Annotated in this window: 81 protein-coding genes, 2 pseudogenes and 1 riboswitch (2 of these 84 cut by a window edge); of the genes and pseudogenes, 41 read left to right on the top strand and 42 right to left on the bottom strand. The window is 65.9% G+C overall.

Going from position 1 to position 115,343, the window contains the following annotated elements; genetic code table 11:
• Positions 1 to 1,619: the 3' portion of a type II secretion system secretin GspD gene (gspD, locus tag J7396_RS10360; RefSeq protein ID WP_014091050.1), read on the top strand. It extends 691 nt beyond the left edge of the window; 1,619 of the gene's 2,310 nt are visible here — the last part of the coding sequence; the start codon falls outside the window, past its left edge; its stop codon occupies positions 1,617 to 1,619.
• Positions 1,616 to 2,455: a glycosyltransferase gene (locus tag J7396_RS10355; protein WP_008573736.1), complete on the top strand. Its 840-nt coding sequence runs from the start codon at positions 1,616 to 1,618 to the stop codon at positions 2,453 to 2,455. The genes gspD and J7396_RS10355 overlap by 4 nt, the downstream gene beginning before the upstream one ends.
• Positions 2,456 to 2,875: 420 nt before the next feature.
• On the opposite strand, the gene J7396_RS10350 is transcribed toward J7396_RS10355, so the two are convergent.
• The 4 genes from J7396_RS10350 to J7396_RS10335 form a co-directional block, all read right to left on the bottom strand.
• Positions 2,876 to 3,604 carry a UTRA domain-containing protein gene (locus J7396_RS10350; protein ID WP_008573738.1) on the bottom strand — a complete coding sequence of 243 codons (729 nt, stop codon included), beginning with the start codon at positions 3,602 to 3,604 and terminating at the stop codon, positions 2,876 to 2,878.
• A 105-nt stretch (positions 3,605 to 3,709) separates the two neighbouring features.
• On the bottom strand, positions 3,710 to 4,285 hold the full coding sequence (gene pnuC, locus J7396_RS10345; protein ID WP_065627750.1) for a nicotinamide riboside transporter PnuC: 576 nt from the start codon (positions 4,283 to 4,285) through the stop codon (positions 3,710 to 3,712).
• 223 nt (positions 4,286 to 4,508) lie between these two features.
• On the bottom strand, positions 4,509 to 6,671 hold the full coding sequence (locus J7396_RS10340) for a TonB-dependent receptor (protein ID WP_109290707.1): 2,163 nt from the start codon (positions 6,669 to 6,671) through the stop codon (positions 4,509 to 4,511).
• 31 nt (positions 6,672 to 6,702) lie between these two features.
• Positions 6,703 to 7,860, bottom strand: coding sequence for a phosphotransferase (locus J7396_RS10335; RefSeq protein ID WP_065627752.1), 1,158 nt, complete (start codon positions 7,858 to 7,860; stop codon positions 6,703 to 6,705).
• Between the two features lie 604 nt (positions 7,861 to 8,464).
• Between J7396_RS10335 and J7396_RS10330 the strand changes: the two genes are divergently transcribed.
• The 12 genes from J7396_RS10330 (at position 8,465) to J7396_RS10275 (ending at position 27,719) form a co-directional block, all read left to right on the top strand.
• Positions 8,465 to 9,304, top strand: coding sequence for a glycosyltransferase family 2 protein (locus tag J7396_RS10330; RefSeq protein ID WP_011348572.1), 840 nt, complete (start codon positions 8,465 to 8,467; stop codon positions 9,302 to 9,304).
• A 128-nt stretch (positions 9,305 to 9,432) separates the two neighbouring features.
• A complete protein-coding gene (locus J7396_RS10325) occupies positions 9,433 to 10,467 on the top strand; it encodes a hypothetical protein (RefSeq protein WP_209261399.1) in 1,035 nt (344 codons plus the stop codon).
• Positions 10,468 to 10,477: 10 nt separating this feature from the next.
• Positions 10,478 to 12,385 (top strand): glycosyltransferase family 2 protein, encoded by a 1,908-nt coding sequence (locus tag J7396_RS10320; RefSeq protein ID WP_008573752.1) that lies wholly within the window; start codon positions 10,478 to 10,480, stop codon positions 12,383 to 12,385.
• A 49-nt stretch (positions 12,386 to 12,434) separates the two neighbouring features.
• Positions 12,435 to 13,730, top strand: a complete 1,296-nt coding sequence (locus tag J7396_RS10315) for a hypothetical protein (RefSeq protein WP_008573754.1) — start codon at positions 12,435 to 12,437, stop codon at positions 13,728 to 13,730.
• A complete protein-coding gene (locus tag J7396_RS10310) occupies positions 13,712 to 14,680 on the top strand; it encodes a hypothetical protein (RefSeq protein WP_008573755.1) in 969 nt (322 codons plus the stop codon). Before J7396_RS10315 ends, J7396_RS10310 begins: the two co-directional genes overlap by 19 nt.
• Before the next feature lie 395 nt (positions 14,681 to 15,075).
• The gene (gene pncB, locus J7396_RS10305) at positions 15,076 to 16,254 is read left to right on the top strand and encodes a nicotinate phosphoribosyltransferase (RefSeq protein WP_008573756.1); all 1,179 of its coding nucleotides are present in this window, start codon (positions 15,076 to 15,078) and stop codon (positions 16,252 to 16,254) included.
• Between the two features lie 217 nt (positions 16,255 to 16,471).
• A complete protein-coding gene (locus J7396_RS10300) occupies positions 16,472 to 16,927 on the top strand; it encodes a hypothetical protein (protein ID WP_008573758.1) in 456 nt (151 codons plus the stop codon).
• 28 nt (positions 16,928 to 16,955) lie between these two features.
• A complete protein-coding gene (locus J7396_RS10295) occupies positions 16,956 to 17,432 on the top strand; it encodes a hypothetical protein (RefSeq protein ID WP_011348568.1) in 477 nt (158 codons plus the stop codon).
• Between the two features lie 84 nt (positions 17,433 to 17,516).
• Complete coding sequence (bcsA, locus tag J7396_RS10290; protein WP_055026843.1) at positions 17,517 to 19,661, top strand: UDP-forming cellulose synthase catalytic subunit; 2,145 nt, start codon at positions 17,517 to 17,519, stop codon at positions 19,659 to 19,661.
• Between the two features lie 44 nt (positions 19,662 to 19,705).
• Positions 19,706 to 22,030, top strand: coding sequence for a cellulose biosynthesis cyclic di-GMP-binding regulatory protein BcsB (gene bcsB / locus J7396_RS10285; protein ID WP_244669612.1), 2,325 nt, complete (start codon positions 19,706 to 19,708; stop codon positions 22,028 to 22,030).
• Positions 22,027 to 23,208 carry a cellulose synthase complex periplasmic endoglucanase BcsZ gene (bcsZ, locus tag J7396_RS10280; RefSeq protein ID WP_109290712.1) on the top strand — a complete coding sequence of 394 codons (1,182 nt, stop codon included), beginning with the start codon at positions 22,027 to 22,029 and terminating at the stop codon, positions 23,206 to 23,208. Before bcsB ends, bcsZ begins: the two co-directional genes overlap by 4 nt.
• Positions 23,190 to 27,719: a cellulose biosynthesis protein BcsC gene (locus J7396_RS10275; protein ID WP_209261398.1), complete on the top strand. Its 4,530-nt coding sequence runs from the start codon at positions 23,190 to 23,192 to the stop codon at positions 27,717 to 27,719. The genes bcsZ and J7396_RS10275 overlap by 19 nt, the downstream gene beginning before the upstream one ends.
• A gap of 232 nt (positions 27,720 to 27,951) precedes the next feature.
• On the opposite strand, the gene J7396_RS10270 is transcribed toward J7396_RS10275, so the two are convergent.
• Complete coding sequence (locus J7396_RS10270; protein ID WP_065627756.1) at positions 27,952 to 29,610, bottom strand: PA domain-containing protein; 1,659 nt, start codon at positions 29,608 to 29,610, stop codon at positions 27,952 to 27,954.
• The gene (locus J7396_RS10265) at positions 29,603 to 30,028 is read right to left on the bottom strand and encodes a hypothetical protein (RefSeq protein ID WP_014091040.1); all 426 of its coding nucleotides are present in this window, start codon (positions 30,026 to 30,028) and stop codon (positions 29,603 to 29,605) included. Before J7396_RS10265 ends, J7396_RS10270 begins: the two co-directional genes overlap by 8 nt.
• 364 nt (positions 30,029 to 30,392) lie before the next feature.
• Between J7396_RS10265 and arsC the strand changes: the two genes are divergently transcribed.
• Together arsC and def are read left to right on the top strand one after the other, a co-directional pair.
• The gene (gene arsC / locus J7396_RS10260) at positions 30,393 to 30,815 is read left to right on the top strand and encodes an arsenate reductase (glutaredoxin) (RefSeq protein WP_011348560.1); all 423 of its coding nucleotides are present in this window, start codon (positions 30,393 to 30,395) and stop codon (positions 30,813 to 30,815) included.
• A 335-nt stretch (positions 30,816 to 31,150) separates the two neighbouring features.
• Positions 31,151 to 31,666, top strand: a complete 516-nt coding sequence (gene def / locus J7396_RS10255; protein ID WP_008573775.1) for a peptide deformylase — start codon at positions 31,151 to 31,153, stop codon at positions 31,664 to 31,666.
• Between the two features lie 207 nt (positions 31,667 to 31,873).
• Here def and J7396_RS10250 read toward each other — a convergent pair whose 3' ends face one another.
• A complete protein-coding gene (locus tag J7396_RS10250; RefSeq protein WP_008573777.1) occupies positions 31,874 to 32,818 on the bottom strand; it encodes a DegV family protein in 945 nt (314 codons plus the stop codon).
• A 479-nt stretch (positions 32,819 to 33,297) separates the two neighbouring features.
• Between J7396_RS10250 and J7396_RS10245 the strand changes: the two genes are divergently transcribed.
• The gene (locus J7396_RS10245) at positions 33,298 to 34,113 is read left to right on the top strand and encodes a cellulase (RefSeq protein WP_005920703.1); all 816 of its coding nucleotides are present in this window, start codon (positions 33,298 to 33,300) and stop codon (positions 34,111 to 34,113) included.
• Between the two features lie 386 nt (positions 34,114 to 34,499).
• Here J7396_RS10245 and J7396_RS10240 read toward each other — a convergent pair whose 3' ends face one another.
• From J7396_RS10240 to J7396_RS10225, 4 genes are all read right to left on the bottom strand, one after another.
• Positions 34,500 to 36,101: a rhamnogalacturonan lyase B N-terminal domain-containing protein gene (locus J7396_RS10240; RefSeq protein WP_209261397.1), complete on the bottom strand. Its 1,602-nt coding sequence runs from the start codon at positions 36,099 to 36,101 to the stop codon at positions 34,500 to 34,502.
• Between the two features lie 358 nt (positions 36,102 to 36,459).
• On the bottom strand, positions 36,460 to 36,786 hold the full coding sequence (locus J7396_RS10235) for a hypothetical protein (RefSeq protein WP_014091038.1): 327 nt from the start codon (positions 36,784 to 36,786) through the stop codon (positions 36,460 to 36,462).
• 301 nt (positions 36,787 to 37,087) lie between these two features.
• Positions 37,088 to 38,368, bottom strand: a complete 1,281-nt coding sequence (locus J7396_RS10230) for an amidohydrolase family protein (RefSeq protein ID WP_209261396.1) — start codon at positions 38,366 to 38,368, stop codon at positions 37,088 to 37,090.
• Positions 38,365 to 39,774 (bottom strand): amidohydrolase, encoded by a 1,410-nt coding sequence (locus J7396_RS10225; protein ID WP_014091036.1) that lies wholly within the window; start codon positions 39,772 to 39,774, stop codon positions 38,365 to 38,367. Before J7396_RS10225 ends, J7396_RS10230 begins: the two co-directional genes overlap by 4 nt.
• Before the next feature lie 133 nt (positions 39,775 to 39,907).
• On the opposite strand from J7396_RS10225, the gene J7396_RS10220 reads away from it, so the two are divergent.
• Entirely contained in the window at positions 39,908 to 40,474 is a 567-nt protein-coding gene (locus J7396_RS10220; RefSeq protein ID WP_029820243.1) for a DUF924 family protein, read from the top strand.
• Between the two features lie 154 nt (positions 40,475 to 40,628).
• Here the strand turns inward: J7396_RS10220 and J7396_RS10215 are convergent.
• Together J7396_RS10215 and grxD are read right to left on the bottom strand one after the other, a co-directional pair.
• Positions 40,629 to 41,498: pseudogene (locus tag J7396_RS10215) on the bottom strand (hypothetical protein).
• 197 nt (positions 41,499 to 41,695) lie between these two features.
• Positions 41,696 to 42,622 carry a Grx4 family monothiol glutaredoxin gene (gene grxD, locus J7396_RS10210; RefSeq protein ID WP_005913558.1) on the bottom strand — a complete coding sequence of 309 codons (927 nt, stop codon included), beginning with the start codon at positions 42,620 to 42,622 and terminating at the stop codon, positions 41,696 to 41,698.
• A 45-nt stretch (positions 42,623 to 42,667) separates the two neighbouring features.
• Between grxD and J7396_RS10205 the strand changes: the two genes are divergently transcribed.
• Positions 42,668 to 43,459, top strand: a complete 792-nt coding sequence (locus J7396_RS10205) for a polysaccharide deacetylase family protein (RefSeq protein WP_014091033.1) — start codon at positions 42,668 to 42,670, stop codon at positions 43,457 to 43,459.
• Positions 43,460 to 43,605: 146 nt separating this feature from the next.
• Here J7396_RS10205 and J7396_RS10200 read toward each other — a convergent pair whose 3' ends face one another.
• The 3 genes from J7396_RS10200 to J7396_RS10190 form a co-directional block, all read right to left on the bottom strand.
• Positions 43,606 to 44,277, bottom strand: a complete 672-nt coding sequence (locus J7396_RS10200) for a methyltransferase (protein WP_008573627.1) — start codon at positions 44,275 to 44,277, stop codon at positions 43,606 to 43,608.
• A gap of 448 nt (positions 44,278 to 44,725) precedes the next feature.
• A complete protein-coding gene (locus J7396_RS10195) occupies positions 44,726 to 45,376 on the bottom strand; it encodes an SGNH/GDSL hydrolase family protein (protein ID WP_071118224.1) in 651 nt (216 codons plus the stop codon).
• The gene (locus J7396_RS10190; protein WP_209261395.1) at positions 45,376 to 46,647 is read right to left on the bottom strand and encodes a pyridoxal phosphate-dependent aminotransferase; all 1,272 of its coding nucleotides are present in this window, start codon (positions 46,645 to 46,647) and stop codon (positions 45,376 to 45,378) included. Before J7396_RS10190 ends, J7396_RS10195 begins: the two co-directional genes overlap by 1 nt.
• Positions 46,648 to 46,800: 153 nt before the next feature.
• Between J7396_RS10190 and rsgA the strand changes: the two genes are divergently transcribed.
• The 3 genes from rsgA to J7396_RS10175 all read left to right on the top strand — a co-directional run bounded on the left by rsgA (position 46,801) and on the right by J7396_RS10175 (position 50,126).
• Positions 46,801 to 47,892: a ribosome small subunit-dependent GTPase A gene (rsgA, locus tag J7396_RS10185; RefSeq protein ID WP_209261394.1), complete on the top strand. Its 1,092-nt coding sequence runs from the start codon at positions 46,801 to 46,803 to the stop codon at positions 47,890 to 47,892.
• Entirely contained in the window at positions 47,892 to 49,154 is a 1,263-nt protein-coding gene (locus tag J7396_RS10180; RefSeq protein WP_209261393.1) for a flavohemoglobin expression-modulating QEGLA motif protein, read from the top strand. The genes rsgA and J7396_RS10180 overlap by 1 nt, the downstream gene beginning before the upstream one ends.
• Before the next feature lie 291 nt (positions 49,155 to 49,445).
• Complete coding sequence (locus J7396_RS10175; protein WP_011348546.1) at positions 49,446 to 50,126, top strand: type 1 glutamine amidotransferase domain-containing protein; 681 nt, start codon at positions 49,446 to 49,448, stop codon at positions 50,124 to 50,126.
• A gap of 185 nt (positions 50,127 to 50,311) precedes the next feature.
• On the opposite strand, the gene J7396_RS10170 is transcribed toward J7396_RS10175, so the two are convergent.
• Positions 50,312 to 52,231 carry an alpha-amylase family protein gene (locus J7396_RS10170; protein ID WP_209261392.1) on the bottom strand — a complete coding sequence of 640 codons (1,920 nt, stop codon included), beginning with the start codon at positions 52,229 to 52,231 and terminating at the stop codon, positions 50,312 to 50,314.
• 34 nt (positions 52,232 to 52,265) lie between these two features.
• Entirely contained in the window at positions 52,266 to 54,722 is a 2,457-nt protein-coding gene (locus tag J7396_RS10165; RefSeq protein WP_008573638.1) for a TonB-dependent receptor, read from the bottom strand.
• 266 nt (positions 54,723 to 54,988) lie between these two features.
• On the opposite strand from J7396_RS10165, the gene J7396_RS10160 reads away from it, so the two are divergent.
• Complete coding sequence (locus J7396_RS10160) at positions 54,989 to 56,314, top strand: MFS transporter (protein WP_209261391.1); 1,326 nt, start codon at positions 54,989 to 54,991, stop codon at positions 56,312 to 56,314.
• A 191-nt stretch (positions 56,315 to 56,505) separates the two neighbouring features.
• Here the strand turns inward: J7396_RS10160 and J7396_RS10155 are convergent, their stop codons facing one another.
• The 4 genes from J7396_RS10155 to J7396_RS10140 form a co-directional block, all read right to left on the bottom strand.
• On the bottom strand, positions 56,506 to 57,537 hold the full coding sequence (locus tag J7396_RS10155; RefSeq protein WP_007963280.1) for a LacI family DNA-binding transcriptional regulator: 1,032 nt from the start codon (positions 57,535 to 57,537) through the stop codon (positions 56,506 to 56,508).
• A gap of 240 nt (positions 57,538 to 57,777) precedes the next feature.
• Complete coding sequence (phbB, locus tag J7396_RS10150; protein WP_005912059.1) at positions 57,778 to 58,518, bottom strand: acetoacetyl-CoA reductase; 741 nt, start codon at positions 58,516 to 58,518, stop codon at positions 57,778 to 57,780.
• Between the two features lie 171 nt (positions 58,519 to 58,689).
• Complete coding sequence (locus J7396_RS10145; RefSeq protein ID WP_005912056.1) at positions 58,690 to 60,018, bottom strand: CitMHS family transporter; 1,329 nt, start codon at positions 60,016 to 60,018, stop codon at positions 58,690 to 58,692.
• A gap of 226 nt (positions 60,019 to 60,244) precedes the next feature.
• Positions 60,245 to 61,438: an OprO/OprP family phosphate-selective porin gene (locus tag J7396_RS10140; RefSeq protein ID WP_005912055.1), complete on the bottom strand. Its 1,194-nt coding sequence runs from the start codon at positions 61,436 to 61,438 to the stop codon at positions 60,245 to 60,247.
• A 266-nt stretch (positions 61,439 to 61,704) separates the two neighbouring features.
• Between J7396_RS10140 and J7396_RS10135 the strand changes: the two genes are divergently transcribed.
• From J7396_RS10135 to J7396_RS10120, 4 genes are all read left to right on the top strand, one after another.
• Positions 61,705 to 62,406: a response regulator transcription factor gene (locus tag J7396_RS10135; protein ID WP_005912054.1), complete on the top strand. Its 702-nt coding sequence runs from the start codon at positions 61,705 to 61,707 to the stop codon at positions 62,404 to 62,406.
• Positions 62,399 to 63,790, top strand: coding sequence for a sensor histidine kinase (locus J7396_RS10130; protein ID WP_184420959.1), 1,392 nt, complete (start codon positions 62,399 to 62,401; stop codon positions 63,788 to 63,790). Before J7396_RS10135 ends, J7396_RS10130 begins: the two co-directional genes overlap by 8 nt.
• Complete coding sequence (locus J7396_RS10125) at positions 63,790 to 64,839, top strand: ABC transporter substrate-binding protein (RefSeq protein ID WP_014091017.1); 1,050 nt, start codon at positions 63,790 to 63,792, stop codon at positions 64,837 to 64,839. Before J7396_RS10130 ends, J7396_RS10125 begins: the two co-directional genes overlap by 1 nt.
• A gap of 211 nt (positions 64,840 to 65,050) precedes the next feature.
• Complete coding sequence (locus tag J7396_RS10120; RefSeq protein ID WP_003483405.1) at positions 65,051 to 65,689, top strand: response regulator transcription factor; 639 nt, start codon at positions 65,051 to 65,053, stop codon at positions 65,687 to 65,689.
• 224 nt (positions 65,690 to 65,913) lie between these two features.
• On the opposite strand, the gene J7396_RS10115 is transcribed toward J7396_RS10120, so the two are convergent.
• From J7396_RS10115 to J7396_RS10105, 3 genes are read right to left on the bottom strand one after another with little or no spacing between them, the layout of a single operon-like run.
• Complete coding sequence (locus tag J7396_RS10115) at positions 65,914 to 66,282, bottom strand: Atu4866 domain-containing protein (protein ID WP_031424276.1); 369 nt, start codon at positions 66,280 to 66,282, stop codon at positions 65,914 to 65,916.
• A gap of 11 nt (positions 66,283 to 66,293) precedes the next feature.
• Positions 66,294 to 66,839 carry a nuclear transport factor 2 family protein gene (locus J7396_RS10110; RefSeq protein ID WP_209261390.1) on the bottom strand — a complete coding sequence of 182 codons (546 nt, stop codon included), beginning with the start codon at positions 66,837 to 66,839 and terminating at the stop codon, positions 66,294 to 66,296.
• 16 nt (positions 66,840 to 66,855) lie between these two features.
• Positions 66,856 to 67,926 carry an aldo/keto reductase gene (locus J7396_RS10105; protein WP_011348537.1) on the bottom strand — a complete coding sequence of 357 codons (1,071 nt, stop codon included), beginning with the start codon at positions 67,924 to 67,926 and terminating at the stop codon, positions 66,856 to 66,858.
• A gap of 249 nt (positions 67,927 to 68,175) precedes the next feature.
• On the opposite strand from J7396_RS10105, the gene J7396_RS10100 reads away from it, so the two are divergent.
• A complete protein-coding gene (locus J7396_RS10100) occupies positions 68,176 to 69,078 on the top strand; it encodes a LysR family transcriptional regulator (RefSeq protein WP_005912048.1) in 903 nt (300 codons plus the stop codon).
• On the opposite strand, the gene J7396_RS10095 is transcribed toward J7396_RS10100, so the two are convergent.
• The 4 genes from J7396_RS10095 to J7396_RS10080 all read right to left on the bottom strand — a co-directional run bounded on the left by J7396_RS10095 (position 69,070) and on the right by J7396_RS10080 (position 75,685).
• Entirely contained in the window at positions 69,070 to 69,849 is a 780-nt protein-coding gene (locus tag J7396_RS10095) for a substrate-binding domain-containing protein (protein ID WP_209261389.1), read from the bottom strand. The two genes, J7396_RS10100 and J7396_RS10095, sit on opposite strands and share 9 nt — an antisense overlap.
• Complete coding sequence (locus J7396_RS10090; RefSeq protein ID WP_014091012.1) at positions 69,846 to 71,195, bottom strand: MFS transporter; 1,350 nt, start codon at positions 71,193 to 71,195, stop codon at positions 69,846 to 69,848. Before J7396_RS10090 ends, J7396_RS10095 begins: the two co-directional genes overlap by 4 nt.
• A 307-nt stretch (positions 71,196 to 71,502) precedes the next feature.
• Positions 71,503 to 74,148 (bottom strand): PAS-domain containing protein, encoded by a 2,646-nt coding sequence (locus J7396_RS10085; protein ID WP_209261388.1) that lies wholly within the window; start codon positions 74,146 to 74,148, stop codon positions 71,503 to 71,505.
• Between the two features lie 364 nt (positions 74,149 to 74,512).
• Complete coding sequence (locus J7396_RS10080) at positions 74,513 to 75,685, bottom strand: OprO/OprP family phosphate-selective porin (RefSeq protein WP_008573669.1); 1,173 nt, start codon at positions 75,683 to 75,685, stop codon at positions 74,513 to 74,515.
• 283 nt (positions 75,686 to 75,968) lie between these two features.
• Here J7396_RS10080 and J7396_RS10075 point away from each other — a divergent pair, with 283 nt between their 5' ends.
• Both J7396_RS10075 and J7396_RS10070 read left to right on the top strand, forming a co-directional pair.
• Positions 75,969 to 77,342 carry a dicarboxylate/amino acid:cation symporter gene (locus tag J7396_RS10075; protein ID WP_003483384.1) on the top strand — a complete coding sequence of 458 codons (1,374 nt, stop codon included), beginning with the start codon at positions 75,969 to 75,971 and terminating at the stop codon, positions 77,340 to 77,342.
• Between the two features lie 196 nt (positions 77,343 to 77,538).
• A complete protein-coding gene (locus J7396_RS10070; protein WP_008573671.1) occupies positions 77,539 to 79,848 on the top strand; it encodes an NADP-dependent malic enzyme in 2,310 nt (769 codons plus the stop codon).
• Positions 79,849 to 80,213: 365 nt separating this feature from the next.
• On the opposite strand, the gene J7396_RS10065 is transcribed toward J7396_RS10070, so the two are convergent.
• The gene (locus J7396_RS10065; protein WP_209261387.1) at positions 80,214 to 83,576 is read right to left on the bottom strand and encodes a GH92 family glycosyl hydrolase; all 3,363 of its coding nucleotides are present in this window, start codon (positions 83,574 to 83,576) and stop codon (positions 80,214 to 80,216) included.
• A 314-nt stretch (positions 83,577 to 83,890) separates the two neighbouring features.
• Here J7396_RS10065 and J7396_RS10060 point away from each other — a divergent pair, with 314 nt between their 5' ends.
• The 3 genes from J7396_RS10060 to J7396_RS10050 are packed head-to-tail and all read left to right on the top strand — an operon-like array spanning position 83,891 to position 86,523.
• Positions 83,891 to 84,088 carry a zinc-finger domain-containing protein gene (locus J7396_RS10060; RefSeq protein WP_008573675.1) on the top strand — a complete coding sequence of 66 codons (198 nt, stop codon included), beginning with the start codon at positions 83,891 to 83,893 and terminating at the stop codon, positions 84,086 to 84,088.
• Between the two features lie 10 nt (positions 84,089 to 84,098).
• Positions 84,099 to 85,211: a glycosyltransferase gene (locus J7396_RS10055; RefSeq protein WP_209261386.1), complete on the top strand. Its 1,113-nt coding sequence runs from the start codon at positions 84,099 to 84,101 to the stop codon at positions 85,209 to 85,211.
• The gene (locus J7396_RS10050; RefSeq protein ID WP_057681631.1) at positions 85,192 to 86,523 is read left to right on the top strand and encodes an O-antigen ligase; all 1,332 of its coding nucleotides are present in this window, start codon (positions 85,192 to 85,194) and stop codon (positions 86,521 to 86,523) included. The genes J7396_RS10055 and J7396_RS10050 overlap by 20 nt, the downstream gene beginning before the upstream one ends.
• Before the next feature lie 92 nt (positions 86,524 to 86,615).
• Here J7396_RS10050 and J7396_RS10045 read toward each other — a convergent pair whose 3' ends face one another.
• Entirely contained in the window at positions 86,616 to 87,536 is a 921-nt protein-coding gene (locus J7396_RS10045; protein ID WP_209261385.1) for an LpxL/LpxP family Kdo(2)-lipid IV(A) lauroyl/palmitoleoyl acyltransferase, read from the bottom strand.
• A gap of 272 nt (positions 87,537 to 87,808) precedes the next feature.
• Between J7396_RS10045 and waaA the strand changes: the two genes are divergently transcribed.
• Positions 87,809 to 89,125, top strand: a complete 1,317-nt coding sequence (gene waaA / locus J7396_RS10040) for a lipid IV(A) 3-deoxy-D-manno-octulosonic acid transferase (RefSeq protein WP_008573684.1) — start codon at positions 87,809 to 87,811, stop codon at positions 89,123 to 89,125.
• Between the two features lie 267 nt (positions 89,126 to 89,392).
• Here waaA and J7396_RS10035 read toward each other — a convergent pair whose 3' ends face one another.
• The 3 genes from J7396_RS10035 to J7396_RS10025 form a co-directional block, all read right to left on the bottom strand.
• Entirely contained in the window at positions 89,393 to 90,775 is a 1,383-nt protein-coding gene (locus J7396_RS10035) for a TolC family outer membrane protein (protein WP_008573685.1), read from the bottom strand.
• A 20-nt stretch (positions 90,776 to 90,795) separates the two neighbouring features.
• Complete coding sequence (locus J7396_RS10030; protein ID WP_011348526.1) at positions 90,796 to 91,452, bottom strand: protein-L-isoaspartate O-methyltransferase; 657 nt, start codon at positions 91,450 to 91,452, stop codon at positions 90,796 to 90,798.
• Positions 91,453 to 91,580: 128 nt separating this feature from the next.
• Positions 91,581 to 92,234: a TetR/AcrR family transcriptional regulator gene (locus tag J7396_RS10025; RefSeq protein ID WP_003483364.1), complete on the bottom strand. Its 654-nt coding sequence runs from the start codon at positions 92,232 to 92,234 to the stop codon at positions 91,581 to 91,583.
• A 217-nt stretch (positions 92,235 to 92,451) separates the two neighbouring features.
• Here J7396_RS10025 and J7396_RS10020 point away from each other — a divergent pair, with 217 nt between their 5' ends.
• Positions 92,452 to 95,454 carry a two-component regulator propeller domain-containing protein gene (locus J7396_RS10020; protein ID WP_209261384.1) on the top strand — a complete coding sequence of 1,001 codons (3,003 nt, stop codon included), beginning with the start codon at positions 92,452 to 92,454 and terminating at the stop codon, positions 95,452 to 95,454.
• A 242-nt stretch (positions 95,455 to 95,696) separates the two neighbouring features.
• On the opposite strand, the gene J7396_RS10015 is transcribed toward J7396_RS10020, so the two are convergent.
• Complete coding sequence (locus J7396_RS10015; RefSeq protein WP_209261383.1) at positions 95,697 to 96,581, bottom strand: LysR family transcriptional regulator; 885 nt, start codon at positions 96,579 to 96,581, stop codon at positions 95,697 to 95,699.
• Positions 96,582 to 96,701: 120 nt separating this feature from the next.
• Between J7396_RS10015 and leuC the strand changes: the two genes are divergently transcribed.
• The gene (gene leuC / locus J7396_RS10010; protein WP_209261382.1) at positions 96,702 to 98,141 is read left to right on the top strand and encodes a 3-isopropylmalate dehydratase large subunit; all 1,440 of its coding nucleotides are present in this window, start codon (positions 96,702 to 96,704) and stop codon (positions 98,139 to 98,141) included.
• On the opposite strand, the pseudogene J7396_RS22540 reads toward leuC, so the two are convergent.
• A pseudogene (locus J7396_RS22540) lies at positions 98,116 to 98,208 on the bottom strand (16S rRNA (cytosine(1402)-N(4))-methyltransferase); the annotation flags it as partial. The gene leuC and the pseudogene J7396_RS22540 overlap by 26 nt on opposite strands.
• A gap of 2 nt (positions 98,209 to 98,210) precedes the next feature.
• On the opposite strand from J7396_RS22540, the gene leuD reads away from it, so the two are divergent.
• Positions 98,211 to 98,858, top strand: a complete 648-nt coding sequence (gene leuD, locus J7396_RS10005; RefSeq protein ID WP_057681634.1) for a 3-isopropylmalate dehydratase small subunit — start codon at positions 98,211 to 98,213, stop codon at positions 98,856 to 98,858.
• A gap of 90 nt (positions 98,859 to 98,948) precedes the next feature.
• Entirely contained in the window at positions 98,949 to 100,022 is a 1,074-nt protein-coding gene (gene leuB, locus J7396_RS10000; RefSeq protein WP_209261381.1) for a 3-isopropylmalate dehydrogenase, read from the top strand.
• Between the two features lie 344 nt (positions 100,023 to 100,366).
• Here leuB and J7396_RS09995 read toward each other — a convergent pair whose 3' ends face one another.
• The 5 genes from J7396_RS09995 to ilvC all read right to left on the bottom strand — a co-directional run bounded on the left by J7396_RS09995 (position 100,367) and on the right by ilvC (position 106,126).
• Positions 100,367 to 101,929: a 2-isopropylmalate synthase gene (locus tag J7396_RS09995; RefSeq protein ID WP_011348521.1), complete on the bottom strand. Its 1,563-nt coding sequence runs from the start codon at positions 101,927 to 101,929 to the stop codon at positions 100,367 to 100,369.
• Complete coding sequence (locus J7396_RS09990) at positions 101,926 to 103,044, bottom strand: threonine dehydratase (protein WP_011348520.1); 1,119 nt, start codon at positions 103,042 to 103,044, stop codon at positions 101,926 to 101,928. Before J7396_RS09990 ends, J7396_RS09995 begins: the two co-directional genes overlap by 4 nt.
• Positions 103,045 to 103,119: 75 nt before the next feature.
• Entirely contained in the window at positions 103,120 to 103,377 is a 258-nt protein-coding gene (locus tag J7396_RS09985) for an ACT domain-containing protein (RefSeq protein WP_003483347.1), read from the bottom strand.
• The gene (ilvG, locus tag J7396_RS09980) at positions 103,361 to 105,082 is read right to left on the bottom strand and encodes an acetolactate synthase 2 catalytic subunit (RefSeq protein WP_008573703.1); all 1,722 of its coding nucleotides are present in this window, start codon (positions 105,080 to 105,082) and stop codon (positions 103,361 to 103,363) included. The genes J7396_RS09985 and ilvG overlap by 17 nt, the downstream gene beginning before the upstream one ends.
• A 42-nt stretch (positions 105,083 to 105,124) precedes the next feature.
• Entirely contained in the window at positions 105,125 to 106,126 is a 1,002-nt protein-coding gene (gene ilvC, locus J7396_RS09975; protein ID WP_008573705.1) for a ketol-acid reductoisomerase, read from the bottom strand.
• 651 nt (positions 106,127 to 106,777) lie between these two features.
• Here ilvC and ggt point away from each other — a divergent pair.
• Positions 106,778 to 108,487 carry a gamma-glutamyltransferase gene (ggt, locus tag J7396_RS09970; RefSeq protein ID WP_008573707.1) on the top strand — a complete coding sequence of 570 codons (1,710 nt, stop codon included), beginning with the start codon at positions 106,778 to 106,780 and terminating at the stop codon, positions 108,485 to 108,487.
• A gap of 60 nt (positions 108,488 to 108,547) precedes the next feature.
• The gene (locus J7396_RS09965) at positions 108,548 to 110,404 is read left to right on the top strand and encodes a methyl-accepting chemotaxis protein (RefSeq protein ID WP_209261380.1); all 1,857 of its coding nucleotides are present in this window, start codon (positions 108,548 to 108,550) and stop codon (positions 110,402 to 110,404) included.
• Positions 110,405 to 110,667: 263 nt separating this feature from the next.
• Here the strand turns inward: J7396_RS09965 and J7396_RS09960 are convergent, their stop codons facing one another.
• Positions 110,668 to 113,439, bottom strand: coding sequence for a TonB-dependent receptor (locus J7396_RS09960; RefSeq protein WP_008573711.1), 2,772 nt, complete (start codon positions 113,437 to 113,439; stop codon positions 110,668 to 110,670).
• 430 nt (positions 113,440 to 113,869) lie between these two features.
• A riboswitch (TPP riboswitch) is annotated at positions 113,870 to 113,967 on the top strand.
• A 91-nt stretch (positions 113,968 to 114,058) separates the two neighbouring features.
• On the opposite strand from J7396_RS09960, the gene thiC reads away from it, so the two are divergent.
• Positions 114,059 to 115,343 carry the 5' portion of a phosphomethylpyrimidine synthase ThiC gene (gene thiC, locus J7396_RS09955; protein ID WP_209261379.1) on the top strand. Its footprint extends 593 nt past the window's final position, so 1,285 of the gene's 1,878 nt are visible here — the first part of the coding sequence; it begins with the start codon at positions 114,059 to 114,061; its stop codon lies beyond the right edge, outside the window.

Here is a 115,343-nt window from a genome sequence, read left to right as displayed (position 1 = left end):
CCCTGGGCGGCACTCGCGCGGAGCTGGAAAACTATCTGCGCACCGTGCAGATCTTCGACGTGGACTGGTTGTCGGGCATGTCGGTGGGCGTGTTTCCGATCCAGTCCGGCAAGGCCGAAAAGGTCAGTGCGGATCTGGAAAAGGTGTTCGGCGAGCAGAGCAAGACCCCCAGCGCCGGCATGTTCCGTTTCATGCCGCTGGAAAACGCCAACGCGGTGCTGGTGATCACCCCGCAGCCGCGTTATCTGGATCAGATCCAGCAATGGCTGGACCGTATCGACAGCGCCGGTGGCGGCGTGCGGCTGTTCTCCTACGAGCTGAAGTACATCAAGGCCAAGGACCTGGCCGATCGGCTTTCGGAAGTGTTCGGTGGCCGCAGCAACGGTGGCGATTCCAATGCGTCGCTGGCGCCGGGGTCCGAAACCAGCGTGCTCGGTGGCACGCTCGGCAACCGCGACAGCAGCCTGGGCAGCAGCTCCGGCATGACCGGCGGCAGCATCGGCGACAGCAGCGATGGCAGTTCGTCGGGCAGCGGTTTCGGCACCAGCGGTAGCAGCAGTGGTGGTTTGGGTAACGGCAGCCTGCAGCTGTCGCCGCGCAGCAATGGCAACGGCGCAGTGACGCTGGAAGTGGCCGGCGACAAGGTGGGTGTCTCGGCGGTGGCCGAGACCAATACCTTGCTGGTGCGCTCCACGCCGCAGGCATGGAGCTCGATCCGCGACGTCATCGAGAAGCTCGACGTGATGCCGATGCAGGTGCATATCGAGGCGCAGGTAGCCGAGGTCAACCTGACGGGCCAGTTGAGCTATGGCGTCAATTGGTATTTCGAGAATGCGGTCAATGCGGCCACTGACTCGAATAGCAACGGCCCGGGCTTCGGTGGAGGTGCAGGACTTCCCAGTGCTGCAGGGCGCAATATCTGGGGCGATATTGCCGGCAAGGTCACTGGTGACGGGGTGGCGTGGAGCTTCCTCGGCAAAAATGCCGCCGCAATCATCACTGCGCTGGACAAGGTCACCGACGTGCGTCTGCTGCAGACCCCGTCGGTATTCGTGCGCAACAATGCCGAGGCCACGCTCAACGTCGGCTCGCGCATCGCCATCAACTCCACCTCGATCAATACCGGCATCGGTGTGGATAGCAGCTATTCGTCGGTGCAGTACATCGATACCGGTGTGATCCTCAAGGTGCGCCCGCGTGTCACCAAGGACGGCATGGTGTTCCTGGATATCGTGCAGGAGGTCAGCAGCCCGGGCGATCGACCGACCGCGTGCTTGTCTGCAACCGCCACCATCAACGCGGCCGCCTGTAATGTCGACATCAATACGCGCCGGGTCAAGACCGAGGCCGCCGTGCAGAGCGGCGACACCATCATGTTGGCCGGCTTGATCGACGACAGCACCACCAATGGAAGCAATGGCGTGCCGTTCCTGAGCAAGTTGCCGGTGGTCGGTGCGCTGTTCGGCACCAAGAGCCGCACCAGCAACCGCCGCGAAGTCATCGTGCTGATCACCCCGTCGATCGTGCGTAACCCGCAGGAAGCGCGCAATCTCACCGACGAATATGGCCAGAAATTCAAGGCCATGGAACCTCTGAAACCCAGCCAGAAGCCGCAATGAGTGCAGCGCTGCCGGTCGTGCTGGTGCCGGTGGGCACCGACGACGAGGCGCTGGATGCGTGTCTGGGCGCATTAGATGCGGCCACGCCTGCAGGAACACGCGTGTGGCTGGCCGATGATGCGCAGGCCGGCCCGCGCGGGCGCGCAGTGATCGAACCTTGGCTGGCACGCACGCCATTGCAGGCGCATTACACCCGTCGCCAGCGCATGCTGGGCGAGGTGGCGCATCTGGACGAAATGCTCAGCGCCTGCGGCGATGCCGATGTGGTGGTGCTGGGGTTGGATGCTTGCCCGTTGCCGGGGTGGTTGCGGCAGCTGACCGCGTGTTTTGCACGCGACGCCGCGATCGCCACCGCCACGCCATGGAGCAATGTGGGCGAGGCCTGCAGCTGGCCGCGGCTGGGCGAACTCAACCCGATGCCGGATTCACCCGAGCGGCTTGCGGCTGCCTGTGCCGCGATGCCGCCGCTGCACCCGGAACTGCCGTCGGCGATCGGGCATGCGGTGCTGTTGCGTGGAACGGCGCGGCGCAAGGCCGGTGGCCTGGACGCCAGCAGTTACGGCTCCTGGTACGCGGCGCTGGTGGATCTGAGCCTGCGCATGGGTGGGCTGGGCTGGCGTAACGTGCTGTGCGACACCGCCTTCGTTGCCTCCCCGCACGAGGGCCGCCCGGCCGAAGGCGACATGGACGCGCTGGCTACCCGCTGGCCGGCCTGGCATGCGCGCCTGGCCAATTTCCTCATGCACGACCCGTTGCGCGCGCAGCGCGACCAGCTGACGCAACTCCTGGCGCACCTCCCGCCACCGGACCTGCAACGCGCGTTGTTCGACGCCTAGCGTCGCCGCCGGAACGACCTGCCCACCGCCAGGCACGGTGATCGTCCGCAATCTACATGGATCACGCAGGCACGACGACGTTCGTCATCCGATCATGCGCACATCGCAACTGCAGGTTCCACTCCGCTGCCGCACTCGCTGCTCTCGCGATCGCACTTGTCGCATGACCGGATCGATGTCGTGATGCCTGCATCAGGCGAAAGGCGGAACCACCGCCCAATCAGCAGCCGTGCCCCGTCGATGCCGCCGGCACGTCACCGATGCGTTCTGGCCGAAACGTCATCCGGCCTATCAAGTAGCTTCGAATCTGCTGTTGATGACACCGAGGTGGCAGCAAAGCCGCACACACCACGAACGCAGCAATGCGGCACGCTCTTCAACGATTCCCAATTCCCAATTCCCAATTCCCAATTCCCGGCCCTAAAAAGCAGACCGCGTCGGCGCCTCGGTCCGCACCACCACATCCAATGCGTCGTGGCGCCAGGATTCGATATCCAGTTCCACCGCGCGGCCGTCTTCGGCAAAGCTGATCCGCTGCAGCCGAAAACACGGCGTGCCGGGCGTGGACTGCAGCAGCATCGCCTGTGTCGCGTCCAATCCGGCCGGATGCATCGACAGCTGCGCGCGGCTCAGGAACAGTCCCAGCCGCTGGTTGAACACGCTGGACAGCGACCCTGCCAGATCGTGTTCGAGCAGGCCCGGCGCCCAGTCCGCAAGCACCACATTGGTTTCCAGCAGCACTGCGCGGCGGTCGATCCAGCGCCGACGTTGCAGGACGAACACCTCGTCGTACGGGCTGTCCAGTCGCAACGCCGCGGCGTAAGCCGCGCCCGCGACCTGCCGGGTGGCGCTCAATAATTCAGTGCGCGGCTTGCGTCCTTGCGCCGCCACGTACTGCATGAAGCCGGCGATGCTGGTGGGGTCGTAGCGCACGCGCGGCGCGCTGACGAACCAGCCGCGGCGGTTTTCGCGATAGATGCGGCCTTCGGCTTCAAGCTGCTGCAGCGCTTCGCGCAGCGTGATGCGGGTGCAGGAAAATCGCTCGGCCAACGCGCGTTCCACCGGCAGGCGCTGATCCGGTCCCCATTCGCCGGCTGAGATTTGTGCGGAGATCGCTTCGGTGATGGTGTGTTGGCGCGACACGCTCATGCGGCGAACCGCAGGCGGAAGACGCAGGGCGTGAGCAAGGAAATGAGGTGGCAGGCGTGCATGTTGCGATGGTAAAGAAGAACGCGCGCGCAAACCGCGACCGGCTTAGCGTGCGATAGCCATATTCTGGTTCTGTTGGGTTTTCCAGCTATGCCAGCCGTACACCGCAAGCGCCACGAAGCCTGCGTAGAGCATGGCAGTAGGGTACAGCCCCTTGCTGATGAAGACGCCGACGTAGACGCAGTCGAGCACGATCCACAATACCCAGTTGGCGATGCGCTTGCGTGCTGCCCACACGCTGGCCACCAGGCTGAAACTGGCCAGCGCCGCGTCCAGCCACGGCAGCACCGCATCGGTGCGGTAATGCATATAGGCGCCGAGCGCCGCAGCGAACGCCGCGCCGATGCCCAGCGAAAGCCAGCGTTCGGCGGACGGCATCGGCAGCGGGCGTATCCGCGTGTCTGCAGCGTTGCCGGGTTGCCAGTGCCACCATCCGTAGAGCTGGGTCAGCACGTAGACCCCTTGCAGCAGCATGTCCGAGTACAGCTTCCACTGGTAGAACAGCCACGCATACAACGCCACCGCCACGATGCCCACCGGCCAGCACCAGCGAATGCGCCGCGCGGTGAGCCACACGCCCAGCAGGTTGATCACGACAGCGATGGATTCGAGCAGCGACATGCGGTACCTGGTACGTGATAGGTCAACGTGTTGCGGCGTAGGAGGCGTTGGGACGACGGTGCATACAGTTCAGCCTTGGAACACGGCACCTCGTCGTCCACGAGCACAATCCGCAGGCGAGCTGGCAGCGCCGGTGACCGGCTGTCGACGCTGCCCGACAGCGCATTCCCCCTCATTCCTGTGCATGCACGGCAGGGCGCGCAATGTGTGCCTACAGTGCAGGTTAGAAATCCACCTGCACCGTCAGCCGTGCGGTGCGCGGCGCACCGGGGAACAGATACGCATCGCCCTGATATTCGCCGGAATCGCGCCAATAGCGCTTGTCGAACACGTTGTCCACGTTCACGCGCCAGGTGGTCGCCAGCCCGCCCAGCGCCGTGGCGTAGCGGGCACCCAGGTTGGCCACGGTGTAGGCCGGCACGCTGGCGTTGCCGAGGCGGTCGGCAAACTTGCGCCCGCTGTATTGCACACCGCCCAGCAGGGCCAGACCATCGATACCGGGCACGCTGTAATCGGCCTGCACGCTGGCGCGCAGCTTAGGCACGTTGATCGCCTGATGGCCTTCGTACTCGGCAATGTCGGTGTCCTCTGCACGCGCGCGGATTGCCGCGACGCTGGCGAACAGACGCAGCTGCCGGGTCGCCGCACCGTCGGCAGATAGCTCCAGGCCGCGGTTGTGCAGGCGGCCCTGCTGCACATAGAGCAGACCGCCATCGGCCTGCGGTTGGGTGAACTGATAGGCCTGGCGGATGTCGAACAGTGCCGCGCCCAGACGCAGGCCCTGCAGGTCGATCTTTGCGCCGGTTTCCAGCTGGTATGCATTGGTGGGCGGCAGGATCTGGTCGGCGTTATCGGCAAACCACGGCGCCGTGCCGCCGGCCGCCAGGCTCTTGGCGTAGCTGGCATACAGCGACATGTTCTGCTGCGGTTTGAACAGCAGCGCCGCCTGCGGCAGTACCGTGTCTTTGCGCGTGCGTCGCTCCAGCAGGCCGTCGCGATCGAAGCTGCGTTCGTCCAGCTGCACGTAGCGCGCGCCAAGCGACAGTTCCCACTGCGCGCCCAGGCCGATCCGGTCGGCCATGACCAGCGCGCGTTGGCGGCTGTCCAGACGGCGCTGCTTGGGGTCCAGCGCAACATCGGTCTGCGCAAAGACCTCCGGGTCGCGATCGATGCTGCCGCTGCCGACGAATTCGTTGACCGAACCAAAACGGTCGATGGTGCGGCGCAGCCACTCGCCGCCGATGCTCAGGTGTTGCTCAAACGCGCCGGTCGCGACGTGTCCTTCGAGCGTGGCACGCAGCTGATCGTGCATGCGGGTGTCGTCGGGGCTGCGGTAATCGTAGATGTCGTATTCGCCCTGCGCGCTGAAGAAGTTCGGCGTGGCGATGTCGGCGCAACTTGCCGCGCCATAACAGCCCCAGGCGAATGCAGAGAAATCGTTGATCTTCGAGCGACTGCGCGATGCTTCGGCGGTGGCGCGCCAGTCGTCGTTGAACTGGTAGGCGTAACGCAGCTGCGCGTTGAGCGAATCCATTTCCACTGGCCGCGCCCACGGCTGGTAGCCGAGCAGGCGGTGCACATCGATATCGCGCGGTACCTGCGTGCCGCCCAGCAGTTGATAGCCGGGCACCGAGCGCTGTTGCCGGTGCTGATACTCCACGTCCAGCTGCAGCAGCGCCTGCGGGGTGATCTTCCAGTCGCCGGCCAGCGACAGGAAATTGCGGTAGCCGTCGGCGTGATCGACATAGCTGTCGATGTCTTCGCGTGCGGCGTTGACGCGTAAGCCCAGCGTGCGTTCGGCACCGAACCAGTCGCCCAGATCGGCGGCGACATAGCGCGAGCCCTGTTCGTCGGTGCCCAGGGTGACGCTGCGCACGTGCTCGGGTCGCTTGGTGCGGTAGTCGATCAGTCCGGCCGGTTCGTTGACGCCCGATTGCAGCCCGGCCAGGCCCTTGAGCAGTTGCACCTGCTGTTTGTTTTCCAGTGCGATCGATTGTTCGCCCACCGCGCTCATGCCGTTGATGCGGTAACTGTTGGCGGCATTGAGCGAATAGCCGCGCACCACGAAGTTTTCGTAATAGCCGATCGGCGCATACGCATCGCCGGCAGAGGCATCGGCGCGCAAGACCTCGCTGAGTACGCGTGCCTGGCGATCGAGCAATTGCGCACGATCGATGACCGCGATCGAGGCGGGGGCGTCCAGCAGCCGGGTGGCGCCAAATCCGCTCAATGCCGTGCTGGTCTGCGCGCGCTCGCCACGCACGTTGACCGCGTCCAGTTCGACCGCATCGGCGCCGGGTTGTTGCTGCGCCAGTGCGGGGGCGCAGCACAATGCCAGTGCAAGCGCGAGCGGGCAGCGGGACAGCAGGGGGAAGGCAACGGACATTGGGCAGGACTCGACAGAGAAAGGAAGCTGCTCACGGCAGCCGGCGCGCACGTGCGTGCAGATGCGCGAGCAGGTGCTGGCCATCGGCGCTGGCGAACCAGTCCGCGTGGCCGAGCAGATAGCGGTGATAGGCGATATCGACATTGGCGGGCGAACGCGTGATGCCGGCGAAATATTCCATTTCGCTCAAGGCGAAGTCGGCATGCACGATCGGCAGCAGCGCAGCCAGGCGGTGCAAGTGGTTTGCGTCCAGTGGGCGATGCTGCGCGTAGCCCTCCAGCAGCGCGTCGAGCTGGTCGAGCTCGGCCTGCGCGCGTGCGCCGGTGTCCAGCCGCAACCAGGGGATGAGGTTGCGTTCGATCGCGGTGGCCAGATCGAATAGCGCGCTGCTGCAATCGCTCAATCCGAAATCGAAGATGGCGCTGACGCGGGTGGCTCCGTCGGTGGTGTCCCACAGCAGGTTGGACGCATGCCAATCGCCGTGGGTCCACAGCGGCGGTAGCGCGCCTGGCGCAGACAGCAGCGGCCACGCCTGCGCATGCCAGGGCAGCAGGTGGGTGGCCAGATCGTCTGGCCAGGGGCGGTCCTGAAGGGCTGCTGCAAGGTGCGGCCGCGTTGGCAAGGCATCGTGCAACGCCTGCAGGGGGTCTGCCTGGGCAAACAATCGCAGATTGGCGACCAGCACGCTGGTGGAGCGTGCCGGCGCATCGAAACCCTGGGCCGCGCAATGCAGTTGCGCCAACGCGGCGCCGGCCGCCCGCGCATGCGCAACATCGGAGAACGGCGTCCACGACAATGCATCGCGGTAGAGGTCGTGCCCCGCACCCACCCGCTGCACTTCGTACACCCAATCGGCGTGCGCCAGCGCAGTGCGGCCCCGGGCGTCGTGCAGCACCTCCACCACCGGCGCGCCGGCCCAGCGCAGATGGGCCATGAAGCTGTGTTCCTCGCGCAGCGCGGCTACGCTGCGCACACTGCAGTGGTGGCGTTTGACGATGACCGGGCCGCTTGCAGTGTCCACGCAGGCCGCTGCCGAGAACGGGCGCGCGCTATGCCAGCGCACCGCAGTGAGGTGGCCCACCGCCGCAAACCGCTGCAGCACGCGATGGATTTCATCGGTGGTCAGGACTGGCCAGTCCGGCAATGCCAGTTCCAGGCTCATGCCATGCACCTGATGCGGCACGTTCATGGCCTGACTCCCGACGGGCGCGGCAACCGTGCTGCGCCGGTGAGTGGTATAGACCAGGTTATCGGGAGTAAGCCGGCGGACGCGGCGCGCGCGCCGGCAAGAACAAGAACGGCGCTGCCGGGCCGTTGTCGCATCGCATCCGCCATCAGGTCGCGGCGATGCAAGCAATGAAAAGGCAGCGCGAAACCGCAAGGTCGCTAACCGTCATCTCAACAATCAGGTGTGGGAGTGCACCAAAAGCAACCTGCAACCCGGCTGGCGATCAGGTGCAGGCGGACGACGCGCTCTGACGCAGATGTACCCCTGGTACATGCATCGCGTGCTGCCCGCGCTTGCCTGGCTGCGCAGTCGGTTTGCCGGTCGCACAAAAGTGTGGCAACGGAAACCGCGTGCGGCTCCGGGCGCGCAGTATGCGCCTTGCGGCGGTGGGTCGCCATGCTGCAAGGCGCGTTCGCGCCCGGGCACTGCGTGCAAGCGGAAGCGTGGCGCCGTTCCAATCGCGTCCGGACGTCGGCGCGATGCGGCCGCGGCAGCGCCTGTCGCGCAGCGAGCATCGGCCAACCCAAGATGGCGCTGCGCCGCTCCGGCACCGGATAATGGCCGGATGACTCCCGTCCAGATCGCCGCCGTCGTCGTCACTTATGAAAGCAGCAGCACCATCGATGCGTGCCTGTCGCGATTGCGCGCGGCCGAGGGCATCAGCGAGATCCGCGTGGTCGACAACGCTTCCAGCGACGACACCCTGGAAGTGGTGCAGCGTCATGCCCTGGCCGATGCGCGGCTGCATTTCATCGCCAATCCCGACAACCCTGGTTTTGCGACTGCCTGCAACCAGGGCGCGCGCGATTCGCAGGCACCCTGGCTGGTCTTCATCAACCCGGACCTGATGGTCGCGCGCGATACCTTGCTACAGCTGTACGACCGGGCAGCGGGACATCCGGCGGTGTTGCTGGGGGTGGAGCAGGTGGATGAGCAGGGGCGCCCGGATGCGGCCGTGCGCCGCCGCGACCCTGACTTCGCCGCGATGCTGCGCGCGCCGCGCGCCGCCGCCAATCTGGCGGTGCCGGCCGATCCGTCGCGCGCCTTGCAGCCGGTGGATGCCATTTCCGGGGCGTTGATGCTGATGCAGCGCAGCCTGTTCGACCGGCTGGGCGGCTGGGACGGCAATTACCGGCTGCATGCTGAAGACCTGGATCTGTGCCGGCGCGCCCGCCAGGCAGGTGCTCTGGTGGCGGTGGCCAACGATCTGCAGGTGCTCCACGTACGCGGGGTCTCCAGCCGCGCGCGGCCGTTCTTTGTGGAGTGGCACAAACATCGTGGATTGTGGCGCTATTTTCGTAAATTCGAGGCCGATCGACGCGGGCTGCCGACGCGGCTTGGCGTGTGGCTTGCGATCTGGATCCACGCAGTGGCCCAGGTGCCGCGTTTGTTGCAAAACAAATGAGTTGGATCGCGTTAAATTTGTGATAAGTCGGTGATGGGGCGCCGGCCGCAACTGTGATACGTTTCGCCCCGAAGTGTGATCAACCCTAGCTTCCTGTCCCTTCCGGGTCCCCCATCAGGAATCGTGCAATGTCTTTACAGAACGACCCGCAAAGGCGGGTACGTCGGTCGTGCGCTACCCCGCTGCAGTCCAGTTCGATTGCCTCGCCGTGTCATCCCCATCCAACCCAACCGCGTGCGCTGTCGGTCCTGGCATCGGCGCTTGCACTGAGCTGTGTGCTGGCCGCATTGCCAGGCACCGCATTGGCCGGTGCGTGGACCCAGCCGCAGGGCGACACCCTGGTGATCGTCAAGGCGCTGCATAGCGATGGCCGCGGGTGGTTCGACGACAGCCACCACCGCACGACCTTCGGCGACGGCCAGCAGTTCGATGGCAATGGCCGCAGCCGTCAGGACCAGCTCAACGTCTACGTCGAGCATGGTCTGACCGAAAAGCTCAGCTTCATCGGCAACTTCTATTTCAACGACGTGGGTTTCAGCAACCACGATGCCGTCAACGGCCGTCAGCAAACCACGACGACCGGTTTTGCCGATCAGGAAATCGGCTTGCGCTATGCGTTGCCGAGCGCGCAGAACGATGTCTGGCGCAGTGCCGTGCAGGCCCTGGTGAGCATCCCCGCGTATGGGCGCAGCAAGACCTACCACCCGAACAATCCTTCTGCCAATTCCGACCCTGCGCTTGGCCTGGGCGACTATGGCCTTGAGCTGCGCTACAGCCGCGGCCGTGGCTACACGCTGGGCGGCCGCAACGGCTATGTCGATCTGGGGGGTGCGGTCCGCCTGCGCGGAAGCGCGGCGTCCGACGAACTGCGGGTAGACGCGTCCACAGGTCTGAGTCTGACCCCGAGTTGGCTGCTGTTGGGCGAACTCAATGTGATCCAGGGGTTGGGCAACGGGCGTGGCAACTTCGATGTTGCCGGTAGCGGTGGCGGCGTGGGCTTCGTCGCCACCGGCACCAACTACGATCTCACCAAGTTGCAGTTGTCCACGCTGTACACGGCGCCGGGTGGCAGCCAATGGCAGGTGGGGTATCAGCAGCCGGTGATGGGGCGCAACACCGGTGCCGCGGGCGGGCCATTCGTGGCCGCCTGGTGGCGTTTCTGAGGGGCCGCACATGACGGTCACCTGCGAAACGGACGCGCTGGGACGAGCACCGGACATCGGCCGCGAACGCGGTCTGCTGGGTCGTGCGCTGGTGTCTGCAGGCGTCATCACCGATGAACAGCTGCGCTCGGCGCTGGCCTTGCAGCAACGCTGGAATTCGCGCCTTGGCGATGTGATCCTGGCCCAGCGCGGCGTGCCGGCGCAGCGGTTCTACGCCATCGTTGCCGCGCACTTCGGGCTGCAATTCATCGATCTGGTGCAGCAGCCGCCGGATCCTGCGCTGCTCACCCCCGGCGATCTGGATAGCTACGCGCAGCGCCTGGTGTTGCCGTGGCGGCGCGAGGACGGTGTGCTGGTGCTGGCGGTAGCCGATCCGGATCCGGCCTTGTTCGCCTGGGCACGTGCCCATTACGGCGAAGACGTGCGCTTTGTCGGTACCGCCAAGTTCGACATCATCTGGAGCCTGCAGCGCTATGCCGACGAGCAGCTCACCGACAACGCGCTGAACCTGCTTGCGGCGCATGCGCCGACGTATTCGGCACGCCAGGTCATCACGCGCGGGCAGAAGTTCGCGTTGTGGGCGTTGGCGGCGGTGATGCTGGCGACGTTGGTGCTGTTCCCGGTGCCGGCCCTGATTGCCGTCAACGTGCTGGTGGCGCTGGGCTTTCTGGCCACCTTCGGGTTGAAGTTGCTGCTGGTGTGGTTCGGCTCGCGCCATCGCATCGACATCAAGGTCACCGAAGACGAGGTGGCCGCGCTGCGCGACGACGACCTGCCGGTCTATACCGTGCTGGTGCCGATGTACAAGGAGCCGGAAGTCCTGCCGATCCTGGCCAACGCGCTGCGCAAGCTGGATTACCCGATCAGCAAGCTGGACGTCAAGCTGGTGCTGGAAGCGGACGACCTGGACACCATCGAAGCGGCCAAGAAACTCGGCCTGGAAGCGTTCTTCGAAATCATCCGGGTGCCGCCGTCGCAGCCCAAGACCAAGCCCAAGGCCTGCAACTACGCACTGCATTTTGCGCGTGGGCAGCTGCTTACCATCTACGACGCCGAAGACAAGCCCGAGCCGGACCAGCTCAAGCGCGTGGTTGCGGCATTCCGCAAGGCCGAAAAGGATGTGGTGTGCATCCAGGCGCGGCTGAACTACTACAACGCCGACGAAAACTGGCTGACGCGGATGTTCACGCTGGAGTACACGCTCTGGTTCGACTTTTACCTGCCGGCGCTGGAATACCTGCGCATTCCGATTCCGTTGGGTGGCACCTCCAATCACTTCCGTCTGGACGTATTGCGCCAGGTGCGCGCGTGGGATCCGTACAACGTCACCGAAGACGCCGATCTGGGCGTGCGGCTGATCCAGAACGGATACCGCGTCAATGTGGTCAATTCCACCACCTTCGAAGAAGCCAACGTCAGCATTCCCAACTGGATCCGGCAGCGGTCGCGCTGGCTTAAGGGCTATATGCAGACCTGGCTGGTGCACATGCGCGACCCGGTGCATCTGTATCGCAGCACCGGCTTCAAGGGATTTTGGGGGTTCCAGTTCTTCATCGGCGGCGGTTTTTTCACCGCATTGGGCGTGCCGGTGCTCTGGGCGTTGTACGCGGCGTGGGCGCTGACCGGCACCACGATGTTCGAACGCTTCTTCCCGCCGTGGCTGGCGGGGGTCTCGCTGGTCAATCTGCTGCTGGCCAATGCGTTCTTCATCTACATCACGCTGGTTGCAGCGTTCAAGCGCGACTACTTCAAGCTGGCGCCGTACGCACTGACGGTGCCGTTCTACTGGGCGTTGCAGTCGATCGCCGCCTACAAGGGTCTCTGGCAGCTGATCCACAATCCGTTCTATTGGGAGAAGACCACGCATGGCATCAGCAAGCATTCGGAAAACGAGCGCCGCGCCGCACTCGAAGAGTGAGCCGGTTGCGCAGCGTCGCGAGAGCGGGCTGCCGGCGTTTCTCATCGCCGTGGTGGCGCTGTCGCTGCTGAGCCAGCCGCTGCTGGTGCAGTCGGTGGCCACGACGCCCGCGCTTGCGCCGGACATCGGCGTGCCGGCGACCGGGTTGCTGGCGTGGGCGGTCGATCTCACCTTGCATCGCTGGAATCTGCCGTTCCAGGTCTGGCCATGTGTCGCGGTGGCTGCGAACGCGCTGTTCCTGTCGCTGCTGTGGCGCGATCTGGCTGGCGTGTTCGGGCGCGGCTGGGCCAGCGCGCTGACGCTGCTGGTGGGCTGCAACCCGCTGTTCCTGCTGCCGATCGCTGCCGGCGGCAGCCAGGCAGTGGGGTTGCTGGCCTTCTACGGTTTGTGCCGCACCTTGCGCCGCTTGCAGGCGCCGGTGGAAGCCTTCACCTATCTGCGCATTGCGGGCTGGTTGTGCATTTTGCTGTGCCTGGATCTGCAGACGCTGGCGCTGTCGACAATGGTCGCGCCGTGGCTGCTGCTGGTCATGCCGCCGCAGATGCTGCGCAAGGCACCAGGCTCGTTCTATCTGGTGTGCTATCTGCCGTTCGCATTCCTGGTCGGCATGTGGGCCTACGTGAATCTGGTCGTGTTCAATGCGCCGTGGCCGACGCTGTCCAGCATTGCCCAGGCGTCGCATCCGTTGCCGTTGCCACTGGCCGGCCATGCCGACGGCTGGTTGCCGGCGGTCCGCTGGGGTGTGGCGGCCGTGGCGTGCTTCCCGGTGCTTGCGCTGGTGGCGCGTGCGCGCAGCGGTGCGTTGGCGCGTGGCGTGGTGGCCAGTGCCGGCACCGTGATCTGCGCGGCTGCGTTGTCGTTCGCGTTCGGCTGGGCTGGCTTCGATGCCCTGCTGCTGTTGTGGGTGCCGGCGGCGTTGTTGCTGCGTGCGCTGCACGCCGACCAGCGCGGCCAGGCGGCCGGATTGCTGGTGTTGGGCCTGGTGGGTGCGATCTGGGCACAACCGCAGGGTTGGGGTAGCTGGATGCGTGCCGCAGCGCCCGACGAACAGGCCCTGATGCAGGGCGAGGCCGTTGTCATGACGACGCCGGTATCGTTGCCGGTGCGTGCGGCGGCCGCTCCCGCTACGCAGGAGGCTGGGGTGATGCAGCCGGCGATGGCCCAGAGCGCTGCGGTGGCCCCGGCTGCAACGGCATCGGCCGACACTGCCGAGCCGGCCAACCCGGCAGCGGTCACGGCGGTGCCGCAGGACAAGAACAGTGCATCCTTGCGTGCGACGGCGTGCTCCCGGCACGCGGCGCCGCCGAATGCCGAGGTGTCTGCTGCATGTTCAAGCGCGTTCTAAGCGTCGCAACGTTGATCGGCGTGTGTCTGCTGGCAAACGGCTGCAATGCCGCCGCGCCGACCTGGATGGGCGCCAACGTCAAGGTGTCCGCCAACGCCCCGTGGGAAAGTCAGGCTGCAGCGCAGTCGCTGGACGCACTGGCCAAGACGGGGGCCAGCAAGGCGTTGCTGGTCGCGTTCGTGTGGCAGGCCAACCCGCAGTCCAACGACCCGGTGCTGGGCAGCGACAGCAGTGTGGACGCCATGCGCGCTGCGTTGCGGCAAAGCCTGCAGGCTGGATTGCAGCCGACGCTCAAGGTGCATGTCTGGATTCCGGGACACTGGGCCGGCGATGCCGCGCCCACCGACCCGGCGGCGTGGTTTGCGGCCTATCAGCAGGCATTGCTGCCATTGGCCAGGTTGGCCCAGGACGAACACGCCGAAGCGTTGGTGATCGGCACCGAGTTGCGCAAGTTGCAGGACGCGCCGCAATGGCCGGCGTTGGTCGCGGCAGTGCGCAAGGTCTACCACGGAAAACTGTTGTACGTGGCCGACGGCATGGAGCATGCCGAGAGCTTCCGTTACTGGTCGTTGTTCGATGCGGTGGGCACCAGCCTGTATCCGCGCCTGTCCGAAGCTGCCGACGCACGCAGCGCTGAAATGACCGCCGCGGCGCAACGCCTGCAGCAGTTGGGTCAGCGCGTGGGCAAGCCGGTGTGGGTGGCCGAGCTGGGGTTGCGTTCGGCGCGCGGTAGTCTGGCGGCGCCGTGGGAAAGCCCGGAGCAGCGCACGGCCGCCGTCGATACGCGCCTACAGCTGCAGGTGTTGCAGCAGTGGCGCAAGGTACTGCAGGCGCATGGCGTGGAAGGCATTGCGCTGTGGTGCTGGTATACCGACCCCAAGGCCGGCGGCCCGGGCGACAGCGATTTCACCGTGCAGGGCAAGCCGGCGCAGCAGGTGCTGGCGCGCTGAGGGCGACTGGCGAACAGCTGCGTTCGCCGCAGCGTCGGGGCGCGGCCAGTGCCCGGGATCGCCAGAAACCCGCTCGCACGCTTGGGCTTCTGACGCCGGCCACGTCACGTGATGCGGGCTCGCTCTGGTTGCCGGTCGCGCTAGATCGCGCTGCACGTGCATGGCGTGCGCCTGTGCTGTGCGTCAGACGGGTGCAGCTGCACGTGCTGGCGTCACGTTGCATGCCTTCCGACGTGCTCCTTCCGCCAGCGGCTGCGCTGCGCAGAACGGGTTGGAACGCGCTGGCCCAGCTTGGCAATCGCGGCTGTCTACCTGACGACACAGGTGCGCTGCGTTCTCACGCGGCTTGCGCACTGCACGCGCTGTCATCGCCGCCAAGGGCATAATCCGGCGGCATGATCATCCATTCGCTGCTCGACACCGACCTGTACAAATTCACCATGATGCAGGCAGTGCTGCACCAGCACCCGGCAGCGCAGGTGGATTACCGCTTCAAGTGCCGCACCCCCGGCGTGGATCTGGCGCAGTTCGTCGATGAGATCTCGCGCGAGATCGATGCGCTGTGCCGGTTGCGGCTGCGCGAGGACGAAGTGGATTACCTGCGCAGCCTGCGCTTCATCAAGCCGGACTTCGCCGACTTCCTGGCGCTGTTCCATCTGGATCGCAAGTATCTGAGCCTGACCGCATCGGCCACCCATCCGGGCGAGATCGAGCTGACCATCCGTGGCCCCTGGCTGCACACCATCCTGTTCGAGGTGCCGCTGTTGGCGATCATCAACGAGGTGTGGTTTCGCAATACCTCCGAGCCGGATTTCGAAGAGGGCCGCAGCCGCCTGCGCGAGAAGGTGGCGAGCCTGCGCAGCATGCCGGCCGGCTGCAAGATCGCCGACTACGGCACCCGGCGGCGCTACTCGCGGCAATGGCATGGCGAGTTGCTGCCGCTGCTGCGCGATGGCCTGGGCGAACAGTTCGTCGGCACCAGCAACGTGTATTTCGCCAAGCAGTACGGGCTGACCCCGCTGGGCACGATGGCGCACGAGTATCTGCAGGCGTTCCAGGCGTTGGGGCCGCGGCTGCGCGATTCGCAGGTGGCGGCGCTGGAATCGTGGGCGCGCGAATACCGTGGCGATCTGGGTATCGCGTTGTCGGACGTGGTTGGGCTGGATGCGTTCCTGCGCGATTTCGATCTGTATTTCTGCAAGTTGTTCGATGGCATGCGCCACGATTCGGGTGACCCGTTCGAATGGGGCGAGCGCGTCATCGCGCATCTGGAAGCGCACCGCGTCGATCCCCGGACCAAGGTGCTGGTGTTCAGCGACGGGCTCAATATCGACAAGGTGATGCGGCTGTACCAGCACTTCCACACGCGCTGCCGGCTGGCGTTCGGGGTGGGCACCAGCCTGACCAACGATCTGGGGCCGACGCCGCTGCAGATCGTGATCAAAATGGTCCGCTGCAATGGCCAGCCGGTGGCCAAGCTCAGCGACTCGCCCGGCAAGAGCATGTGCGAGGACATCGGGTATCTGCGCTATCTGCGCGACGTGTTCGGACTGCCGCCGATGGCAGAGGGATGATTGTTCGGGGCGATGCCGGCGGGGACTGACTGGCGCGCGTCGCCACCCGCTACAGAAATTCCCTACACGCTGTCGGGGAATGCCCGAAAAAAGTGAGACGCAGATCTCGATTCGAGGATGGCGGCCGCTAACATGTCATCACACATGCATCACACATGCATCACATCGGGTGCATGCGTCGCATGTGACGGCCCTTTTTCCTTGCGAAGTCTGTTGAATGAGCGCACTCGACCCGCTGCCGCTATACCGTACGCGCAGTTGCTCCCGGCAATGGCTGGGGTTTGTGCGCGCGATGGCCGAGGAGTTCGGCGCCGAGTTGCCCGAGGACGATCTGGCCCTGTTGATGGCGCGAATCGGCCAGCGCTTCGCACGCGAACAGCGGCTTGCGCCGTGCGCCACGCTGGACGACGCGCAGCTCGCGGCCAATGCGGTCTGGGACCGCTGCGATTGGGGCCAGTGCGTGTTGGAGGAATACACCGACCATGTGCAGATCCGGCACGCGGGGGCGCCGTTGAGCGTCGCGCTGAATGGCGCCGCGTGGAGCGACGGGTTTTTGCAGGGTGTCTACGAGGGGTGGTTTCAGCAACTGGGGATGCTGGCGGGTCTGGCGGTGCAGAGCGTGCCGAGCGACACCGTCGATCTGCGCCGCCTGGTGTTGGCGCGCACGGCATGAGCATGTCTGATCGGGCAAGGAGAGTGTGATGACAGCAAGGAAGGGCAAGGACGCACCCCAACATGACGATGTGTCGGGCCTGTTCGCGCGTTTGGGGACGCCGGCGAGCCAGGGATACCACGATTTCGCCTACACCCAGCTGTCGCCGCGCACCTGCAGCCTGCCGCAGGCCGGTGCGCCTGTAGCGGTCGAACCGGTCACCGTTGCGCCCGACGCCGTGCAGCCGCCGGTGGCGGTTGCCGCGCCGACGCCGAACTTGGGCATGCCGGCCGCCGTACCGGCGCCAGAGCGCTCGCTGCAACCCGTCGTGACGGCAGCAGACCCGGTGCCGGATGCGCTCGCCCCGCTGCGCAAATTGCGTCAGCTCGACGAACCTGCGCCGCGCGGCGTGCAGCCGGCCGATCGGCCGGCGCAGACGCCGTTGGAGCGCTTGTTCCAGCGCCTGTTGCAGGCCGATGCGCGCAGCTGCGCGCAAAGCCCGCTCAAGCGCCTGCGCTCGCGTTGACCTGTTGCCCGTTGTTTCCCGCTGCAGGCGCCGGTGCGCTTGTCGCTTGTTGTGCCGCACGCCGCCATGCCTGAAGGACGATTGATGACCGCTGCCAACCGCCATTGCGCATCACCGCTGCCGACGCTGGCGACCTGGGCGCTGTGGTTGCTGGGTGCGTTGCTGCTGGTGTTCGTGGTGGCCGTGCCGATGGATGTGACGCAGCAGCTGGTGTTTTCCGGCGTGTTGTTCGCGGTGGCGCTGGCGGTGCGCAACCGCGGCGGGCGGGTGGTCATCCTGATGATGATGGGGATGTCGCTGGCGGTGTCGTGCCGCTACATCTGGTGGCGCATGACCCAGACCATGGGCGTGGGCAGCGCGGTGGATTTCATCCTCGGCCTGGGCCTGCTTGGCGCCGAGCTGTATGCCTTCGTGATCCTGGTGCTGGGCTATTTCCAGGTGCTGTGGCCGCTCAACCGCAAGCCGGTGCCGTTGCCGGCCGACCAGCGCCTGTGGCCCAGCGTGGACGTGTTCATCCCGACCTACAACGAGCCGCTGTCGGTGGTGCGCACCACCGTGCTGGCGGCCAGCGTGATCGATTGGCCGGCCGGCAAGATCACCATCCATTTGCTGGACGACGGCCGTCGCGACGAGTTTCGCGCGTTCTGCGCCGAGGTCGGCATCAACTACGTCACCCGCACCAACAACGCGCATGCCAAGGCCGGCAACATCAATGCCGCGTTGAAGAAGTGCAGTGGCGATTATGTGGCCATCTTCGATTGCGACCACATTCCCACCCGCAGTTTTCTGCAGGTGGCGATGGGCTGGTTCCTGCACGACACCAAGCTGGCACTGGTGCAGATGCCGCACTATTTCTTTTCGCCGGACCCGTTCGAACGCAACCTGGACACGCATGGCAAGGTGCCCAACGAAGGCGAGTTGTTCTACGGCCTGCTGCAGGATGGCAACGACCAGTGGAATGCCACGTTCTTCTGTGGCTCGTGTGCGGTGATCAAGCGCACCGCGCTGGAAGAAGTGGGCGGCGTGGCGGTGGAAACGGTCACCGAAGATGCGCACACCGCGCTCAAGCTGCAGCGCCGCGGTTACCGCACCGCCTACCTGGCCGTGCCGCAGGCGGCGGGTCTGGCCACCGAAAGCTTGTCCGGCCACGTGGCGCAGCGCATCCGCTGGGCGCGCGGCATGGCGCAGATCGCGCGCATCGACAACCCCTTGCTGGGGCGCGGGCTCAAACTGTCGCAGCGGCTGTGCTACCTCAACGCGATGCTGCACTTCTTCTATGGTTTGCCGCGCATCATCTATCTGACTGCGCCGCTGGCCTATCTGTTTTTCGGCGCGCACGTGATCCAGGCCTCGGCGTTGATGATCCTGGCCTACGCCTTGCCGCACATCCTGCAGGCCAACCTGACCAACCTGCGCGTGCAGAGCCGCTTCCGCCATCTGCTGTGGAACGAGGTCTATGAAACCACGCTGGCCTGGTACATCTTCCGTCCCACGCTGGTGGCCCTGCTCAATCCCAAACTCGGCAAGTTCAACGTCACGCCCAAGGGTGGGTTGGTGTCGCGCAGCTATTTCGACGCGCAGATCGCCAAGCCGTATCTGTTCCTGTTGTTGCTCAACGTGGTGGGCGTGGTGGCTGGCGTGCTGCGGTTGATCTATGTGGGTGGCAGCGGCGAGCAGCAGACCATCTGGTTCAACCTGGCCTGGACGCTCTACAACATGGTGCTGCTGGGCGCCACGATTGCCACCGCCAGCGAAACGCGCCAGGTGCGCAGCGCACACCGTGTGCCGCTGGATGTGCCGGTCACCCTGTATCTGCCCGACGGCGGTGTGCTGCCGAGTCGCTCGGTGAATTTTTCCACGGGCGGCATGGCGATCACGCTCGCGCAGCCACAGCCGATCGAGCCGGGTCTGCCGGTGCAGATCGGCCTGAGCCACCGTGGCGTGGAGCAGACCTTGCCGGCGGTGGTGCGCCAGGATCGCGATGGACAGGTCAGCATCCAGTTCACGCAGATGTCGATGGAACAGGAGCGCTGGCTGGTGGCGTCGACCTTCGCGCGCGCCGACATCTGGCTGTCGCAGTGGGGCCAGCACGACCGCGATGCGTTCTGGCGCTCGATGGGCCAGGTGTTGGAAGCCAGTGCACGCGGATTCGGGCGACTGGGCGGGCATATCGTGGACAGCGCGCGGCAGGGCTTTCGTCCGAGGCGCCCGGTGGATCTGGAGTCGTGAGTGTGATGCGTGGTGTTTCCCTTTCCTTTACCAAGATGCCGCTGATGCGGATATTCCCGGCTGTGTTGAGCTGTGCGTTGACCTTGCTGGCAGGCCTGGCCCAGGCGCAGCCCATGCCTGCAACGCCATCTGCGCAGGCAGGCAGCCAGATGCAGGCAGTCACCCCAGCGCAGGTGCCCGTCGCCTTCGCAGCGGCACCGTTGCCAGGCGGCAGCACGCGTGCGGCAACACTGCGCGAGCTGGGCATTGATTACGAAATCACCTTGCGCGGGGTGCAGGGCAGCGCCGGCGTGCCCTTCAGCGTGCGCAGCGATGAGATCGTCACCGCGGCCACGTTGAATCTCAAATACAGCTACTCGCCCTCGCTGTTGCCCGACCTGTCGCACCTCAAGGTCACCATCAACGGCGTCACCGTGGCCACGCTGCCCACCGACAAGGCCAACGCCGGCAAGTTGCTCTCGGCCGATCTGCCGATCGACCCGCGCCTGGTCACCGATTACAACCAGCTCAACCTGCAGTTGATCGGCCACTACACGCGCGATTGCGAAGATCCCGACCACAGCAGCCTGTGGGCGAATGTGGATGCGGCCACCAGCCTGTCGCTGACCACCACGCCGCTGGCCTTGGCCAACAATCTGGCGTTGCTGCCGGTGCCGTTCTTCGATGTACGCGACACGCGCCGGCTGGAATTGCCGTTTTATTTCCCGCAGCGCCCGGACACGGCCACGTTGCAGGCGGCCGGCACGGTGGCCTCGTGGTTCGGTAGCCTGGCCGGCTACCGTGGCGCGGTGTTCCCGGCCTCCACCGAGGCCTTGCCGGCGTCCGGGAACGCGGTCGTCTTCGCCACGCCCGGCACCTTGCCCGCGCAATTTGCGACCGCCGACAGCGGCGTGGCCGACATCCGCGGCCCCACCGTGGCCGTGCTGGCCAACCCGAACGATCGCAACGGCAAGCTGCTGCTGGTGCTCGGCCGCAACAGCGAAGACCTGCAGCGTGCCGCCACCGCGCTGGCCTTGCGCGCACCGTTGACCGGTGCGGTGGCCCGCATCGGCGACATCAGCGCGCCTGCGCCGCGGCGGCCCTACGACGCGCCCAACTGGGTGTCGAGCGAGAGTCCGGTACGCTTCGGCGATCTGGTCACCCAGCCCAGCCAGCTCAACGTCACCGGCTATCACCCCGACCTGATCCGGGTCGGCCTGCAACTGCCGCCGGACCTGTTCGTGTGGGAACGCGACGGCATCCCGGTTGCGTTGAACTACCGCTACACGCTGCCGGAGCAGGACAACAAATCCGCGCTCAATGTCAGCATCAACGAATCGTTCGTGACCACGCTGCCGCTGACCGGTCGCCCATTCGCTCAGTCCACGCCGATGCGCTGGTGGAACAGCCTGGGGACGCGCGGCAGCATGCCGGTGCATCAGGACCTGACACTGCCGGTGGGTGCGTTTTCGGCCAACAGTCAACTGCGCTTCCATTTCTTCTTCGATCGCCCGCGGGGCGAAGCGTGCAAGAACACCTTCCCGGATGTGTCCGGTGCCATCGATGCCGACTCCACCATCGACCTGAGCGGCTTCCACCACTACATGGCGATGCCGAACCTGGCGGCGTTCGCCAATGCCGGCTACCCGTTCACGCGCCTGGCGGACTTGTCCGAATCCACCATCGTGCTGCCCAACAATCCCGGCGATCAGGACCTGAGCAATGTGCTGACCCTGCTCGGGCATTTCGGAGCTTCCACCGGTTACCCGGCGCTGCATGCGCAGATCATCGGCGCCGGCGCAGTGCAGCAGCATGCAGGCCGCGATCTGTTGCTGCTCGGTAGCGCCGAATCGCAACCGTTGTTCAAGCAGTGGCGCGCGCATCTGCCGATCGGCCAGGACGGGCGGGCGACCCGCTTTGCGCTGACCGACTGGCTGTTCGAACGATTGCCGCGCTTTCTCTCCTTCGATGCGCGCCGCACCGACCTGCCCACCACCGCCGAGATCGCCCTGCAGCCGCAGCCGGACGACGTCCTGCTGATGGGCTTCGAGTCGCCACTGGCAGCCGGCCGCAGCGTGCTCGCCTTCCAGACCGAAGACCCGGCCAACATGAGCCGCCTGTTCGATGCTTGGTTCGACCCGACCCTGCTCAAGGATTTCCAGGGCAGCGTGGTGGTGCTGCAGCAGAAAAAAGTCACCAGTCTGGTCGGCAACCAGACCTATTACGTGGGGCATCTGCCGCTGCCGACCTGGCTGCGCTGGTATTTCTCGCACCACCCGGTGTGGCTGGCCCTTACCGTGGTGCTGCTGGCGTTGTTGCTGGCCCTGGCCGCACGCGTGCTGCTGCGCAGGCACACCGCCGAGCGCCTCAACGACGGTGGCGGTGCATGAGCGCGCACGCACATACCGGTGGCATGACGCGCCGTCGCCTGCTGCATGCAGGCGCATTGGCCGGCGTGGCCGCGCTGCTGCCGGCAGCCGCGCTGGCGGCGCCCAGCCAGTGCGGGCCGTGGCCGCTGTGGAGCGCCTTTGTCGACAAGCACATCCAGCCCGATGGGCGGGTGGTGGATTTTCTCAATCCCGATCAACGCTCCACCTCCGAAGGGCAGTCGTATGCGCTGTTCTTCGCATTGGTCAACAACGACCAGGTGCTGTTCGACAAGGTGCTGAGCTGGACCCGCCACAACCTGTGCGGCGGCCGCCCGGATCTCAACCTGCCGGCATGGCTGTGGGGCCGCGATGGCAGCGGCGCCTGGCGCGTGCTGGACGCCAACACCGCCAGCGATGGCGAGTTGTGGATTGCCTATGCGCTGCTGGAAGCCGGACGGTTGTGGAGCCGCCCGGGCTACCTCAAGGCCGGCCAGCAGATGCTGCAGCTGATCCGCACCCAGGAAGTGGGCACGCTGCCCGGGCTGGGCCCGATGCTGCTGCCGGGCCGCACCGGTTTCGTCGACAACGGGCGCTGGACGCTCAATCCCAGCTATCTGCCGATCCAGGTGCTGCGTCGTTGCGCCAATGCCGACCCCAAGGGCCCATGGGCTGCCATTGCCGCCAACAGCGCGCGCCTGCTGCGTGACAGCGCGCCGGTGGGGTTTGCCCCGGATTGGACGGTGTGGGACGGCAAGACCTTCAATGCCGATCCCAAGCGCGGCAATGTCGGCAGTTACGACGCCATCCGCGTGTACCTGTGGGCCGGCATGCTGGACGCTGGCGAGCCGCTGCGCGCGCGATTGCTGAAGGACCTGTCCGGACCGGCCGACCTGCTCGCCGCGCAGCAGACGCCGGCCGAAAAGATCGACACCGCGCGCGGTGTGGGCACCGGCGCCCTGCCGGTAGGATTTTCTGCGGCGTTGCTGCCGTACCTGAGCGCACTGGGCAAGCCCGCGCTGCTCAAGGCGCAGGCGCAGCGGGTGCCCGCCGCCACGCAACCGGCCGCCGCTGCATTGCCGTATTTCGAACGCACGCTGGCCCTGTTCGGACAGGGATGGCTTGAGAACCGCTACCGCTTCGCCGCAGACGGGCGCCTGTTGCCCGCCTGGAGAACCCCTGCATGTGCCGCAACGACCTGAAGCCGTTCTACCTCGCCGGAATGCTCGCGCTGTGCCTGCTCGCCGCACCGGCAGCGCACGCGCAGACCAGTGCCGCCCAGCAGCTGGTGGAGCAGGGCAATTACTGGCACGACCAGGGTCGCGACGATCTGGCCGCCGATACCTGGAAGAAGCTGCTCGGCATCGACCCGGACCAACCCGACGCCTTGCTCGGCCTGGCCCAGATCGATCTGGCGCAGGGGCGCCAGTCCGAAGCGCGCAAGCGGCTGCAGCAACTCGAAGGCGCGCATCCGCAATCGCCGCAGGCGCAGCGCCTGCGCGTGGCGATCGGCGCGCGCGGTAGCAGCAACGCGGGCGAAGATTCCAATCTGCGCAATGCACGTCGTGCCGCCTCTGCCGGGCGCTATGTGGAAGCGGCGCGCAGTTACGAAGCAGCCTTCGCCGGCAAGTCGCCGCCGCCGAACCTGGCGCTGGAGTACTACCAATCGCTGGCCGGCACCCCCACCGGTTGGGAGCGCGCCCGCGACGGCCTGCGACGCCTGCAATCCAGCGACCCGGGCAATCCGTCCGTGCAGCTGGCGCTGGCGCAGGTCCTCAGTTACCGCGAACCCACCCGCCGCGACGGCATTGCGCAATTGCGCACGCTTGCCCAGCGCGCGGACGTGGGTGGGCCGGCACGCAGCAGCTGGCGCCAGGCGCTGCTGTGGCTCAACACCGGCATGGCCGATGCGCCGCTATACCAAGCGTTTCTTGCCGGTACCCCGAACGATGCCGAAGTGGCCGCCAAACTCGGCCAGCTGCGTGCGCAACGCACGACGGCCACCACGCCGGCCGATCCCAAAGGCGCGCTGCTGGGCGAAGGCTTTCGCGCGTTGAGCGCCAACAATCTGAGCGCCGCCGAACAACGCTTTACCCAGGTCTTGCGTGCACGTGCGCGCGACCCCGAAGCGCTCGGCGGCCTGGGCTCGGTACGTCTGCGTCAGCAGCGTTTTGCCGAGGCGCAGGAACTGCTGCGACCGGCCGCGGCCAGCAACGGCAAATGGAAAAGCGCGCTGGAGAGTGCCCATTACTGGCAGCAGCTGCAGCAGGCTGAAGCGGCGCGCGCGCGCGGCGATCTGGCGCAGGCGCGCCAGCTGGTAGAGCAGGCGGTGCAGCTGCTGCCCAACGAGCCGGCCGGACACGTGGCGCTGGGCGACGTGCAGGCCGCCGGCGACCCGGTTGCTGCCGAAGCCAGCTATCGCAAAGCCTTGTCGCGCGAGGCCGACAATGCCGGCGCGTTGCAGGGCCTGGTCGGGCTGTACAGCCGCCAGGGCCGCCTGCAGGAAGCCAGCGCCTTGTTCGACCGGCTGCCGGCGGCCGAGCGCGCCAAGTCCGGTGGCCAAGCCTTGCTGCGCTCCAACGTGCAGCGCGCCCGTGCGCGTCAGTTTCTGGATGGCGGCGATGCGGTCAGCGCGCAAACCGAACTGGAAGCGGCCATGGTCGAACGCCCCGGCGATGCCTGGATCCGTCTCGACCTGGCGCGCCTGTACCAGCAGGCTGGCCGCCCGGATCAGGCGCGCAGCGTGATGGACGGCCTGCTCGCCGTCCATGGCGACCAACCCGAGGCGCTGCACGCCAATGCGCTGCTGGCGCAGGAAAGCGGCGACTGGCAGGACGCCTACGACAGTCTGGACCGCATTCCATCGGCGGCACGCACGCCGGCGATGGCCCAGCTGCGCGCCACCGCCTGGATCGAATTGCAGGCGCGTCAGGCGCGGCAGTTGGTCGCGCAGGGCCGGGTGGGCGAGGCGCAGCAGTTGCTGGCGCGTACCGAAACGGCGCTGGGCAATCAGCTCGACGATCCGCAACTGCTGGCCGCCCTGGCCGGCGCGCATGCCGACGCCGGCAACACCCAGCGCGCGCTGGTGCTGGCCCAGCGGCTGGTCACCGGCGCCAACCCGCGCACCGAAGACCGCCTGCAATACGCCAGCGTGCTGCTGCGCGCGCATCAGGACGCCGAGCTCTCGGCGGTGTTGCGTCAGCTGCAGGCCACCACCCTGACCCCGGAGCAGCTGCGCCGCTACCAAGGCCTGCGCAGCGCCTACACGCTGCGGCAGGTGGATGCATTGCGTGAGCTCGGCAATCTGGAAGGCGCCTACGACGCGTTGTCGCCAATACTGGCCCAGCAGCCGGACAACCGCGATGCACAGGCCGCGCTCGCGCGGTTGTACGCGGCCGCCGGCGAGCACCGCCAGGCGCTGGCGATCTACCAGCAGCTCCTGCAACGTCAGCCCAGCGATCTGGACACGCTCACCGCTGCCGCCAACAGCGCCGCCGCGCAATCGGACCTGCGCAATGCAGAGAGCTATCTGCAACGCGCGTTGGCGCAGGCACCGGAGTCGCCGGAGGTGCTCGCGGCCGCCGGCCGCGTGTACCGCAGTGCCGGCAAGAACCGCAAGGCCGAGCAGTATTTCCGTGCAGCGCTGGCCGCGCAGCAACGTCAGGCCGGGCAGCTCGACAATGGCCTGGCGTCTGCACGTGGCCCGGCTGCCGTCGCCGCATCCGGTCGCCCGCTCAACCCATTCTCCGGCATGACCGGCGCCATGCCGCGTGCGCCGGCGGTGCTGTCCGAACGCATGGACGCCGGCAGCGCCTACACCGATGTCGCGACCGCGCCTGTCGCATCCATCGCGCCGCTCGCCATGCAGCCCAGCGCGGCACCTGTCGCGCCTGCCGCACCCGTCAATGCTGCCGCCGACATCAGGAGCGACGCGTTGCCGCAACCGGTGCGCGCCAGCACCGTGCTTTCCACGTTGCCTGCGCCCGGCAGCCGCTTGCGCGCTTCCTCGCATGGCACGCTGCCGCCTGTGTCGGGCAGCGATCTGCAGCCGCGCAGCAACCTCGCGCAAGCACTGCCTGCGCGCAGCAGCGGCAACAGCGTGCTCGACGAACTGCGCGCCGTGCAGGCGGAAAACAGCGACGGCCTTGCCGGCGGCGCGCTGTATCGCGCACGCGACGGCGAAGACGGCCTGGGCCGTCTGGACGACATCGAAATGCCGGTGCAGGCCGAATTCGCAGTCGGCGAGGGCAAGCTCGGCGTCACGCTGACACCGACCGTGGTGGATGCCGGCACGCTCGGCACCGACTACGCCACCGCCAGCCGCTTCGGCACCGGCCCGCAAAGCGCCATCGGCGATGCGCTGGCCGCAAACCGTGGCCCGATCGACACGCTGGTCGATTCGCCGGTGTATCAGCTGCTCGCCACCGAAGGCGATACCGCCGCCACGCGCGAACGCCTGCGCCGGTACAGCTTGAATACCGGCCTGTTCAATGCACTGCTGGTGGAGCACAACAACAGCAATGCCGCCGCGCTGGCGGCGCTGGCCAACGAGCCGCTGCCGGCCTACCTGCTCAGCATCAACGCCTCCACCACGCCGATTGCGCAGCTGGCACGCGACATCCTGGGCAATGCCGCGCTCAGCGAACAGCTGGGTGCAGGCGATGCTGCCGCATTGCGCGCGTTGGCCGGCAGCACAGCCGCCGCGCAGCAGACGCCGACCGGCCTGGCCGACACGCTCAATGCCATGGCCGCCAGCGGCAACGGCAGCCGCCGGCTCAGCCAGGACGACACCGGCGTGGGCGTCGGCGTGCGGTATCGCAATGGCGGTTTCAGTGCCGACGTGGGCAGTACGCCGATCGGGTTCCAGGAGCAGAACCTCATCGGTGGCGTGGGCTATCGCGGCGAGCTCGGTGACACCGTCAGCTGGTCGGCCGAGGCCTCGCGGCGTGCAGTCACCGATAGCGTGCTGTCGTTTGCCGGTGCGCAGGACGCGCGCAGCGGGCGCGAATGGGGCGGTGTGACCAGCACCGGTCTTTCGCTGTCGGCCACTGCCGACAACGGCCTGCTCGGCGGCTACGCCAACCTTGCCGCGCACCGCCTGCAGGGCAACCACGTGGCCGACAACGACCATCGCCAGGTCGACCTGGGCTTCTACGTGCATGCCTTGGAGACCGAGCATCAATCGCTCACCGCCGGCGTCAATCTGACCACCATGCAGTACGACAAGAATCTCAGCGGCTTCACTTACGGGCACGGTGGCTACTTCAGCCCGCAGGACTATGTGGACCTGGGGTTCCCGGTGCACTGGAGCGGGCGCACGGCCGGGCAGACGGTGAACTGGAAGGTCGACGCCAGCGTCGGTGTGCAGCATTTCAGCACCGAGGCCTCGCCGTATTTCCCTACCGACCCGACCTTGCAACAGGCCGCCTACGACGCCGCGTCGCTGGCCGCGCTGCTCGGTCTGGTCAATCGCTACACCGACCCGGTGTATGCGGGCGAAAGCCGCACCGGCGTGTCCTACAACCTCAGTGGCGCGGCCGAATGGCAGGTGGCCCCGCAGCTGTTTCTGGGCGGGCGGCTGACCTTCAACAATGCACGCGACTACAACCAGTTCAGCAGCAACCTCTACTTGCGTTTCGTGATGGATCGCCTGGGCGCTGCGCTGGGGCGTGCGCCGCAGGTGCTGACCTCGCCGTATGCGGCGGAGCATTGAGGTGACGGCAAACCTGGTGCCTCGCTCCGAAGGCGCGCAGCAGGGGCTGCAGCGGATGCGCGCAGGCGACGGGATGCCGCGCGTGCATGGGTCCGCATGCTCGCCTGCGACGTGGTGTGCATCGCCGCCACGCTGCAGGGACCGCCTGGCCTGCGCGCCACCACGCGGCAGCAGATAAACGAACGGCGCCTTCCGGCGCCGTTCGCATTGCATCCCATCACGCGTTCGGCGCTTACGGACGCACCTTGGTGGCGCAGACGAAGACCGCTGCCTGTTGTACGCGGCTGATCACGCCCTGGCTCTGCAGCTCGCGCGCGTGTTCGTCCATGCAGGTCAGGTAACCCAGGCGGTTGCCGGCGTTCTGCGTCTTGCACAGGCTGCTTTCGGCAGACACGTTCGCACCCGGAATCAGGCCGCCGGTTTCCACCGTCGGGACCAGGGTGTTGCAGGTGCCCAACTTGGCCGGCCCGGTGTTCAAGGTCCAACCGATGTCGGCAAACAGCGCCGGGGTCAGGTCGATGTTCACGTGCGCCTGCACTTCCGGTGTGTCGAACGGTTCCATCAAGGCATTGGGCTGCAGATCGGTATCGAAGTGCGAGAACGTCGAACCACCGGCCACCACGCTGGGCGAGTACAGCCGCGTGCGGCCTGCGCTGTCGGTGCCCTGCAGCAGTTGCGGATCTTCGTACAGCGCCGCAACCACCGCAGTGCTGCCCTTCAGGCGCGCGCCGTCGGCCTGCGAGACCATGATGGCGGGGATGGTGATGTCGGTGATCGGCGGTGCTGCGTTGCCCATCGTCTGTACACCGGCCGCGTTGTTGGCGACGATCACGCCCACCGCGCCGTTGAGCTGCGCATTCTTCACCTTGATCGCGAAGGCGCAGGTGCCGCGGTCGATCAGCGCCACCTTGCCGGCCACATCGGCCGCATTGACGAACGGGGTTTCGCAGCCATCGCTGGCCGATGCGGCCGCCACGCCGTCATTGACCGTTACCACCGAACGCGCCGGGAAATTGGCCGCGGTGGCCAGCGGACCGAAGCTGGCAAAGCCCACTTCGAACTTGCCCGCAGCGCTGGCCGGTGCGGTGACGCGCAGCAGCGTGCGTGGATCCAGGATCAGCGCCGCCTCGCGGTTCACGCGCGTCCCGGCCCAAACCGTACGGCCGGGCGTGCGCATCGCTTCGGCACGCAGGGCGTTGGTCATGGTCGGGTCGTCGAAGCGCTTGTTCTGGACGTTGTCGTAGGCCTGCGAGGTGTAGACGTCGGTCAGGCCGCTGCCCGAGCCCAGCACGCCGGTGGTCTTGTTGAGAAAGCCCGCCGCGCCCAGACCGTGGCCGATCTCATGCATCACCACGTTGAGGAAGTTGATCTGGCCTTCGGGCGTCTTGCCGTCCAGGCCCAGATACCAGCCCGAACCGGCCAGGCAATCGTCCTTGCCCAGGTCGCCGTTGAACTGCGAGAACACGTCGGCCGGATCGGCCGGATCCGGCACCAGGTCCTGCCCGGCGATCGCATCGCCCAGCGCGGACGGATACAGCGTATCGGCCTTGGCGCCGGGGAAGTTGTTGACGATCCAGTTCGGGCCGGCCTGGCCCAGCGTGCCGCCGGTGGCGGTACAGGTCAGCCGTGCGAACGAGGCATACACCTTGATCTCGACATTGCTCTGAAGCACCGCGCCCCACAGGTCCATGGCGTACTGGTATGCGATGCGGCGTTGCTCGCCGATCGTGCGGCCCGGGTTGCCGCCCAGCGGTGCGGCAGCGGTCGGGTCGTTCAAACCGACCACGGTGCCGGCATCGCCATTGATCAGCGTGACATTGGCTGCCCGGGCGTGCAGCGGTGCCAATGCGGCCGCCACGGCCAGGGACAACAGCAACAAGGGCTTATTCATGCGGCAGCGCTCCGTGCTCGGCGTGGGTGGGTTGGGTGGTGTCGGCGTCGTCGCTGTGTTCGATGACGATGCGTCCATCGGCCTGGCGGGTTGCCGTCAGCGAACTCATTTGGGTGGCCGGCAACTTGCGCGCCACGGTGCCATTGGGCAGGCGCCGCTCGGTCGCGCGCGCGGCCGCTTCGGTCTGCGGAACCGAGCTGCGTGCGGCGCTGCTGCGTGCTGCGGAGGCCGCTGCAGCCGCCTGCTGATCCAGTGCCGCGCTCTCGGCGTCGGTCAGCGGGCGCAATTTGCCGGTGGCAGGGTCGATACCGACCTTGGAACTGCTGGTAGCTGCTTCCTGCGCTGCAGCGATCGCCGGCAGGCATGCGACACACAACACACCGGACAGCATCCATCCGGGCTTGCGAAAGCTCATCATCGTTGGGGTTTCCTTGGGTCCAACAGGGGAAAAAACGCCGTGCTGACACCGGCGCTCGGGAGAATCCTTCCATTTCAGTTTGTTCATGACTGAATCATGAATCCGTGATTCGTGTCAATCTTTTGACACATTCGCCGTCGAATGCGAAGCGGCAACCTGAAAAAGTTATCGGCAGGGTTGCAGTCTGGGAGTTCACCCCAGGCATCCTCGCCAAGGCGCCTGCGCACGTCGTGGCCAGCGCTCGGCACGCCCGGGCGCCACTCGTACACTGGCCGGTCTGGGCGTCGTTCGGTCATCCGTTGCCGGCGCCGCCAGCCACCAGCCACCAGCCACCAGCCACCAGCCAACCCAGCGCCAGGCCACCATGCACGCCGTCATCTACCACAATCCCGGTTGCGGAACCTCCCGCAATACCCTTGCCCTGATCCGCCACACCGGCATCGAACCGCAGATTGTCGATTACCTGCAGCATCCGCCAAGCCGCCAGACGCTGCAGGCGCTCATCGCCGCTGCCGGCATCACGGTCCGCCAGGCCATGCGCCAGAAAGGCACGCCCTATCTGGAACTGGGACTGGACGATCCCACCCTGGACGATGCGGCGTTGTTGAGCGCAATGCTCGCCCATCCGATCCTGATCAACCGCCCATTCGTCCAGACCACGCGCGGAACACGCCTGTGCCGCCCCTCCGAATTGGTGCTCGATCTGTTGCCGCCAGCCACGCACGGCTTCATCAAGGAAGACGGCGAACGCGTGCTGGACGAGGCCGGTCAACGCATTGGCCGCTGACATGTTTGAGCCGGTTCAACCGGCGCCAAGCCGGTGTTGCGCCATCACGCTGGCCGCAGCGCTGGCGATAGATGCAGTGCGCCTATTCACAGCGCGATGAACAAGCCTGCTGCACGTCCACTTGCGCATGCACGACACCTGCTGAGCGCGGCACAGCAGGCCGGCTGCACGCACCGTGCGCTGGCGCGAGCGTTGCCCGGTGCCGGCATGCACAACCCGCGGCAGCGACCGCTCGTACACTGCAGCGCCTGCGGACTATTGCACCGCCCGGCGCTTGTTCGCTACCGGCCGGCAGCCGCCCTAGAATCCACGCCACGATCGTCAGGAGCACCCGCATGATTCGCGAAATTATCCGCATGGGCGACAAGCGCCTGCTACGTGTGGCGCCACCGGTCAGCAACCTGGGCAGCGCCGAGTTGCACACGCTGGTGGCCGATATGTTCGAAACCATGGACGCTGCGCGTGGCGTCGGTCTGGCAGCACCGCAGATCGCGGTGGATCTGCAATTGATGGTGTTCGGTTTCGACGCCAGCGAGCGCTATCCGGAAGCGCCCGCAGTGCCGCGCACGGCCCTGGCCAACGCGCAGATCGAACCGCTGTCGGAAGAAATGGAAAACGGCTGGGAAGGCTGCCTGTCGATTCCCGGCCTGCGCGCAGTCATTCCACGCTATCGCTTCATTCGCTACCGCGGCTTCGCACCCGACGGCACTCCGATCGAGCGCGATGCCGAAGGTTTCCACGCACGCGTGGTGCAACACGAATACGACCATCTGGTCGGTCGCCTGTATCCCTCGCGCATCGAAAATTTCGACACATTCGGTTTCGAAGACGTGCTGTCTTACGACCTGTAGCAGGTCCTTCGTTGTGTCCAATGCGGCGTGGCTGCCGCCATGGACGGCAGCCACGTCCTGGACTGCGCCGCATTCAAGGCAATCATCAGCACGCTGCCTGGCGCGGTGCCTCGTCATTGCGGAACCGTTGGCGGCATGAATGTAGCAATCGACTCGCGTGATGGATGACGGCGTGTCTGGCGAGCGCATCGCACCCCCGCCCATGCCTCAGGCCGAAAACGCGTGTGGCTCGGCAGCAAATCCGACTGCCAAGGCGCCCTTGCCGACGTTGACCATGCCGGTCAGGCTCATCACGCTTTCCAGCAGTTCCACGCCGTGGGTTTGGCAGGCGCCCTGCAGTGCGGCATAGCCGGGCAGGGCATGCAGCTCGGCCAGCTCGCCGCCGTAGCCCACGCACACCGTTGGCGTCATCAGGCCGTCGCGAATCTTGCGCACGGTGAAGCCGAACAGCTTTTCGGCCGAAGGTTCGAAACCCTTGAGCTTGGCCACTGGCTCGGTAACGCCGCGGTAGGCGCGCAGCACCGGCTTGATGTCCAGCGCGCTGCCGAGCGCGGCGCCGATCAGGCCGACGCTGCGATCGCCCTTGGTGCGTGCACGTGCGCGCAGGTAGTAGAGATCGCGTGGAATCATGTAGCCATAGGTATGCTCGGCCAGCTGTTCCAGGCGGGTACGGATGGCCGCCACGCTCCGGCCCTGGTCGCGCAGGCGGACTGCTTCCACGGCGGTGATGCCCTGGCCGGCGAACAGGTTGAGCGTGTCGATCACCCGTAGCGCGAACGGCGAGGTGTGGCCTGCGGCCTGCCGGATCGGCTTGTAGTCGTTGAGGATCGCGAAGCTGGCCTGCATCGCATTGTCGAAGATCTGGCTGCGGAGTTTGGAAATGGTCAGGCAGAACACATGGTCGTAGTCGATGACCAGTTGTTGCAGGAACAGATCGCGGATCTGGTTGACCGAAAACGGCGTGGTTTCCGCTTCGTGCCCGCGCTCGGCCACATGCGCCTGCAAAAAGCTCAGCGTGGCTTCCTCGTCGCGATGATCGGCCAGCACGGCCTCGCCGATACGCACGCTGATCGGCAATACGATGATGTTGTGACGTTGGATGAAGTCCTGCGGCAGATCGCACGCACTGTCCACCACGATTCCGATACGCATCGTCGCCCCCTCCGGCTGTTGCGTTGTCTGTAGTGCGAACGCTATCGCAAAACGGCTCCGCCGCGTAGGCCTGAGGTGGAGCGTGTTGCGGGCGCCGATCGCGCGGATGGCGACCGGACTGATGCAGGCCGGTGGCAGCGACGCCGCACTGCGTTGAAAGGCATTGCACGCGCAAGCGACGCCGCCGGCACGTGCGGACACGGGCGATGCGTATGTGGCTGTGCACCATTTACCGCCCCACGCGCGGGCGTCTTTGGCGCGAAACCCGCCGCTACGCCCGTGTCCGGTGACCTAAGTGCTAGCCAGCGCACGCTCCAAGTGCAAGGTGGCGCCCGCTATCGCGCTTGGCCGGGTGACGCCGCCGGAATCGTTATAGCTCCCCGCGTGGCGCCGCTGCTACGGTCCGACCCGACTGCCGCACGGCAGGTCCCGACGACGCTGCACCAGCGCCGCCGCGCTGAATCATACGGAGAGTCACCATGCACAACTGCCCATCCAGCTCCCTTGTCCAGACGTGCGCCCAGGCGCCGACCACGCGGCGGCGCGCCTCGCGCTGGTGGACCGCGGCGCTCGCTTTCGGTCTGGTCGCACTCGCCCCGGCGGCGCTCGCCGGCCCGTACAAGATCTTTGGCAACCACTATGCGTGGGTGAACAATTTCAACGATCCCAACAACATCATCCAGGGCACGTTCGGCACCGGCAGTACGCCGGAGCTGACGGTCACCTTCAACTTCGCCGACTACAACCTCTACGGCTATCCGGCGATCGTGCGCGGCTGGCATTACAACTGGAATCCGACCACCGACACGCTGTTCCCCAAGCAGATCTCCTCGATCAGCTCGCTGCCATTCAAATTCAATTACAGCGCAGGCGGCACCAATCTAGCCGGTGATTTCGCTTACGACATCTTCTTTCGCTGGGACACCGCCAAGGGCAATCCGCAGCTGGAAGTGATGATCTGGGGCGACCACAATTCCTGGCCGGTCGGCACCGTGACCGCGACCAAGGTCATCACCGCGGGCGGGCGCACTTTCGATCTGTGGGAAGGCTTCAATTCCGGCGCCGGCTATTACGTCTACACCTTCATCCCGACCGGGACCGCCGGCCAGCCGACGCTGAAGACCAGCGGCAGCCTCAACGTGGATGCCAAGCCGTTCCTGACCTGGCTGCAGAACAACCGCGCCAAGGATGGCCGCTACAGCAACAGCATGTACCTGCATGCGGCCGAAGCGGGCTTTGAAGTGGTACGCGGCAATGGATGGGCCAAGGTCAGCGCGACCTTGGATGCGAAGTAAGCGCAGCCCGGCTGTATCGTGCGTGTCGGCGGTATCGGTCGGCACGCACGCGGGTTTTTTCAACGTTGGACAAGTCGCCGCCTGTGCATTGTTCGAGCGGCTGGCGGCGCAGCGCTGCGCATGTGACAGCCACGTGCGGTGTGTGGCGCCTGTCGCCTCGGCATCGGATCTTGGATGAGCTCACGTGAGCGATGTGCATGGATCACTGCGCCTGCGCCGCGCGTGGCCGCGAACGCGCTTGCGCGCAGATCCGGAGCGGCGAACAACGCGCCGCTACGCGGCCGGTGCCGGCGCGATGAACATCGGAACGGCCGAGCGCTGCATGCCAACGCCACCTACCAGCCGCGCGTGCCTGGCCACTGCGCGAATCGTGTGTTCGGACGTTGCTATAACGCCACCAGCTGGATGCTGTCGAACACGATTGCCGGGCTGAGGTAGCCGTTATCCGGGGAGCCGGAGGCAATGCCGATCTCGATGCGGTTGTTGCCGGCCTGCAAGGCCGAGGCAGGGATGTCCACTTCGTAAAGGGTATTGTTGCCGCGCGCAGTGCCGCGCGTGATGCCGCGTGTCTTTGGTTGCGTGGGCGCGGCAGGCAGCGGGCCGTTCCAGCGTGCGTTCACGCTGATCTGCGGACGTGCGCCGCCCTGTGCCAACGGCACGAAAAGACGCAGGTGATAGCCGCGCACCTCGTTGGCGGGCAGGGTGAAGTCGATCCGGCTCGGGGTGTTGATGCCGCGCCACTGCACTGCCGGAAAGCTGCTCACGCTGCTCGATCCCACGGTGTAGGTCACCGCAGACCAGTGCATGCGCGCATCGGAAGGGTGCGCCCGCGGCAGCAGGTCCGCGTCGCTGAACCCCACCGGCGTGCCGTCGGGAATGCCGATCTGCCACTTCACCGTGCCCGGCAAAACGACCGCCTGCAGTGCGGCGTGCGCAGTGGCACCGGCAGAAACCTCGATGTTGCGTTGTGCGACCTCCAGTTCGTTTTGGTAGAGCGTCATGCGATAGCTGCCCGGGCGAACACCCGTCACCTGGTAGTTCCCGCTGCCGTCGGCGGTGGCCCAGTACTGCGCCTGCGCGTTGCGCAGGCCGATGACGGCCGGCTGGCCCGGCAGCACGCCGCCGACGTGCCCACTCACGGTGCCGCGCCCGCTTGCCGGCAAATAACCGCTCAGGCCCAGCGTGGCATCGACGAACGCGGTGTCCAGCTGCGCACTCGACGGCAAGCTTCCATCGGTGAACAGCAGCCCGTACACCCCGTGCAGGCCGCCGCGAAAGGCTTCGGTCTGGGTGTGATCGGAATACATGTAGTTATAGAGCTCATGCGTCAGGCTGGTTTTTTGCGTCGCAATGTCCTTGAAGAACGGGCCGCCCGCGCTGCGCTCGCGGTTGCCCATCAGCATGAACACGGCAACGCCAGGGCCACTGACGCCATGCACCTGGTCGTCCATCATTCGACGTGCAGAATAGAACTTGGAGCTGGTGCGCCCATCCGGCAATAGAAAGACATCCTCACTTTCGATCGCTCTGCCGACATTGGAATCGGGCTCCTGCTGCGCATTGGGCAACTTGGACACGTTCAAGCGGGCGACGAAGCGCAATTCGCCCACTGGCAGCAAGGTGGGCGCATCGGTGGCCATGTAGATCGCGTTGCGGCCCTTGCGTGCGATGTAGTACTGGACCAAGTCGCCGGCCTTGGCCGACACCACGATCGTCCCGCCAACGATGCGTGCATCCACACTGGCACTGCCCAACCCCGAAGCGATGTGCGAGCCCTTCGATTCGGTGGTCTGCAGTTCGTTGTCGCGATAGCGCATCGACACGATGTCGCCATTTCGGGCATCGACCGCAAACACCAGCTCGGCGCCGCTGTCGACGATCACGCGGTTGCCGCTGCGGCTGATCCCGAAATCGGCCAGTGCAGGTGCGCTGATGCCGGCATAGAGCAGCAGTGCGCAGGCGAAGTGATGTCGAAGATTGCGAGGCATGCGGGTGAGCTGTCGGAAGCAAGGCATGGTGGCGATGCGTGCGCGCGATGCTAGGCCAGTACCGAAGACAGAGAATGTACGCACTGTTCGAAATTACAGCGATCAAGGGGGAGTCGTTGGTTACTTGCGGGCATCGCTGACTGTCGCCGCAGTGGGCAACTGCAATACGCAGTTCCGGCATCGGCCATGGAGAGGCTACCAAAACCCCGAGAGCCTTTGTCGGTTGTCGTGGACGGCGCACGGCCACCGCGCTGCACGCGCGGGGACATGCCGCACGGATCGGCGGCCGCCTCCGGCTTGGCGGTGACGCAGTCGCCTTGCCAGCTGCCTCTGCGACGCACCGGCGTCCTTGCACGGCTCAGCGCAGGGCATCCCGCGCCGAGGCGATGTCCGCCATCCATTGCGTGCGCTTGCCGATCACGAAGCGGTATCGCTTTCCGTCCTCCAGCCGCACTGCCAGCGATGTCGGCGCGATCGGCAGCAGGCCGAACAGGCGTGTCCAGCAGGACTGAATCGCCACGATCTGCGGCAAGGGCAGGCTCAGCGTCTGGCGCTGTACATTGAACGCGTGCGGCTGAAACAGCAGCGCATCGGCGGTGAGAATCAGACGCCCGCCCACCGCTTCCATCCCGCGCTGCAGATTGGCAGGTGCCTGGCGCAATACCGCCCGATCGATCGAACGCAAGCCGCTACCGTGGAAGAGCGAGCTCACGGTCGTGCAACGGCGAGGTGGGCACGCGGCATATGCCGTAGCAAGACGCCAAGGCGGCCAAGCGCTATCAAGAGCGAAACCGAAAACATGCGATAGGCCTAGTGGGAAACATCACGACAGCGAAGGCCGCCAGCAAGATGCGGCAGGACGCCATGACAGCACATCACCTGTGCACAGCAGCAAAGCGGTGAAGCGGTGCGCCGGTACCCGCTGTGCCGGCACACCAACGATGAAAGACCATGCTCAGGTGGCGCTTGAGCAACCCACCGCACGCTTACTTCAGATAGGCGCGCGGCAGCGGGCCGGCCTGCTGCATGTAGCGGTCGCGCAGCTCGCTCTGGCGCGATCGCATCGGCATGTCGCGGCCGCCCAGCCAGACCTGCTCGGCATAATGCGCCACATCCAGCGGGTCGCCTTCCCACAGCACCAGGTCGGCCTGCTTGCCGATCGCAATGCTGCCGATGCGATCGCCCACGCCGAAGATGTCTGCCGGCACACGGGTCAGGCCGGCCAGGCCGGCTTCCCATGGCAAGCCATTGGCGACCGCATTGCCGGCCAGCTGGCGCAGTTTGCGTGCGTTGTGCGAGGCATCGCCGTTTTGGGTAAAGCTGACCTCCACGCCGGCAGCGCGCAGACGTGCGGCGTTTTCCAGCGTCGCGCCAATCTGGTCGAAGGTCGATGGCAGATCCGCCAGCGCGTCGACCAACACCGGGACCTTGGCCTGCGCCAGTTGCGGCGCAAGCTTCCAGGCTTCGGCGCCGCCGGCAATGGCAATGCGCACCTTTTCGCGCTGCGCCCAGCGCAACAGCTGGCGGATGTCGGCTGCGCGTTCCACCTGCACCACGATGCGACCCTGGCCGGCCAGGTAGTTTGCCAGTACACCGCGTCCAACCGGGGTCAGTAATGCATGCGGCCAATCGGCCGGGATACGCCCGCGTGCTTCGGCAACCAGTTGATCCAGCAACATCCATTGCGCGGCGCGCGAGCTGCCGGTGAGATCGGACGCCGCCGCTCCGATGCGAAGAAACAAGGCATGCGGGCCGACCGGATCCGGGCTGCCATCCAGCCGCACGATGCCGCCCTGGCCAGCGATGAAGGCGCCACTGGTGGTCGCCCCCAACGCGGTGAAGCCGATGCCCTCCACGCGCGCCACCGGCACCAGCACCGAATCGGGGTTGTAGGCCAGGGTGACGTCGAATTCCGGGCGCATCGGTTGATCGGCCAGCTTGACGCCGCTGTCCACGGTGCTTTCTTCGCCGGAAACTTCTTCGATACCGATTTCGGTAATGCCGCCGAATAAGGCCGGCGTCAGTAGGCGGCCGTTTGCTTCGACCACGCGGCCGTCGGTGGGTACTGCCAGGTTGCGGCCGATGGCGCGAATCACGCCGCCCTGCACCAGCACGTCGGTGTTCTGCAGGGTGCCTTGCGCGGTGACAGTGTGCACGGTGGCGCCGCGAATCAGCACCTGCTGCGCGAAGGCCGGCAATGCCAGCGTGGCCATCACCAATGCCGCGATCGCGCGCAACCGCGGGGGCATGTGCGTGACGCGGCTCATCGTGCCACCTCCTGGCCGAGCATGAAGTCCGACACCGGCTGCAGTGCGCGGTTGTGCCGGTCGTAGACCTGCGCGCCGTCGATATACACCTGCTCGGCCAGCGCATACGAACTGAAAGGGTTGCCGTTCCAGACCACCACATCGCCCATCTTGCCCGGCTCCAGTGCGCCGGTCTGCTGCTCGATCCCGAGCGCCTTGGCGGCATTGCTGGTGAGCCAGCGGATGGCGCGCTCCGGCGGGATCTCCATGCCACTGCGACGCGCGTTGGCGATCACCTTGGCGGCCTCCTGGTTGAGTCGTTGGATGCCTTCTTCCGAATCCGAATGCACGATGGCGCAGCTGTTGGCCGGGCGATCGACCAGTGCGATGTTTTCCTGGATGCCGTCGAAGGCTTCCATCTTGAAGCCCCACCAGTCGGCCCACAGCGCGCCGCAGACGTTGTCCTGCGCCAGGCGGTCGGCCAGCTTGTAGGCCTCCACGCCGTGATGGAAGGCGGCGATGTGGAAGCCGAATTCCTTGGACAGATCCAGCATCGTCGCCATCTCATCGGCGCGGTAGCAGTGGATGTGCACGCGGATGTCGCCGTTGATGGCACCGGCCAGTGTGTCGAGCTTGAGATCGCGCTTGCCGCCGGCATCGCCACTGCTGTCGTTGTCGCCGCCGCGGCTCCACCAATGGCGCTTTTTGGCGGTTTTCTTTTTCGGCGCGTTCTTCTGCAGATACTCGGCCGCGTCGATGAACGCAGCGCGGTAACCGGCCACGTTGCCCATGCGCGTGCCGGGGCCACCTTTCTGGCCGTACACGCGTTTGGGGTTTTCGCCGCAGGCCATCTTCAGGCCCCATGGTGCACCGGGGAATTTCATGCCCTGGTAGGTGGTGGAAGCAACGTTCTTGAGCGTGACGCCGCGCCCGCCGATCAGATTGGCCGAGCCCGGCAACACCTGCAGCGAGGTGATGCCGCCGGCCAGCGCAGTGCCGAAGCCGGGATCCTGCGGCCAGATCGAATGCTCGGCCCACACGTTGGGCGTCACCGGCGCGGTCATCTCGTTGCCGTCGCTATGCGCGCTGACGCCCGGGCTGGGATACACGCCCAGATGCGAGTGCACATCGATGATGCCGGGCGTCACCCACTTGCCGGTGCCGTCGATACGGCGCACTTCAGCGGGCGCCTGGAGCGCCTTGCCCACCGCAGCCACCTTGCCGTCGCGCAGCAACACGTCGGCATCGTCCAGCCGCTCGCCGGTGCCGGTGAGCACGGTGGCGTGCTGGATCAGCACCGGAGCGGACGCGAGCGCGCGATAGGTGCTGGGGTAGGGATCTTGCACGAAGCGCGATGCGGCCGATGCCGCAGACGCAGGCCCGCACAGCACCGCCGCGCCCAGCGCGGCGAACAGGATGGAACGCATGGATTTCCCCGGTAACACGAAAACGTCAGCCGCCAACCTAGTCGTCGGCGGCGTGCTTGCCAAGTGCTGGAGGTCGAGAGCGGCGGGCTCATCACATGCACCCGTGCATGCTATGCCGAATTCGTCAGGGGATGTGCCGATGATTGCCAAAACAGAGCGCAACAAGCAGGCCGATGTGGTGTTGGCTTTCTGGGAGCTTGCCGGCGCGGCGCGCTGGTTCACGCACAACGACGCCTTCGATGCCAATTTTCGCCAACACTTCAGCGAGCAGCATTTTGCCGCCGCACGGGGTGAGTACGCGCAGTGGATGGCACGCGCCGAAGATGCACTGGCCTTGCTGATCCTGCTGGATCAATTTCCACGCAATGCGTTTCGCGGCAGTGCGCATGCCTATGCCACCGATGGCCTGGCACTGCGGTACGCCAAACAGGCGCTCGCCAGCGGCTTCGATCAACAGGTGTCGGCGCAACTGCGTCTGTTTTTCTATCTGCCCTTCGAGCATGCCGAACACGCCGATGAGCAGGCGCGCGCGGTGCAACTGATCACTGCACTGGGCGATGCACAGACCACCCACTGGGCGCTGGAGCATCAGCGCATCATTGAGCGCTTTGGCCGGTTCCCGCACCGCAATGCGGTGCTGGGACGTGAGACCACGGCAGAAGAGCAGCAGTTTCTGGATGAGGGTGGATTTGCCGGTTGAAGACCTGCATCGGCGATCTGCATGCCGATGATCGAGGTCTGCCGTGCAGCGTGGGTAACGACGCTGCTGCAGCCGGGCACAGGTGGGCATCGCAACGCAGAAGATGCCGCCCTGCGCATGCCGCACCGGGCAGCGTGCAAGCAGTCAACACCGATCAGCAGCCGCCCGGCAATGCTTCCGACCGCCAGCTGGCGCCTTCGCCGAGCAGCAGAGAAAACCCGTAACTTTCGTAGCCGCTTTCGGCCAGCACGAAATCGAGCGTGCCGTTGCCGTCGATATCGCCGAACTGCAGCAGATGCGTGCGCAGCGGCAGGTCTTCGCAATCGTCGCAGCCGCTGGCAGCGTGACCCTTGCGGAACTGCCAACGGCTGCCGTCATGCTCGAAGATCGCAAGGACGACGAGCACGCCGGTGGGGTTGTCCGGGTTGCCGGTCTCGATGGGATGGTTGGAGGTCAGGATCGCCACGCGTCGCTGCGGTTGCTGCGTATCGGTGACGATCTGCAGCGCCGCCAGATCCTGCGCGCGATCGGCATCGAACGCGGCCAGCGCCTGCGCCAGGGCTGCCGGCTAGACGCGCTTGCGCAGCGGCGCGGTGTTGTTGACCTGTGCAAACAGCTCGGCCTGTTCGCTGGCGGTGGCTGCGCGGCCGGCAAAGCGCTTGCCGGGATTCACATCCACGGTCGACAGCAGCGGCGAGTCGGACAGCGTGGGGTTGCCCTTGATGCGCAGCTTCGCGGTGCCGCCGCACATGCTGTTGTCGTCTACCGTCAGTGCCGCAAGCCGCACGTTGCCGGTGGAAACGCCTGCGTTGAAGACCCGCAACGGCTGGCCCAGCAGCGCCTCGGGCAGGGTCGATTCCCTGGCGATACCCTCGCCGAGCCAGACCGGGATGTATTCCAGCGGATCGTCGGTCGGCTGGTTGTCGTAGGTCTGGACCAATAGCACCGCGCGCGACGGTTCGGCGGCGTGGGTGGCCAACGGCAGCAGCGCGGCCAGGGCGACAGAGAGCAGGCGGGTATGCATTGCAGCGATGTCCTTGTGCAGGGTGATCCATGAAAAACGGGCGCTCCAGGGAGCGCCCGTTTCGGTCTGCGGTGTGCCGGCCTAGGCTGCCTCTTGGCGAACCGCGGTCACGCGGTTGTCGCAGGCGCGGCAGTCTACCCAGGACGCATGACCGGCGAGCGGCAGCCGCGACCGTGCGACGACCGCCGATGTGTTGCTCAGTATTTCGCCACGCCGTTGTCCACCTCGTCCGACCACGCATCGATGCCGCCGGTGACGTTGTAGACATTGGTGAAGCCCAGCCCACGGAAATGTTCGGCGGCCTGCAGGCTGCGGCCGCCGCGGTGGCACAGGAACGCCAGCGGGGTGTCCTTGGGCAACTGTTCGATGGCGGCGCGCTCGTGCGCATCCAGCGTGCGGAACGGTGCGGCCACCGTGGCCAGTGCGCGCTCGTCGGCCGGGCGCACGTCCACCAGGGTCAGGCTGCCGGCCTTGAGACGGTCGTCGGCATCGCGCACCGACAGCTCCTGCACCGGCTTGGGCGCATTGGGGTTATCGATGGCCAGGCCACGGCCGCGGATGTCGTCGACCCAGTCGATGGTGATGCCGTCGGCACGACGCGCGCTGGCCAGGTCGAACTGCACGCGCAGCCCGTTGGATTCAGCCGCAATGGCGTTCGGGTTGGTCGGCGCCAGCTGGAAATTGGGCTGGAAATTGGCATCGATGGCCAGCGTCAGCGAGGCATCCGGCGCATCGGCCAGCGCACCTTTGAGCATCTCGACCGCGGCGGGGGTGATGGTGATCTTGGGCGGGCTGCGGTCGGGCGCCTGCAGGCCGAGCATGCTGCTCAGCTCTCCGCTGTCGGCCATCTGCACGATGATGTCGCTGCCGCCGATCAGCTCGCCGTCCACGTACAGCTGCGGGATGGTCGGCCAGTCGCCATAGGCCTTGATGCCCTCGCGGATTTCCTGGTCGGCCAGCACGTTGACGTGGGCATAGTCGATGCCCAGGCCGTCCAGCACGCCGACCGCCTTGGCCGAAAAACCGCACTGCGGCATGCCGGGCTGGCCTTTCATGAAGAGCACCACGCGGCTGGATTGCAGCAGCGTATCGATACGGGAACGCAGGGCGGGATCGAGAGACATGGCAGCACTTGGGTGGCAGCGTGGAGACCGGGCATTCTACGCCGCATGGCATCATTGGGCATGACCACGCCGGAAACGCTGTATCGCACCCCTTCGCGCCCCTACCGCTGGGTGGGCCTGTTGGCCCTCTCGCAGGCAGCGGTGGCACTGCTGTGGTGGCATCTGGGCTGGGCCTGGGGGCTGCCTGCGCTGCTGCTGTCGCATGCGCTGTTCGTGGTGCCGGTGTTCCTGCCGCGCGCGCGGCTGTATGCGCCGGTGCTGGCGCGGTTACCCGGTCGCGCGCCGCATGTCTGGCTGACCATCGACGATGGCCCGTCCGACGACACCCCAGCCATCCTCGACCTGCTGGATGCCTACGACGCCAAGGCAACGTTCTTCCTGGTCGGCGCGCGTGCCGAGCAGCGGCCCGAGCTGGTGCGCGACATGGTGCGGCGCGGGCATGGCATCGGCAACCACAGCCACACCCATCCGCAAGCCTGGTTCTGGGCGCTGGGGCCGCGCCGGATGGCGCAGGAAATCGGCCAGGCGCAGCGCGTGCTGGCGTGCATTACCGGCCAGGCGCCACGGCTGTACCGCTCGGTGGTCGGCATGACCAACCCCTTCGTCGCCTCGCCGCTGCGCGCGCACGGGCTGACCCGGGTGGCCTGGAGCGCGCGCGGCTTCGACGGCGTGCAATGCGAGCCGGACACCACCGTCGCCCGCATCGTGCGCGACCTGCGACCCGGCGCCATCGTGCTGCTGCATGAAGGCGCGGCGCACGGCCACAACCTCACCATCCTGCGCGGCGTGCTGGAGGCGATGCAGGCGCGCGGGTTGGTGGGGCGGCGGCCGGATTAAGCGCGACGGACAAAACAATTGCAGTCGCCGCCTGGCGGGCGCTGCCGGTGTTGGCGCGGCATGCGCCGCCCAGACATGACAGTTCCTTCCCCGCTTCGACGTCTGGTCGACGATTGCTCGCAACGTGTGCCCGTCGCCTGCCGCGCTCAGCGTGGCTCTGCAACGATCAGCCAGTTGTTGAAGGGCGTGTTGCCATACAACGGCGCAAACGTGGCGCGCAGACCGGCTGCGTCCAGGTGCGCCTGCAGGCTCTCGCGCGTGGGATAGCTGCGCGGCATCCGCTGCATCCAGCCGCTCAGGTGCGCCAGGACGTCGGTGACACGGCTGGTGCGGCCACGGCTGCTGGCATCGCCCAGCGCGCTCCGAATCACCAGCTTCGCGCCGGGCGTGAGCATCTGCGCCACGCTGCGCAGCAGACTGGCCTGCATGTCCGCTTGCAGATACTGCAGCACATCCAGGATGGTGACGCTGCCCCGATGCTGCGGCCACGCCACGCTCAGATCGACCACCTCGAACTTGGTAGCGCCCAGGTTCGAGCGCTGCGCGATGTGCTGTGCGCGGCGAATCTTGGACGCATCCACATCCACGCCGTGATAGGCCAAGGCCTGGCCATCGGCGCGCAGTGCATGGGCCAGCAGGCCGAGCCCGCAGCCCAGATCCAGCACCGGCGCCGTGGTCGTGCGCAGCTCGGCCAGCACGCCCGGATACAGCGGGTCGGTGCGCAGCTTGGCTTGCGTGTAGTAGTAGTCGTAGCGGTTGCCCAGCGGATGCGCCGGCAGAAATGCGCGTGCAATCGTCAACGCCTGCGCGCGGCTCATCGGTTGGGTGGCAGTGGTGTGCAATGTCGTTCCTTGGCAATCAGGCGTGCTGCGCGGCTAGCTTAGGGCCTGCCGGGCTGGTTGGGGTAGGGCGGGTTGGCAGTTTGCGATGCGTGCCCACGGATGCATCGGTGGCTGGTATCCGACCTGCGCGGATCGAAAGGCCTGGCTGCAACGCCTGCTGCTACCGCATCGACGTAAAGAGGGCTGGCAGTGATCGCGTGCGACATCTCGCGCTGTGTAGGCAGGTGCAAACCCACGCGCGCACAACCGCGGCAGAGAAGCGCAGCAAAACGCTGTGACTTGGTGCCTTGCCAAGATGTTGCGCGCAGCCAGCAGATGGGCTTGGGCCGCATGCAAGAACTGCAGCGTACGGTTGGTGAATCCTGATTCCGGGCGCTGGCCGCAGCTACCTGGCAGCAGCCCGGTCTGTGTTGCCCAGCTACGCTTAGACGATCGTGTCCAACGACCCAGTTGCGCCCAACGCATCGCGCGCTGCCGGTAGCGCCAGTGCCGTCCAACGCGCATACATTGCGCCGGAAGGATGCAAACCGTCGTCCACCAGCATGTCCACCGCATCGCCGCCATCGCGGCTGGTGGCCGTGATGTCGACAAAGCGCACCGCATGTGCACTGCAGCGGTCGGCAGCGATTGCATTGAACGCGTCGATCTGCGCACCGATCAACGCGGCATCGCCACTGCGCGCGCGCGCAAACGGGGTCAGGCCCCAATCGGGAATCGACAGCACGAACACGCGTGCCGGGTGGCCGTTCGCGCATGCAATTGCACGCAGCAGCAGGGCGTCGAACTGCTGGCGGTACTCGTCCAATGGGCGCCCGCGATACTGATTGTTGACGCCAATCAACAAGCTCACCAGGTCGAACGGACCCTGCGGGGCTGCCGCGTCGATCCCGGCCTGCAATTCGTCGGTGGTCCAGCCGGTGGTGGCGATGATCTGCGGCGGCGCCACGTTCCAACCGTATGCACGTAAGCCAACGACCAGTTGCGAAGGCCAACGCTGGTCAGGCGCAACGCCTTCGCCGATGGTGTACGAATCGCCGAGCGCCAGATAGCGCAGCGGCGCGCCAGGCGCAGTCATCAGGCCACGCTGCGTGGCTTGAGTGGAACCACCTTGGTAATGGCCTCGGCGCGGCGTGCCAATGCACGGTCGATGCGTGCGAACACATCGCGCATCACACCGGCTTCCGGCATCAGGGTCACGCGGAAATGGTGGCGATACGGCACGTTGAAGCTGGAGCCGGGAACCACCAGCACGCCTTCTTCGTTCATCAGATCGAGTGCGAACGCATGATCGTCGAAATTGCGCGCGGCCGCACCGACCACCGCCGGGAAGGCGTACAGCGCACCGGCCGGCGCCACCAGCGACAGGTGCTCGCTGGCCGCGCAGGCCTCGATCACCGCACGGCGGGTTTCGTACAGGCGGCCACCGGGCGCGCACAACGCGGAAATGGTGTCCGGCCCATTGACCGCCGCATCGATGGCGTACTGGCCCGGTACGTTGGCGCACAGGCGCAGCGCGCCGAGCAGGTCCATCGCGTTGCGCAGATCGTTGATGCGCGATTGCTCGCCCGACAGCAGCGCCCAGCCCACCCGCCAGCCGCAGGCGCGGTGCACCTTGCTCAGCCCGCTGAAGGTGATGCACGGGTGCGCACCGGCCAGCGGCGCCACCGGCACGAAGGCCGCGTCGTCGTACAGCACCTGGTCGTAGATCTCATCGACCATCAGCAGCAGATTGTGCTTGGTGGCGATCGCCACGATGCGCTCCAGCAGCTCGCGCGAATAACTGGCGCCGCTGGGGTTGTTCGGATTGATCAGCACGATGGCGCGGGTGCGCGAGGACACCAGCGTCTCGATCTCCACCGGGTCCGGCTGGAAGCCGTTTTCCGGCGCGCAGCGGTAATACACCGGGCGGCCGTCGTTGAGGATGGTCGCCGCCGACCACAGCGGATAGTCGGGCGAGGGCACCAGCACTTCGTCGCCGGGATTGAGCAGCGCACGCAGCGACAGATCGATCAGCTCGCTGACGCCGTTGCCGATGAAGATGCGGTCCGGATGCGCGTCCGGATGCTGACGCCGCGCATACGCCTTGGCGACCGCTTCGCGCGCCTCCGGCAGGCCTTGCTGATGGGTGTATGGATCGGTGCGGCCCATGTCGTCGGCAATGGCGCGCTGCAGATGCTCCGGCGCACGGAATCCGAACGCACCGGGGTTGCCGATATTGAGCTTGATCAGCTTGCGGCCCTGCGCCTCCAACTCCCGCGCTCGCCGCGCCAGTTCGCCCCGGATCTCGTAGCGGACTTCGGACAGACGCTCGCGGATGGCGAGCGGCTTTTGCGGGGCAGTGGACATGCGACGGGCCGGTTGTAGGCGTGAGGCTTGGCATGGTATCGGAAATATGACAAGCGGACATGCTTGCATCGGCAACGATGTCAAGCGGCGCGTGAGGCGCGGTGCAGCACGCGCTTGCACAAGCCGCTGCGGCCAGCCAGCTAGAATCGCCCCATGAGCGACACACCCCCCGATTACCCCACCCTCCAATCCATCGGCTGGCCCTGGCCGGGGCCGCCTGAAGAGGCGGCCTGGCAGGCGATCTTCGCTGCGCATCCGCAGGCATTGCCGGCGCGGGTCGTGGAGCAGCATCGCACCGGGTATGTGGTGGCCGACACGCCCGAGGCCAGCCTGAAGGCCGAGTCGTTGCCGGAGTGGCAGCGGCCGCGCTTCCCAAGCCATGAGCGGGCGGCGGTGGGCGATTGGGTGTTGATGGAGGGCAAGCGCATCGTGGCGTTGCTGCCGCGGCGCACCTCGATCAAGCGGGGGGCGGCCGGCGAGCATTACCACCAGCAGGTGATCGCGGCCAATATCGATACGGTGTTCATCGTGTGCGGGCTGGATGCGGACTTCAATCCACGCCGCATCGAGCGCTATCTGTTGCTGGTGGGCGGCGGCGGTGCGCAGCCGGTGGTGGTGCTGACCAAGGCCGATCAGACCGAATACGCCGAGGATGCGTTGGCGGTGCTGGAAGAGCTGGAGGCGCAGAACATTCCGTTACGCGCGGTCAATGCCAAGGATCCGGACAGCGTGGCCGCGTTGCGGCCGTGGCTGGGCGATGGCCGCACGGCGGTGCTGGTGGGCTCGTCCGGTGCGGGTAAATCGACCCTGACCAATACGCTGCTCGGCACGCAGAAGATGAAGACCAATGCGGTGCGCGAGAACGATTCGCGCGGCCGCCACACCACCACGCATCGCGCGTTGATTCCATTGCCGTCCGGGGCGTGCCTGATCGACACGCCTGGCATGCGCGAGCTCAAGCCGACCGGCGAAGAGGATCTGGCCGAAGGCGGTTTTTCGGACGTGGAGGCCCTGGCGGCGCAGTGCCGCTTCAACGATTGCGCGCATATCGCCGAGCCGGGCTGTGCGGTGCGTGCGGCGATCGACGCAGGCGAGCTGGACCCGGAGCGTGTTGCCAACTACATGAAGCTGCGGGTGGAAGTGGCCAGCGCCGCCGAGAAGCTCGCCACCCGCGTTGCGCAGAACAATCGCGGCAAGGGGTCGGGCAAGCGGCCGGCCAGCGTCGATCGTCCCGGGCGGCGCTGATGCCCTCGCGCAAGGGGCCGCCGGACATCGTCCATCACGCGGCGCTGGATGCGCGCCTGGTCAAGGCCGTGCGCGGTGTGCGCCTGCTGGCCCTGGCCAGCTGGCCGCGCTCGCTGCAGGAGCCGTTTCTCAACAGCGTGGCGCGCGGGCAGCCGGAATTGCCGCAGGTCGAGTATCCGTCGCTGGATTTCGGCGACACCCGGCGCGAATTGGCCGCCATCGCCAAGGACGCCGACCCGCATCATCCGCTGGGTGAATACCTCATCGATTCGGCGCAGAGCTGGAGTCTTGCAGCAGGTTTGCTGGAGTCGTTGGGCACCCCGGCGGTGAGCGAGTACTCGGCGCAATTGTTCGGCGTGCCGGAGGACCCGATGCCGGGCAACGGGCCGAGCACACGCGAAGCGGCGCAGCATTTCATCCAGATCGCCCAAGAGCTGGATCGCGAACTGATGGCGCCGGAAGAGCAGGTGCCGGTCTCGGCCACCGCCTTGCGCATGCAGTTGCAGAACGATCTGGACGGGTTTTTCGAGGGGCGCGTCATCACTGTCACGCTCGATCCGGATCTGCTCGCCAAGGCGGCGGCCGGCGCGCATCGCATCCGCTTGCGCACCGGTGCCACGTTCAGCGATTACGACCGCGCGCAGCTGTTCCATCACGAAGCGCTGGTGCATTCGCTGACCGCGCTCAACGGGCGCGCGCAGGTGCATCTGCCCAGCCTGGGCATTTCGTCCCCGCGCACGACCGCAACGCAGGAGGGCCTGGCCACGTTTGCCGAGCAGATCACCGGCAGCATCGATATCGAGCGCATGAAGCGCATCAGCCTGCGCATCGAAGCGATTGCGATGGCACGCTCGGGTGCGGATTTCATCGAGGTATTTCGCTATTTCACCGCAGGCGGGCAGAGCGCTGCAGAAAGTTTTTCGTCGGCGCAGCGCGTGTTCCGCGGCGTGCCGACCAGTGGCGGCGGTGCGTTCACCAAGGACACCGTGTATCTGCGTGGTTTGGTCGCGGTGCACACCTTCTTCCGCCATTCCTTGCAGCGCGACCAGCTGCAGCTGTGCCGTTACCTGTTCGCCGGCAAGATGGCATTGGGCGATGTGGCGCGCTTTGCGCCGTTGTTCGACAGCGGCGTGCTGGTCGCGCCACGCTGGCTGCCGCCGTGGGTGAGCCGTGTCAGCGGGCTGGCCGGCATGCTGGCGTTTTCGTTGTTCGCCAACCGCATCCGCATGGATCAGCTGCAGCCGCCGGCAATGAATGTGTGAGGCGAGGCGTTTGCTGCCGTTGCGGCGCATCGCAGCGCCCGACAGTTGCTGACACAGCTGGCGAGACATTGTTGGGTGGGCGCGAATGGCGCGCAAAAGCCGGCATGTAAAAAGACACGTGCGGCGCCCGGAGCACCGGCGGCGCGCCTGTCAACTGCATTGGCTTGTTGGACGCGATCGCAACATTCATGAACACATGCAGCGGGCACCACGCGCTCTACACGAGGCTGCAACGGGCTGAACTGCACACTGGCCGCCTTGCCCAGTTGGGCCATGACACGAGGCAATGCGATGAAAGTTTTGATGGTACTGACGTCCCACGACCAGCTTGGTGACACCGGCAAGAAGACCGGGTTTTGGCTGGAAGAATTTGCCGCGCCGTATTACGTGTTCAAGGATGCAGGCGCGGACATCACCCTTGTCTCGCCCAAGGGTGGCCAGCCGCCGCTGGATCCCAAGAGCGACGAGCCCGACGCACAAACCGACGCCACCAAACGCTTCAAGCAGGACCAGGATGCGCAGAAGGCCCTCGCTAGCACGCACCGTCTGGCCGACATCAAGGCCGAGGACTTCGATGTGCTGTTCTACCCGGGCGGCCACGGCCCGCTCTGGGATCTGGCTGAAGACGCCGATTCCATCGCGCTGATCGAGACCTTTGCCAAGGCCAACAAGCCGCATGGTCTGGTGTGCCACGCACCAGGCGCGCTGCGTCGGGTCAAGGGTAGCGACGGCAAGCCACTGGTCAATGGCCGCCGCGTCACAGGTTTCACCAACAGCGAAGAAGAGGGCGTGGGCCTGACCAAGATCGTGCCGTTCCTGGTCGAAGACGTGCTGACCGAACTCGGCGGCAAGTACGAAAAGGGCGCCGACTGGGGCGTGTACGTGGTCACCGACGGCACCCTGGTCACCGGTCAGAACCCGGCGTCTTCGGAGAAAACCGCAGAAACGCTGCTGGCGCTGGCAAAGCGCTGATTCCTGGCAATTGACGGGTCTTGAAAAAGCCCCGTTCCCGTCGGGGCTCAAGGCATGGCCCGCGCGCTCCTGGTGCGCGGGCCATGCTGCGCTTGCATCAGTAGGTGATTGCGCGGAGCGCGCTTAGGCGAAGATGCGGCTCACCAAACGCGCGGCCAATCACCGCTTACGCCTATCGGGTATGTTCAGCCCTTACGCTGCAACCAACGCACGCCGTAAGGCGGAAGCACGATCGATACATCGTCGCTCACGGCCGCAGCATCGACCGCGTCGTCGATGGCCAGCAGCGTCCATCCATCGACGCCGACCGCCGCAAGCTCCACGTCGAGCGGCTGGTCACTGAAGTTATGCAAGGCGATAAAGCTCTCGCCACGCGTCAACGCGAACACGCGAGCATCGTTCAACGCGATGCTGCCCAATGCCCGATCCGCCGCCAACGCGGTGAGTGCGGTACGTTTCCGGATCAATCCACGCAAACGTCGGTACACCTTGCCACTCAGGCTGTTGGCATCGTGACGTTGCGCGGCAAGCTGCCAATCCATCGCCGGCCGATGCAGCCAACGGCCTTCATGCTGGCGGAGCGGATCGTCGCGATAGCCGGGGTCATTGACCATCGCCAATTCGTCGCCCATGTAGATCAGCGGGACACCCGGCATGGCAAGCGCAATGGCATACAGCAACACCAGCCGGTCCACTGCAACCGCCAACGCCGCCGCATCGCCTGCCTCCTGCGCGGCCTGGATGCCCGCAAGTGCAGCAGCCATGCCATTGGTTCCATGCACGCCGTCGCCGCTGCTCTGGAAACTCTCGCCGCGCGCGTAACTGCCAGGCACCGCGTTGGCATAGAAGCGCGCCACATCGCGTAGCGAAAACGGCGGTTGCGCTGCATTGCCGCTGGCTTCGTGCTGCAGCACATTCCAGCCGATATCGTCATGGCAACGCACATAACTCAACCATGCACAGTGGCGCGGCAGCGGTGGGCTGTGCGCGATCACGTTGTGCAGGATGTCGCCGCGTTGCAACGCCAGCGCCGACCAGCCGGCCGCCATCAAGCTGCTGTGATAGGCCAGATGGCATTCGTGGCCCTGGTCCGTGCCGCTCCCGAAGTATGGCGGCAGTTGCGTCATCGGCACGATGGCTTCGGCCTTCATCACCACCGCCGGCGCGACGATATCGGTCACCGCGCGCAGAGCCACCAGCAAGGTGTGCGCTTCGGGCTGGTTCATGCAATCGGTGCCGATACGCTTCCACAGATAGGCCGTGGAATCCAGGCGGAATGCTTCCACGCCCAGGTTGGCCAGCCGCAGCATCGCCAGGGCCATATCGCCGAACACCGCCGGGTTGCTCCAGTTCAAATCCCATTGATACGGATAGAACGTGGTCCACATCCATTGCGCGGTGTCGTCCACCCAGGTGAAGTTGCCAGGCGCTGTGTGCGGAAACACCTGCCCCAGCGTGGCTTCGTACCGGTCGGGCAGGCTGCGGTCGGCAAAGTGGTGGTAGTAATCCAGATAACGTGCATCGCCGGCGCGGGCCGCCTGTGCCCAGGCGTGATCGTCGGCGGTGTGATTGAGCACGAAGTCCGCGCACAGGCTGATGCCCGCCTCGCGCAGGCGGGTGGTGAGTGCGATCAAGTCGTCGTTGGTGCCCAGGCTGGGTTCCACCTGGCCGTAGTCGCTGACCGCAAAGCCGCCGTCGTTGTCGCCAGCGCGTGCGCGCAGGAACGGCAGCAGATGCAGGTAGCGCACGCCCAGTTCCTGCAGATACGGCACGCGCTCGGCCACGCCCTGCAGCGTGCCGGCAAAGCGGTCTGCGTAGGCGCTGTAGCCGAGCATGTGCTGTTCGCCGAACCAACCGGCGTGCCGGGTGCTGTCGAGCGCTTGCAAGGCTTGCGGGCGTTGCCGGGCGATCGTGCCTACCTCGCCCAGCCACTGCGCCAGCCACGATGCATAGTCGGCACGCTGGCCGTAGAGCGCGTGCAAGGCATCCAGCAAACGCGACGCGTGCTGGTCGTAGCGCGACAACAGCACGTCGGCGCGTTGCGGGTCCAGCGGCGCGGCGAAGGCCGCGCGCAATGCGGTGGAATCGATCGGGGAGGTGCTCATCAGAGGCCGCCGGGCAGGGCCCGGCGCGGGGTCCTTAAAAGTCGTAACGCAGGCTGATGCTGGTGGTACGGCCGGCAATCGAGCGCGCGCGGATGATGCCATTGGCCGGAATGGTCGCCTCTTCGGCTTCGGTCAGGCCAAAGGTGTTGAACAGGTTGTTGACGTTGAGCGCCACGGTGAGCGCGTCGGTGACGCGGTAGTCGCCGAACAGGTTCACCTGCGTATAGCCGGGCATCTTCAACTGATTGGCGTCTTGCGTGTAGGCGTCGGTGGTGCCGATCAGGTTCACGCCGAACTGGTAGCTGTCGCCGCGGTAGCTGGGCGTGAGCTGCCACACCACATCGGCCTGGCGACGCGGCACGTTGCCGGTGTTTTCCGGGGTGATCTGATCGCGCGAGATTTCTGCATCGGTCCAGGTCAGGCCGCCATTGAGGGTGAAACCTTGGTAGCGATAGCTGGCTTCCAGTTCCACGCCGTGCGCTTCATAGCTGCGATTGAAGAACCGCTGGCTGGTGATTTCGAAATTCTGCTCCTGGGTCCGTGCAGAGAACGCGGTGGCGAACAGGCTCAGCCCGTCGCGGCGCCACTTCAGGCCGGCTTCGGCCTGGCGCACCACGTTGACGCCTTCCTCGGAAGACACCGAACCGTCGTCGCGCACCACGCCGAACAACAACCGGTCTGCGTTGGCGCGTGCGCCGCGGCTGATGCGCGCAAACGCGCCCAGGTCGTCGGTGATCAGATAGTTGCCGCCCAGCGAGTACGACAGGTAATTCCAGTCGTAGTCCACCGGGCGCGAATTGGCGGTGTCCACCGTGGCCACGCGCTGTTCCACCGGCTGGATCACGCCATCGCCGTTGACATCCAGGTTCTGTGCGATGGCAGTGCCGTTGTAGCTGCCGCGCGCATCGCCCATGTCGTAGCGCAGGCTGCCGTCGACGCTGAACTTGCCGCTGTCGAAGGTGAGCGCAACGTAGGGCGCGTTGACGTCGTAGCGCACGTCGTAGCTGCGGGTGACGCAGCAGTCGCCCCAGAACGGCGTGCCGTAGGCGTACAGGCCGTTCTGCGAGCGTGAGACGCCGGCCGCGTCCACCACGTTGAGCAAGCGCGAGTTGCGGCCCAGGCTCTGCACGTACGAGTTCCAGGTCCAGTCCATGTCGATGGTCTGGCGTGAGCTGTAATAGCCCATGCGCAGGTTCAGCGTGCGCCCGTCGCCGCCGAACTCGCGCGAGACGCTGAGGTCGTTAGTGACGTTGCCCAGGTCGTTGATGGCCACGTTGAACAGGTGGGTGCGAATCGCGTTGCCGGTGTAGGCCTGGCCAGCATTGGGTCCGCCGGCTTCCACCAGTTGCGCACCGGCACCGCCGATGGAAGCGGCCAGCGACGCGGCGTCGGTGACTTCGGCAGGGAACGGGCTGACGAAGCGGCCGCTGTTGTCGGCGACGCGGAACTTCTCGCTCAGGTTCCAGCCATTGCCCAGGTCGAACCAGGCCTCGGCACCGATGGTGCGCGAGATGGGATGCATGCCGTCGCCCAGATCGGTGCGGCGCGGCTGGTTGTTGCCGTCCAGGCCCACGTCGGTGCGAAAGTTGCGGCTGTACAAGGTGTCGTTGCCGGGATCGAAACCGGGAAAGCCACCCAGGTCTGGCGAGCCATCGCGGCCGCGCACCGAGGTGGGCACCGGCAGGTAGCCGGCGGCGCGGTCGTTGAGGTATTTGCCGTACAGGCGCACGTAGCCGTTGTCGAACAGGCGGGTGAGGTTGGCCTTGAGCTGGCCACCCTTGTCGGTGGTGTAGCCGGCATCGCGCACGCCATCGCCCTGGCGGAAGAAGCCGCCGATGTTGAACTGCCATTGCTCGGCGAACGGTGCGCCGTAATTGAAGTCGATGCGGGTGTTGTCGTAGTCCAGGCCGCGGCTGACGCCGACACTGCCGCCTGCGGTGTCACCGGTCTTGCTGATGAAGTTGATGATGCCGCCGGGCGCGTTGCTGGTGAAGGTGGACGCCGAACCGCCGCGGATGGCTTCGATGCGGTCCAGGGTGAAATCCGAACGCAGGAAGATGTCCGAGTTGCCGAAGGCGATATCGCCGAACTCCATCACCGGCAGGCCATCTTCCTGCAGTTGCAGGAATTTCGCACCGCCGGAGGCCACTGGCAAACCGCGCACGGCGATATTGGCATTGCCTTCGCCACCGCTGGATTCTGAGCGGATGCCGGGGATATTGCGGAAGATTTCTGCCGTACTGCGCGGCGCCGATTGTTCGATCGCCTCGGCGCCGACGGTACTGACCGAGACGCTGGATTTCAGTTTGGTGGTGGCGGTGGAGGTGCCGGTGACGAACACCGAATCCAGATTGACCGCGGCGCTGTCGGCAGCCGGCGGCGTGGCCGGCGCAGCGGCGGCGGTGTCCTGGGCCAGCGCGGCGGGCGCGCACAGGCAGGAGACGACCGCGCAGGCCAGGGCATGCAGGCGCATGGTGTGCAAGGTGGACATTGCGATTCTCTCTCTCACAGATGGTGGTGTGCCGACGCCTGCATCGTCCCCTCCCAGGGAGTGGCCATGTGGCCTGCAGTGCGAGCGCAGTATTACGCTGTAATACAATCGATTGCAATCTTGCGTCGCAGCATAAATGGCAAGTTGCATCTGATTTATTTCAGATGGGGAAACGTGCTGCGATGCAGCGTTACAATCGATTGCATCAACGGCAGGGTACAGTGCGCTGCGGCCACCGGGAGCCGCACCGATGCCCAGGGCCTTGCATGTCGTCGACCGTTCCTAAGCTCTCCTTCGCGCGCATCCTGGCGCTCAACGCCGGGTTTTTCGGCGTGCAATACAGCTTCGGGCTGCAGCAGAGCAACATGAGCCCGATCTACAATTATCTGGGCGCCGACCACGCCAACCTGCCGTACCTGTGGCTGGCCGGGCCGATCACCGGCCTGGTGCTGCAGCCGTTCGTAGGGGCGTGGAGCGACCGCTCGGTGACGCGGTGGGGCCGGCGCATGCCGTACATGGTGCTAGGCGCGCTGGTGTGCAGCCTGTGCCTGCTGGCGATGCCGTTCAGTACCGCGCTGTGGATGGCGGTATGCCTGCTGTGGGTGCTGGATGCGGCCAACAACGTGGCGATGGAGCCCTACCGTGCGCTGGTGAGCGACGTCCTGGCGCCGCCGCAGCGACCGTTGGGGTATCTCACCCAGAGCGCATTTACCGGCCTTGCGCAGACGCTGGCCTACCTCACGCCGCCGTTGCTGGTGTGGATGGGCATGAACCAGGACGCTGCCAACGCACACCACATCCCTTACGTCACCATTGCCGCCTTCGTGATCGGCGCGGGCTTTTCAGCAGGCTCGATCCTGCTCACGGCACGCAGCGTGCGCGAGCCGGCGATCGCGCCGGCAGAGATCGCACGCATCCGCCAGCGCGGCGCCGGGCTGGGTGCGACGGTGCGCGAAATCGGCAGCGCGCTGCGCGAGATGCCGCCCACCATGCGCCAGTTGGCCCCGGTGATGCTGTTTCAGTGGTACGCGATCTTTTGCTACTGGCAATACATCGTGCTGTCGCTGTCGACCACGTTGTTCGGCACCACCGACCCCACCTCGCATGGTTTCCGCGAGGCCGGCCTGGTCAATGGGCAGATCGGCGGGTTCTATAACTTCGTTGCGTTTCTGGCGGCGTTTGCGATGGTGCCGGTGGTGCGTCGCTTCGGTCCCAAGTACACGCATGCGGCCTGCCTGGTCGCCGCCGGTATCGGCATGTGGCTGCTGCCTGGCATCGAAAATCGCTGGCTGATGCTGCTGCCGATGATCGGCATTGGCCTGGCCTGGGCCAGCATGATGGGCAACCCGTATCTGATGCTGGCCGACAGCATCCCGTCCGAGCGCACCGGCGTGTACATGGGCTTGTTCAACCTGTTCATCGTGCTGCCGATGCTGATCCAGATCGTCACCTTGCCGCTGTATTACGAGCATGTGTTGCACGGCGACCCGCGCAACGTGGTCCGCCTGGCCGGCGCGCTGATGCTGGCAGCGGCATCGGCGATGCTGTGCGTGCGGGGCCGCAAGCAGGGGACGATCCCGGCAGGGGCGTAGCAATGCGGGGCTGACATCGCTGGCTGCCACAGATGCCAGACGCGAGTGCCTGCCGGGTTGCCTGGGGTGGCGAGTACGGTGGATCGGCTGGCCGCCGGCCCTCATCCGCCCTTCGGGCACTTCCCGCAGGCGGGAGAAGGAAGCGGGTTGCCGGGCTGGTATCTCCCAATCCCGAATCCCGAATCTCCGCCTCACGCCGACTCGCGCACCACCAGTTTCACCGGCATTTCAACCGATTGCACCTGCTCGCCCGCAATCAGCGCCAGCAGCCGGTCTACCAACAACCGCGCGGCCAGGCCCAGATCCTGCTGCACGGTGGTCAACGGCGGTTGGCTATAGGCGGCCAGCGGGATGTCGTCAAAGCCCACCAGCGAAATGTCCTGCGGCACGCGATGGCCGGCCTCGACCAGGGCGCGGATTGCACCCACGGCGATGACATCGGAGGCGGCGAACAGGCCATCGGGCGGGTCGGCTTTCTTGAGCATCGCGCGGGTAAGGCGGTAGGCATCTTCGCTGACGAAATGGCTGCGCGCGTGCAGCCGCGTATCGAATTCCAGCCCGTGCCGCTCCAGCGCGTGGCGATAGCCGGCAAACCGCGGTGCCACCTCGGGCAATTGGTCGTCGCCCAGAAAGGCGATGCGCTGGCGGCCGCTGGCGATGAGGTGTTCGGTGGCGAGCACGCCGCCCTGGAAATTGTCGCTGCCCACGCTGATGTACGACTGCCCATCGATGCGGCTGCCCCATACCGCCATCGGCAGGCCGTCGCGTGCGGCTGCATCCAGCGCGGCGTGTTCGGAACTTTGCCCCAGCACGATGACGCCGTCGGAGCGGCTGCCGCGCGCGAGTTGTTCCACCCAGCCATCCTGATGCCGGTCCAGTTTGGAGAGCAGCATGCTGTAGCCGCGTCCGGTGAGTTCTTCGGCCAGCAGCGCCAGCATGGTCATCAGGAACGGGTCCGAAAGCGGCTGATCCAGCGCATGCATCATCGGCACTGCCACGCTCACGGTGTTGGAGCGTTTGGCGCGCAGGCTGCGCGCCACCGGGTCGACCTGGTAGCCGGCATCGGCCGCAATCTGCTTGATATAGGCGCGCGTGCGTTCGGCCACGACCGGGCTGCCGGCCAGGGCCCGCGACACGGTGGATTCGGACACGCCCGCCATGCGCGCGATGTCGGCCATCTGCGGACGGGCAGTGAGCGTGGTGCGGTCTGAAGGTTTGGCCATGGCAGCGCGCTGCGGAAAAGCCAGAGTGTAATCAGTTCGCACTAGAGGCGGGTTGTTCGCACGGTGGCGGCTGCTTGTACGCGCGGGCGCGGCGCGCACGCGCACGGATCTGCTGGCCTTGTGGGCGCTGCCGCAAATCGGGCGCCGGACGTGCGGGGCAGGTGGGCAGCGAGACATGTAGCGGTGCGCGGCGAGAGCGTGTTGTGCGTACAGCGCAACCGGCCTCGTTTGCGCGCTCGCTCAGCCCATGTAGAGCCCGCCATTCACCGCGTAATCGGCGCCGGTGACATAGGCGGCCTCATCGGAGGCGAGCCAGGCGCACAGTCCGGCAACTTCGGCCGGTTTGCCGAGCCGGCGCACCGGCACCGAGGTGGCCAGGCGATCGAGCACATCCGGCGGAAAGCTGCTGATCGAGGCGCTGGCGATATAGCCGGGCGAGATGGTGTTGACGGTGACCCCGCGCGAGGCGACCTCTTGCGCCAACGCACGGCTGAAACCATGCATCGCCGCCTTGGCGGTGGCGAAATTGATCTGGCCGATCTGCCCCTTGTGCGCGCTGACCGAGCCGATATTGACGATGCGCCCCCAGCCGCGCGAGGTCATGCCATCGACCACCTGCTTGGTGATGTTGAACAACGAATGCAGGTTGCTGGCGATCACCGCATTCCAGTCGTCGCGGCTCATCTGCCGGAACAAGGTGTCGCGGCTGCCGCCGGCATTGTTGACCAGCACATCGATCTCGCCGACTTCGGCCTTGACCTTGGCGAACGCAGCCACGGTGGACTCCCAATCGGCGGCATTGCCTTCGGATGCCACGAAATCGAAGCCCAACTCGCGCTGCTCGCGCAGCCACGACGCCTTGCGCGGCGAATTGGGCCCGCAACCGGCAACCACGGTGTGCCCGCTGCGCGCCAGTTTCTGGCAGATCGCGGTACCGACACTGCCCATGCCACTGGTGACGTATGCGATGCGGAGAGTCATTGGGTGTCACTCCTTCGGAGTTGGGGAATTGGGAATGGGGAATGGGGAATCGGAAAAGCAGGAGCCACTGTTGCGAGTTCGATTTTTTCAAATTGGAAGTTGAGAATCGAAATGCGAGCGCAGCATTGCTCTACCGATTCCCCACTCCCGATTCCCCATTCCCGGCGGCGGTCAACGCGCTAGCGGAAACAAGCCAAACAACAACCCGCCGCCCAGCATCAACAGCGAAATCAGCACCGCCCACTTGAGCGTGAAGCGTTGATGGTCGGCGAAGTCGACCTTGGCCAGGCCGACCAGCAGATAGGTCGAGGGCACCAGGGGGCTGAGCAGGTGCACCGGCTGGCCGGCAAGCGAGGCGCGGGCCATTTCCACCGGGGTGATGCCATAGTGGCCGGCCGCTTCGGACAGGATCGGCAGCACGCCGAAATAAAACGCGTCGTTGGACATGAAGAACGTAAACGGCATGCTGACGATCGCCGTGATCACCGCCAGATACGGGCCCCAGCTGTCGGGAATGACGGCCAGAAAACTGCGCGACATCGCTTCGACCATGCCGGTGTTGGACAGGATGCCGGTGAAGATGCCCGCAGCGAAAATCAGCGACACCACCGACAGCACGTTGCCGGCATGATTGACCAGGCGGCGGCGCTGCTCGGCGAGGTTCGGGTAGTTGATCATCAGCGCCAGCGCAAAGCCGATCATGAACAACACCGGCATCGGCAGCACGCCCACCACCAGCGCGCCCATCAGCGCCAGGGTCAGGATCAGGTTCACCCACAGCAGCTTGGGCCGCTTCATGTCTTCGGTATCTTCCACGCGCGGCAATGCGTCGTTGTCTTCCGGGATGCTGGTGTCCAGCCAGTTGCCGTCCGCCGGCAGGCGCACCACGCCCAGGCGGCGACGTTCGCGCATGCCCAGATACCAGGCCAGCGTGAGAATGCCGGCGATCGCCAACACCATGGCCGGCACCAATGGCACGAACACATCGGCCGGATCCACATGCAGCGCGGTAGCGGCACGCGCGGTGGGGCCGCCCCACGGGGTCAGGTTCATCACGCCGCTGGACAGGATGGTGACGCAGGTGAGGTTGAGCGCGTTCATGCCCAGGCGCTGGTACAGCGGCAACATCGCAGAGACGGTGATCATGTAGGTGGTGGAGCCGTCGCCGTCGAGCGAGATCAGCAGCGCCAGGATCGCCGTGCCCATCACGATCTTCAGCGGATCGCCCTTGACCAGGCGCAGGATGCGGCCGACCAGCGGATCGAACAGCCCGGCATCGATCATCACCCCGAAATACAGGATGGCGAACATCAGCATGACGCCGGTGGGCGCGATCTTCTTGATGCCTTCGAGCATCATCTCGTTGATGCCGGTGCCGAAGCCGCCCAACAACGCGAACACGATCGGCACCGTGATCAGAGCTACCAGCGGCGACAACCGCTTGCTCATGATCAGGTACATGAAGGTGATCACCATTCCGAAACCGAGCGCGGTCAGCATGCGGGAGAATCCTTTGAGGCGTACGGCAGGGGGAGAGTGGAGCGCAGCGTTGCGCAAGGTGCGCAGCGCCGACGATGCAGGTATGCGGTTGCTGCTGGACGTACGCGAGCTAGCGCAAGCGCGGCGCTGCGCGCGGACCTGCCGCGGTAGCGGCGCGTTGCGCCGCTATGCGCGAACAGCGTGCGCACGTCGGTGTTTCTGATTGCCGACACGATGCAGTTGCGCATCAGAAGTCGTACTGAAAGCGGCCGGTTACCGCCAGCGTGTGGTCGACCACTGCGTTGGCGATGCGATCGCGGTTGTGGCTATCGATCACGTTGAGCATCACGCGCAGGTTCGGCTTGAAATACCAGTTGCCGCCCAGCGTCCACGACTGCGTGCTGGCGTTGATGAAGTCCGGTTGCCCGTCCAGATGCTGGCCGCCACGCATGTAGTCGTAGCGCAATGCCAGCTCGAACGCACCGGACGGGCGGTTGGGCGTGGCAATGCGGCTGAAGCGGCCGGTCTTGCGGTCGTACCCGCGCGATTCGCCGGTGACGAACCAGCTGACCAGCCCATAGCTGGCCAACACCTTGGCGTGCTGCGCGCCATCGTCGAGCAGGCCACCGCTGAACTCGCTCTGCCACGACCACGGGCCGAGCACTTCGGCATATTCCAGCGACCATTTGTCGAAATCGGTATCGCGGCCATCGGCAAAGCGCGCCAGGGTGATGCGGCTATTGTTGGCCAGATCGTTTTCCGGACGTGGGCGGATCAGCAGCGATGAAGCGCCCCCACTGCCCGGATGCGAATAGCGCTCGTGCGCCAGCGAGACACCCAGGTGGCGCAAGCGCGCCTGGCCCATCTCCGGCGCGTAGGTCAGGCGCGTGCCGAGCGCACCGCCCTTGGTCGAAGAATTGTCGATGCTTTCCAGGCTGTAGGCGGACGTTGACCAGGTTGCATCCGGGCGACTGGTCTGCCAGGAAATGGCCTTGCGGTAGATCGGCGCCAGCGTGGTCGAGGCGTAGCCGCGTTCCAGGAATGGGCCGTAGTTGGAGCCGGTGCGATCGTCGAGCGAGAAGTACTGCTTGAATTGGCCAACGGTCAACGTACCGGCCGAGAACTTCTTGGCGATATAGACATCGCGCGCCAGGATGCCGCGGCTGCCCGCCTCGTATTGCAGGCCGGCGAAATCCGCCTCGGCCTTGTAGTTGAAACCGTAGAACTTGCCAGACACGTCCAGCCACACGCGGCGGAACTGGGTGTCGTTGCGCTCGCGTGCACCACGGTCGTCGTTGTCGAACATGGTGAAGTCCCAATGCACGCGCCCGCCCACTTCGGCAGTGACCGGGCCGGCCTCGTCGGCTGCATGTGCCGCCGGTGCCAGGCAGATCGCCGCGCAGGCGCCCAAGGCACGCAAACGCAAGGTGTCGTTGCTCACAGACCCTCCCAGGTACAGGTGTGAATCACGTTTGGCAATGCACCGCACAACCGCCGCGGCGCGTTGGCAGCAGCCTAGTCCGGCGAAGCTGTCATGGACCTGTCAGTGCGTGGGAATGGGGAATCGGGAATGGGAAATCGCAACAGCGAAATCGCGGCAGCGGAATTGCCGAGGTGTAGAAGCTTTTGTTCTCTGGGCCTGTTACCTTCCGGCCGCGGCCCAGCGCCGTTGCAATTCCCCATTCCCTATTCACGATTCCCCACCCCATGCGCCTTCTGCTAGTCGAAGACAACGCCGATCTCGCCGATGCCATCGTGCGGCGCATGCGCCGTAGCGGGCATGCGGTGGATTGGCAGGCCGATGGGTTGGCGGCGGCCAGCGTGCTGCGGTATCAGAGCTTCGATCTGGTGGTGCTGGACATCGGTCTGCCCAAACTCGATGGGCTGCGGGTGCTGGCCGGCATGCGCGAGCGGGGCGATACCACGCCGGTGCTGATGCTGACTGCGCGCGATGGCATCGAAGACCGCGTGCAGGCACTGGATGTCGGTGCGGACGATTACCTGGGCAAGCCGTTCGACTTTCGTGAGTTCGAAGCGCGTTGCCGCGTGTTGCTGCGGCGTAACCGGGGGCAGGCCAGCGAGGTGGTGCAGATCGGCGGATTCGTCTTCGACAATGCCGCGCACACGCTGCTGCTGGATGGCGTGCCGATCGAGTTGCCCAATCGCGAATATCGCCTGTTCGAGATCCTGATCGGACGGCTCGGGCAGGTGGTTGGCAAGGACGAGATCGGCAACGGCTTGTTCGGCTTCGACGACGACGCCGGCCCCAATGCGATCGAGCTGTATGTCGGCCGGCTGCGGCGCAAACTGGCCGCCGCGCCGTTGCGTATCGTCACCGTGCGCGGTGCCGGTTACAAACTCGAAGAAGCCGACCCGCATGCGCCGGTGGAGCCGGGCGCCGATGGCTGAGCCGCTGATGGTGGCACCGTCGATCCGGCGCACCTTGCTGCTGTACCTGGGCAGCCTGTCGCTGCTGGGTGCGGTGGTGCTGTTCTTTGCCGCACGCGATTATGGCGAGCGGGCGGCCAATCGGTCCTACGATCACCTGCTGGTGTCCTCGGCGCTGTCGATCATCGACAGCGTGGCCTTGGTCGGCGGCGACTGGCAGGTGGATCTGCCGTATGCCTCGCTGGATCTGCTCGGCATGGCGCCGGAAGACCGCGTGTTCTATCGCGTGTTCGATGCGCAGGGCCGCACCATCACCGGCGAAGACACGCTGCCGCCGCCGCCGCGTGCGCCCCGCGACGAGCGGCCGCTGCTGTTCGATGCGCAGTACAGCGGCGAGCCGGTGCGCTTTGCGGTGGTGATGCATCGGGTGGCGTCGGCCTCGGGGCAGGGCGAGGTGCGCGTGCAGGTGGGCCAGACCCGGCGCGCACGCGATGCGGTGGCGCGCGATGTGGTGCTCAACGCCTTGGTGGCGATCGGCGTGCTGTCGCTGCTGGCGCTGGGCCTGGTGTGGCTGGGTGTCTACCGCGCGTTGCGGCCGCTGCAGCGCATCGAGCGCGATCTGTCGCGGCGCGAACCCTCCGACCTCAAGCCGCTGAACGTGCCGGCGCCGCAGGAAATGCAGTTGATGGTGACCGCGCTCAACCGGTTCATGGCGCGGCTATCGTCCAGCAACGAAACCCTGCGCGCCTTCATGGCCGAAGCCGCGCACCAGATGCGCACACCACTGGCGGCCTTGCGCGCGCAGGCGCAGCTGGCGATGGACGACGACGACCCGCACGAGATGCAACGCAGCCTGGTGGCGATCGAGCGCAACGCCAGCCATATGAGCCGGCTGCTCAATCAGTTGCTCAGCGATGCCAGCGTGATCCACCGCGCCAACCTGCAGCGCTTTGCCACCGTGGATCTGGCCGATGTACTGCATCAGGCCCTGCACGAAGCGCTGCCGCGCAGCCCAGGCGCACCGCGCGTGCAGCTGGCGATCGACCCGAAACCGGCGCTGCTGCGCGGCGATGCCTTGCTGCTCCGCGAGGCGCTGAAAAACCTGATCGACAACGCCTGCAAATACGGTGCCGGTGCCGGTGCCCCGCTGCAGGTGGCGCTCACCAGCGACGGCAACCACCACGTGCTGACCATTGCCGATCATGGCCCGGGCATTCCGGCGGCCGAAGCCGAGCGTGTGTTCGAGCGTTTCGTGCGGGGGGCGGATGCGCCGGCCGGCGGCGCCGGGCTGGGGTTGGCCATCGTCAAGCGCGTGGTGGAAGCGCATGGCGGACGCATCGATCTGTCCAACCGCATCGGTGGCGGCTTGATCGCCTCGCTGCATTTTCCCGGAGGAGACGCGTGATGCGGGCGATGTGGATGCTGCTGTTGCTGCTGGTCCATGGCATGGCCTGCGCGGCGCCCGGCGATGTGCGGCGCTTTCCTGCACAGGGCCCGGTGCGTGTGCAGCTGCGCGTGCAGGGCTCCACCGACCTGGAAGTGTTCGGCGCAGTCATCCGGGATTACCAGCGGCTGCATCCGGGCACCGAGGTGATCTACGAAGACGTGATTGCCTGGGACATCTATGACCGTTATCTGCACCCAAGTCATGGCGCACCTGCTGCAGACATGCTGATCAGCGCCAGCATGGATCTGCAGACCAAACTGGTGAACGACGGCCACGCGTTGGCGCATCGCTCCGCACAGACCGAAGCCTTGCCGGCATGGGCGCAATGGCGCCATGAAGTGTTCGGCATCAGCTACGAGCCGGTGGCCATCGTCTACAACACGCGCAAGCTGGATGCCGCCCGCGTGCCGCGCACGCGCCGGCAGTTGCTGGCGTTGTTGCGCGCGCCCGATGCACCGCTGCGCGGCAAGGTCGGCACCTACGATGTCGAACGCAGCGGCGTGGGGTATCTGTTCGCTACCCAGGACGGCCAGGTGGGCAGTATCGCCGGCGCGCTGCTCGCGGCGCTGGGGGCCAACCGGGTGGTGTTGGAGGAGCGCACCGGCAGCCTGCTTGATCGGGTCAGCCGTGGCGAGCTCCTGCTGGCCTACAACGTGCTTGGCTCCTACGCGCAGGCCCGCATTGACTCGGGCGCGCCGCTGGGCATCGTGCAGCCGCAGGACTACACGCTGGTGGCGCTGCGCACGGCGGTGATCCCCAAGACGGCGCCGCATGCGCCGGAGGCGCGCCGGTTTCTGGACTACCTGCTTTCGCCGCGCGGCCAGCAGGTGCTGTCGCGCGAGGCGCGGCTGATGCCGATCCTGCCGGCCGCCGGTGGCCGCGGCGGTTCGGCGCAGCCACCGTTCCGCCCGATCCCGCTCGGCCCCGGTCTGCTGGTATATCTGGACAAGCTCAAACGCCGCCAGTTCCTGGACGCCTGGCGGGCGAGCACGCAGCCGCCGCGTTAGAGCGTGTGATGCACGTTGAGATGAGATGCATTGGCCGTCAGCGGTGTGGAGCGGCCACCGCTTGGCTTGTCTTGGCGCGCCAGTCAAGCCGGCGCCACGCAGCACCCGCTCCGTGCCGCTGACGGCCAACCCTCCGCTTCGCACTCACCTCAACGTACATGACACGCTCTAGTGCAAGGCATCGGCGGCGGCGCTGTGCCAGACTTGGCGCATGGCTGATCTCACCATTCTCGTCGCCGACGACCACCCGCTGTTCCGCGCCGCCGTCATCCACGTGCTGCAGCAGACCCTGCCGCAGGCCAACGTGGTGGAAGCCTCCAGCGCTGCCACCCTGAGTGCCATGCTGCGTTCGCATCCGCAGGCCGAGCTGGTGCTGCTGGATCTGGCCATGCCCGGTGCACGCGGTTTTTCGGCGTTGTTGCACGTGCGTGGCGAACACCCGGACATTCCGGTGGTGGTGATCTCCTCCAACGATCATCCGCGTGTGATCCGGCGTGCGCAGCAGTTCGGCGCGGCCGGGTTCATTCCCAAATCCACGCCGGCCGAATCGATCGGCACCGCGGTGGCCAGCGTGCTGGAAGGCGGCACCTGGTTCCCGCCGATGACCGCCGAGCGTTCGGAGGCCGACGCACAACTGGCTTCCAAACTCGCCCAGCTCACCCCGCAACAGTTCCGTGTGCTGCTGAGCCTGGCCGATGGCCTGCTCAACAAGCAGATCGCGCACGAACTGGGCCTGGCCGAGAACACCGTCAAGGTGCACGTCACCGCGATCCTGAAAAAGCTCGACTGCTACAGCCGCACCCAGGCCGCGGTGCTGGTCAAGGCGCTGGAGCCGGAAGGCGAGGGCTGAGCTAGCCTGCGCGACGGGTGGCCGCGCATTGCCGTCTGCAGCCGGCATGACACATCCCGCAGAACGCTTGCAGGCATTGCGCCTGCGCATCAAGAGCGGCTGGCAAAACGCAGCGCGCAGTCGTCAGGTGAGCATGGACTGCGTACTCAGACCCTCAGTGCACGCGCAGCTACATGCGGCAGCGAGCACCAGCCGCATGGCGACTGCAGCAGTGTCTATTGGCTCTAGGCCGGCGGCTGCCGATAGAACACCATGCCGCCATGATGCAGCTCGTCGTCGGTGACGAAGCGGCCATCGGCGGTGAAGCCGGTGTCGTCCCAGTATTCGATGTGCGTGCCGGTGATTTCGTAACGGCCCTGGTAGGCGCTTTGGCGCGTGCCGCGTGCCTCGTCGTAGCGGCCGTTCGGCAGGAGTTCCTGCCGGATCCGTCCGTCGCCGGTGACCCACATGCCGAGATAGGGGTGTGCTTGCATCGGATGTCCTGGTTGCTGGGTCGCGATCGTGGCGGGTGCCGTGGGCGGTTGCGCAGCTGCCGCGAACGGGCAGGCGAGCGCCGAGCCGGCGCCCAGCGCCACCGCGATGGCGGCTTTCATCGGCCTGTCGCTCATGGGCTGGCCCTGCGTTGCATTTGGCTGCGACCGCGCTGCAGCACGGCATCGTAGGCCGGCAGGTCCAGGAACGCGTTGACCTCGACCGCCTTGCCACCGGCCATCCGCATGATCCATGCGTAGCGATTGCGATAGCTGCCGCCATCGCGCAGCGTGGCCACGCCTTCCCACTGCACGATGACGTGCTCGCCATCGGTCCAGATGCGTTGCTGCACCGGCCGCAGTGGCGAGGCCAGGCGCTCGCTCAGCGGACGCACCGCGGTGTCGACCAACACCTCGCGACCACGCAAGGTGCCGGCGCTCGGACCGGAGCCTTCGATGGTCCACACCACCTCGGGCGACAGCAGCGTCTCGAAGATGCCGCTGCCCCCGTTTCGCCACTGCGCAAAGGCCGCTTCGACGATGCGCTTGTTGCAGATGGGCACGAGTTGCTCTGCGCAGGTGTCTGTGGATGCAGCATCCTTGGATGTCGCGCCGGCATTGCCTGCGAACGCTGCGGCGACAAGCAGCGCTGCTGCCGTGATGGTTGGGAGTCTGGTCATGGCTGCTCCGTGGTGGTTAGGTGCGCAGCTGCACGTGATGGGTGCCGTAGATCAACTGCTGCGCCATCGGCCTGCCGATGAAGCGTTCGGGGAAGATCGGCGGCACTGCGCTGACCGCGTCCAGGCGCGCGACATGCGCGTCGCTGAGCACGATCTCCAGCGCGCCGAAGTTGTCTTCGGCCTGCTGCAAGGTGCGTGCGCCCATCACCGGCGACACGACGGCCGGGTTGCGCAAGGTCCAGGCCAGCGCCACCTGCGAGCGCGATGCGCCCAGTTCATCGGCGACCGCACCGACCACATCGGCGATCTCCAGCGCGCGTGCATTGAGATGCCCGGTCGAGGCGATCACGCCCTTGCGGCTGCTCGACACCTCTGCCGCATTGTCGTCGGTCAGATCGGCGCGGCTGTATTTGCCGGTGAGGATGCCACCGCCCAGAGGCGACCACGGCAACACGCCCAGGCCGAGTTCGCGCGCCATCGGCAGCAGCTCGTGTTCGACGCTGCGTTCGACCAGGCTGTACTCGATCTGCAGCGCCACCAACGGCGACCAGCCGCGCAGGTCGGCCAGGGTCTGCAATTGCGCCACGCGCCAGGCCGGCGTATTGCAGATGCCCAGATAAAGCACCTTGCCCGATTGCACCAGATGCTCCAGCCCGCGCATCACCTCGTCCGGTGCGGTGGTGAAGTCCCAGGCGTGCAGGTACAGCAGGTCGATCCGGTCGGTGGCAAGTTGGCGCAGGCTGGTTTCAACCGAGCGAATCAGGTTCAGGCGATGATTGCCGCCGGAATTGATGTTGTCCGCATCGCGCGCCATGGTGAATTTGGTGGCCAGCACGAAGCGTTCGCGTCGGTCCTTGATCAACTCGCCGAGGATGCGTTCGGAGCCGCCGTTGGTGTAGTTCACCGCGGTGTCGATGAAGTTGCCGCCGCGGTCGGCATAGGCGTCGAAGATGCGTTTGGCTTCGCCTGCATCTGCGCCCCAACCCCAGGCTTCGCCGAAGGTCATGGTGCCCAGCGACAGGGGCGAGACGCGCAGGCCGGAGCGGCCGAGCAAGCGGTAGTGGTCCAGTGAGCGTGGCTGATGCATGCGTGATGTCTCCCGGTAGCGACGTGGTGCGTGTTGCCAGCCACTGTGCAGCGGCGCGGGGGGCGAGCGTGAGCCTGGTTATCCGGCATCCTTGCCTGATCGTCCGAATGGCCGAGGCCAGTCATGGCTGTTCCCATGCCGATGCATGCACTGCGCCCGAATGCAGTGGCTCTCTTGGCGTCAGACGCAACACCGCAGGCAAGCGTCTATGCTATGGCGACCGCCATCGAACACTGAAGCCGCGGCACCGTGACCATCAAATTCGACCTCAACGATCTGCAGGCATTCCGTGCGGTTGCCGAAAACGGCAGCTTTCGCCGCGCTGCCGAACGCATCCGCATCACGCAACCGGCACTCAGCCGCAGGATCGACAAGCTCGAGTCGGCGTTGAACGTCAAACTGTTCGAGCGCACCACGCGCAAGGTCACGCTCACCACCGTCGGCCAGGCGTTCATGCCGCAGGTCGAGCGCATGCTCGACGATCTGGACATGGCGCTGATGAGCATCGGCGATGCAGGGTCCAGCAGGATGGGCACGGTGACCGTGGCCTGCGTGCCGTCTGCGGCGTACTACTTCATGCCGCAGGCGATCCACGGGCTGCATCAGTTGTTTCCCAAGATCCGCATCCGGCTGTTCGACGGCAGCGCCAGTCATGTCAGTGCGGCAGTGGCCTCCGGCGAAGCGGATTTCGGGGTCAGCTTCAGCGGCAACCTGGCGCCGGAGGTGGAGTTCGAACCGTTGTTGCAGGAGCGCTATGTGATTGCCTGCCGCCAGGACCATCCGCTGTCCGGGCGCGCACAGGTCAGCTGGCAGGAGGCCTACGGTTACGACTACATCACGCTGGACAAGACATCGGGCAACCGGCTGGTGCTGGATCGGGCGCTGGCTGCATTCACGCCGGACAAGCCGAGCATCTGCGAGACCCGGCATGTCACCACGTTGCTGGGGTTGGTGGAGGCCGGCGTCGGTATTGCCGCCGTGCCGTCGATTGCCATGCCGTCCGGCCCGCATCCGGTGCTGGCGGCGGTGCCGCTGGTCGAACCGGAGGTGTCGCGCAACGTGGGGCTGCTGAAACGTCGCGGACGCACGCTGACACCGACCGCGCTGGAACTGGCGGAACTGGTGCGACGGATGCCCGCACGTTCAGGGTGACACCGGGTCCAGGCCGGTCGCGCGCGCCACCGCCTGCGCATTACCCGACTGCAGGTACGCAAGCAGGCGCTTGGCCGCCTCGGGATGCTCCGCGTTGACCGGAACGCCCGCCGCATAGCGCGTGATCGACTGCAGCGGTTCGGGGATCTTGCCGACAAACTCCACGCCTGTCACCGGAAGCAGCTCGGCCACCTGCTGAAAGCCGAGCTGATAGCTGCCATCGGCCACCACCGTGCCCACCGGGATGCGCGGAATCTTCTTGCTCTTGGCCATCATCGGGCCTTCGATCTGCAACTTTTTGAATAGCGTGGTTTCGATGTAGACGCCGCTGGCGCTGTCGGAATAGGCCACCGAATCGGCGTGCAGCAGTGTCTGTTTGAAGTGCTCGACGCTGTCGATCTTGGGTTTGGGTGCACCGCTGCGCACCACCATGCCGATCCTGGAATCGGCCAGTTCCACCCGCGATGCCGGGTCGACCACGCCTGTGTCGATCAGCGTCTGCAGCGCGCTGCCGACCATGATCACCACATCGGCATGCTCACCGCGTGCAAGCCGGTTGGGAATGGCTTGTGGCGTTTCGCCCATCGAAGGACCGAGCAGGGTGGTGACCTTCACCCCGGTCTGCTTGCTGTATTGCGGCGCCAGGCGATCGAAGGCGGCCGTGAAACCGCCGGAGGTCATCACGGTCAACTCCTGTGCGCCCGCCGCTGTGGACAGCAGAACCGTTGCAACGATCGCAGCCAACCATTTTTTCCACCTGCTCCGCATCATTTCGTCGCTCCTGCCGCAGCATCCAGGCCGGTCGCCGTCGCTGGATTGCCTTGGCGGCGATACAGAAACAGCGTGGCCCCCAGCGCGCACGCCGACGCGAAGACCAGCCAATAGCCGGGCGCCGCCTTGTCGCCGGTGACATGGATCAGCCAGGTGGAGATCACCGGCGTAAAACCGCCAAACACCGCGGTTGCCAGGCTGTAGGCGAGCGAAAATCCTGCTACCCGCACATGCGCTGGCATCCGTTCGGTGAGCGCCGGGATCATGGCGCCGTTGTAGAGGCCGTAGATGAAGGACAGCCACAGCAGCGCCTGCAACATATGCGTAAAGCTCGGCGCGGCCGCAAGCAACGCGAGCACCGGATAGGCCGTCGCGATGCACACCACCGCCATGGTCACCAGCAGCGGCTTGCGGCCGAAGCGGTCGCTGAGCGCGCCGCCGATCGGCAGCCAGATGAAATTGGACACGCCCACCAGCAGCGTCACGATCAATGCATCGCCGGTGCTGAGTTTGAGCACGGTCTTGCCGAACGTCGGTGCGTACACGGTGATCAGATAGAACGCGGTCGTCGTCAGCGCGACCATCAAGCCGCCGGCAATCACGATGCCGGCATTGTTCGCCAGCCCGCGCATCACCTGCTTCATCGTGACCGGCTGCCGGCGCTGCGCAAATTCGGCAGTCTCCTCCAGGCTTCGCCGCAGCAAGAAGATGAAAGGGATGATGACGCAACCGATGCCGAACGGAATCCGCCAGCCCCATTGCGCCAGATCCTGCGGCGCCATCAGCTGGTTGAGCGCAAACCCGATCGCGGCTGCCGCGACGATGGCAAGCTGCTGGCTGGCCGATTGCCAACTGGCATAGAAGCCGCGCCGGCCCGGTGTCGCCATCTCGGCCAGATACACCGATACGCCGCCCATTTCCGCGCCGGCCGAAAAGCCCTGCAGCAAGCGCCCGAGCAGCACCAGGGCCGGGGCCCACAAGCCGATGCTGGCGTAGCCTGGCACCAGCACGATCAGCACGGTACCGCTGGCCATGATCGCCAAGGTGACGATCAGGCCTTTGCGGCGCCCGACATCGTCGATGTAGGCACCCAGGATCACCGCACCCAGCGGCCGCATCAGAAAGCCCGCGCCAAACACGGCGAAGGTCATCATCAGGGACGCGAATTCGTTGCTCGCCGGGAAGAAGGCCGCGGCGATCTGCGTTGCGTAAAAACCGAACAGGAAGAAGTCGAACTGCTCGAGGAAGTTGCCCGAGGTCACCCTCAGCACCATCCCGAGTTTGGACTGTTGCGTTGCCTCACCGCTGGAACTGTGCATAAATCGCCCTCCACGATAGGTATGCATGGACGTCTGACACCTGAGGCACTCGATTCTGGTCCAGATGGTCGATGTTGATAATTGCTGCTTTCTCATCGATTGATGCGCGTTGAACATCGGCCCGCGCGGCTGCAGTGCGCGACGCGCAGTACCCTCGCCACGATGCGCATGCCGCATTCGCCAGCGGCCGCTGGCGTTGCCGCCTGACCTGAAGGTCGATCCGTCCATGCCGTCGCCGCAGGTGCGCTGGCGGCCTGCCGATGTGCCGATTAGATTGGTGCGTGCGCTGCCGGTCTTGGGCGCGTGAGAGCAAGCAGGCAGCGCTGGCAGCGCGCTACCCGCGCCGCATCAACATCTGCGTCACCAGCGCACGCAAGGCAGGCGGACGGACCGGTTTGGACAAAAATCCCCAACCCAGATCCAGCGCATGCTCGCGCAGGACAGGGTCGGGTTCTGCGGTGACCAGGATCACCCGTGGCTCGCGTTGCCAGCGTTCCACCAACTGCGACAGCAGCATGGGGCCGTGGTGTGCGCCCATGCGCACATCCAGCAGCAGCAGTTCCGGCACCTCCTCGGCATTGGCCGCGCTCAATGCCTCATCCGGGCCGCCGGCGAAATCCACCCGGCATTCCCAGCGTTCCAGCAGCGTGCGGGTGGCTTCGCACACCAATGGCTCATCGTCCACGCACCATACCCGGCAGCCGTGCAGGATGGGGTCGTTGCCGTGTTCGGTAGTGCTGGCCGGCGCTGGCAGTTGCCGTGCGATGGCGGTGCGATCGCCCAGCGGGACAGTCACCGAAAACACGCTGCCGGCGCCCAGGGTGGAACGCAGCCCGATGCGATGGCCGAGCAGACGGCCGATGCGCTCGACGATGGCCAGGCCCAGGCCTGCGCCGCGATCGTTGGCCACGCCGTCGTCCAGGCGGCGGAATTCTTCGAAGATTTCGTGTTGCAAGGCGTCGGGGATGCCGGGGCCCTGGTCGTGCACTTCGATACGCAGCCAGCCGCCACGGCGACGGCAGCCGATCAGCACGCGCCCGCGCGGCGTGTAGCGGATGGCGTTGGACAGAAAGTTCTGCAGGATGCGGCGCAGCAGGTTTTCATCGCTCAATACCACCGCCGAGGTCGGCACCGATTCCAGTACCAACCCGCGGTCTTCGGCCAGGATGCCGAAGTCGCGCGCCAGGGTGTCCAGCAAGGGCGCAAGCGCAAAGTCGCGCACCTGGGTCTTCAGGCTGCCCGCTTCCAGGCGCGAGATGTCGAGCAGGCTGTTGAGGATGGCGTCCTGCGCAGCCAGTGCACCGTCGATGTTGTCGACCACGCGTGCGCTGCCAGCCTCGCGCACTTGCCCGCGCAGCACCGAGACGAACATGCGCGCGGCGTTGAGGGGCTGCAGCAGGTCGTGCACCGCCGAGGCGACGAAGCGGGTCTTGTAGCGGTTGGCGCTTTCGGCTTCGCGCTTGGCCGCCGCCAGGTCGCGGGTGCGCTCGGCCACGCGGTGTTCCAGCGCGTCGGCCAGCGAACGCAGTTCGCGTGCGGCGTTCTTGTAGCTGGTGATGTCGGCGTAACTGGTGACAAAGCCGCCATCGGGCAGCGGATTGCCGCGGATTTCCAGCACGGTGCCGTCTTCTTTTTCGCTCTCGCGCATATGCGGCTTGCCGCTGCGTAAATGATTCAGGCGCCGCTCGATCGCCGCCTCGATCGGCCCCGGCCCCAGCAGGCCGCGGCGTGCATTGAAGCGGAACAGGTCTTCGATCGGTCGGCCGATCTTGAGCAGTTCCGGCGGGAACCGGAATAGCTCCACATAGCGCGAATTCCACGCCACCAGGTTGAGCGCCTCGTCGATCACCACCACGCCTTGCGGCAGATGTTCCAGGCTGCGGCTCAGGCCGGCATTGGCCTGCTGCGCGGCGGTCACCACGCCGTCCTGGGCCGTGCGCAGTTCTTCGGCGTGTTGCTGCAGCAAGGTTTCCAGTTCGTGCCGGCTGCGCTGGCGTAGCGCCGACAGCCGCCGCCGTTGCTGCACGAACAACCACAGCAGTGCCAAGGCCAGCCACGCGCCGGCGGCGGCAATCGCCGCGGCGCGGCCGGCAGCGGCGCTGGCGCGGGTGTCGTGCAGCAGATGCAGGCGCCAGCCGCTTTCGGGCACTTCCAGGGTCTGCCACAGCACCTGCGCACCGAGCGGCGGGTCGCGCACGTCGGCCAGCACGCCGCCGTACCCGGTCTGCTCGATCAGCCGGCGCCGCAGCGGCAGCAATTCCTGGTCGGCGTACTGGCGGGTGCTCTGCAGTTCGCGGCGATCGCGGCCGCTGAGCGGGGCCAGCACGCGGTAGCGCCACTCCGGCTGGCTGGCCAGAAACACCACATCGTGCGCGTCCGACGCCAGCACGATATCCGGGGTCTGCAGCCACTCGCGCTCCAGCGCAGCCAGCGCGATCTTGATCACCACCACGCCCTGCACCCGGCCGGCGCCATCGACAATGGCCTGCGACAGGAAGTAGCCTGGCTCGCTGGTGGTCATGCCGATGCCGTAGAAGCTGCCGCTGCCGGTGGCCAGCGCCTGCTGGTAATACGGACGGAAGGCGTAATCCACGCCCACGTTGCTCCGTGGCGCCCGCCAGTTGCTGGCGGCCAGTGCCACGCCGTCATGGTTGATCAAGGTCAGCGTGGACGACTGCGTGACATTGTTGGCGCGTTCGAGCTTGCGGTTGAGCGCATCCACCTGTGCCGGCGACAGCGGGCCGGACACGGCCGCGCGCAACTCCGGGTCCAGCGCCAGAATCTGCGGCAACGTGCGATAGCGGTCCACGCGCTGCTGCAGCGCCTGCGCGTAGAGCCGCAGCTGGCGTCGCACGGTGGCGCTTTCATCGTGCAGCGCGCTCTGTTCGACGAAGTGCCCGGCCGCCACCATGGCCACCACCATCCCGCCCAGCACGATGGACAAGGTGAGCAGCAGGCGACGGCGTTGCGATGCGTACATGGGCGCAAGTATGCGGTCTGCTGCCGGATCGCGTAGCCATCAGCGCGTAACGGCCAACAAGAAACGGTTGCGCTCAACTCCAGACAGACGCAGCCGGCGCTCGGTGCCGCATGTGCCACGCGTCGACGACGGTTCCGGGCGCTCGGCCCGCAGTTGCCTGGCCGCTGCTCGCGATCTGTGTCAGCCGCTCATCGCACGCTGAGCAAGCGCCGAATACGACAACGGCCGCACCCGGGATGGATGCGGCCGTGTCGAATGCCTGTGGCGGTGCGATGCCGGCGGCGCGTCAGCGAACCGGCGCGCGGCCATGACGCGGCAGTGCGTCGGCGCGAATCGCCGGCGCGCTGCTTTTGCTCAGTGCAGCTTAGAACTGCACCTGCGCACGCAGTTCCATCACGTGCGGGGTTTCATGCACGCCATTGCGCGAGGAATCCACCCAGCTGTAGTTGGCCTGGAACTTGAAGTGGCTGGTGAGGTACCAGTTGGCGCCGATGGTGGTGTCGTGCTGACGGCCGCCATGCACATTGTTGTCTTCCAGGTTCAGGCGGCTGTAGCGGGCGGTCAGCTCGACCGCGCCGTAGTCGTGCGACGGCTTGATGTTGCCCGGCACGCCGCCGGCATAGCTGCGCGATTCGCCGGTCAGCGTCCAGGTGCCGTAGACGTACTGGCCCTGGGCGATGAAGTGCGGCTGGTTCGCGTTGCGCGCCACTTCGGCACGCAGGGCTTCGCTCTGCAGCGAGAACGGGCCATGGATCCAGACCGCTTCCAGGCCGGTGCGGATCACATGGTCCACATCGAGGATGGTGCCGGTATCGATCAGGCGCACATCGGTCAGGCCGGCTTCCGGGCGCGCACGCAGGCGCACACGCGGGCTGAACGACACGCCGCGGCCGTCGCTGTAACCGCGCGGGTTTTCGATCGAGCCGGCGATGCCCAGGTGCAGCACGTCGCCTTCGGCCTTCATCGGGGTCCATGCCGCGTGCACGGCCTGGGTGGTGCCCGGGTTGTCGCCCTGCAGATCCTTGCCGCCGTACGCGCCGGCCTGCAGCAGGTACTGCTGACGTTCCAGCGTCCATTCCGCGCCGGTACGGCGCCCCTGGAACACCGCCTGGATCGGCAGGCCCAGTTCCATGAAGCTGCCCGCACGCGAGCTCTGCACCGCTTCCAGGCCCACCGGCACCTTCATGTAGCCCAGGCGCACGCGGCCGTAATCCTGGCCGAACAGGGCCTTGGTCTCGAACCGGTAGAACACGTCCAGCCACAGCTTGGACTCGAAGTCGTAGTACACCATGGCGTCGTAGACGCCCTTCTTCTTGATGGTGGCGCCGAATTCCTTGCGGCGGAAGTCGTTGCGGTCTTCCAGGCGGTCGTCGCCGGAGAAGTTGTTGTCGTCGTAGGCGTAGTTGCCGGTCAGGCCAAGCTCGGTGCCGTCACCGAAGGTGTACTTGGTCGGCCAGTTTTCGATCGAGGTGGCTGCATTGGCAGCGGCGGGGACGATGGCAGCAGCCAACGCCAGGACAAGCAGATTGAGGCGCATAGGTATGGTCTTCGGCAATGAAAAGGGGCCGGGCGTCCTGCCATGGCGGTCGCAATGAATGTCTTCAGCAAGCGCGCAGGGTCCGGACGACGGCAGCACAGAAACGGTGTCTGCGTTAAACGGAATTAACGGCCGGCGGCGGCGCGGCTGAAGTGTAAGCCCACGTTCAGCCGCTGGACATGGGGTAGTACCAATGGGCTATCGGCCGGGGCTGTGACGTGCGGCCAGAATGCGTGCAACGGGTGCCTGCTCGGCACCCTCTCTCGTCTCTCGGAGTGGTGTCATGCACATCAGCAAGCCTGCCGGCCCCCTGCCGGCATCCGTCCCCTTCTATCGCCAACTGTATTTTCAGGTGGTGGTGGCGATCGTTCTCGGTGCCCTGCTGGGCCATTTCGAGCCCGCCTTCGCCGAAAGCCTCAAGCCGCTGGGCGACGCGTTCATCAAGCTGGTGAAGATGATCATCGCCCCGGTGATCTTCCTGACCATCGTCACCGGCATCGCCGGCATGACCCATCTCAAGACGGTGGGCCGGGTGTTCGGCAAGGCGATGGCCTACTTCCTGTTCTTTTCCACCTTGGCCCTGGTGGTCGGTTTGGTGGTCGCTCATGTGGTGCAGCCCGGCGCCGGCATGAACATCAATCCGGCCGATCTGGACCAGAGTGCGGTCAAGAGCTACGTCGAGAAGTCGCATGACCTGACCCTGGTCGGCTTCCTGATGGACATCATCCCCAACTCGCTGATCGGCGCGTTCACCGGCGATCAGGTCGTCAACGGCAAGCTGACCGGGCCGAACATCCTGCAGGTGCTGTTCGTGGCGGTGCTGTTCGGCGTGTCGCTGGCGCTGGTGGGCGAGCGCGGCAAGCCGGTGCTGAACCTGCTGGAAGCGCTGATCGCCCCGGTGTTCAAGCTGGTACACATCCTGATGCGTGCCGCCCCGATCGGTGCCTTCGGCGCCATCGCCTTCACCATCGGCAAGTACGGCGTGGAGTCGCTGGTCAACCTGGCCTGGCTGGTGGGTTCGTTTTATCTGACATCCCTGCTGTTCGTGCTGGTGATCCTGGGGCTGGTGAGCCGGCTGTGCGGGTTTTCGGTCCTCAAGCTGATCCGCTACCTGAAGGCCGAGCTGCTGCTGGTGCTGGGCACGTCCTCGTCGGAGTCGGCGTTGCCGTCGCTGATGGAGAAGATGGAAAAGGCCGGTTGCGAGAAGTCGGTGGTGGGCCTGGTGGTGCCAACCGGGTACTCGTTCAATCTGGACGGCACCAACATCTACATGACGCTGGCGGCGCTGTTCATCGCCCAGGCCACCAATACCGAACTGACCCTGGGCCATCAGATCGCACTGCTGGCCGTGGCGATGCTCAGCTCCAAGGGAGCGGCCGGCGTCACCGGTGCCGGCTTCATCACCCTGGCCGCCACGCTGGCCGTGGTGCCTGAAGTGCCGGTGGCCGGCATGGCGCTGATTCTGGGCGTGGACCGTTTCATGAGCGAATGCCGCTCGCTGACCAACTTCATCGGCAACGCGGTGGCCACCGTGGTGGTCTCGCGCTGGGAAAACGCCCTGGACCGCGACCGGCTCAAGCTGGTGCTGGACGGCGGCGAACCGCCGCTGCTGGCCCCGGTCGGCCAACCCGGCGTGGCACCTGCCAGCCTGCGTTGATGCTTCCTACGGCCCTGTCTTCCGTCGGTGTTAGCGACGGGATGCAGGGCCGTTCTTGTTTGGCTTCCACGCCGGCTGCGCCGCCCACCACGCCGCATCCGTGATTTCCCTGCCGCGCTGACAGCTGCGCGACAGGCCCTTGTTCAGGCAGGAGGGTAGAATTCAGCCTCCTGCGCCTTCGAGAACCACACCACCGATGTCCACCGACGACTTCAAACAGGCCGCCCTCGACTACCACCGCCAGCAGCCGGCCGGCAAGATCAAGGTCACCGCGACCAAGCCGATGCTGACCCAGCGCGATCTGTCGCTAGCGTATTCGCCGGGCGTGGCGTTCGCCTGCGAGGCCATCGTCGAAGATGCCACCCAGGCCAGCGAGCTTACTGCGCGCGGCAATTTGGTGGCGGTCATCACCAACGGCACGGCGGTGCTGGGCCTGGGCAACATCGGCCCGCTGGCCTCCAAGCCGGTGATGGAAGGCAAGGGCGTGCTGTTTCAGAAGTTCGCCGGCATCGACGTGTTCGATATCGAAATCAACGAGAACGACCCGGACAAGCTGGTGGACATCATCGCCAGCCTGGAGCCGACCTTCGGCGGCATCAACCTGGAAGACATCAAGGCGCCGGAATGCTTCATCGTCGAGCGCAAGCTGCGCGAGCGCATGAACATCCCGGTGTTCCATGACGACCAGCATGGCACTGCGATCATCGTTGGCGCCGCCGTGCTCAACGCGCTGGTGGTCACCGGCAAGAAGATCGAAGAGGTCAAGCTGGCCACCACCGGCATGGGCGCGGCCGGCATTTCCTGCGTGAACATGCTGGTGTCGCTGGGCCTGAAGCCGGAGAACATCCTGGCGCTGGACCGCGATGGCGTGATCCACACCGGCCGCACCGATCTGGACCCGGACAAGCAGCGCTACGCCCGCGATACCGACAAGCGCACCCTGGCCGAAATCGTCGAAGGCGCCGATATCTTCCTGGGCCTGTCGGCCGCCGGCATCCTCAAGCCGGAGATGGTCGCCAGCATGGCGCGCCAGCCGGTGATCTTCGCGCTGGCCAACCCCAATCCGGAAATCACCCCGGAAGTGGCCAAGGCGGTGCGTCCGGATTGCATCATCGGCACCGGTCGGTCGGACTATCCGAACCAGATCAACAACGTGCTGTGCTTCCCGTACCTGTTCCGCGGCGCGCTGGACGTGGGCGCCACCGGCATCAACGAGGAAATGAAGATCGCCTGCGTCAAGGCGATCGCGGCGATGGCGCGGCGCGAGGCCTCCGACCTGGGTGCGGCCTATGGCGGCGAGACCCCGAGCTTCGGCCCCGACTACCTGATTCCGCGTCCGCTGGACCCGCGCCTGCTGGTGGAACTGTCGTCTGCGGTTGCGCAGGCGGCCATGGATTCGGGCGTGGCCACGCGCCCGATCACCGACATGGAGGCCTACCGCGACAAGCTCGGCCAGTTCGTCTACCGCACCAGCCTGATGATGAAGCCGGTCTACGACCGCGCGCGCGCCGACAAGCAGCGCGTGGTGTATGCCGAAGGCGAAGAAGAAGTGGTGCTGCGCGCGGTGCAGAACGTGGTCGACGAGGGCCTGGCCTTCCCGATCCTGATCGGCCGCCCGGACGTGATCGAAGCACGCATCGAACGCATGGGCCTGCGCCTGACCGCCGGCGTGGATTTCGAGATCACCAACATCCTCGACGACCCCCGCTTCAACGATTACTGGCAGTACTACCACGCGCTGACCGAGCGTCGTGGCGTGACCGTCACCGCGGCCAAGGAGTTGATGCGCTCGCGCCCGACCCTGATCGCGGCAGTGATGGTGGCGCGCGGCGAAGCCGACGCGATGCTGTCCGGCGTGGTTGGCCGCTTCCACAAGAAGCTGGGCTACGCGCGCAGCGTGATCCCGCTGGAACCGCGGGTGAGCTCCACCTCGGCGATGACCGGCGTGATCAACCAGCTCGGCGTGTTCTTCTTCCTGGACACCCACGTGCAGGAAGACCCCACGGTGGAGCAGGTGGTGGAAGCCACATTGCAGGCCGCGTACCGCCTCAAGCTGTTCGGCATCGAGCCGAATATCGCGCTGCTGTCGCACTCCAACTTCGGCAGCCACGACTCGCGCGATGCGCTGAAGATGCGCCAGGTGCGCGAGGCACTGCTCAAGCGCAAGCCCGAGCTCAACATCGACGGCGAAATGCAGGGCGACACCGCCTGGGACGAGGCGCTACGCAAGCAGATCATGCCCAACAGCACCTTGAAGGGCCGCGCCAACCTGTTCGTGTTGCCGAACCTGGAAGCGGCCAACATCGCCTACAACCTGGTGCGCGTGTTCACCGATGGCGTGGCGATCGGCCCGATCCTGATGGGCATCTCCAAGCCGGTGCATATCCTCACCACCAGCGCCACCTCGCGCCGGGTGATGAACATGACCGCCATCGCAGCGGTGGATGCGCAGATCCGCAGGCAGCGCGATGCGGAAAAGGCGGCAGCCGACAAGGGCACCGACTGACTCGAGATGTTCAGACTTGCCAGGTGTCCAAGACTTGGCCGAGTGCTGCTTGATTTGAAGCAGCAAGCGCTCGGCCGGCAAGACAACGGCCGAGAAGTGTCTTCCTCGATAGGGTGTTGCAAGGCGCCCAGGCACTTGGAGCGGCTAACAAAACGTAGCGCAGTAGTTTTGTTAGCTGCTCTTAGTCCCCAGTCTGCAGCAATAACCCACAAGCCCCTCTCCCCGCGGGAGAGGGGTTGGGGTGAGGGTACGGCCTACCCTTGGCAGCGACTCAGCGTCGACCATCCAAAACGTTGACGAGCGACGCAAACAGCAGGCGTCGCGGGTCGTCATCATCCCAGCGATCACGCCCAAAACCTCAGTCCTCAGCGCCCATCCGGCACCGCACCCAGTAACTCGATCTCCGCCACCTGTGCACGCGCAGGCGCGGTCCAATGCAGCCGATACTCCGCATACGAACCGGGCGTCGCGATCCGGAACGGGCGCGTTTGAAGCGGCCATTGAAAACGCTCCTCGCGGCGCGTATCGACGACGCGCCACGTGCCTCCTGCAGTGCGTGCTTCCAGTGTCCACGCGGCCGACGCAATCGCAGCGTCGCCGCTGGTCACGGTGTAAAGCATGGCCTCACCGCGATCAAGACCGCTCAACGTCAGCACCGTGGCGGGCGACACCGCGCTCGCGCTGCCCGCATCGTCGTCATGCAAAGCCGTCAGCGCGCGACCATCGGCCTGCGTCACGCGTGCGCTGGCACCCAGCAGGTCACGCAACGGGGCAGGGCGCTTGCCTGGCGCGGTCAACGACGGCGGCACATCCTCTGGTGCGCTGCCCCAGCGCGAGGGCGTGGGCCCCATCTCGAAGTCCAGCGTCGCACCCTTGGCGATCGCCGCATGCGGCAACCAGGTCTTGCGCCATGGCTTGCCGTTGAGCCTGAGCGATTGCACATACACATTTTCCGGCGAATTCTGCGGCGCATTGACCGTCAGCGTACCGCCGCCCGGCAAGCGCACGCGCGCCTGCTTGAACAGCGGCGAGCCGATCACATACTCCGGCGCTCCCATCCGCAACGGATACAACCCCAGCGCAGCGAACAGATACCACGCCGACATCTCGCCATTGTCTTCGTCGCCAGGGTAACCCTGGCCGATCTCGCTACCCAGGTACAGGCGCGCCAGGACTTCGCGCGTAATGCGCTGTGTCTTCCACGGTTGCCCTGCATACAAATACATCCATGGAATGTGGTGCGCAGTCTGGTTGCTGTGCGCGTACATGCCCATGCGCACATCGCGTGCTTCGGTCATCTCGTGAATGGTGTTGCCATACGAGCCTGCAAACTGCGCTTGGGCAGTCTCGGGCGTGGCGAAAAACATGTCCAGCTTGGCGGCCAGTGCCGCGCGGCCACCGTAGAGCGTAGCCAGGCCTTCGCCATCGTGTGGCGCGGTGAATGCAAACGTCCACCCGCTGGATTCGGTGTAATCGTTGCCCCACACGCGTGGATCGTACTGCGCCGCATCCACGCGCCACGTGCCGTCGGGTTTGCGCCCCTGGAAGAAGCCGACCGCCGGGTCGAACAGCGCCGCATACCCGGCTGCGCGGTGGCGAAAATACAGCGCTTCGGTCGCATAGCGCTCGCGCGCTGCGGCAGTGTTGGCCTGGATGGACAACGCCTCGGCCATGTTGGCAATGCCGAAGTCGTTGAGGGCGCCCTCCATCGACCACGACATGCCTTCATGCGTGTCGGTATCGGTATAGCCGCGGAAGGTCGAGCGCGCCATGCCCTTGCGCCCGACATGCCGGTCCGGCGCAACGACCGTGGCGTTCTTCAGTGCAGCGGCGTAGGCCTCGGCCGGGTCGAAGCCTTGCACGCCTTTTCGCCATGCATCAGCAAACGCCACATCCGAGCTGGTGCCCACCATCAGGTCTGCATAACCGGGCGACGACCAGCGCGCAATCCAGCCGCCCGCCCGCGATTGTTCGACAAACCCCTGCACCAGGGCGCCGGCATCATCGGGCGCAAATAGCGCATACGCAGGCCAGGCCGTGCGAAACGTATCCCACAGCCCGTTGTTGACGTACACCCGGCCATCGCGGATCGGTGCGAAGCTGCGCACCGCGCTGCCGTCGATAGTGTCGTCCGACCAGCTGTTCTGGCTGGCGTAGCGCCAATCCGGGGCAGTCGCAGTGCCCACGTTTTCATGCGCCGAGTTCGGATACAGGTACAACCGGTACAGGTTGGAATACAGCGTGGTTGCCTGGTCGGCAGTGGCATCGGGCACTTCGAAGCGCCCCAGCAATGCGTCCCAGGCCTCCTGCGCGCGCGCGGCGACCTGCTCGAAGCTCGCGTCTGCGGCAATTTCCAGTTCCGCATTGTGCTTTGCCTGATCCACCGACATCAGCGAAGTGGCAATGCGCATCTGCACCTGTCGCGTGCTGCCGGCATCGAACTTGATCCATCCGGTCGGGCGGCCAGTGTCGAGCAGGCCGCTGCTGTGCCAGGGCCTGTCGAAGCTGGCATAGACGTACATGCGCGTTGCGCCCGTCGACAAACCGCTGCGCACATCGGTGTAACCGGACAGCGTCTGGGTCGCCGCATCCAGCTTTAGCCTGCCGCGCGCGTCCACGTTGTCGAACAGCAGATTGGCATCGCCCCGCGCCGGGAAGCGAAAACGAAACAGCGCCGCGTGATCGGTGGGTGCGATCTCGGCATGGATGCCGTTGTCCAGTTGCACGGCGTAGCGATAGGGGCGGGCCTGTTCGTCGTCATGTGAAAACCCCAGTGCACGCCTGCTGCGATCGGCATCCGGCACGCCGGCAGTGAGCGAGGGCATCACCTGAAACGTCTGCCGGTCGCCCATCCACGGGCTTGGTTGATGGCTCAGCGACAGCGCCTGCAGACGCGGGCGATTGTCTGCACCGTTGTGCTCGTTCCAGCGGTATAGCCAGGTCAGCGTTCCCGCATCGGTGACCGGCGTCCAGAAGTTGAAACCGTGCGGCACGGCCGTCGCAGGAAAATTATTGCCGCGCGAAAACGTGCCATTGGATTGCGTGCCGCGCGTGGTCAGCACCCGATCCGAGGGCCGCCCCGGCGTTGCCAGCGGCACCTCGGCAATGGCGATATCGTCGATCCACCCGGCAGCACGCGCGCCCGCAGGCGGCGCCACGTCCAGTTCGATCGCACGCACACGGCGCCCACGCAGCCCGGGCACATCTCCCAACCGCACCTGCTTGCGCGCCCACTGTTGCGGGTACAGCGTCTTCGAATCGCCCTGCGCCTGCGCACCCAATGCCACGCCATGTTGATCGCGCGCTGCGCTGGCAGAGACATGTGTGCCGTCGTCCAGCAGCAGGTCCAGCGAGACATACGTGGATGCCACATGGTCGTTGCCGACACTTTCCGGCAAGACCATCCACGACAGCGTGGTCTGCGTCTGGATCAGCAGATCGGTGGTGAACAACACGCGTCGCCCACCTGCGCCGTTGCTCGCGTAACGCAGCGCATGCGCTCCGCTGTAGCCGGCATTTGGCTTGGCGGCGTACGGCGCTGCCGGGCCGGCGCCGACGGCAACCTGCACGGCAGTGTCGGTCACCGGCATCGGTGAGGGGTCACCGTCCTCGAACGCGCTTGCGAAGTGCGTGGCGGCCATCGCCGGCAGCGCAGCGAGACAGAACAGGGCAATGGCGATGGTGCGCGGCAGACCACGCTTATGCAGCAGGACAACAGGCAAGGTCACGGGGCAGTGTCTCCTTGGGGCACGTAACGGCACGTGCGCTGGGCCGATGTTGCGCCCGGTATGGTTCACGTCGCCGGTTGGCTAAGTGCCGGCTCCGGATGATAGGCGGCATGCGCGGTGCGGTGTCGTTGCGCTGTCGCGCTGCCGATTGGGGGGCGTGCTGCAGAATCGCCGATTCCATAGCGGCCTCGGCGATTGGATTGGCAACTCTTGCAACTCACCCCCGCGCGGGCCTGTACCGCCCGGTCGATGGGCCGATCACCACGCAGGCTGCTAGAATCCGCACTCTGCCTTTGCCTTCCGATCGCACCGCCATGAGCCAGACCGCCACCGCGCCCGCCAATGCCGAAAAGCGTTACACCGTGCACCGCGGCGACCTGCCGCTGAGCTGCCCGACGCCGCAGATGGCGCTGTGGAACTCGCATCCGCGCGTGTACCTGCCGATCGAAGACGAGCCCAACGGCGAAGCCAAGTGCCCGTATTGCGGCGCGCTGTTCGTGCTCGCCGACTGATACTGGCCGGATGCACCGCCTGACCGTGGTGCAACTGCTGCCGGCACTGCAGTCCGGCGGCGTCGAGCGCTCCACCCTGGAAATCGCTGCCGCGCTGGTGCGCGCCGGTCATCGCGCCGTCGTCGTGTCGGCCGGCGGACGCCTGGTGCAGCCGCTGTTGGATGTGGGTGGCGAGCATCTCACCCTGGAGATCGGCCGCAAATCGTTGCTGACGCTGCGGCATGTGATCGGCTTGCGTCGCTTGTTCACCGAACTCGGGGCCGACATCGTGCATGCACGTTCGCGGCTGCCGGCCTGGCTGGGTTGGTACGCGCTGCGCGGCATGCCCGAGGCAACGCGGCCGCGCCTGGTGACCACCGTGCACGGGCTTAATTCGCCTAGCCGCTACAGCGCAGTGATGACCTACGGCGAGCGCGTGATCTGCGTGTCCAAGACGGTGCGCGAATACGTGTGCACGCATTACCCGCAGACCGATCCGGCGCGGCTGCGCACCATTCCGCGTGGGGTGGATATCGCGCAGTTCCCGCGCCGGCTGCAGCCGGACCGCAGTGCCCGTGCATGGGCACAGACGCTGCTGCCCGCTCTGCCGGCCGATGCACCGCTGCTATTGCTGCCGGGCCGTGGCACGCGCCTGAAGGGGCATTCCGATGGCCTGCAGCTGCTCGCCGACATCCGTGCAGCCGGCGTGCCGGCCTTTTTGTGGTTGCCCGGCGCATGCGAGCCCGGGCGCGAGGCGTACGTGCGGGAGCTGGAGACAGAAGCGTCGAGGCTGGGCGTTGCCGAGTCAATCGCCTTGACCGAGCCCACTGCCCGCATCGCCGAGGCCTATGCGGCCAGCGATCTGGTGCTGCAGCTTTCGCGCAAGCCGGAAGCCTTCGGCCGCACCGTGGTGGAGGCGCTGTCGGTCGGCCGTCCGGTGCTGGGCTGGGCACACGGCGGCGTTGGCGAATTGCTGGCCGAGTTACAGCCCGGTGGTGCGGTCGCCGCTTTCGATGCCCGGGCCTTATGCACGCAGGCGCTGCAGTTGCTGCAGCACGCCCCGGCAGCGCCGGCCGTGATCCCCTACACGTTGCAGGCCATGCAAACGGCCACCCTGAAGGTCTATGACGAACTCCGCCGCTGAGGCCCTCCCGCGGGCGCCCGTGTTGACGCCCGATGCCGGCCGCTGGGCGCCGCTGTGGGTGATCGTGTTCGTGGCGCTATGGCCTACGCCCGGCCTGGCCGAAACGGTGTTGTCGTTGGGCGCGTTGTTCGCGGCGTACCGCCTGTTGCATGCGCGCTTTCGCGGCGGCACGCGCCTGCTCAGCGGCGCAGCCTGGGCACTGACCAGCGTGTTGTTCCTGGCGTACTGGTTGCCGCAGATGCTGTCGGCGTTCGACGCGATGGATGCCGGCCGCGCACTACGCAAGTCGGCCACCGATCTGCGCTACCTGCCGTTCATGTGGTTATGCGCCATCGCCGTGGCCAATGCACAGCGTCGGGGTCGCACCTTTACCGGGCTGGCGGTCATCGGTGGGGTGTGGACGCTGGACGCGTTGCTGCAGGCCGCCTTCGGCACCAGCCCGTTGTTTTTTGGCATCGATCAGATCAAGCAGCTGATCAGCGGCCATGGCCTGTGCACGGCCCAGGAACTGGCGCTGGTGGACCGGTTGAGCGGCGTGCTGGGCCCCTGCAATCTGAAATTCGGGCAGACCCTGGCCAGCCTGTCGCCGTTCCTGTTGCTGGCGTTGGGGCGGCGTCATGTCTTGGCCTGGCTTGTCGGCGCGGCGGCGGTCGGCATTGTGTTGGTCCTGGCCGGCTCGCGCGCGTCTTGGATCACCTATGGCGTGATCATGCTGCTGTCCGGTTGGCAGCTGCTGGGCGGGCGTCGTTCGCTGGCCGCGGCGGTGGTCGGCGCACTGTTGGCCGTGGCGGTGGTGGCGGTGGCGCCACAGGCGCGCGAGCGCATCCAGCGCACCACGCTGGCGTTCGGCAATGGCGAACAGGGCGTGGACCAGGCCTTGTCCGGGCGTGCCCAGATCTGGGGCGCGGCGCTGTGCATGATCCGCGCGCATCCGCTCAACGGCGTAGGCGTGCGCGGGTTCCGGCAGGCCTATCCGGCCTGCAATCCGGCACCTGGCCAAGCGCCCGCCTGGGGCGGCGGGCCGGCCTTTCATGCGCATCAGATCGTGCTCGAGATCCTGGCCGAAACCGGCGTGATCGGCTTGCTGCTGTGGCTGGCTGGCGCGGCGCAGGCATGGCGTGCGTGGCGCTACTCAAGCGTGGTGGCGCGCGAGCAGGCGCGGCCGGCGATGATTGCGTTGGTGGCCACGGTGTTTCCGTTCAACACCCATCTGGCGTTCTATTCCAGCTTCTGGGGCGGGCTGAGCCTGATGCTGGCCGGGCTGTATGCCGGCGCCTTGCTCAACGACGATGCGGACCGCGCGCCGCAGTAGCGCGGCACACGCGGTTGATCGGCACTTCCTCCCTTTTACGAGCTGCGGCGGCAACGCCCACACATGCGTTGCAGGCGTTCGCCGAGCCGGCGTCAGCGATAGAAATCGCTACGTCCACCCGGTTGACGCTTGAAGCGCCGATGGATCCACAGGTATTGGTCCGGCGCTTCGCGTACCATGTCTTCGATGGCGGCATTGACCTGCGTGGTATCGGCGATGACGTCATCGGACGGAATGTCGGCCAACGGCGGTGCGATCTTGAGGATGTAACGGCCACCTTCGCGACGATGGAAGTACGGCACGACCGCGCAGCCGGTCAACCGTGCCAGCTGATGCGTGGCGGTAATGGTGGAGGCCGGATGTCCGAAGAACGGCACGAACACGGTGTCCTTGCCGCGCATGTCCTGATCCGGCGCATACCACAGAAAACCGCCGCGCTTGAGATGCTTGATGGTGGCGCGCAGGTCTTCGTTGGCGAACATGTGCGTGGCATAGCGCAAGCGCCCACGCTTGACCGCCCACTCGAACACCGGGTTGCGATGCCTGCGGTACATGCCGGCCAGCGGCACGTGGTCGCATAGCAGGCGCCCGCACATTTCCAGCGTCATGAAGTGGCCGGATACCAGCAACACGCCGCGTTTTTGCTGCTGCAGTTGCTGCAGATGCTCCAGGCCCTCGATCTGCACGCCTGGTCGAATGACATCGATGCTGCCCCACCAGGCGCGCGCGAACTCGAACAGGCCCACGCCGAGCGCGTCGAAACTGTCGCGCAACAGCCGCGCCCGCCAGGCATCGTCCTGCTCGGGGAAACACAGTTTCAGGTTGACCTCGGCCGCGCGCCGACGCGTGCCCGCCAGGCGCATGGCAATCCAGCCCACGCCGCGGCCCACGGCACGTTGCAGCGTCCAGGGCAGGCGCCCTGCCACCACCATCACCGCCAGGCCCAGATACATCGGCAAGTGCTTGGGGTTGCGCAGGGAAGGGCGGACGGCGACGTTGGCGGGCTCGGACATGCGTCAATTCTAGAGCGTGTGATGCACTTTGAGATGAGATGCTTTGGCCGTCAGCGGCGCGGTGCCCGCTCCGCGCCGCTGACGGCCAACCCTCCGGGATACTGCGTTGCGCGCCTTGCCCAGGCTGGTCGCCTGGGCAAGGCGCACGCGGTGTCTCGACGCGCCACAAGACGCTTCGCACTCACCTCAACGTGCATAACACGCTCTAAGGGATTGCGCCCAGCAGGCAGCGTGCACATGCGCACGCACGGACGCTCCCGTATCCTGCACGGATGCGGAAAGATCCGATCGAATGGCTGTTGCGCGGGCTGTACTCGGCGCTGCTCTACCTGTTGTTGCCGGTCACGGTGTACCACCTGGTGTGGCGCGGTTTCCGCGTGCGCGAATACTTCAATCGCTGGAACGAGCGCTATGCGTCCTACACGCACGCCTGCGGGCGCCCGCGGGTGTGGGTGCATGCGGTGTCGGTGGGCGAGGTCAACGCGTCCGCGCCGCTGGTCAATGCGCTACGAGCGCAGCGCCCGGATATCCGTTGGGTCATCACCACCATCACCCCCACCGGCTCCGAGCGCGTGCGCGCGCTGTGGGGCGATGCGGTGGACCATGTGTATCTGCCCTACGATGTGCCGGGCAGCGTGGGGCGGTTTCTCGAACACTTCCGCCCGCGCCTGGCCTTGATCCTGGAAACCGAGCTGTGGCCAAACATGTTGTTCGGCTGCCGCGATCGCCAGATTCCGGTGTACATCCTCAACGCACGGTTGTCGGCGCGCTCGTTGCGCGGCTATCGGTTGCTGGCGCCGTTGATCAGTCGTGCGCTGCGCACCGTCACCTGCGTGGCGGCGCAGTCGCAGGACGATGCCGAGCGGTTCGTCACCCTGGGCGCGCGCCCGGATCAGGTGATCGCGCTGGGCAATCTCAAGTTCGATATCGCAGCGCCAACGCAATTGCAGGCGTTGGTCGCGCAGTTTCGCATGCACGTGCCGGCCACGCGCCCGGTGTGGATCGCCGCCAGCACGCACGAAGGCGAAGAGGCCGCCGTTGCCGATATCCACGCACGGTTGCTGCTGCAATTTCCGGATTTGCTGCTGTTGTGGGCACCGCGCCATCCCGAGCGCTTTCCCAAGGTCGAGACGTTGGCACGCGAGCGCGGCTGGCGCGTTGCCACGCGCAAGGCGCAGCAATGGCCGCAGGCGGGCGACAAGGTATTCGTCATCGACACCCTGGGCGAGCTGATGAGCTTCTATGCGTGCGCGCAGGTGGCTTTCGTCGGTGGCAGTCTGCAACCGATCGGCGGGCATAACCTGCTTGAGCCGGCCGCCGTCGGAACGCCGGCAATCACTGGCCCGCATCTGCATAACTTCTCGGAGATTTCGCGGCGCATGCGCCAAGCCGATGCGGTTGCCATCTGCGAGGATGCCGAGTGCGTCTACCAGGCCTTGGCGCGCCTGCTCGCCGACCCCGCACAACGCGAGGCGATGACCACTGCAGGCCTGGCGCTGGTCGCCAACGGCAAGGGCGCGGTGGCCCGCACCTTGGTGCAGATCGCTGCCGATCTGCCGCCGCTGGCGAGCGCGGGCGTTGTGGCATGAGGTTTGTCGCTCGCTGCGTGGCTGCGTGCATGGCCGTGCCACACTCCGCCGAGCCTGGCGCCGGAGTGCAGCCCTCGTTGCGCTCAACGGTGAGAACTTGCGCCAGGCAGTGAGACGCGTGGTGGGATCACTTGCATCGGATGCTGCACGCCGGCGTGGCCGGGTTAGCGCAGTTGCAGCCGCCGTCACGACAGGTGCGCATGCGGTTGCATCGCGCACAAAAAAAGCGGGCCTTAGCCCGCTTTTTTTTTGTGCATCCAGCTCGCCTTACTGCAACGACCCACTGCCCTGCAGCTTGGATTCGGCGTCCTGCGATAGCAGGCGGTTGACGTCCTGCAGATCGGTGATGTCGAGCTTGCCGATGGCCTGGCCCAGCAGCAGGCGGTTCTGCAGGAAGTTGTAACGCGACTGTGCGTAGTTCAGTTGCGCCTGGAACAGCGTGCGCTGGTTTTGCACCACGTCCAGCACCGTGCGCGTGCCCACTTCCAGACCCACTTGCGAGGCGTCGTAGGCGGCTTGCGCCGACACCACGGCCAGGCGGCGGGCTTCCACTTCGCTTATACCGGCAACAACGGTCTGGTAGGCATTGCGGGTGTTGCGATCCAGCGCGCGCTTCTGCTGCTCGTAGGTGTCCTGCTGGATATCGCGTTGCGACAGTGCCTGACGCACGGCCGACTGGGTCGCGCCGCCGGCAAAGATCGGAATCGTCAGCGTGATGCCGACGGAATCGGTGTCGATGTCGCGGCCTGCGGTGGTGAAGTTGCCCGCCGCCTCATCCACCGTTCCCTGACCGCCCCAGCTATTGCTGCGGCCGACATTGGCACCCAGGCTCAGTGTGGGCAGATGGCCGGCACGGGCGGCACTGACCTGCGCCTCGGCAGCACTGACCTGCAACTGCTGCGCCCTCAGCGCCGGATTGTCGGCGATCGCGGTGGCAACCAATTGATCCACGTTGCTGTAGGCGGCCGGTACTTCGGGGCGGAACTCATCTGGCAATGCGCGCAAGCCGACCACAGGCTGGCCGGTGAGCTCGGTCAGTGCCTGGTAGTAGTCCTTGAGCGTATTGCGCGCGTTGATGGTGTCTGCCCGTGCCTGGTCGTACTGGGCGCGGGCCTCGTGCACGTCGGTGATCGGTGCAAGACCCACTTCCAGACGCTTGTCGGCGTAGTCGAACTGCTTCTTTGCGGCCGCTTCGTTGGTCTCGGCTGCCGCCAGCGACTCGATCCCCACCAGTACCTGGAAATACGCTGCCGAGGTGCGGGTGATCAGGTCGTTATTGGCCGATGCCAGGGTGAAATCCGCAGCCTTGGCCACTTCGCGTTGCGCACGCAGGTTGGAAAACTGCGCCCAATTGAAGATGGTCTGGCTGCCTTGAATCGCGTACTGGCGCTGCTTGGTCGTGGAGCGGCCATCGACGCCCTCCAGCTCACGATGCGACTGGGTGTAGCTGGCGCTACCGTCCAGCTGCGGCAACAACGCCGCACGCGCCTGCACCTGACCCTCCCGATTGACCAGGCGCGTGGACTCGGCCACGGCCAGCTGCGGATCGCCGTTGCGGGCCATTTCGTAGACCTGCAGCAGGTCGGTGGCGTGCGCAGCCATCGGAGACAGGGCGGCGGCCAGGGCCAGGACAAGGGATCGGCGGATCATCGGGGGAGCTTCCTTGGGAATCAGAATTGGAATCGGGGCGTCGGTGCGGCGCCCTGGAGATAGGCGAGGTCGGTTTCGAACAACGATTCGATGCGCGGGGCGTTGACCTCGCCACGGACCAGGACCGCTTCCATCACCGGGTCGTGACCGCGCACGACGAACAACCGGCCGTTCGGGCGCAACCACTGCAGCCACTGGACGGGCAGCGTGTGGACCGCGCCGGTCACGCAGATGGCGTCGAAGCGACGCTCGCTCTGCCAGCCGAAGACATCGGCGGTTTCGATACGGACGTTGCTGCCCAGGCCGGTGCGGTCCAGATTGGCGCGCGCAGCCGCGGCCAGCGCCGGGTCGATCTCCAGGCTGAGGACTTCGCGCGCCAGTGCGGCCAGGCAGGCGGTGGCAAAGCCGCTGCCGGTGCCGATTTCCAGTACGTCCTCGCCCGGTTGCAGGTCCAGTGCCTGCAACATGCGGCCTTCGACCACCGGCTTCATCATCTTGTGACCGGCCGACAGCGGAATTTCCACGTCGACATAGGCCAGCGTCTTGTAGGCCTCCGGCACGAAGGCTTCGCGCGGCATGCGCGCCAGCACGTCGAGTACGCGCAGGTCCAGCACGTCCCACGGCCGGATCTGCTGCTCGACCATCTTTTCGCGGGCCTGGGTGAAATCGATCGTCATGGTGCGGGTATCCAACGCGGTGGGGCGAACATTTTACCGGTGCGCGAGGCACCTGGCGCATCTAGCATCGCCGCGCGCTGCCATCCGGCGCAGTGCCGGAAGTCATCGCCACCAAAGGCCGGGGGCGCTCAGCGCGGCGCATAGGCCCTCAAAAAGAAGTCCACGCTGGTGTCGATGTGCTCATTGACCTGGGCGCGGGTGGGTTGGCCGTGCAGGCCGCACATCATCAAGGCGTAGAGCTCGCCCTTGAGCAGGCAGAAGAATTGCGAGGCAGCGCGCGCCACGTCCGGAATCTCCAGCTGGCCGTCGGCCACCCGCGCAGACAGGAAATCCGCCAGCGCCCGCTGCGTGCGCTTGGGGCCTGCATCCCAGAACATCTCGCGGATATGCACGTCGCCGGTCCCGGGCGCCATCATCATGCGGTGGGTGGAGATGGCCGATTCGGTGCTGACCATGGCGAAGAACGCATGGGCAATCTCGGTGAGCTGGTCGCGCAATGCGCCCTTGGGGGCGTGATCGAACAGGTCGTCCGGCATCATGTGCTGGCACTGGGCGCGGATCGCCTCGGAAAACAGGCTCTCCTTGTCGCCGAAGTGGCTGTACACGGTCAGTTTGGAGACGCCGGCCTGCGCGGCGATCCCATCCATGCTGACCCCTGCATAGCCCTGCTCCATGAACATGGTGCGGGCGGCACCCAGGATGGCGGCACGCTTTCCAAGATCCTTGGGACGACCAGGGCCATTGCTCTTGGTCTTGGAATTGAGGGGGGACGAGCTGGACATGCCGTCAATACTAGACCATCGGGTTCTATATTTATACTCGGCGCCCGACCGCTACGTTAACGGTTCCGCCTGCCCGGTTCCCGGTGTCGTGCCGCTCCCGGCAGCTGTCAGGGATCCACCGAAGGCAGCACAAAAACCCCGGTGATAAATTGGTCGTAGGCCTGCCGGTGCATACGGGCAGGTATCTCCAGCGAGCACGGACGAGGGGACGGGGAGCGTGGGAAGGGGCGGTACGCAGGCGCACACAAGCTGCGTTCGCAGCACGTGCGTGCGGCGGATCGGGCTGGCGTGGCTGTGGCTGCTGTTGTGTTGCGCACTGCTCAACGCCTGGCCCGCGGCCGCGCAGGTGCTCAAGCACGCCGCGTACCACACCGTCACGCGCTGGAACATGGACGACGGCCTGCCGCACAACCTGGTGCACGCGGTGGCCCAGGGCGAAGACGGGCTGATCTGGCTGGGTACCTGGGAAGGCGTGGCGCGCTTCAATGGGCGCGATTTCACCGTGTACGACCGCCAGAACACTCCCGGCGTCGAGCTGGGCGGGGTATTTGTGGTGGTTCGCGACAGCACCGGCGGCATGCTGTTCGGCACTGCGTTCGACGGCGTCTACCACTATCAGGACGGTCATTGGCAGCAACTGGGCGATGCGTCGGCGCGGCATCTTGCGGTCAGCGCCCTGCTGCGGCGTGCCGATGGCGCGCTGTGGGTGGGCACGCCGCAGACGCTGTACCGCATCGAGGGCGACGGGCGGGTGGTCGACGTCGGCCGCCAGACCGGCTTGCCGCGCGCGCGCGTCACGGCCTTGTCTGCGGACGAACGCGGCGACCTGTGGGTTGGTACCGAGGTCGGGCTGTATCGGCTGCCGCACGATGGCGTCCAGGCGGTGGCCTGGGGAAGGGGGCACGGAATGCGCGATGCGCCGGTACGGCGGCTGGCCAGCGACCGTCAGGGCGGCCTGTTGGTCGCCGGCGACGATGGCGTGTGGTGGTGGAGCCGTGGCGGTGGCCTGCAGCGTTTCCGCCAGGGCCAACGCGTGGATTCGGTGTTGCTGGACCGCCGCGGGCACCTGTGGATGAGCCTGTCTTCGGGCACGCTGGTGGTGCACAGCGGGCCGAACGACCCGGACGAGCAGATCGCCATTTCCGGCGTCGCCAGCCCGGCGCTGCTGGAAGACGCCGAAGGCCTGATCTGGGTCGGCAGCACCCACGGGCTGTTCCGCATTGCCGAGGGCGCCGCGCACGGCGTCACCCACGACGAGGGTCTGAGTTCGGACTACGTGCGCTGCGTGCTGCAGACCGGCGAGGGCACGGTGTGGGTGGGCAATGCCGTCGGCCTGGATCGTTGGCGCGAGGGCACCATCAGCCGCGTGTCGCTGTCGCCCAGCGAAGGAGGGCGCGTGCTCGAGCAATCGGTGCTGGCGCTGGCCGATGCTGGCGATGGCGGCGTGTGGGCCGGTACCTATAGCCAGGGCGTGGTGCGTCTGGACGCGCAAGGCCACGTGCTGGTGCGCATCGGCGCGGCCGATGGCCTGCCCTCCATGTCGGTGCGTGCGGTGTTGCCGGACGGCGACGATCTGTGGATCGGCACCACCGCCGGGCTGGTGCGCTGGCGCAACGGCAAGGCACGCCGCTACACCGCAGCCGACGGCGTACCGGACGGCTCGGTGCAGGTGTTGTACCGCGATGCGCAGGGCATCGTCTGGATCGGCACCGATCGCGGCGTGACTGCGCTGTCGCCGGACGGCAGTACCCGCGCCTGGCTGGGCGAGCAGGATTTCCCCGGGCAGAACGCCTTCGATTTCCTGCGCGATGCCGCTGGCGATGTGTGGATTGCCAGCGATCGCGGCCTGCTGCGGTTGCGCGGCGACAGCTTCCGCGTCTACGACCACCGGGTCGGGCTACCGCGCGACAAGGTGTTTCGCGTGATCGACGACGGCCGTGGCTATTTCTGGCTGTCGAGCAACCACGGGGTGTTCCGCATCGCACGCGATAACTTCGACCAGCTCGATGCGGGCACGCGCGAGCAATTGAGCGTGGAAGTGGTCGACCGCAGCGACGGCATGCCCAGCAACCAGGGCAACGGCAGCAGCGCGCCCGCTGGCTGGCTGACCCAGTCCGGGCAGTTGCTGTTCCCCACCGCCGCAGGCCTGGGCGTGATCGATCCGGCCCGCGTGGGCACCTTGCAAGGCCATCGGGTGCCGATCGTCTTCGAGCGCCTGCTGGTCGATGGCATGGTGCAGCCGCTCAGTGGCCCGCACCGGTTCGGCGCCGAGACCCGGCGTATCGCGATCGTGTATGCCGGGCTGAATTTCCGCGGCCCGGACAAGGTGCGGTATCGCTACCGGCTGGAGGGCTTCGACCCGGAGTGGGTGGATGCCGACAATGCCAGCGAAGCGGTCTACACCAATTTGCCGCCGGGCCGTTTCCGCTTCCGCGTGCAAGCGATGTCGCTACCGGTGGATTGGCGGCAGAACGACCTGCTGGGCGAAGCCAGCCTGGTCATCGAACTGGCGCCGCCGTGGTGGCGCCGCGGCGAAGTGATCGGCCTGGGCATCCTCGGCCTGGCCAGCGTGATCTACGGGTTGTATCTGTGGCGTACCGCCAGCTATCGCCTGCGTCAGCGCCAGCTCAATACCGTCATCGACCGGCGCACGCGCGAACTGAGCGACAAGAACCTGGCGCTGCAGCAGGCCAGCCAGGAGCGCGAAGCGTTGATGCGCCAGCTGGAACACCGCGCCAGCCACGACGTGCTGACGGCGCTGCCGAACCGGCGCGAAGCCGAGCGTGTGCTGCAGCAATGGTTCGATGAGGCGCACGCCGGTGGCGCGGCGTTGGCGCTGGCGTTGATGGATATCGATCACTTCAAGCGTATCAACGACGACTACGGCCATGAGGTTGGCGATGCGGTGCTGTCGGCCATCGGCGAGGTGTTGAGCGAGCAGGATCAGGCGCGCTGCTTTGCCGCGCGTCATGGTGGCGAAGAATTCCTGCTGGCGGCCACCGGGCTGGATGCGGTACAGGCGCGCGCGCTGTTCGAGCGCATGCGACAGCGACTGGCCGACATCGAAGTCGATGCGCAGGGCATGACCGTGCGTTGTACCGCCAGCATGGGCATGGCGATGAGCGAGGAGGCGCCCAGCCGGCGCGAATTGCTGGCGTTGGCCGACCATCGTCTGTACGAAGCCAAGCGGCAGGGGCGGGATCGTTTGATCGGGCCGTAAGACGTTGCTGAGGCCCGTGGACTGCTGCATGCGGGCCCGATGCAAGACAGGTGTTGTTACATTGCACGGGCGGTGCGTGGCGAAGAAGAAGCGCAGCGTTGCCGGCCGGGCCGCGGCATCGCCGAGTCAGCAAGCCGCGTGCGCAGGACGCATCGCACCTCTCGTGCGCTCGTGCCGAGATCAAACTGCTGACGTCATCTTTCGCCGACACGTGCAGCACGCTGCAGACATTCGCCGGCAGCCTACGCCTGCGCCAGATCCGCCTGCGCATGCAACAGCGCAACAAACGCCTGCGCCGCACGCGACAAGGTGCGCCCGCCATGGGTAACGCATCCCAGCTCGCGGGATAACGCGACATCGGCCAGCGGGAGCGCCACGATCTGGTGGTCGATCATGCGCTCGGGCAGCACGCTCCAGGCCAGGCCCACCGACACCAGCATCTTGATCGTTTCCAGGTAATTGGTGGTCATGCGCAAACTCGGCACCAGGCCGCGCTCGGCGAACAGGTTGGCAACGATGCGATGGGTGAAGGTGCCCGGATCGGGCAACACCGCCGGGTGCGCCACCACATCGTCCAGCGACACTGCAGGCAGTGCCGCCAACGGGTGATCGGGTGCAACGACGAACTGCAGGCGGTCGTGCCAGATCGGCTGCGCGCGCAGCGGAGCGCGCGTGTCCGGTGCCAGGGTGGTCACTGCCAGCTCCACCTCGCCGCGCAGCACCGCGGCGTACGCCAGCTCCGAATCCAGGAACTGGATGTCCAGCGCCGCCTGGGGATGTTGCGTGGCAAAACCGCGCAACAAGGCCGGCAGGCGGTGCAGACCCACATGGTGGCTGGTGGCCAGGCTCAAGCGGCCGCCAACGGCTGCACCCAAATGCTCCAGCACGCGGCGGGTGTCCTGCAGCTCGGCCAGGATGCGTTGCGCGCGCGGCAGCAACGCCTGGCCGGCTTCGGTCAGCACCACCTGCCGGCCCAGGCGATCAAACAGCCGCGCCGACAATTGCGCCTCCAGGAGTGCAATGCGCTTGCTTACCGCTGGCTGGGTCAGGTGCAAGGCCTCGCCGGCTGCCGAAAAGCTGCCGCTCTCGGCGATCGCCACGAATGCATTGAGGCTCGCCAGGTCCATTGCTATTCCTAAAATTCATTTCTTGAATAAACAATATGAATTTGCGTAATCCAAGGCAAGCTCCTAGCATCGATCTCAGCCAGGTGGGCGCACCCACCATCCGCCACTCGGATTGCCGCGATGACTGCCAAGACCCTGTACGACAAGCTGTGGGACCTGCATGAGGTCACACGCCGTGACGATGGTTCGTCGCTGATCTACATCGACCGCCACATCCTGCACGAGGTGACCTCGCCGCAAGCCTTCGAAGGCCTGCGCCTGGCCGGGCGCAAGCCATGGCGCATCGACGCCAATATCGCCACGCCCGATCACAACGTGCCGACCACGCGCGCCGAGCGCCAGGGCGGTCTGGAGTCGATTTCCGACGAGGTCTCGCGCCTGCAGGTGCAGACCCTGGACGAGAACTGCGACGACTTCGGCATCCTCGAGTTCAAGATGAACGATACCCGCCAGGGCATCGTGCACGTGGTCGGCCCGGAGCAGGGCGCCACCTTGCCGGGCATGACCGTGGTCTGCGGCGATTCGCACACGTCCACGCACGGAGCATTCGGCGCGCTGGCCCACGGCATCGGCACCTCGGAAGTCGAGCACGTGCTGGCCACCCAGTGCCTGATCGCCAAGAAGATGAAGAACATGCAGGTGCGCGTGGAAGGCACGCTGCCGTTCGGGGTGACCGCCAAGGACATCGTGCTGGCGGTGATCGGCAAGATCGGCACCGCCGGCGGCAACGGGCATGCGCTGGAATTTGCCGGCAGCGCCATCCGCGCGCTGTCGATGGAAGGCCGCATGACCATCTGCAACATGGCCATCGAAGCCGGTGCCCGCGTGGGCATGGTGGCGGTGGACGAGAAGACCATTGCCTACGTCAAAGGGCGGCCGTTCGCCCCCAAGGGCGCCCACTGGGATGCGGCGGTGGCGCTCTGGAGCACGCTGGTCTCCGACCCGGACGCCCACTTCGACACCGTGGTGGAGTTGCGTGCCGAAGACATCAAGCCGCAGGTCAGCTGGGGCACTTCGCCGGAAATGGTACTGGCCATCGATCAGCACGTGCCCGATCCGGCCGCCGAGCAGGACCCGACCAAGCGCGATTCGATCGAGCGCGCGCTCAAATACATGGGATTGACCGCCAACCAGCCGATCACCGCCATCCGCCTGGATCGCGTATTCATCGGCTCGTGCACCAATTCGCGGATCGAAGACCTGCGTGCCGCCGCCGCAGTGGCCAAGGGCCGCAAGGTCGCTTCCACCATCAAGCAGGCGTTGGTGGTGCCGGGCTCGGGCCTGGTGAAGGCCCAGGCCGAAGCCGAAGGCCTGGACAAGGTGTTTCTGGACGCCGGCTTCGAATGGCGCGAGCCAGGCTGCTCGATGTGTCTGGCCATGAACCCGGACAAGCTGGGCAGCGGCGAGCATTGCGCGTCCACCTCCAACCGCAACTTCGAAGGTCGCCAGGGCGCCGGCGGCCGCACGCATCTGGTCAGCCCGGAGATGGCGGCGGCTGCGGCGGTGAGCGGGCATTTTGTCGATGTGCGTGAACTGCAGGGAATCGAGAGTCGGGAATAGGGAATCGCAAAGTCCTGCTTCCCGCTCTGCCCATTCCCGACTCCCCATTCCCCATTCCCGGCCTCTCTCATGACCCCTTTCACCCAACACACCGGACTGGTGGCGCCGCTGGATCGCGCCAATGTCGATACCGACCAGATCATTCCCAAGCAATTCCTGAAGTCGATCAAGCGCACCGGTTTCGGTCCGAACCTGTTCGACGAGTGGCGCTATCTGGATATCGGCGAGCCTGGTCGCGACAACAGCACGCGCCCGCTCAATCCCGACTTCGTGCTCAATTTCCCGCGCTATCAGGGCGCCAGCGTCTTGCTGGCCCGGGAAAACTTCGGCTGCGGTTCCTCGCGCGAGCATGCGCCGTGGGCGCTGGACGAGTACGGCTTTCGCACCGTAATCGCGCCGAGCTTTGCCGACATCTTCTACAACAACAGTTTCAAGAACGGCCTGCTGCCGATCGTGCTGGCCGAAGCGCAGGTCGATGCGTTGTTCGAACAATGCCTGGCGACCGAGGGCTACCAGCTCACCGTGGATCTGGCCGCACAACGCGTGCGCCGCCCCGATGGCGTGGAGTACGGCTTCGACATCGATGCCTTCCGCAAGCACTGCCTGCTCAACGGGCTGGACGATATCGGCCTCACCTTGCAGGACGCCGATGCCATCGGGCGCTTCGAGCAAGACCATCGCGCGCGCCAGCCGTGGTTGTTTGGCGCGCTGCAGTGAGGTTGAGCCGCACGCGCGTGCGTCGATCGTGCCGCGTGCGTGTATTGCATTGAATTCAATGACGCTGCGGCGTCACTTCACGAGGGTGGCATGAGCAAGCAGATTCTGATTCTTCCCGGCGACGGGATCGGCCCGGAGATCATGGCCGAAGCGGTCAAGGTATTGAAGCGCATCGACGCGCAACACGGTCTGGGTTTCGAGATGGTGTATGACGAGCTGGGCGGCGCTGCGTACGACAAATACGGCAGCCCGTTGGCCGATGAAACACTGGAGCGCGCGCGCGCCGCCGATGCGGTGTTGCTGGGCGCGGTGGGTGGCCCGCAGTGGGACACCATCGACCCGTCGCTGCGCCCGGAGCGCGGTTTGCTCAAGATCCGCTCGCAGCTGGGCTTGTTCGCCAACCTGCGGCCGGCATTGCTGTATCCGCAGCTGGCCGATGCGTCCACGCTCAAGCCCGAGGTCGTGGCCGGGCTGGATCTGCTGATCCTGCGCGAGCTCACCGGCGGCATCTATTTCGGCCAGCCGCGCGGTACGCGCACCTTGGACAACGGCGAACGCCAGGCGTACGACACCTTGCCGTATAGCGAGAGCGAGATTCGTCGCATCGCCAAGGCAGGTTTTGAGATGGCGCGCCTGCGCGGGAAGAAGTTGTGTTCGGTCGATAAGGCCAACGTGCTGGCATCGAGCCAGCTATGGCGTGCAGTGGTCGAGGAAGTGGCCAAGGACTACCCGGATATCGCGCTGTCGCATATGTACGTGGACAACGCGGCGATGCAATTGGTGCGCGCGCCCAAGCAGTTCGATGTGATCGTGACCGACAACATGTTCGGCGACATTCTCTCCGACCAGGCATCCATGCTCACCGGTTCCATCGGCATGCTGCCGTCGGCCTCGCTGGATGCCAACAGCAAAGGCATGTACGAGCCGTGCCATGGTTCGGCGCCGGACATCGCCGGCAAGGGCATTGCCAATCCGCTGGCCACGATCCTGTCGGTGGCGATGATGTTGCGCTACACCTTCGCGCAGGCCGATGCCGCAGACGCCATCGAGCGCGCCGTGGGCAAGGTCCTCGATCAAGGCCTGCGCACCGCCGACATCTGGTCGGAAGGCACCACGATGGTGGGCACCGTGGCAATGGGCGATGCGGTGGTGGCTGCGCTGTAAAAGCGCTCGCAGTCCCGGAGCGTTGTAGTGCGCGGGAATGGTCGCCAGCGCAATAACGCATCCGTGTCCTCAGCTGCCGACAGCAGCCGGTGGTACCTGCGCGTGTGCCGGTGTGGCAACTTGAGCGGCATGGATGCTGCGCCAGAGCCTACATGGATGTGCTTGCGGCGTGTCCCAGGCCGGTACGCGTGTAAGCGCCTGCAGCAGACCGGAGCTTTGCCACGTTGGCAAGCGCGCAAGCAGCCAACCGACACACTTGTAAAAAGTTCGCAGGCAAAAACCGAAACGGCCAGCAGATCACTCTGCTGGCCGTGAGGCTTGCATCATCGATCCAACGCGCAGCGTTACGCGACCGCAGCCGTCTTGCCGGCGACCACGCCACGTTCGCGCTGACGCAACAAGCGGTTGGCCACATCCAGCCACGCCAGCGCACTTGCTTCGATGATGTCCTTGCTGGTGCCGGTGCCTTCGTATTCCACGCCGTCGTGGCGCACGCTCAGGCTGGCTTCGCCGCGCGCGTCCGCGCCGATGCCCACGCTGTGCACCTGGTAGCTGTCCAGCTCCAGCTTCACGCCAGTGGCCGAGGCCAATGCACCGAAGAGCGCATCCACCGGGCCATTGCCCTGTGCGGTTTCGGCCACGCGATTGCCTTCCGGGTCGGACAACTCCACCAGTGCATTCGCGCGGCTGCCCACATCGCTGATGGTCATCGACGCCAGGCGGTAGCCTTCCTGCACGGTGGCGTCCTGCATCAATGCCTGCAGATCGGCATCGGTGACCACGCGCTGCTTCTCGCACAGCGCCTTGAACTGTTCGAACACCAGCTTGACCTCTTCCTCCTCCAGCAGATAACCCAGCGCACGCAGGCGCTGCTCGACCGCGGCGCGGCCGCTGTGGCGGCCCAGCACCATTTGCGAGGATTCCCAGCCCACATCTTCCGGGCGCATGATTTCGTAGGTGCCACGATGGCGCAGCATGCCGTGCTGATGAATGCCCGATTCGTGCGCGAATGCGTTGCCGCCCACAACCGCCTTGTTGCGCTGCACCGGCATGCCGACCAGGCGTTGCAACAATTGCGAGGTGGAGACGATACGCGGCGTATTGATTGCCGAATCGATGTTGTAGAACGCACCGCGCACCTTCAGCGCCATGGTGATTTCTTCCAGCGCGCAATTACCCGCGCGCTCGCCGATGCCATTGATGGTGCATTCCACCTGGCGCGCACCGCCTTCGATGGCCGCCAGCGAGTTGGCCACCGCCAGGCCCAGATCGTTGTGGCAATGCGCGCTGAAGATGACCTTGTCGGCACCTTCCACGCTGGCGATCAGACGCGAGAACATGCCGCGGATTTCTTCCGGCGTGGTGAAGCCGACCGTGTCGGGCAAATTGATCGTGGTGGCGCCGGCGGCGATCGCCACGCGGGTGACTTCGGCCAGGAAATCTTCTTCGGTGCGGGTTGCATCCTCTGCAGAAAATTCCACATCGTCGATATAGCCGCGCGCCAGCGTCACGTGCCTGTGCACCGATTCCAGCACCTGCTCGCGGCTCATGCGCAGCTTGTGCTCGCGATGCAGCGGGCTGGTGGACAGGAACACATGCAGGCGCGGGTTTGCGGCTGTTTCCAGCGCCTTGGCCGAGGTTTCGATGTCGGCCTGCAGGCAGCGCGACAACACCGCCAGGGTGGGGCGGCGCAGTTCGCGGCCCATCATCGCCACCGCTTCGCGGTCCGAATGCGAACTGGCGGGAAAACCGGTTTCGATGATGTCCACGCCGAGTTCGTCCAGCGCGCGCGCCATGACCAGCTTCTGCTGGGGCGTCATGCTGCAGCCGGGGGATTGCTCGCCGTCGCGCAGGGTGGTGTCGAAAATTCGGATACGCGGGGTCTGGTTGGATACGGTCGTGTTCACCAGGAAGACTCCTCTACGGCGATGGCGGTGACAGGCGTTGAAGCGACTGCGGATGGGCGGGAATGAACGTGTGTGGCGGGTGGCGGATTGGCGCTGCGTTCGTTGCGCAGCCGCTCGGTATTGCGACGGCGCGGCTTGCGTGGCGGACGCGGCCGCACCTCGGACAAGAGTGTGGCCAGCACGGTTGCGTCGATATTACCGCCAGAGACCACCGCACATTTGCGTTTGCCGGAAACCCGGCGACCGGCGGCCAGGGCGAGGGCGCCGGCGCCCTCGGCAATGACGTGTTCTTCCAGTGCCAGGCGTACCAATGTTTCGCGCAATTCGGCCTCGCGCACGATCACCACGTCATCGAGCAGGCTCGAGCACAGGCGGCGCGTGAGCAGGCCTGGAATCTTGACCTTCACGCCATCGGCGAGCGTCGGCACCGGGGTGATCTCGCGCAGATCGCCACGGACGGCGCGCGCCATCGAATCCACACCTTCCACCTGCGCCCCGACCACGCGCACGCCTTGCGACTTCAATGCCAGCGCCACGCCGGAGGCCAGGCCACCGCCGCCGATCGGCACGATCACCACGTCCGGCGCATGCGCCGCCAGCTCGATGCCCACCGTGCCCTGGCCGGCGATCACGTCCGGGTCGTCGAAGGCGGACAGGAAGCGATAGCCGTTCTGGTCGGCCAGCTCGCGCGCAAACGCGAACGCTTCGTCGTAGCTGTTGCCATGCTGGCGCACGGTGGCGCCCCAATGCGCGACACCGGCAATCTTGGTCTGCGGCGCGCCGTAGGGCATCACCGTGATGGCCTGCACGCCCAGCCGGTACGCCGACCACGCCACACCTTGCGCGTGGTTGCCGGCCGAGGCGCAGATCACCGGGCGCTCGTCGCCGCGTTCCAGCCCGGCCAGCAACGCATTCAATGCGCCGCGCACCTTGTAGGAGCCGGTACGCTGCAAATTCTCCAGCTTCAACCACACACCGAAGCGTTCGGCGTAGTGCAGCGGCGTGGGCGACAGGTACTTGCGCAGGCGCGCCTGTGCGGCCAGCACGTCGGCCACGCTGACGGCCACGTCGCCTACCTCTGGCTCCTGTGCGGAAGGGCGGCCGGAATCAGGCATTGCGGCACGCGCGCGGCCGATCCGGAAGAAGACACCTCCGGACGGCAGTCTGATGGTCGCGCGAGGTCTGCATGCTCATGCCGCAGCCTCGACCGATTCCAGTGCGGTGATTACCACCGATTCGCAGTCGTAGACCTTCTCCAGCTGCAGGCGCAGCGTTTCCGGCGGACGGTTGCTGTCCACATCCAGCAGCAGATGCCAGCGCCCGGCATCGTCCGGCGCTGCTGCGCCCTGGATCGCACATGGGCGGAAGCCACGGCGTTCGGTCATGCCGATCACCCGCACCAACGCGCCTTCTGCCGGCTTCAGCACCAGATCAAGCCGGTAACGCATGCGATGTCTCCTTGGCCGCGTGTGCGGGATTGCTGTCCAGCATGGTGCTGTTGGCGTTGTTGGGCGGCACCAGCGGCCACACATTGGCACGCGCGTCGATCGCGACATGCAGCAGGCCTGGACCGGGCTGGGCCAGCAGCTCGGCCAGTGCCGCATCCACGTCGCCGCGGGCGATGATGCGCTTGGCCGGAATGCCGAACACTTGCGCCAGCGCCGCAAAATCCGGGTTGTCGGACAGGTCGATTTCGCTGTAACGCTCGGCAAAGAACAGTTCCTGCCACTGCCGCACCATGCCCAGCGAGCTGTTGTCCAGCAGCACGATCTTCACCGGCAGCTTGCAGCGTGCGATCGTCACCAGCTCCTGCACGTTCATCATGAAACTGCCGTCGCCGGAGACCAGCACCACGGTGCGGTCAGGGCAGGCGAACTGTGCGCCCATCGCGGCCGGCAGGCCGAAGCCCATGGTGCCGAGGGCGCCGCTGGTGAGGTGATTACGCGGATCGTTGAAGCGGCAATGCTGCGCCACCCACATCTGATGCTGACCCACATCGCAGGCGATGATGGTGTCGGCCGGAGCCACTTCGCTCAGGCGCTTCAGCAGCGCCGGTGCGTAGATATCGGTGCCGGGCGCGTCGTAACGCGCGCCGAACTTTTCGCGGTTGGCAAAACAACGCGTGCGCCAGGCCTGGCAGTTGCCGCGCGCCGCACTCAAGGCCTTCAAGCTGACTGCCACGTCGCCGGGCACCGCGATATCGGCAGTGCGCAGCTTGGAGATTTCATACGCGTCGGCATCCAGATGGATGACGCGCGCAAACGGAGCGAACTCGCTCAGCTTGCCGGTGGCACGGTCGTCGAAACGCGCACCGACCACCACCAGCAGATCGCATTCCTGGATGGCCATATTGGCCGCACGGGTCCCGTGCATGCCCAGCATGCCAAGGTAGTCCGGATGCGCATGCGGCAATGCACCCAGGCCGCGCAAGGTCAGCGCGGTCGGGATGCCGGTGGCTTCGACGAAACGGCGGAACGCCTCCACCGCGCCGGCCAGCGCGATTCCGCCCCCGCCGTACACCACCGGGCGCTCGGCACTGGCGATCGCCGCCAGTGCTTCGGCCAGCTTTGCGTCCGCCGGCGCTGGCGGCGGCTGCACCGCTGCCGGAACATGCAGGGGCAGATGCGAAGCGTCGGCCACTTGCACGTCCTTGGGCAGGTCGATCAGCACCGGCCCGGGACGTCCTTCGCGCGCAATGCGGAATGCCTCGCGCACCATCTCCGGAAGCTCCTCCACACGCCGCACCAGAAAGCTGTGCTTGACGATCGGCATGGTCATGCCGAACACGTCCAGCTCCTGGAAGGCGTCGGTGCCCAGCAGCGGCGTGGCGACCTGGCCGGTCAGGCAGATCATCGGCACCGAGTCCAGCATCGCGTCGGCGATGCCGGTGACCAGGTTGGACGCGCCCGGGCCTGAGGTGGCCACGCACACGCCGACCCGGCCGCTGGCACGAGCATAGCCGTTGGCAGCCAGTGCAGCGCCCTGTTCGTGACGGACCAGGATGTGCTTGAGCCTGGAATCCACCAGGGCGTCGTAGAACGGCATGATGGTGCCGCCCGGATAGCCGAACAGCGTTTCCACGCCTTCGGCTTCCAGGGCCTGCGTCAGCCAGCGCGCGCCATTGCGGGGCGTGCTGTGTGCGGAGGTGTTCATGCGTTGCGGACCTTCGGTTTAAGCGGTGGGGAGGCGGCGGCGTTATGCCGCCTGTTGATTCGCAGGTGCGGCAGCGGCTTGCTGTTGCCCGTTGAGCCACACCATCTTGGCGCGCAGCTTCTTGCCCACTTCCTCGATCGGGTGTTCCAGATCGGCCTGCTTGAACTTGTTGTAGTTCGGCAGGCCGGCGTCGTATTCGGCCACCCAGTTCTTGGTGAAGGTGCCGTTCTGGATGTCGGTCAGCACGTCCTTCATGCGCGCCTTGGTGCCGGCATCGATCACGCGCGGGCCGCTGACATAATCGCCGTATTGTGCGGTTTCGGACACGAATTCCAGCATGCGGGTGATGCCGCCTTCGTAGAACAGGTCCACGATCAACTTCAATTCGTGCAGCACTTCGTAGTATGCGATTTCGGGCTGGTACCCGGCCTCGACCAGCACTTCGAAACCGGCCTGCACCAGTGAGGAGGCGCCGCCGCACAGCACGGCCTGCTCGCCGAACAGATCGGTTTCGGTTTCTTCCTTGAACGTGGTCTTGATGATGTTGGCGCGCGCGCCACCCAGGCCGCCGGCATAGGTCAGCGCGAACTGCTCGGCCTTGCCGCTGGTGTCCTGGTACACCGCATAGATGCACGGCACGCCGCGGCCGATTTCATATTCGCGACGCACCAATGCGCCCGGGCCCTTGGGCGCGACCAGCACCACGTCCAGATCGGCGCGCGGTTTGATCATGTCGAAGTGCACGTTCAGGCCATGCGCGAACAGCAGGCAGGCGCCCTGCTTCATGTTCGGGGCGATGACCTCTTCGTAGAGCTTCTTCTGCACCATGTCCGGGGTCAGGATGGCGACCAGGTCCGCGCTCTTGACCGCTTCGGACGGCGCCACGACGGTGAAGCCATCGGCCTGCGCCTTGGCTTCGGTCGGGCCGCCGGCACGCAGGCCGACGGTGACGTCGAAGCCGGAATCGCGCAGGTTCAGCGCATGTGCGCGGCCCTGGCTGCCGTAGCCGATGATCGCGATTTTCGGTTGGGTGTCGTTGCTCATGGAATGTCCTTGCGGGGTTGGCAGTGGAGATGGGCAGTGGATAAATGGATCAGCCGGCAGTGCGTGCACTGGCCGGCTGAGCAAGGCGGGGACGCGCGATGACAGTGCGCAGGCAACCACAGGCACGCATGCGCGGCTGGGCGCATGGCGATGTTGCGGATGTGGCAGTGATGTCGTTCATGTCATTCGAAACTTTTGGTGATCCCTGAAACGCGAAACCCCGCGCCGTTGCCGGTGCGGGGTCTGATCGAAGCCTTGTGTGTCTGTTGCCTACACGAAGTCTCGTCCCGCACCGGTTGGCGAGGTAATAAGTACGAGCACGAGAAGCGACGCAGCCGACGCGCCGGAGGGCGCGGACAGTGGGGCGTTCGAGGTGGTGAAGTGGTGCGGCATGGGCCTGAGATAACCACCGCGGCAACCAGGGTGTCAACCCTTGCGCATGAAACATCCGCATCGATGTGCCGAGTGGCATGCAAAGCCCCGTCGCAGCTGCATGGTTACTGCTGAAACCTGATCGGGACGGCACAACAAGCGCCGACGGGGATCACCATCTGCGCGGCATTGAGCGCGCTGCCAAGTGTCGATCGGACGGCAGGACGCGGCCCGCTGGTATGGTTGGCACCTCATTCTCAGTGTCAGGGGCCCTCGGTGATGCGTCGCGTACCTGTGTTGTTGGTGTCTGCTCTGGCGTTGCTCGCGCCGCCCCTCGGCGCTGCCGACCGCGTCACCGGGCAGCCGTTTGCCACCCGCTCGGAAGTCATTGCGCCGCATGCCATGGCCGCGACCTCGCAACCGCTGGCCACCCAGATCGCGCTGGACGTGATGAAGGATGGCGGCTCGGCGGTGGATGCAGCGATCGCGGCCAATGCCGCGCTGGGCCTGATGGAGCCCACCGGCAATGGCGTGGGAGGGGATCTGTTTGCGATCGTTTGGGACCCCAAGACCCACAAGCTCTACGGCTACAACGGCTCCGGCCGCTCGCCCAAATCGCTGACCCTGGCCGAATTCCAGCGCCGTGGCTTGAAGGACATTCCGCCGACCGGCCCGTTGCCGGTGTCGGTGCCGGGTGCGGTGGACGGCTGGTTCGCGCTGCACGCGCGCTTCGGGCGCAAGCCGATGGCACAGAACCTGGCGCCGGCGATCCGCTACGCGCGCGAAGGCCATCCGGTCGCCGAGACCATCGCCTATTACTGGGACCGTTCGGTGCCGCGCCTGTCGCAATACCCCGGGTTCAAGGAGCAATTCACCATCGACGGCCACGCCCCGCGCAAGGGCGAGCTGTGGAAGAACCCGAACCTGGCCAACACGCTGCAGCAGATCGCCGACGGCGGCCGCGACGCGTTCTACAAGGGCGAGATCGCGCGCACCATCGGTGCCTACTTCAAGGCCAACGGCGGCTACCTCAGCTATGAGGACCTGGCCAGCCATACGGGCGAGTGGGTCGAACCGGTGTCCACCAATTATCGCGGCGTTGATGTGTGGGAACTGCCGCCCAACAGCCAGGGCATCGCCGCGTTGCAGATGCTCAATATCCTGGAGGGTTACGATTTCTCCAAGATTCCGTTCGGCTCGGCCGAGCACGTGCACTTGTTCACCGAGGCCAAGAAGCTGGCCTTCGCCGACCGCGCGCGCTTCTACGCCGACCCTGCGTTTCAGCCGGCACCGCTGGCCAGGCTGATCTCCAAGGACTACGCCAACCAGCGGCGCGCGCTGATTTCGATGGACAAGGCGCTCAAGGAAGTACAGCCAGGGACACCCAGGCAACTGGAAGAAGGCGACACCATCTATATGACCGTGGCCGATGCCGACGGCATGATGGTCTCGCTGATCCAGTCCAACTACCGCGGCATGGGCAGCGGCATGGCGCCGCCGGGGCTGGGTTTCATCCTGCAGGACCGCGGCGAGATGTTCGTGCTGAAGAAGGATCATCCCAACGGCTACGCGCCGGGCAAGCGGCCGTTCCAGACCATCATCCCGGCCTTCGTCACCAAGGACGGCAAGCCCTGGCTGAGCTTCGGCGTGATGGGCGGGGCGATGCAGCCGCAGGGGCACGTGCAGATCGTGATGAACCTGGTGGACTTCCACATGAACCTGCAGGAAGCCGGCGACGCGCCGCGTATCCAGCACGAGGGCTCCACCGAACCGACCGGGCAGGCCACCGCGATGCGCGATGGCGGCGAGGTGAATCTGGAAACCGGCTTCTCCTACGACACCATCCGCGCGCTGATGCGCAAAGGCCACCGGGTGATCTTTGCCGACGGTCCGTACGGCGGGTATCAGGCCATCGCCCGCGATGCGGCCAGCGGCGTGTACTACGGTGCGTCGGAGAGCCGCAAGGACGGCCAGGCGGCCGGATACTGAGCGCGCGACACGGTTGAGGTTGCCGCTCAACTCCGGCCGCCGCACGCCGCTAATCACGGGATGGAGCAGGAGCCCCTCATGAATTCGATGCAACAGCCCGACCCGCCGTCGCAGACCCAGACGGCCGTGCTCCCGGATGCGCCCGTGGCCTTGCTGCGGTTGTCCGCCGAGGCGTGTGTGGTGGCCTGCAACCGCGTCGGCCTGGATGTGCTGGGCAAAACGGCGCTTGAGCTGCAGGGCGCGCCGGCCTCGGTGTTGTGGGGCTTGAGCGCGGCCGATCTGGTTGGCGAAGACGGCGTCTGGGCTGCCCCGGGCGACGACCCGGCGCGGCGCGTGCGTTATGTGCGCGACCGCGCGCATGGCGGCTGGATGCTGTCGCTGCCGCATGTGGAAACGGCAATCCTGCTGCGCGAGGCCACGCGTCTGGCCGACGGCAGCCGGCCGGTGCCAATCTCGCCCCTGCTGCAGCCGCTGGTTGCACGCCTGCAGGCCGAGCACGAAGACCGCACGGTGCTCGAGCGCACTGCCCAGGCGCTGGCCGGCTGCGAGCTTGAACTCCTGTTGCCGCCGGGACTGGCGGAAACCGAGATGGGCCGGCGCCTGCAAGCCGGGTTCGGCAATCTGGCCGAGGCCATCCGCCAGGCAGTGGCCTTGTCGGTGCAGATCGCTGCCGAAGTGCCGCCGCTGGTGGCCGAGAACGATGAAATGGTGCGCCAGTCGCAGGCGCAGAACGAGGCGTTGGACGGTGCGCGCACCGCGGTGGAGCGGCTGTCGTCCAGCCTGCAGGACGTCAATGCCGAGCTGGCGCAGGTGATTGCGCTGGCCGCCAGCGCCGACGACAGTGCGCGGCAAGGTGTGGCTGCCGCGCATGCGCTGGGCCAAGCAATGCACGAAGTGGAGCGCCGAGCGTCACGTGCGGGCGAAGTCATCGAAGTCATCGATTCGGTGGCGTTCCAGACCAATATCCTGTCGATCAATGCCAGCATCGAAGCCGCGCATGCCGGCGATGCCGGGCGCGGGTTTGCGGTGGTGGCCACCGAGATCCGGCGGCTGGCCGAACGCGCCGCAGCGGCGGCACGCGACGTACGCGCGATCCTGGCCGAAACCAGCGCCGCCGTAGGGGAGGGCGCAGCCTCTGCACGTGGCACAGAAGCGGTGCTCGATGGCATCACCCGTGTGCTCGGGCAGGCCAGCAGCGCGATGACCACCGTGGCCGGGCGCATCCAGGCGCAGGACGGGGAAATTCGCGGGATCGAGCGTGCGGTAGATGGCGTGGTGGCGTTGGGCCGCAGCAATCTGCAGCATGCCGCGCACGTGGCCGAACGCAGCGAAGCGCTGGAGCGCGGCACCGAAACCCTGCGCGATTGCGTGGGCTTGTTCCGGTTGCCGCCGGACCCGCTGCAGGTGCCCAGGCACGCGCGGGTCAAGGAGCTGGCCGTTGCCACGGCCGGCAAGATCGGCAGTGCGCTGGCGCAAGCCATTGCGCGCGGGCAGATCGAGCAAGCCGCATTGTTCGCGCGCACCTATACGCCGATCGCCGGCGTGGAGCCGCCCAAGTTCAGTACCGACTTCGATGCGCTCTGCGACCAGCTACTGCCCGCTTTGCAGGAGCCGCTGCTGGACGCGCACCCGTGGATTGTCTTCGCCATCTGCGCCAACCCCGATGGGTATGTGCCCACGCACAACCTGCGCTTCACCCAACCGTTGACCGGCGATGCCAAGCGCGATCTGGTCGGCAACCGCACCAAGCGCAAGTTCACCGACCGCGTTGGGCGCAGCGTGGGCGCGCATACCGATCCTTACCGTCTGCAGGTCTATCGCCGCGATACCGGCCAGATCATGTTCGACCTGTCCACGCCGATCTTCGTCGGCGGCAAGCACTGGGGCGGCTTGCGGGTGGGCTATACGCTGGAGTGATGGCGTCGCCCGGCCGGGGTTTGGCTGCTGCGCCTCCACCCGGACAACAAAAAAAAGCCGCCGAAGATCGGCGGCAGGGAGAGAGAGCAGGTTTCTTGTTGTAGTGGCTGCAGGCTAGCGGTGCGATGTGCCCTGGAAATGTCTGTGCATGTCGCCATCGCCGTGCCGTGTGCCAAGCGCTTGATTGCGTGTTAGCCGTGCCACACAGACAACGACCTCCCGAAGGAGGTCGTTGTGACAACACGTGGATCAGGACAGCGTGCTCAGAAGCGCTGCGTGTACTGCAGGTAGCTGTAGCGTCCCGGGATGGCGTAGGCCGGATCGAACGAGTTGGCCGAGGCGCTGAGCGCGACCGGCGGATCGCGGTCAAAGACGTTGTTCAGACCCAACCGCACGGTCGCATTCCATGGAAGCTGGTAAGACACCTGCATGTCGTTGAACGCAGTCGCCGCAACGTGGCGATAGTTTCCGTTGTCGTCCAGTTCCGAATCGTAGTCCTTCATGCCCGAGTAGTACCGCACGGCCCAGTTGGCGGCCAGATTGCCGTAGCTCCAGTCCAGGGTGAGCGTGCCGCGGGTGCGCCAGTTCGGGTTGTTGGTGTGGTAGATGCCGTTGTAGCTTTCCCACGCAGAATTGTCGTCCTGCTTCTGCTCGTTGACGGCCACGTAGGTCGAATCCAGCGTGAGCATGAACTGGCCGATTGCGGTCTGCGGCAGTTTGTAACGCGCGGTGAAATCGTAGCCTTGCATGCGTTGCTCGCCGACATTCACCGGCTGGATCACCAGGCCGGTGATGGTCCCTGTCGCATCGCGGGTCACCAGATCGCAGAACGCCGAGACGTTGAATTGGTAACACTGCGACAGGATCTGATTGGCGCTGAATTCGGTGATGGCGTCGGTGATTTCGATCTTCCACCAGTCCAGCGACACGTCCAGGCCCTGCACCGAAGCCGGGCTGTAGACAAAGCCAAGCGTGGTGTTCTTGGATTTTTCCGGTTGCAGATTGGCGTTGCTGGTGTAGGTGAACGGATAGATGGTCTGGCCGGAGTTTCCGCTGGCGCTGTTGTATTCGGCAACGTAATTGGCAGGCACGCCGCGGGCTGCGCATGCGGCCGCAATCGCGCTGGTGTAGGAGGTGCTATTGGTCGAGCAGGGATCGGAATAGGTGTCGAAACTGTCCGAGGCGCCCAGATACAGATCTTCGATCGATGGCGCGCGGAAACCGGTGGCGTAATTGCCGCGAATCAGCAGGTCGGCGACCGGCTTCCACTTGAAGCCGAACTTGCTATTGGTGGTGCTGCCGAAGGTGTTGTAGTCCGAATAACGCACTGCTGCGCTCAATTCCAGCAACTGCGCACCGGGCACATCCTTCAGCAGCGGAATCGCCACTTCGGTGTAGTAGTCGTTGAGCGTGTACGAGCCAGAGGTGGGCGTAAACGAATTGCCCGAGGTATAGCCGGCCGAAATCAAGGCATCCGGTGAGGAGAATCCGCTTTCCTCGCGATGTTCGACACCGGCGGCAAAACTCATCCAGCCGGCGGGCAGCTCGAACAGCTCGCCGGTGAGGTTGGCGGTGAAGCTGCTGTTTTTATATTGATATGTGTTGTGCGCAGTGAACAGGATGTAGTCCAGCATTTCCTGGGTCACGCCACCGGCCGGCGACAAGGGGTTGAACGGTACGCAGCCGGCAATGACGGCGCCGCCGCTGTCCAGGCACGCCAGGGTGCCATTGACGATGCCCGATGCACCGAGCGCATTGCCCAGGTTGAGCAGATTGACATCGCCATACTGGGTTTCGGTCTGGTCGGTCTGGTTGTGCGCAAAGCCCACATCCCAACTGAACTGCCTGTCGGCAAACTGGAAGTCGCCTTCCAGCCCGGTGTACACGTGCGAGGTCTTGACGTCCTGCTGATAGGTGCGCGCGAATTCGGTCAAGCGGTGCGACCAGCCCACATCGCGCCCGTCGCCGCCGTAGGCAGTGTTGTACGGGTTGTAGTAGCTCTCGCCGCTCAACAGGATGCCGGTGTTGACGGAGGCCAGCGGAAAGCCTGCCAATTGCTGCGACGACTGGCGGCGGTTATACAGTCCATCGAACTTGAAGCGCACGTTGTCGGTGAGTGCGTAGTTGCCCTGCACGTACAACGCGTCGCGCTTCTGTGGCGTGACCAGGTAATTGTCCTTGGCGTAGTTGTAGCCATATTCGGACGTGTTGAAGGCGGTGTACTGGTCCAGGCCATAGCGCGGATACCTGCTGTCGCCGCTCGCGGTGGCGCTGTCGGGCAATACCGTCCAGGCGCCGCTGGTGCCATTTGCACGGAGGCGGCCGCTTGCCGAGTAGCTGCTATAGGCCGACGAGCCCGCGCCGTACACCGGCTCGGCGGAGATCTCCCGGTCGCCTGCCATCACCGCATCTTCCTTGACGCTGGACAAGCCGATGACCAGATTGCCGCGCTCGCTGGTGGCGCCCACGGTCGCGTCGAAAGAGGTGCGCTGACCGTCGCCCTGGCCGTATTGGCCAACGTAGGCGTTGACTTCGGCGCCATCGAAATTGGTACGGGTAATGATGTTGACCACGCCCGCGATGGCATCGGAGCCATAGATCGACGAGGCGCCATCCTTGAGGACTTCCACGCGCTCCACGATGGCCGAGGGGATGGTGTTCAGATCCACCGAACCGGACAGGCCCGAGACCCAGCGCCGGCCATTGACCAACACCAGCGTGCGTGAGGCGCCCAGGTTGCGCAGGCTCACCGTGGCCGAGCCGTCGCCGCCGTTGTTGACGGTGCTGTTCATCGTCGCGCCGTTGGAGGGAATGCGCTTGAGAACGTCGGCAACCGAGGTCAGGCCCTGCTTTTCGATGTCCTGGCGCGTGAGTACCAGTACCGGTTGCGAATTTTCCACGTCGACCGAGCGGATGCGCGAGCCGGTGACTTCGATCTTGTCCAGGTTGGTCGGACTCTTGTCGGTTTGTTCCTGGGCGATGGCGCTCGTGCTGACGCACAGGCTGATGGCGATCGCGAGCGAGCCCCGACGCATCGTCGGGTGGAGCGTTGTCTTAGTCATATGTACGGCGGTTCCCGGTAGAGGAGGAGCGACAGCGCGATCCCCGTGAATGACACCTGCATGCGTGCGGCGTCTTCGGCACGCCACGCAGGCTTAGCGGGAATTTAACGAGCGGGTTTCGCCGCCGTTTTTCGTCAATCGGCGCCTTGTTGCGTGGCGACGCGCGCAATGCATCGGCGCGCCATGTAATGCCCGGGCGACGCTGGGCGTGTGCTGCAGCGACGTGAGATGACCTATGCGGACATATGTCGCCGCCGAACGCGACAACCTTGCGACGCGCAACAGCAGGCCGGTGCGGCCGCTGCTTCAGTGCGGTATGCCCTACGGGTTTAGCGCGGGCCGTGCGCGCTTGGGGTATGTGGCGGATTTTGTTTAGCTGCGCAGGTGCGATGTGGTTTAATCGCCGCCGAAGTGGGGGTACCGCAGCGTGCTGCGGTTGAGATAGTCCCTTCGAACCTGATCCGGCTGATACCGGCGTAGGGAAGCTTCGTCAGATGCGATGGTTCGTGCGTGCACGGGCAGTCGGTATCGAGCGCCGCCGCTTCGTCCGCACTGCGACTCCTTCGCAGGGCCAGCACACAGGACGAATGCCATGAATGCCGCGCCCACCGTTTTGCAACAACAAGCCCAGTCGTTGTCGGAGGCTGTCACCCAGCCGATTCCCGGTTCACGCAAGATCTTCGTGCAAGGCTCGCGCGCCGATCTGCAGGTGCCGATGCGCGAGATCGCCTTGACGCGCACGCCCACCTTGTTCGGCGGCGAAGAGAATCCGCCGCTCAGCGTCTACGACACGTCCGGGCCTTACACCGATCCGCGGGTGGCGATCGATCTGGCAGCCGGTCTGGCACCGCTGCGTGCGCAGTGGATTGCCGAGCGTGGCGACACCGTCGCCCTGGACGGGCTGAGCTCCAGCTTCGGGCGTGGCCGCGAGCACGATGTGCGTCTGGATGCAGTGCGCTTTCCGGCGCGGCGTCTGCCGCGGGTCGCGCGACAGGGCGCCAACGTCACCCAGATGCATTACGCGCGCCGCGGCATCATCACGCCGGAAATGGAGTACGTGGCGATCCGCGAAAACCAGCGCCTGGAAGCGGTGACCGATGCAAGCTTGCGCAGGCAGCACCCGGGCCAGGCGTTCGGAGCTTCGATCCAGCAACGCATTACACCGGAGTTCGTGCGCGAAGAGATCGCACGGGGCCGCGCGATCTTGCCCAACAACATCAATCACCCCGAGAGCGAGCCGATGATCATCGGCCGCAATTTCCTGACCAAGATCAATGCCAACATCGGCAACAGCGCGGTGTCTTCAGGCATTGCCGAAGAGGTCGAGAAGCTGGTGTGGTCGATCCGCTGGGGCGGGGACACGGTCATGGATCTGTCCACCGGCAAGCACATCCATGAGACGCGCGAGTGGATCATCCGCAACTCGCCGGTCCCGATCGGCACGGTGCCGATCTATCAGGCGCTGGAGAAGGTCGATGGACGCGCCGAGGCGCTGACCTGGGAAATTTTTCGCGACACCTTGATCGAGCAGGCCGAACAGGGCGTGGATTACTTCACCATCCACGCCGGCGTGTTGCTGCGTTACGTACCGCTGACCGCACAGCGCGTGACCGGCATCGTCTCGCGTGGCGGTTCGATCATGGCCAAGTGGTGCCTGGCGCATCACAAGGAGAATTTTCTCTACACGCACTTCGAAGACATCTGCCAGATCATGAAGGCCTACGACGTGGCGTTTTCGTTGGGCGATGGCCTACGCCCCGGCTGCATCGCCGACGCCAACGACGCGGCGCAATTCGGCGAGCTGGAAACGCTGGGCGAGCTGACCAAGCTCGCCTGGAAACACGATGTGCAGACCATGATCGAAGGCCCCGGCCATG

The sequence above is a fragment of the Xanthomonas sp. A1809 genome, from assembly GCF_017746015.1.
Lineage (GTDB): Bacteria > Pseudomonadota > Gammaproteobacteria > Xanthomonadales > Xanthomonadaceae > Xanthomonas > Xanthomonas euvesicatoria.
The sequence above is the reverse complement of the archived record's forward strand: the minus strand, read 5'-3'. Positions and strand labels throughout refer to the sequence as shown.

Coding starts and splice junctions, on each gene's coding strand:
- J7396_RS10355 (WP_008573736.1), top strand. CDS start 1,616: ATGAGTGCAGCGCTGCCGGTCGTGCTGGTGCCGGTGGGCACCGACGAC.
- J7396_RS10350 (WP_008573738.1), bottom strand. CDS start 3,604: ATGAGCGTGTCGCGCCAACACACCATCACCGAAGCGATCTCCGCACAA.
- pnuC (WP_065627750.1), bottom strand. CDS start 4,285: ATGTCGCTGCTCGAATCCATCGCTGTCGTGATCAACCTGCTGGGCGTG.
- J7396_RS10340 (WP_109290707.1), bottom strand. CDS start 6,671: ATGTCCGTTGCCTTCCCCCTGCTGTCCCGCTGCCCGCTCGCGCTTGCA.
- J7396_RS10335 (WP_065627752.1), bottom strand. CDS start 7,860: ATGAACGTGCCGCATCAGGTGCATGGCATGAGCCTGGAACTGGCATTG.
- J7396_RS10330 (WP_011348572.1), top strand. CDS start 8,465: ATGACTCCCGTCCAGATCGCCGCCGTCGTCGTCACTTATGAAAGCAGC.
- J7396_RS10325 (WP_209261399.1), top strand. CDS start 9,433: ATGTCTTTACAGAACGACCCGCAAAGGCGGGTACGTCGGTCGTGCGCT.
- J7396_RS10320 (WP_008573752.1), top strand. CDS start 10,478: ATGACGGTCACCTGCGAAACGGACGCGCTGGGACGAGCACCGGACATC.
- J7396_RS10310 (WP_008573755.1), top strand. CDS start 13,712: ATGTTCAAGCGCGTTCTAAGCGTCGCAACGTTGATCGGCGTGTGTCTG.
- pncB (WP_008573756.1), top strand. CDS start 15,076: ATGATCATCCATTCGCTGCTCGACACCGACCTGTACAAATTCACCATG.
- J7396_RS10300 (WP_008573758.1), top strand. CDS start 16,472: ATGAGCGCACTCGACCCGCTGCCGCTATACCGTACGCGCAGTTGCTCC.
- J7396_RS10295 (WP_011348568.1), top strand. CDS start 16,956: ATGACAGCAAGGAAGGGCAAGGACGCACCCCAACATGACGATGTGTCG.
- bcsA (WP_055026843.1), top strand. CDS start 17,517: ATGACCGCTGCCAACCGCCATTGCGCATCACCGCTGCCGACGCTGGCG.
- bcsB (WP_244669612.1), top strand. CDS start 19,706: ATGCGGATATTCCCGGCTGTGTTGAGCTGTGCGTTGACCTTGCTGGCA.
- bcsZ (WP_109290712.1), top strand. CDS start 22,027: ATGAGCGCGCACGCACATACCGGTGGCATGACGCGCCGTCGCCTGCTG.
- J7396_RS10275 (WP_209261398.1), top strand. CDS start 23,190: ATGTGCCGCAACGACCTGAAGCCGTTCTACCTCGCCGGAATGCTCGCG.
- J7396_RS10270 (WP_065627756.1), bottom strand. CDS start 29,610: ATGAATAAGCCCTTGTTGCTGTTGTCCCTGGCCGTGGCGGCCGCATTG.
- J7396_RS10265 (WP_014091040.1), bottom strand. CDS start 30,028: ATGATGAGCTTTCGCAAGCCCGGATGGATGCTGTCCGGTGTGTTGTGT.
- arsC (WP_011348560.1), top strand. CDS start 30,393: ATGCACGCCGTCATCTACCACAATCCCGGTTGCGGAACCTCCCGCAAT.
- def (WP_008573775.1), top strand. CDS start 31,151: ATGATTCGCGAAATTATCCGCATGGGCGACAAGCGCCTGCTACGTGTG.
- J7396_RS10250 (WP_008573777.1), bottom strand. CDS start 32,818: ATGCGTATCGGAATCGTGGTGGACAGTGCGTGCGATCTGCCGCAGGAC.
- J7396_RS10245 (WP_005920703.1), top strand. CDS start 33,298: ATGCACAACTGCCCATCCAGCTCCCTTGTCCAGACGTGCGCCCAGGCG.
- J7396_RS10240 (WP_209261397.1), bottom strand. CDS start 36,101: ATGCCTCGCAATCTTCGACATCACTTCGCCTGCGCACTGCTGCTCTAT.
- J7396_RS10230 (WP_209261396.1), bottom strand. CDS start 38,368: ATGAGCCGCGTCACGCACATGCCCCCGCGGTTGCGCGCGATCGCGGCA.
- J7396_RS10225 (WP_014091036.1), bottom strand. CDS start 39,774: ATGCGTTCCATCCTGTTCGCCGCGCTGGGCGCGGCGGTGCTGTGCGGG.
- grxD (WP_005913558.1), bottom strand. CDS start 42,622: ATGTCTCTCGATCCCGCCCTGCGTTCCCGTATCGATACGCTGCTGCAA.
- J7396_RS10205 (WP_014091033.1), top strand. CDS start 42,668: ATGGCATCATTGGGCATGACCACGCCGGAAACGCTGTATCGCACCCCT.
- J7396_RS10200 (WP_008573627.1), bottom strand. CDS start 44,277: ATGAGCCGCGCGCAGGCGTTGACGATTGCACGCGCATTTCTGCCGGCG.
- J7396_RS10195 (WP_071118224.1), bottom strand. CDS start 45,376: ATGACTGCGCCTGGCGCGCCGCTGCGCTATCTGGCGCTCGGCGATTCG.
- J7396_RS10190 (WP_209261395.1), bottom strand. CDS start 46,647: ATGTCCACTGCCCCGCAAAAGCCGCTCGCCATCCGCGAGCGTCTGTCC.
- rsgA (WP_209261394.1), top strand. CDS start 46,801: ATGAGCGACACACCCCCCGATTACCCCACCCTCCAATCCATCGGCTGG.
- J7396_RS10180 (WP_209261393.1), top strand. CDS start 47,892: ATGCCCTCGCGCAAGGGGCCGCCGGACATCGTCCATCACGCGGCGCTG.
- J7396_RS10175 (WP_011348546.1), top strand. CDS start 49,446: ATGAAAGTTTTGATGGTACTGACGTCCCACGACCAGCTTGGTGACACC.
- J7396_RS10170 (WP_209261392.1), bottom strand. CDS start 52,231: ATGAGCACCTCCCCGATCGATTCCACCGCATTGCGCGCGGCCTTCGCC.
- J7396_RS10165 (WP_008573638.1), bottom strand. CDS start 54,722: ATGTCCACCTTGCACACCATGCGCCTGCATGCCCTGGCCTGCGCGGTC.
- J7396_RS10160 (WP_209261391.1), top strand. CDS start 54,989: ATGTCGTCGACCGTTCCTAAGCTCTCCTTCGCGCGCATCCTGGCGCTC.
- J7396_RS10155 (WP_007963280.1), bottom strand. CDS start 57,537: ATGGCCAAACCTTCAGACCGCACCACGCTCACTGCCCGTCCGCAGATG.
- phbB (WP_005912059.1), bottom strand. CDS start 58,518: ATGACTCTCCGCATCGCATACGTCACCAGTGGCATGGGCAGTGTCGGT.
- J7396_RS10145 (WP_005912056.1), bottom strand. CDS start 60,018: ATGCTGACCGCGCTCGGTTTCGGAATGGTGATCACCTTCATGTACCTG.
- J7396_RS10135 (WP_005912054.1), top strand. CDS start 61,705: ATGCGCCTTCTGCTAGTCGAAGACAACGCCGATCTCGCCGATGCCATC.
- J7396_RS10130 (WP_184420959.1), top strand. CDS start 62,399: ATGGCTGAGCCGCTGATGGTGGCACCGTCGATCCGGCGCACCTTGCTG.
- J7396_RS10125 (WP_014091017.1), top strand. CDS start 63,790: ATGCGGGCGATGTGGATGCTGCTGTTGCTGCTGGTCCATGGCATGGCC.
- J7396_RS10120 (WP_003483405.1), top strand. CDS start 65,051: ATGGCTGATCTCACCATTCTCGTCGCCGACGACCACCCGCTGTTCCGC.
- J7396_RS10115 (WP_031424276.1), bottom strand. CDS start 66,282: ATGAAAGCCGCCATCGCGGTGGCGCTGGGCGCCGGCTCGGCGCTCGCC.
- J7396_RS10110 (WP_209261390.1), bottom strand. CDS start 66,839: ATGACCAGACTCCCAACCATCACGGCAGCAGCGCTGCTTGTCGCCGCA.
- J7396_RS10105 (WP_011348537.1), bottom strand. CDS start 67,926: ATGCATCAGCCACGCTCACTGGACCACTACCGCTTGCTCGGCCGCTCC.
- J7396_RS10095 (WP_209261389.1), bottom strand. CDS start 69,849: ATGATGCGGAGCAGGTGGAAAAAATGGTTGGCTGCGATCGTTGCAACG.
- J7396_RS10090 (WP_014091012.1), bottom strand. CDS start 71,195: ATGCATACCTATCGTGGAGGGCGATTTATGCACAGTTCCAGCGGTGAG.
- J7396_RS10085 (WP_209261388.1), bottom strand. CDS start 74,148: ATGTACGCATCGCAACGCCGTCGCCTGCTGCTCACCTTGTCCATCGTG.
- J7396_RS10080 (WP_008573669.1), bottom strand. CDS start 75,685: ATGCGCCTCAATCTGCTTGTCCTGGCGTTGGCTGCTGCCATCGTCCCC.
- J7396_RS10075 (WP_003483384.1), top strand. CDS start 75,969: ATGCACATCAGCAAGCCTGCCGGCCCCCTGCCGGCATCCGTCCCCTTC.
- J7396_RS10070 (WP_008573671.1), top strand. CDS start 77,539: ATGTCCACCGACGACTTCAAACAGGCCGCCCTCGACTACCACCGCCAG.
- J7396_RS10060 (WP_008573675.1), top strand. CDS start 83,891: ATGAGCCAGACCGCCACCGCGCCCGCCAATGCCGAAAAGCGTTACACC.
- J7396_RS10055 (WP_209261386.1), top strand. CDS start 84,099: ATGCACCGCCTGACCGTGGTGCAACTGCTGCCGGCACTGCAGTCCGGC.
- J7396_RS10050 (WP_057681631.1), top strand. CDS start 85,192: ATGACGAACTCCGCCGCTGAGGCCCTCCCGCGGGCGCCCGTGTTGACG.
- J7396_RS10045 (WP_209261385.1), bottom strand. CDS start 87,536: ATGTCCGAGCCCGCCAACGTCGCCGTCCGCCCTTCCCTGCGCAACCCC.
- waaA (WP_008573684.1), top strand. CDS start 87,809: ATGCGGAAAGATCCGATCGAATGGCTGTTGCGCGGGCTGTACTCGGCG.
- J7396_RS10035 (WP_008573685.1), bottom strand. CDS start 90,775: ATGATCCGCCGATCCCTTGTCCTGGCCCTGGCCGCCGCCCTGTCTCCG.
- J7396_RS10030 (WP_011348526.1), bottom strand. CDS start 91,452: ATGACGATCGATTTCACCCAGGCCCGCGAAAAGATGGTCGAGCAGCAG.
- J7396_RS10025 (WP_003483364.1), bottom strand. CDS start 92,234: ATGTCCAGCTCGTCCCCCCTCAATTCCAAGACCAAGAGCAATGGCCCT.
- J7396_RS10015 (WP_209261383.1), bottom strand. CDS start 96,581: ATGGACCTGGCGAGCCTCAATGCATTCGTGGCGATCGCCGAGAGCGGC.
- leuC (WP_209261382.1), top strand. CDS start 96,702: ATGACTGCCAAGACCCTGTACGACAAGCTGTGGGACCTGCATGAGGTC.
- leuD (WP_057681634.1), top strand. CDS start 98,211: ATGACCCCTTTCACCCAACACACCGGACTGGTGGCGCCGCTGGATCGC.
- leuB (WP_209261381.1), top strand. CDS start 98,949: ATGAGCAAGCAGATTCTGATTCTTCCCGGCGACGGGATCGGCCCGGAG.
- J7396_RS09990 (WP_011348520.1), bottom strand. CDS start 103,044: ATGCCTGATTCCGGCCGCCCTTCCGCACAGGAGCCAGAGGTAGGCGAC.
- J7396_RS09985 (WP_003483347.1), bottom strand. CDS start 103,377: ATGCGTTACCGGCTTGATCTGGTGCTGAAGCCGGCAGAAGGCGCGTTG.
- ilvG (WP_008573703.1), bottom strand. CDS start 105,082: ATGAACACCTCCGCACACAGCACGCCCCGCAATGGCGCGCGCTGGCTG.
- ilvC (WP_008573705.1), bottom strand. CDS start 106,126: ATGAGCAACGACACCCAACCGAAAATCGCGATCATCGGCTACGGCAGC.
- ggt (WP_008573707.1), top strand. CDS start 106,778: ATGCGTCGCGTACCTGTGTTGTTGGTGTCTGCTCTGGCGTTGCTCGCG.
- J7396_RS09965 (WP_209261380.1), top strand. CDS start 108,548: ATGGAGCAGGAGCCCCTCATGAATTCGATGCAACAGCCCGACCCGCCG.
- J7396_RS09960 (WP_008573711.1), bottom strand. CDS start 113,439: ATGCGTCGGGGCTCGCTCGCGATCGCCATCAGCCTGTGCGTCAGCACG.